Origin of the sequence: Amnibacterium setariae, assembly GCF_003581425.1 — a bacterium.
GTDB classification, from domain to species: Bacteria; Actinomycetota; Actinomycetes; order Actinomycetales; family Microbacteriaceae; genus Amnibacterium; species Amnibacterium setariae.
In genome coordinates this window covers 832,264-942,511 of sequence record NZ_QXTG01000001.1, presented here as the reverse complement: position 1 = coordinate 942,511, position 110,248 = coordinate 832,264, and the positions used below count along the sequence as shown (strand labels likewise).

The following is a 110,248-nucleotide window of genomic DNA, read 5'->3' as shown; positions in this document are numbered from 1 at the left end:
CAGCCGCGAGGGCGGTCAGCGTGCCGGCCTCCTCGCGCGGGATGCCCGCGACCTGGGCCAGCAGTGCCGCCGGGCTCGCCGCGCCCATGGTGCGGGCGAGGTTCGTCTCGTCGCGGATCTCGCTGCGTCGGGCGATCTCGCCGGCGAGCTTCGCGCGCTCGGACTCGGCGAGACGGATGAGTCGGCTCACCGAATCGGTCGCTTCGAGCAGCTCCTGATCGGACAGCAGCCGGACCGGGCCGTCCGACGACGCGCCGTCGAAGCGGCCGCTCGCGGAGACGCGGTCGAAGCCGCGCGCGTAGGCGGACGCCTGCGCGAGCACCGCCTCCGCGTTCCGGTTCATGCGTGTATTCGAGCACGGGGCACTGACACTGCATCCCGTTTCTGCCAGGGTTTTTCCGCTCAACGGAACGGCGTGTCCTGCTGATTCCGGATTGGACGACAGCGGTCTTCAGGGTGGTCTCGAGGCTCGCTTCGCTCGCACCTCGACCAGCGGAGAAGGCGGATGCGAGGCTCGCTGCGCTCGCACCTCGACCAGCGGGGACGGCGATGAGTGGCGGCCTGGAGGACCAGCGAGGCTCGCTGCGCTCGCACCTCGACCGGCGAACGGGCACTCGATCCGTGACCCTCGTTCGGGGGACGCGCGGGGTCATTCCCCGGGGCGAGCGCGGGCCCGGGTGAGCATCGGAGGGTGACCACCGCCTCGACGATCCGACCGGCCGTCGCGGTCCGACCCGCTCCCGGCGGTCGCATCGCGCTCTGGGACAACGCGCGAGCGCTCCTGATCGGGCTGGTCGTGTTCGGCCACGGGCTCGAGAGCATGCGCGGCTCGACGTCGGTCGACGTCGTCTACGCGGTCGTCTACGCCTTCCACGTGCCCGCCTTCTTGTTCGTCTCCGGCTGGTTCGCGCGCGCCGACCGACTCGACGCGAAGGCGCTGCTCGGCACGTCCCGGCTGCTCGTCACCTGGCTGCTCGCGGAGGCGGGCTGGGTCGTGCTGCGCCTCGCGACCGGGGAGCCGCCGTTCCCCGGCTCGTTCCTCGTCGTGCCGAGCTGGACCCTGTGGTTCCTCGTCACCCTCTTCCTGATGCGGCTGCTGCTCCCCTACCTCGCCCGCCTCCGGGCGCCGCTCGTGCTCGCGGTCGTCGCGACGCTCGGCGTCGGGCTGCTCGACGTCGGCACCGCGTTCTCCGCGAGCCGCACGATCTGCCTGCTGCCGTTCTTCCTGCTCGGCTGGTGGCTGCGCGGCCGAGGGCTCGACCGCGCGGCGTGGTTCCTCGCCCCGTCGGTCCGCGTACGCGCCGCGGCGGGAGCCGCGATGGCCGTCGCGGCCGGCGCGATCGTGCTCCTGATGCGGCAGGACGCGTGGACGACCCAGCTGCTGTTCTGGCGCCGCGGCTACGCGGGCATGGATCTCGACGCCGTGGAGGGCGTCGCGCTGCGCGGCACGGTCCTCGTGATCGCCGCCGTGATGACGCTCGCGCTGCTCGTGCTGGCGCCGCGTACCCGGTTCCGCTGGTCGAGCGTCGGGCAGCACACGCTGACCGTCTACCTGCTGCACGGGCCGGTCATCGAGCTGCTGCGCCGCACCCCGCTCGACGACGCCGTGCCGAGCGGCCCGCTCGCGCTGCTGCTCGCGGCCCTGCTCGCCGTGGTGCTCGTCGTCGGCCTCGGCAACGACCTCGTCGGCCGCCTGCTGAAGCCGCTGACCGAGCCCGACTGGGCGCTCCGCCGCCTGAGCCCCTCCTGACCGGACCCCGGTCGCGCGCCTCCTCGGGCGCACGACCGGGTCCGCGTCAGAACGGCCGGAAGGCGAGCACGCCGCGGACGGGACGCGCGTCGAGCCGGTGCTGCGGCAGGACGCCGGGGCCGCAGGACGCCGTGCCGATGCCGTGCTGCGCGAGGTCGAGCACCAGGCGGGCGCGATCGGCCGCCTCCGGCAGGTCGGTCGGGTGCGCCGCGGCGTCGAGCTCCGCGGAGGTCCACGGGCTCGCGGTGAACGCGAACCCGTCGCCCTCGACCGCGAACCCGCGGCCCTCCCGGCCGAGCGCGACGCGCACGACCCCGGAGCGCGAGCCGTTCTCCTGCGGCTTCACGTAGTCGGTGTGGAGGGCGCGCACGCCGTCGACGCGGAACGCGCCGAGGCGCTGCGACTGGCCCGTGTCGGGGTAGCGCTGCCCCGGCCCGTACCCGTCCCAGGCGACGTCGTCCGGCGCCCACGGCAGCGCGAGCTCGAGCCCGGCGCGGGCCCAGCCCGACGACCACGGGCCCTCCGGCGTGAGCGACACCTCCAGGCCGAGGGCCTCGCCGTCCGTCGTCCAGCGCGCGACCACGCGGAGCCGGTGGTCGGCGGCGGCCGGCGCGACCACGGTCTCGACCTCGAGCGCCGCGTCCTCGACGCGGACGGCGACGACCCGGGCGTGGAGGCGGTCGAGCCCGGCGAGCGCCCAGCGCTCCGCGTCGCTCAGCCCCTCCTGCTTGTTGTCGGCGATGCCGCGGTCGTTGTCGGTCGGCGCGCGCCACAGCGCGACCGTCGGCCCGTCGACGGGCAGGCCGCCGAGCTCGGTCAGTCGGCCGGTCGCCGCGTCGAAGGCGCCCGGCCCGAGGCGGATCGTCCCGCCCTCCTCGTGGACGGCGCCGGACGGCTTGACCGGCGCCGGCACGGCGAGCGCGCCGTGCTGCACCCACGCGACCTCCTGCCCGTCGGTCGCCCAGTCGGACTCCTCGCGGGTCACGGCCGACACGGTCAGCACGCCGTCGCCCTCCGCCTCCGCCGGCAGCGGCACCACCGCGGTCGTCCCGGGCGCGACGTGCGGCATGCCGATGAAGCCATGGGCGTCGCCGCGCGACCAGACGAGCTCGAAGGCCCCGAGGTCGACGAAGTCGTACCGGTTCGTCACCTGCACCCGTCCGTCGACGACCGCCAGCTCGATCGGCTCGATCACCTTCGCGTAGTCGAGGAGGCCGGGCCGCGGGTTCCGGTCCGCGTCGACGAGCCCGTCGGCCACGAAGTTGCCGTCGTGGATCTCCTCGTCGAAGTCGCCGCCGTAGGCGAAGAACTCGCGCCCGTCGGCGGTCCGCCGCCGGATGCCGTGCTCGAGCCACTCCCAGACGAAGCCGCCCTGCGTGCGCGGGTAGGTGCGGAAGCTCGTCTCGTACTCGCTCATCCCGCCCGGGCCGTTGCCCATCGCGTGCACGTACTCGCACTGGATGAAGGGCAGGGACCGGCGGTGCGCGTCGGCGGCCGGGTCCGGCAGCGGCGCCTCCTCCTGCCGGCCGATCGCGGCGACCTCGTCCTGGTGCGCGTACATGCGGGAGTAGACGTCGACGTAGGTGCTCGACCAGTCGCCCTCGTAGTGGACCGGCCGGCTCGGGTCGAGCTCCTTCGCGAGCCGCGCGGAGGCCTCGAGGTTCCGCCCCGTGCCGGCCTCGTTGCCGAGCGACCAGAGGATCACGCTCGCGTGGTTCCGGTCGCGGGCGACGGTGCGCCGCATCCGGTCGAGGTAGGCGGGCTCCCACTGCGGGTCGTCGCTCGGGTTGCGCCGCCAGCCGACGTGCACGAAGCCGTGCGTCTCGAGGTCGCACTCGTCGACGAGGTAGAAGCCGAGCTCGTCCGCGAGCGCGGGCAGGTCGGGGTGCGGCGGGTAGTGGGAGGTGCGGATCGCGTTGACGTGGTGCCGCTTCATCAGCAGCAGCTCCTGCCGGACCACCTCCGGCGGCACGACGCGGCCGAGGTCGGGGTGGTGCTCGTGGCGGTTGACGCCGCGGATCCGGATACGGCGCCCGTTCACCTTGAGCTGCGCGTCCTCGATCGTGATCGTGCGGAACCCGACCCGCAGGCTCGCCCGCTCGGTCGCCGTGCGGACGACCACGTCGACGAGGTCCGGCGTCTCCGCCGTCCACGCCGGCACGTCCAGCCCCTCGTGCGCGACGCCCACCGGCAGGCCCTCGAGCCCGAGCGCCGGGACGTCGACCACGGCCTCGGCACCGTCCCGCACGTCGGCCTCGACGAGGAGGCATCCGCGCCCGTCGACCAGGTCGGCGTGGACGCGCACGTCCTGCAGACCGCCCGCCGGCGCGGCCTGCACCGCGACGTCGCGGAAGACGCCCGGCAGCCACCACATGTCCTGGTCTTCGAGGTAGCTCGTCGCCGCCCACTGCGTCACCCGCAGCACGAGGCGGTTCTCGCCGCGCACGAGCACGCCGCTCATGTCGAACTCGTGGACGAGCCGGCTGCCCGCCGTCGAGCCGAGCCACCGCCCGTTCAGCCAGACCTCGCCGACCGCGTCGACCCCGTCGAGGCGCAGCAGCGCCCGGGTGTCCTCGTGCTCCCACGTGAAGGACCGCGCGTGGTCGCCGACCGGGTTCGCGTCCGGCACGTGCGGCGGATCGACCGGGAACGGGAACCGGGTGTTCGTGTAGGCGGGCGCGCCGTGCCCCTGCATCGGCCAGCTCGACGGGACCGGGATGCGGTCCCAGCCCGCCGTGTCCGGCCCGTCCCCGGCGAGGTCGTCGGGCGCCGCCGCCGGCGAGGCGGAGATCCGGAGCGCCCACTCGCCGTTCAGCGGCAGCAGCGGCGCATCCGTGTCGAACCGCGCGCGGGGCGCGATCCAGCCGTCGCCGACGAGGTGCCGCTCGTCGATCCGCTCGGTCTCGAGGGCGTCCGTCATGCCTCCGCCTCCACGGTGATCAGGAGCGCGTGCTCCGGGTTCAGGACGGGCATCGGCAGCCCGAGGACCGCGAGCGCGCGGCCCGACAGCACCGCGCCCTCCGCGAGCCACCCGGGCGCGAGCCGCTGGGTCGTGTCGTGCTCGGTCACCTGCAGGGCGAGCGCCACCCGGTACCGCCGGTCCGGGTCGAGCCCCGGCAGCCGGACCGGCAGGGGGGACTCGAACTCGGAGGTCGTGAGCTGCGCCCACGAGTAGAGCGCGCTCCCGCCGTCGCCCGCGACCACGCCGGTGAGCTGCACGGCCGGGTCGGGCGAGTCGCCCCGCACGAGCCGCCCGGTGTGGAGCACGCCGCGCCAGCGCTTGTAGAGGTCGATCGCGGCGGCGAGACCGCGGCGCTCCTCGTCCGTCGCGCTCCGCACGTCCCACTCGATGCCGAAGTGGCCGAACAGGGCGGTCGCGGTGCGGAAGCCGATGTCGTGCGTGCGACCCGTGCTGTGCGAGGTGGTCGGGCCGACGTGCGCGCCGACGAGCTCCGGCGGCAGCAGCAGCTCCGTCCAGCGCTGGATCGCCTGCCGCTCGAGCGCGTCGTTCGTGTCGGAGGTCCAGACCCGGTCGGTGCGCTGCAGGATCCCGAGGTCGACTCGCGCGCCGCCGGACGAGCACGACTCGATCTCCACCGAGGGGTGGCGCCGCTTCAGCTCGTCGAACAGCCGGTAGGCGGCGAGCGTCTGCGCGTGCGTCGAGGCGCGGCCGTCGTGCCCGAGCTCGAGCTGGTCGCGGTTCTGATCCCACTTCAGATACGCGATGTCGTTCTCGGTCAGCAGCGCGTCGAGCCGCTCGAGCACGTGCGCGAACGCCTCCGGGTGCACGAGGTCGATCACCTGCTGGTGCCGCCACTCGAGCGACGTGCGCCCGCCCGGCCGCGCGATCCAGTCGGGGTGCTCGCGGGCGAGGTCGGAGTCCTCGTTGATCATCTCGGGCTCGACCCAGAGCCCGAACTGCATGCCGCGGCCGCGCACGTGCTCGATGAGCGGGGTGAGCCCGTCCGGCCACACGGCGGGGTCGACCCACCAGTCGCCGAGCCCCGCCCGGTCGTCGCGGCGGTTGCCGAACCAGCCGTCGTCGAGCACGAACCGCTCGACGCCGAGCTCCGCCGCGGTGTCGGCGAGCCCGCGCAGCACGTCGAGGTCGTGGTCGAAGTAGACCGCCTCCCACGTGTTCAGGACGACCGGGCGCGGCGTCGCGGGGTGCTGCGGCCGGGCGCGGATCCAGTCGTGCAGCCGCGCGCTGACCCCGTCGAGCCCCTCCGCGGACCAGGCGGCGTAGGCGGTCGGCGCGACGTACCGCTCCCCCGGCGCGAGCACGACCTCGCCGGGGTCGAGCAGCTCGCCGGCGCCGAGCACGGTCTGCCCGCTCGGCAGCCGGTCGACGAACGACTCGTGGTCCCCGCTCCAGCCGAGGTGCATCGCCCACACGGCGCCGCTGCGCCAGCCGAACCGCGGCTCGCCCGCCGCGATCACGACCGGGGCGTCGTGCCCGGTGCGCCCGTGCCGGCCGCTGCGCACCCACGTGCCCTGGTCGATGCGGCGCCGCTGCGGCTGCTTCTCCCGCGCCCAGCGGCCGGTCGTGTCGAACGACTCCGCGGCCTCCGGCGGCACGGGGAGCACGAGGTCGAAGCGCTCGAGCGCGTAGTCGCCGGCGCCCGTGTTCTCGAGCGACCCGTCGAGGAGCAGCAGCCCCGAGGGCGCGATCGCGAGGCGGACCTCGACCGCGAGGCCGGCCTCATCGTCCGCGAGGCGGAGGGTCAGCGCGGCGCCGTCCTGCTCGGCGCCGGTCAGCGCGAGCCTCGGCGAGAAGGCGCTGCCGTCCGGGCGGCTCCCGCGGATCGCGGGCCGGCCGCGCCAGCCCCGCGCGCGCTGCGGCAGCAGCGACGGGCGGACCGGCGCGTCGAAGGTCGACGGCGGCACGGCGGTCGCCGCGAGCACGCCCGGGTCGGGCAGGTCGGCCCCGAGGGGCGCGCCCCAGTGGACGACGACCGGGTCGTCGCCGGCGAGGTCGACGAGCAGCCCGACGCCGCCCGCCTCGAGGTAGTGCTGTCCGGCCATGCGGTGCGTCCTTCCGTGCGCAGGGCGGCGGGCACCGGATCGCGTCCGGTGCCCGCCGCCCCTGGTGAATCAGCCCTTGTTGGCCCCGAGCGTGAGACCCGCCACGAACTGCCGCTGCAGCGCGAGGTAGATCACGAGCGTCGGGATCACGATGATCACGGCCCCCGCCGCGAGGAGGTTGTAGTTCGACAGGAACTGGCCCTGCAGGTTGTTGATCGCGGTCGTGATCGGCAGCCGGTCGCCGGACTGGATCAGCACGAGCGGCCAGAAGTAGTCGTTGTAGATGAAGATCACCTCCAGCGTGCCGAGCGCCGCGAGCGCCGGCCGCGTGAGGGGCATCACCACGCCGATGTACTGCCGCCAGACCCCCGCGCCGTCGACCCGGGCCGCCTCCGACAGCTCGAGCGGGAGCGCCTTCATGTAGTTCGACAGCACGAAGGTGCAGAACCCGATCTGGAACGCCGTGTTGATCGCGACGACGCCGAACAGCTGGTTCAGCAGCGTGCCGGAGTCCGAGATCGAGTACGGCAGCTGCGTCAGCTTGAACAGCTCGAACACCGGCGCCGCGAGCACCTGCGGCGGCAGGAGGTTGCCCGCCGTGAACATGATCAACAGGGTCGTGTTGAACCGCCAGCTGAACCGGCTCACCGCGAACGCCATCATCGACGCGAAGAACAGCGTGAGCAGCACGGTCGGGATCGTGACGAGCGTCGAGTTCAGGAAGTAGCCGGCGAAGCCGCCCTGGTTCCACGCCGCGAAGTAGTTCCCGAGGTCGAAGCGCCCCGCGATCGAGAAGTAGCCGTACCGGTCGGTGTCCGCCTTCGGCCGCAGCGACGTGTAGACGGCCCACAGCAGCGGGATCAGCCACATCACCGCCATCACGGTGAGGAACAGGTACGTGCCGAGGTGCCGCGGCCCGCGCCGCGTCCGGGTCGCCGCGGCGGTCGTCGCGGCCGCCCGGGCCGGCGCGGTCGCGCCGGTGGTGGTGGTCGTCGTCGTCGTCACGGTCACCGCTCCTTCGTCGAGAACGTGCGGGAGAGGTAGAACACGATCGGCACCAGCGAGATCACGAGCAGCACGACCGCGAACGCGGACCCGATGCCGATGACCTGCCCCTCGCCCACGAGGTACTGGATGACGAGCGCGGACACGAGCTCCAGGCCGTTCGTCGCACCGTTGATCACGTAGACGATGTCGAAGGCGCGCAGCGACTCGATGATCGTGATCACCACGATGATCACGTTCGTCGGCGCCATGGCCGGGAACACGACGCGGAAGAAGATCTGCCGGGCGTTCGCCCCGTCGAGCGCCGCCGCCTCCCGCAGCGACGGGTCGACCCCCTTCAGCCCCGCCAAGTACAGGATCATGATGTAGCCGGCGTGCCGCCAGGTCGCCGCCACGAGCGCCGCCCAGAGGTTCACGTTCGAGTTGCCGAACCAGTCGACCGCCCGCGGCGTGCCGGCGGTGCCGAGCAGGCTGTTCAGCAGGCCGTTGTCCTGCGAGTAGAAGAGCTGCCAGATGATGCCGATCAGCGCGACGGACAGCATGACCGGCACGAAGAAGATGCTCTGGTAGATGCGGCTGCCGCGGATCGGCTGGTCGAGCAGCACCGCGAGCAGCAGCCCGAGGGGCGTGCCGATCACGGCGAGGAACAGCAGCCAGACGACGTTGTGCAGCACCGCCGGCCAGAACGCCGGCGACTCCGCGAAGACGAACCGGTAGTTCGCGGCGCCGACGAACTGGAACCCGCCGAGGGTGAGCCCGTCCCAGCGGAAGAACGACAGCACGATCGACGCGACCGTGGGCAGCCACACGAGCACGAGCTGGATGAGGGTGGGGATGGCCACCATGACGGCCAGGACGACGGCGTCCCGACGGGTGAGTGCGCGCAGGCGGCCGCGCGCCCGGGCCGGAGGGCGGGTGCCCTCCGGCCCGGGCGTGGTCGCCGGGCTCAAGCCGATCGGCTGGATTCCGGACACGGGGTATCCCTACTGGTTGGCGTAGAGCGACTTCGCCTGCGTCTCGAGGTTCGCGAGGTCGATGGAGCCGGACTTCGTGAAGTTCTGCAGCGCGGGGATCATGACGTTCGACGCCATCGCCGGCAGCGCGTCGCGGTCGAAGAACTGGCTGATGTGCTTCGCGTTCGCGATCACGTCGCCCAGCTTCTTGTTGAAGGCGCTGTAGCCGGAGGTGTCGGCGTCCTTCGCCGTCATGATGTTGGAGGAGTCGACCTTCCAGTACGCGAGCTGGCCCTCGCCGGTGCCGAGGTAGGCGAGCATGTCCTTCGCCGCCTGGTTCTGGGCGCCCTTCTTCGACAGCATCAGGCCGTCGATCGGGGCCTCGACCGAATCGGTGCCCTCGACCTTGACCTCGGGGAACGGGAAGAAGTCGATGTCGTCGAGCACGGCCTTGTCCGTGAACTGCTGGGTCACGAACGAGCCGAGCAGGTACATGCCCGCCTGCTTGTTGCCGAGCTTCTGGGCCGCCTCCTGCCACGTCAGGCCGAGGGCGCTCGGGTCCTGGTAGGTGCGGAGCTCCTTCCAGGTGTCGAACACCTCCTGCACCTTCGAGGAATTCCAGGCCTCCTTGTGCGCGCACAGGTCGACGTGGAACTGGTAGCCGTTGATGCGCATGTTCAGGTAGTCGAACGTGCCCATCGCGGGCCAGCCGTCCTTGTCGGCGAACGCGATCGGGATGATCCCGGCGGTCTTCATCTTCTTGGCGAGCGCGACGAGCTCGTCGAAGGTGCCCGGCACCTCCCAGCCCTTCGACTGCCAGAACGACTTCCGGTAGAAGAAGCCCCACGGGTAGTTGTAGTTCGGGACGAAGTACTGCTTGCCGTCGTCGCCGGTCGACGCCTGCTTCAGGGCGTCGGAGTAGTTCGAGCCGATCTTCGACCAGACGTCGGACACGTCGCCGACGAGGCCCTTCTTCGCGTAGTAGCGCATGCGGTACCCGGCGAACCAGGTGAACGCGTCGTCGGGGCTGCCCTGGAGGTAGTTGCTGATCTTCTCCTGGAACCCGTTGTGGTCGCTCGTCTTCGTCTGGATCGTGTCCTTGGACTTCTTCTCGAAGGCCGACACGAACGCGGCGTACGCCTTCTTGGGCACCTCGTCCGAGGCGTTCGATCCGAAGGTCGCGCTGCCGCCGCCTCCCGCACCGCCGCCGCCGGACGAGCCGCCCGAGCACGCGGCGAGCAGCTGCGTGCCCGCGAGACCGACCGCGCCGATGCCGGCGCCGCGGATGAGACTGCGGCGGTTCAGCTCGAACCCGCCGGGATGTGCTGCCATGAACCCACTCCTTCGTGCGTCTCTTGCGGCCTCGCCGGCGCCCGTCTCCGGGCGCGCCTCGTCAGGGAGGCCCCACGCGATGCGAAACGTTCACATCGCTCGGCGGCATCATCGTCGCGCAGTGCGCGGCGCGTCAAGCGGGGCGCGCCGGAAGCCGCCCGATCGTGATCGCGGCGGTGCTGTCGCGCACGACGAGACGGGGCAGGACGCGGGGCGGCCGCCACGGCGCGACCGTGCCCTCGACCTCGTCGAGGAGCACGCCGATGGCCCTGCGGCCCAGCTCGTGGAAGTCCTGCCGGACCGTCGTCAGGGCCGGTCGCAGGTGGCGCGCGTACGGCACGTCGTCGAAGCCGACGACGCTGAGGTCGTCGGGCACGCGCAGCCCGAGGTCGTGCGCCGCGGCGAGCAGGCCGATCGCCATGTCGTCGTTCGCCGTGAACACCGCGGTCGGCTGCTCGACGGGCAGGAACCGCGTCGCGATCTCCCGCGCGCTGTCGGACGTCCAGTCGCCGTCGGGCCCGACGACGGGGACGAGGCCGTGCTCACGCATCGCCGCCTCGTAGCCGCGCTGCCGCTCCTCCGCCTCGGCCCAGCCGGAGGGGCCCGGCAGGTGGAGGATCCGGCGGTGGCCGAGCGCGTGCAGGTGCCGCACGGCGAGCCGGGCGCCCTCCTGCTGGTCGAAGCCGAAGTCGTGCACCTCGTCCGGGCCGCCCTGCAGGGTCAGCACCGGCACGTCGGCGCCGCTGGCGCGCACGGCCTCCCGGGCGCGGTCCTGCGGCGCGATCGCGACGATGCCCTCGACCCCGTGCGCGATCAGCTCGTCGAGCCCGGCGAGGATGTCGGGCGGCTCGTCGCTCGAGTTCGGCACCGTCGTGACGCTGTACCCGCGGTCCTTCGCCGCCTCGACGATCGTGAGGAACGAGCTGAAGGGCCCGTAGAGCGCCCGTGCCGACAGCAGCACGCCGATCGTGCGGCTGCGGGAGGTGACGAGCGCGCGGGCCGCCCGGTTCGGGCGGTAGCCGAGGGCGTCGATCGCGCTGCGCACGCGCTCGACCGTCTCCGCGCGCAGGCTCGGGTGCGCGTTGAGCACGCGCGAGACCGTCTGGTACGACACCCCCGCCCGCTCGGCGACGTCGCGGATCGACGGAGGCCTGGATCGGCCGTCGGGATCGCGCATGGGGCTCCTCGTGCGTCGCGACGCGGAAGGTGCCGCGATGCTAGCGCCCGCCCGGAGCCCGCGGTCAGCCCTTGCGCGCGGCGCGCGCGGCCCGCGCCCGGAATTGCGCGCTCCGGTCGCAGTTGCGTGCGAGCGCTCGCGCGCAACTGCGACTGCAGCGCGCATCTTCACGTCCGGCCCGTCTCAGAGCGCCGTGATCGCCGTCCGCTCGAGCGCGAGGCCCGCCTCGTACCGCTCGAGGTACGCGGCGAAGGCCTGCACGTCGGCCTCCTCCGGCTCGACCGTGCGGAACGCCGCGTCCGCGAAGACGCGCTCGCCGAGCCACGTGCTCAGGTCCGTCTCCGCGCCCGAGGCCGTGTAGGCCGCGAGCACCGCGACGCCCCAGGCGCCGCCCTCCGCGGCGGTCTCGCCGACCGCGACGGGGGCCGCGAGCGCGCCCGCTAGGAAGCGCTCGGCGACGCCCTCCGTGCGGAACAGCCCGCCGTGGGCGAGCATCCGGTCGAGCCGGACGCCCTCCGACGCGAGCACGCGCATCCCGACGGCCAGCGCGCCGAAGACGCCATAGATCTGCGCCCGCATGAAGTTCGCGAGCGTGAAGCGGCTGTCGGGGGTGCGGACGACGAGCGGCCGTCCCTCCTCGAGGCCGATCACCGGCTCGCCGGACAGGAGGTTGTACGCGAGCAGGCCGCCCGCGTCGCCGTCGCCGTCCAGCGCCTCGCGGAAGAGCACGCCGAAGACGTCGTCGGCGGCGAGGCCGGAGCCGGAGGCCGCGGCGAACCGGGTGAACAGGCCCGCCCACGCGCCGAGCTCGCTCGCGCCGTTGTTGCAGTGGACCATCGCGACCGGGTCGCCGGCCGGCGTGGTGACGAGGTCGAGCTCGTGGTGCTGCTGCGCGAGCGGCCCCTCGAGCACGACCATCGCGAAGACGCTGGTGCCGACGCTGACGTTGCCCTCGCGGGGCGCGACGGAGTTCGTCGCGACCATGCCGGTGCCGGCGTCGCCCTCGGGCGGCGCCGCGACGGCGCCGGGCGCGAGCGCGCCGCTCGGGTCGAGGAACGCCGCGCCCTCCGCGGTGAGCTCGCCCGCCGGCCGGCCCGCGTCCAGGACGTCGGGCAGCAGCGCGCGCAGCGACAGCCCCGGCGCCCGGTCCGCGACGAGCGCGTCGAACCGCTCCACGAGAGCCGCGTCGTACTCGTGCGTCGCGGCGTCGATCGGGAACATGCCGGACGCGTCGCCGACGCCGAGCACGTCACGACCGGTCAGGCGGCGGTGCACCCATCCCGCGAGCGTGGTGAACGACGCGACGCGGGCGACGTGCTCCTCGCCGTCGAGCACCGCCTGGTACAGGTGCGCGATCGACCAGCGCATCGGGATGTTGACCCCGAACAGCTCGGACAGCTCCGCGGCGGCGGAGCCGGTCGTCGTGTTGCGCCAGGTGCGGAAGGGCACGAGGAGGCCGCCGTCCGCGTCGAACGCGAGGTAGCCGTGCATCATCGCCGAGACGCCGACCGCGCCGAGCGCGGTGAGCTCGACGCCGTGGCGGCGCCGCACGTCCGCGACGAGGTCGGCGTAGGCGGCCTGCAGCCCGGCCTCCGCGTCCTCGAGGGAGTACGTCCACATCCGGTCGACGAAGGCGTTCTCCCACTCGTGCGCGCCGACGGCGAGCACCTCGTGGTCCTCGCCGATCAGGCACGCCTTGATTCGCGTCGACCCGAGCTCGATGCCGAGCACCGCACGGCCCCCGGTGATGACGTCCGCTGCGCTCATCGCGCGATCCTCCTCCTCCCCGCCGCGGCGGGGACGGTCAGCAGGGCTCCGCGCCGGCCCGCAGGCGCCAGAGCGCCGCGGGCCCGACGAAGGGCGCCAGGGTCGACTGGGCGCTCGCGCCGAGCCGCAGCCACTCGGCCTCGACGGCGTCGAGGACCGCGAGGCGCGGCAGGTGCGGCACGAGCGCCGCGAGCCGCTCGACCAGGGCGAGCAGCTCGTCGAACGCGGTCACAGACCGCGCGCGAGCCGGTGGTAGGCCGCGTTCCACTGGACCTCGCGCGTGAACCCGCGCACGGTGGTGGCGTCGTCGATCACGAGCAGCTCGGTCTCGGTCATCGTGGCGAAGGCCTCCCAGACGTCGACGCCCGCGGCGGTCGTCATGACCGTGTGGTGCGCGGCGCCGGCGGTCAGCCAGCAGGTCGCGGAGGTGGTGAAGTCCGGCTGCGGCTTCCACACCGCGCGGCCGACGGGCAGCTTCGGCAGCGCCTCCGGCGGCGTCACGACGTCGACGACGTTCGCGACGAGGCGGAAGCGGTCGCGCACGTCGCTCATCGCGACGACGACCGCGGGGCCGGCGTCGGCGTTGAAGACCAGGCGCACCGGGTCGTCCTTGCCGCCGATGCCGAGCGGGTGCACCTCGAGGCTCGGCCTCGCCGTCGTGAGCGACGGGCTGACCTCGAGCATGTGCGCGCCGAGGATCAGCTCGCTGCCCGGCGTGAGGTCGTACGTGTAGTCCTCCATGAGGCTCGCGCCGCCCGGGAGCCCCGCGCCCATCACGTTCGCGATGCGCACCAGCGCCGCGGTCTTCCAGTCCCCCTCGGCGCCGAAGCCGTAGCCCTCGGCCATGAGGCGCTGGACCGCGAGGCCCGGCAGCTGCTTGAGCGCGCCGAGGTCCTCGAAGTTCGTGGTGAACGCGGCGAACCCGCCCTCCTCGAGGAAGGAGCGGAGGCCGATCTCGATCGCGGCGCCGTCGCGCAGGGACTGCCGGCGCGCGCCGCCCTCCTGCAGCTCCGGGACGACGTCGTAGAGGCGGTCGTACTCGGCGACGAGCGCGTCGACGTCCGCGTCGGCGACCTGCGCGACCCGGTCCGCGAGCTCGTTGACGCCCCACGTGTTGACCTGCATGCCGAAGCGGATCTCCGCCTCGGTCTTGTCGCCCTCGGTGACGGCGACGAAGCGCATGTTGTCGCCGAAGCGCGCGAGCTTCAGCGTGCGGGCGGCGCTGCGGCCCGCGGCGGCGCGCTGCCAGACCTCGACCTTCGCGCGGACGGCGGGGTCGGAGACGTGGCCGACGACGGTGCTGCGCGGCACGCCCATCCGGGACTCGATGTAGCCGAACTCGCGGTCGCCGTGCGCGGCCTGGTTCAGGTTCATGAAGTCGAAGTCGATCTCGCTCCACGGCAGGGCGACGTTCGCCTGCGTGTGGAGGTGCAGCAGCGGCTTCTGCAGCGCGGTGAGCCCGCCGATCCACATCTTCGCCGGGCTGAACGTGTGCATCCAGGCGATGACGCCGATGACGGAGTCGTCGCTGTTCGCGTCGAGCATCGCGCGGCGGATCGCGTCGGCGTCGGTGAGCACCGGCTGCCACTCGACGCGCACGGGCACGCCGGCCGCGAGCTCGTCGGCGATCGCGCGCGACTGGTCGGCGACCTGCGCGAGCGTCTCCGGCCCGTAGAGGTGCTGGCTGCCGGTGAGGAAGAGGACCCGGTACGAGTCGAAGGTGGTGTCGAGCGCGGTCATGTCATCACTCCGTGGGGCTGGCGAGGCGGGTGTCCGTGGACTGCCCGTAGACGTTCTGGTAACGGTCGAAGAGACGGTCGACCGCCTCCTGCGGGATGGGGACGAGGGGGCCGAGCTCGCGCGCGACGTGCACGCTGCGGGCGACGTCCTCGACCATGACGGCGGCCTTGACGGCGTCGCGGGCGTCCTTGCCGATCGTGAACGGGCCGTGGTTCGCCATCAGCACCGCCCGGCTGCGGTGGCCGGACAGCGTCTCGACGATCCCGCGGCCGATCGAATCGTCGCCGATGATCGCGAACGGGCCGACCGGGATCGGCCCGCCGAACTCGTCGGCCATCGCCGTGAGCACGCACGGGATCTCCTCGTTCCGCGCCGCCCACGCGCAGGCGTAGGTCGAGTGCGTGTGCACGACGCCGCCGATGTGCGGCATGTGCCGGTACACGTACGCGTGCGCCGCCGTGTCGGAGGAGGGGCTGCGGTGGCTACCGGGGCTGCCCGCGACGACGTTCCCGTCGAGGTCGCACAGGATCATGTCCTCGGCGGCGAGCGCGTCGTACGGCACGCCCGACGGCTTGATCACGAACAGGTCGGCGCCGGGCACGCGGCCGGACACGTTGCCGCCGGTCCACACGACGAGGCCGTAGCGGACGAGCTCCGCGTGGAGCGCGGCGACGTCCCGCCGGACCTCCGCGATCGCCTGCTCGACCTCGGGGCTGAAGGCCATTCCATCTCCATCGACGCGACTCGGGCGCGCCGCATCCCGGCGCACGGAAGTGAGCGCTCACGCTACCAGGACGACGCGACCGCGGGAAGCGTCGGCCCGCCGCGCGATCCGCGCCGCGGTCAGTGCGCGACGGGGGCGGGACGCGGCGCGCCGGTCGAGGCGCGGACGACCAGCTCCGGCGTCAACGGGGCGGCGTCCACCGGCTCCCGGTCGGCGAGCAGGTCGTCGAGGCGGGCCATCAGGCCGCGGCCGAGCGCGGCGAAGTCCTGGCGCAGGGTCGTGAGCGGCGGCGGGAAGAACGCGGCCTCGGGGATGTCGTCGAAGCCGACGACGCTGACGTCCTCCGGCACCCGCACGCGCGCGTCGCGGAAGGCGGCGAGGAGGCCGAGGGCCATCTGGTCGTTCGCGGAGAAGATCGCCGACGGGGCGCCCTCGGCCGCGATCGCCCTGCCGATGCGGTAGCCGCTCGCGGAGCTCCAGTCGCCGCGGAGCACCTCCGGCGCGCGCAGGCCGAGGCGCTCCGAGGCCGCCCGCCAGCCCGCGATGCGCTGGTCCGCCTCCGTCCAGCCCTCCGGCCCGGCGACGTGCAGGACGGCGTCGTGCCCGAGGGCGGCGAGGTGCTCGGTCGCGATCGCGCCGCCCGCCACGTCGTCGACCGTGACGGCGGCCGCGCCGGGGACGACGTCGACGCTCGTGACGACGGGGAGGCGGCTCGTCAGCGCGGCGAGACCGGCGCCGACCGAGGGCCCCGGCGCGATCACGACGACCGCGCGCGGGTCCTGCGCGAGCAGGGTCTCCGCGACCTCGCGGACGTGCGCGTCGCCGTCGGCGTCGTCCGCCGCGGCGATGGCCACGTCCCAGCCGCTGGCGCGGGCGGCCGCGTTGAACGCGTTTGCGATGCTCGCGGGGCCGTAGTACGGCATGCCGACGACGACGAGCCCGATCGTGCGGGTGCGCCGGCGTGCGAGGGCCCGGGCGGCGGCGCTCGGCCGGTAGTCGAGCCGCGCGATCGCCTCGTCGACCCGTTCGCGCACGGCGGGCCGGACCGTCGGGTCGCCGTTCAGCACGCGGGAGACGGTCTGGTGCGACACCCCGGCCGCCTTCGCGACGTCGAAGATGTTCGGCACGGGCGCGAGTGTAGGGCTCGGGCGCGTCAGGCGGTCCGCTCGAGCAGGCGCTCGGCGAGCGCCCGCACCTCCCGCCGGAGCGGCTCGGGCTGCTCGACGCGGAACGGCGCGTCGAGCGCGGCGAGGACGCCGGCGACCCAGTCGAGGCTGCGCGCCTCGAGGCGCACGCGGACCCAGCCCTCCTTCCCCGCCTCGCCGGCGGGGACCGGCCGGAGCCGCGCCACCGCGGCCGGGAGGTGCCGCCGGATCCGGTCCTCGCTCGCGCGCACGAGGACCCGGACGGCGTGGTCGCGGGGCGCGCTCGCGATCGAGGCCAGCACCTCGCGCACCGGGTCGAAGCCGTCCGGCACCGTGAACCCGCCGTCGAGCGGCTCGAGGTGCTCCACGCGGTCGAGCCGGAACGTGCGCACCTCCCCCGACGCCGAGTCCGGGCCGACCAGGTACCAGCGGCCGCCGTGCTCCACGACGCCCCACGGCTGCACGTGCCGCTCGGAGACCTCCTCGCCCCGCCGGTGCCGGACGAGGAGGGGTCGGCGCTCGGCGGCGGCAGCGCTGGCGACCGTGATCCGGTCGGCGGGCGTCGCGGACGGGCGCGGCTCCGGTGCGCTCGTGCGCACGTCGAGGAGGCCCGCGACCTGCTCCGCGACCGGCGCGGGCAGCACGCGGCGCACCTTGGCGGAGGCGGTCTCCGCAGCCGTGCGCACCGCCGCGGAGGGGCCGCTGCGGGCGGACGCCGCCAGGCCGAGCACGACGGCGACGGCCTCCTCGTCGGTGAGCATCAGCGGCGGCACGCGGTAGCCCGATCCGATGCGGTACCCGCCGAACCGCCCGCGGAGGGTCTCCACCGGCACCTCGAGCTCCAGGAGGTGCTCGACGTAGCGCCGCACCGTGCGCTCGTCGACGCCCAGCCGGTCCGCGAGCTGCCGCGCGGTGCGGACCCCGCCCGACTGGAGCAGCTCGAGCAGGGCGAGGACGCGGGCGGTGGGCCGGGGCACGCGAGCAGGTTCTCACCGATACCGGGCGGAGGTCGACCGGTATCGCTCCTACCGTGCCGCTCGGCGGTCACGAGGGCCGCCGTCATCCGAAGGAGTCCCCGTGCAGCTCGCATCCGCCCGGATCATCACCGCCGACGTCGACCGGTCGGTCGCCTTCTACGAGCGCCTGCTCGGCCGCGCCGCGGACCGGCCCGCGCCGGTCTTCGCCGTGTTCCGCTCGCCGACCGGCTCGCTCGCGATCGGGCACCCGAGCACGGTGCCCGTCGCCGGGTTCGCGGCCGCGCACGACGGCGTGCTCGTGGAGTTCCAGGAGGAGGGCCCGGCCGCGGTCGACGCGGTCCACGAGCGGATGCGGTCGTCCGCCGAGGTCGCGATGGCGCCCGCGGACATGCCGTGGGGCAACCGCTCGCTGCTCCTCCGCGACCCGGACGGCGTGCTCGTCAACGTCTACGCGCCGCTGTCCTGACCCGCCCTTCCGTTTTGAAGGAGTTCTCCGCACGGTCGGCAACGAACTCCTTCAAAACGGACGAAGCGGGGTCAGGCCTCGCGCTGCTGCGGCGAGCGCGTCGCCGTGATGGAGGTGTCGCGCTCGATCGCGTCGCCGAGCACCTCGTCGATGCGGGCCATGAGCTCGGCCGGGATCACGACGCCGGCGGCCTTCGCGTTCTCCGTCACCTGCTCCGGACGGGAGGCGCCGATGATCGCCGTGGCGACGTTGTCGTTCTGCAGCACCCACGCGACCGCGAGCTGGGCGAGCGACAGGTCGAGCTCGTCCGCGACCGGCTTCAGGTCCTGCACGCGCTGGAGCACGTCGTCCTGCAGCCAGCGCTTGATGAAGTTCGCGCCGCCCTTCTCGTCGGTCGCGCGGCTGCCCTCGGGGTGCGGCTGGCCCGGCTTGTACTTGCCGGTCAGCACGCCCTGCGCGATCGGCGACCAGACCACCTGGCTGATGCCGAGCTCCTCCGAGGCCGGCACGACCTCGCCCTCGATGACGCGCCACAGCGCCGAGTACTCGGGCTGGTTCGAGATGAGCTGGAAGCCGAGCTGCTTCGCGAGCGCCGCCCCCTGGCGCAGCTGGTCCGCGGTCCACTCGGAGACGCCGACGTAGAGCACCTTGCCCTGCCGGACGAGGTCGGCGAACGCCTGCATCGTCTCCTCGAGCGGCGTGAAGTGGTCGAACCGGTGCGCCTGGTAGAGGTCGACGTAGTCCGTGCCGAGCCGCTGGAGCGATCCGTCGATCGACTCGAGGATGTGCTTGCGCGAGAGGCCGACGTCGTTGTGCCCCTTCGGGCCGGTCGGGCCGAAGACCTTCGTGAAGATCTCGATCGACTGGCGGCGCGTGCCCTTCAGCGCCTCGCCGAGGACCGTCTCCGCGCCGGTGTTGGCGTAGACGTCCGCGGTGTCGAACGTCGAGATGCCGGCGTCGAGGGCGGCGTGCACGCTCGCGATCGCCCGCTCGTTCTCGACCTGGCTCGCGGCGGTCACCCAGTTGCCGTAGGTGATCTCCGAGATCTTGAATCCGCTGTTCCCGAGGTACCGGTACTCCATGACCCACGTCCTTCCGACTTCGTTGCCGTCGTCGACAAAGTACGCGGGCGCGCCTCCGCGTCTCCTGGCCCCGGATCGCCCAGCCCCGGACGTCGAGCGGGCCGGTGCGACGATGGGGCCGCGGTGCGGACGCCGCGGACGGCGGGCGGGGTGACGGAGACGCGGGACGGGCGGCTGCGGGCCGCCCGCGAGGCCGCCTACCGGCGGGACGCGACGCCGGAGGACCTGGCGCGGCTCGCGGCCCTCGAGCCGAGCGGCCCGGGCGGCCCGCACAGTCCGGGCGGGCCGGACGGGCCCCTGCCGGTCGCGCCGCACGTGCCGTCGCAGCGGCGGCGCCGGGGCGCGACGGCCGTCGTCGGCGTCGCGGCGCTGCTGGTCGGCGCCCTCCTGGGCGGCGCCGCGGTGGCGGCCCTCCGTCCCGCAACGGCGCCCGAGCGGCCCGCTCCGGCGGCGACGGAGCCCGGCGGGGAGCTGCGCGCTCGCATCCTCGCGAGCAACGGCACCTGGTCGGCGCAGGACTACTTCCGCTTCTACCCCGGGCAGCTGCCCGCCGAGTGGTCCGACTCCCCCACCGGGCGCAGCTACGTGCAGCTGACGGGTCCGCGCCGGCTGCGGATCTCGCCGTCGGACGGAGCGACCGCGCTGCTCGTCGTGCCGACCTGCGCGGCGTCGGAGGGCCGGTACCGATGGACGGTCCGCGCCGCCGACGGGCGCGCCCTCGCCGAGGACGCCGGGCGCTGCGGCGGCTTCGACGGCCGGTCGCTGCGGATCCCGGACGGCGCCCGCCCGCTCGTGCTCGAGATCGCGACGCAGGGCGTCTCGGGCTACGCGGTGACGACGTTCGAGCGGTGAGGCTCGACGCCCGCGCTCAGTGGGGCGGGGCGAGGCGGGCGCGGAGGGTCGCGACGTCGAGGTCCGGCTGCGGGTAGCGGGGGTCGAGCTCGGCGAGCGTCTCCCGGAGCAGCTCGGCGACCGCCCAGTTCCGATACGTCTTGTGGTCGGCCGGCACGACGTACCAGGGCGCCGCGTCCGTGTTCGTCCGCTCGAGCACCGCGTCGTACGCGGCGCGGTAGTCGTCCCAGCGGGCCCGCTCGTCGATGTCCGCCGGGTTGAACTTCCAGTGCTTGTCGGGGCGCGCGAGCCGGCGCAGCAGGCGCTCCCGCTGCACGTCGTACGACACGTGGAGGAAGACCTTCAGCACGGTGGTGCCGCCGTCGACGAGCTCCTGCTCGAACGCGTTGATCGCGTCGTAGCGGGTCTCCCACTCCGACTTCGGGACGAGGTCGTGCACGCGGACGACGAGCACGTCCTCGTAGTGGCTGCGGTCGAAGACGCCGATCATGCCGGGGCCGGGCAGGCGCTTGCGGATGCGCCAGAGGAAGTCGTGCGCGCGCTCCTCCTCCGTCGGCTTCTTGAACGCCGTGTACTCGACCCCGATCGGGCCGAAGACGCCGACGGCGTGCGTGACGACGCCGCCCTTGCCCGCGGTGTCCATGCCCTGCAGCACGAGCAGCACGCGCCGCTGCCCGCCGCCGGTCGACTCCGCCCAGAGCCGCTCCTGCAGGTCCGCCATCTGGGCGAGGTCGTGCTCGAGCCGCTTGGTCGTGGGCATCAGCGGCTTCGCACCGGTGTCGAACCCGGACACGCTGAGGGGGCCGGGCGGCACGCGCAGCGCGTCGCGGAGGGAGGCGGGGGCGTCCTTGCTCACGCTCGGGACGCTACTCCCGCCTCCCCGGGGCCGATCCGGACCGCTCAGATCCCGGAGGCGGCGAAGGCGATGACCTGGGTGACCTGGCTCGTCGAGAAGTTGTCGTCGGAGACGAGCACGACCAGGCGGCGGCCGTCGGGCAGGCGCGGGCCGACCGCGATCCCCTCGACGTTGTCGACCCGCGGCAGCCCGCGGACCGCGTCGAGGTCGACGGCGAGCCGCTTCCGCATCGGCGTGAGGGGCGCGCTGCCGAGCGCGTCGCGGGCGAGCACGTCGGTCGCGCGGGTCGCGTCGGCCTCGTAGACGCGGATCTTGTTCTTCGTCGTGAAGGCGCGCTCGATCACGAGGAAGCGGCCGCCGCCGAGCGCGGCGATGTCGCTGACGCCGTTCGTCGCGGTCGCCCCGCCCGGCTCGAACAGCGGCTCGAGCGGGTAGGCGTACTGCGCGATCGGAAGGCCCTGCCCCGAGTGCTCGGTGAAGCGGACGCGCGCCCCGTGCGTCGCGGTCGGGTCCTCGCCGTCCTGGACCAGCGGGTCCTCCATCGCGGCCCAGAGGGCGTCGCCCTTCGGCGTGTACGACAGGCCCTCGAGCGTCTGGTTCTGCCGCGGCCCGACCTCCTGCGCGTTCATGTGCAGCTGCGGCGCGAGCGGCAGCACGCGCCGGGTGCGGCCGTCCGGGTCGGCGAGGCGCACGGCGGGGTCGCCGAGCGTGAGCGGCGCGGGCTTCCGCTCCCCCTCGCTCGACCAGGCGAAGCGGCGCGAGCGCGGGTCGACCGCGATGCCCTCCGGGTCCGGGGCGACGACCGAGCCGTCGGCCGAGGTCGGCGGGAAGACGGAGCCGTCCGGCTGCCGCAGCGGCTCGGTGCTCCGCAGCCGCACCGACACCGCGCCGGGCCTCGCGGCGATCGAGGCGGTGTAGAAGCGGGCCGGATCCGTCTGCGACCGGTCGTCGCTGATGATCAGGTACCGGCCGGTCCGCGCGTCCCAGCTGATGCCGGAGAGGCCGCCGACGGTCGTGCCGTCGACCTGCAGCGCGTGCGGCAGCTCCGTCTCCCCGAGGTAGGAGAAGGCGACGTGCCGGGCGGGGGCGCGGTGCGCGGGTGCGGCGACGGCCGGCGCCGCGATCGCGGCGGCGGCGGCGGCGGCGGCGAGGACGATGAGCGGGGCGAGGAGCACGCGGGATCGCATGCCTCCACGGTCCTCCTCCCGGCTCGCGGTCGCCAGCGCCGCACCCGCCCGCCGCGGGCTGTTCGCCGGTCGTTCAAGCCCCGGCGGCGCGCAGCCGCCGCCCGGCAGAATCGTCCGCATGCTCGACGACGCACTGATGCCCACCCGCACCCTCGGCCGCACTGGCCGCACCGTCTCCGCGGTCGGGCTCGGCACCTGGCAGCTGGGCGCCGACTGGGGCGACGTGTCGGAGGACGACGCCCGCGCGGTGCTCGACGCCTCCGCCGCCGAGGGCGTGACCCTGTTCGACACCGCGGACGTCTACGGCGACGGGCGCAGCGAGCGGATCATCGGCTCCTGGCTCGCCGCGAACCCGGGGGCGGGCGTGACGGTGGCGACGAAGATGGGCCGCCGCGTCGACCAGGTGTCCGAGAACTACGTGCTCGACAACTTCCGCGCGTGGACCGACCGGTCGCGCCGCAACCTGGGCCAGGACGTGCTCGACCTGGTGCAGCTGCACTGCCCGCCCACCGCCGTGTTCCACGACGACGCCGTGTACGACGCGCTCGACACCCTCGTGGCGGAGGGCGCGATCGCGGCCTACGGCGTCTCGGTCGAGGAGACCGCGCAGGCGCTCGCCGCGATCGCCCGGCCGCACGTCGCGAGCGTGCAGATCATCCTCAACGCGTTCCGGCTGAAGCCGATCGACGAGGTGCTCCCGGCGGCGCAGGAGGCGGGCGTGGGCATCCTCGCCCGGGTGCCGCTCGCCTCCGGGCTGCTCTCCGGCCGCTACGACGAGTCGACGACCTTCGCCGAGAACGACCACCGGAGCTACAACCGCCACGGCGAGGCGTTCGATCAGGGCGAGACGTTCTCCGGCGTCGACTTCGAGCAGGGCGTCGCGGCGGCCCGTCGGTTCTCGGCGCTCGTCGCGGAGCACGCGCCGGAGGGGACCACGCCCGCGCAGGCCGCGATCGCCTGGGTCGCGCAGCTGCCCGGCGTGACCACGGTCATCCCCGGCGCGCGCTCCGTCGCTCAGGCCGAGTCGAACGCGGCCGCCGGCCTCCTCCCGCCGCTCGGCGACGCGTTCGAGTCGGGCGTCCGCGCGATCTACGACGAGTTCTTCCGGGCAGCGATCCACGAGAAGTGGTGACCGCGCGCGCCGGGGCGGTGCTGCTCGCGGGCGGCGCGGGGTCCCGGCTGGGCGGGGTCGACAAGGCGGCGCTGCGGCTCGACGGCGTGGCGCTGCTCGACCGCGCGCTCGCGGCGCTCGCGGGAGCCGGGGTCGACGTCGTCGTCGTGGGCCCGCCCCGGGGGCTGCCCGGGGTCCGGGTGGCGCGGGAGGACCCGCCCGGCTCCGGCCCGGCCGCCGCGGTCGTCGCCGGGCTCGGGGCGCTGCCGCCGGTCGAGGAGGTGCTGCTGCTCGCGGTCGACCTCCCGCGGCTGCCCGAGGCGCTGCCGCTGCTGCTCGCCGCCCCGCTCGGCCCCGACGGCGCCGTGGTCGTGGACGCGGACGGGCGGCGGCAGTGGCTGCTCGGCCGGTACCGGGGAGCGGCGCTGCGGGCCGCGGCGACCGCCCTCGACTACCCCGCGGACCGCCCGCTCCGCGCACTGGTCGGAGGGCTCGACCTCGCGCCGGTGCGGCTCCCGGCGGGCCTCGAACTCGACGTGGATACCGTGGCCGACGCGCGACGGGCGGGGGTGTCCCTGCCCGGGGAGGAGACGCGATGAGCGACGACGTCGATGCCGCCCTGACGACCTGGTGGGCCACGCTCGTCCAGGCGCTCGGTCTCGAGGACGTGCCCGCGGACCGGGACGCGATCCTGGGCCTCGCCGGCGAGGCCGCGCACGCGGTCGTGCGTCCCGCGGCGCCCCTCACCACCTTCCTGGCGGGCTACGCGGCGGGCCTGGCCGGCGGCTCGGCGGCGGCCGTCACCGCCGCGATCGAGCGCGCCCGCACCGCGGTGGAGGGATGACCGGGAGCCGCTCCTGGTCCGACGCCCGCGCCGCCGCGGCCGCCTGGTCGCCCGCCGCACCGCGCACCCTCCCGCTCGCGGAGGCCGTCGGCGCCGTCCTCGCCGAGCCGGCGACGGCACCCCGCCCCATGCCGCACTACGACTCCGCCGCCATGGACGGCTGGGCCGTCGCGGGTCCCCCGCCGTGGCGGACGACGGAGGAGGAGGTGCTCGTGCCGGGGCAGGCGCGGGCCGTCGTCACCGGCGGCGCGCTGCCGCTCGGCGCGAGCGCCGTCGTCCCGGTCGAGCGCGGGACCCTCGTGGAGGGCCTGCTCGACGCTCACCCGCCGGAGCCCGGCGCGCACGTGCGCCGGGCGGGCGAGGAGGCGCCGGCCGGGACCGAGCTCGTCGCCGCGGGCGCGCGCCTCTCCCCCGCGCACGTCGCCGTGCTCGCGATCGCGGGTCTCGACGCGGTCGTCGCGCGCGCCCGGCCGACCCTCGGCCTCGTGCTGACCGGCGACGAGGTCGTCACCGCCGGCCTGCCCGCGCCGGGGCGGGTCCGGGACGCGTTCGACCCCCTCCTCCCGCTCGCGGTCGCGGGGCTCGGCGCCACGGCGCTGCCGCCGGCGCGTGTGGGCGACGACCCGATCGCGATCCGCGCGGCGGTCCAGGGGCTGGCGCAGGCGGACGTGGTCGTCACGGTCGGCGGCACCGGACGGAGCCGCGTCGACCGGCTGCGCGAAGCCCTCGAGGGCGCCGAGCCGGTGTTCGACGGCGTGGCGATGCGGCCCGGTCACCCCGCGCTGCTGACCCGCCTGCCCGACTGCCGGCCGCTGCTCGGGCTGCCCGGCAACCCGCTCGCCGCCGTGTCCGCGCTGCTGTCGTTCCTCCCGCCGCTCGTCGACGCCCTGACCGGCGCGACCCCGGCACCGCTCCCCTTGATGCCCGCCGCGGTCGCGCTGGCCGGCTGGCCGGGCGGGGAGTCGCTCGTGCCGTGCGCGATCGGCGAGGCGGGCCTCCTGCCCGCGCCCGGCGTGCGGCCGAACATGCTGCGCGGGCTCGCCGCCTCCGCGGTGCTCGCCGTCGTCCCGCCGGAGGGCGTCCCGGCAGGCGCCCCGACCCCGGTCCTCCCGCTTCCGTTTTGAAGGAGTTCTCGCGCGCGCGGCACGAGAACTCCTTCAAAACGGATCAGGCGGGGACGGGGACCGCCGCGCGCTCGAGGCGGATCACGATCGCCTTCGCGACCGGGGTGTTGCTCTCCTTCGCCGTCGAGCCGAGCGGCATGAGCACGTTCGCCTCGGGGTAGTAGGCGGCGGCGTTGCCGCGGGGCGTGTTGTAGGGCACGACCCGCCACCCCTCCGCGCGCCGCTCGACGCCGTCCGTCCACTCGCTGACGAGGTCGACGAGGTCGCCCTCCACGAGCCCGCGCTCGGCGAGGTCCTCCGGGTTCACGAGCGCGACCTTCCGCGCGCCGTGGATGCCGCGGTACCGGTCGTCCTTGCCGTAGATCGTCGTGTTGAACTGGTCGTGGCTGCGGATCGTCTGGAGCAGCAGCCGTCCCTCGGGGATCCGCGGGTACTCGAGCGCGTTCACGGTGAACTGCGCGCGGGCGTCCTTGCCGCCGTCCGTGTTCGTCGCGAAGTGCCGGTTGTCGCGCGCGGCGTGGGGCAGCACGAAGCCGCCCGGCACGTCGAGCTTCTCCTCGTACGCCTCGAACCCCGGCACGACGTGCGAGATGTGCTGCCGGATGACGCGGTAGTCGTCCCGCATCGCCCGCCAGTCCGCCGCTGCCGCGTTCGGCCGCCCGGCGAGGACGCGCTCGGCGATGCCGCAGACGATCGCGACCTCGCTGCGCAGGGCCGGGGAGGCGGGCTGCAGCTCGCCGGCGGAGCCGTGCACGGCGCTCACCGTGTCCTCCACGCTGACGCGCTGCGGGCCCGACGCCTGGATGTCGATCTCGGTGCGCCCGAGGCACGGCAGGATCAGCGCCCGCTTCCCGTGCACGACGTGCGAGCGGTTCAGCTTCGTCGACACGTGGACCGTGAGGTCGAGCGTCCGCATCACCGCCTCGGTCGCCTTCGTGTCCGGGGTCGCCTTCGCGAAGTTGCCGCCGAGGCCCATGAAGACCTTGACCCGGCCGGCGTGCATCGCCTCCAGCGCCTCGACCGTGTCCAAGCCCTTCTCGCGGGGCGACGCGAAGCCGAACTCCGCGTCGAGCCGGTCGTGGAACGGCTTCGGCATCTGCTCCCAGATGCCCATCGTCCGGTCGCCCTGCACGTTCGAGTGCCCGCGGACCGGGAGGAGACCGGCGCCCGGCCGCCCGACGTTGCCCGTCGCGAGCAGCACGCTCGTGAGGTCGCGGATCGTGGCGACCGCGTTCGTCTGCTGCGTGAGCCCCATCGCCCACGCGAAGATGACGCTCCTCGCGTCCGCGATCATCGTCGCGACGGTGCGGATCTGCTGCTCGGTGAGCCCGCTCGCGGTCTCGATCTCCGCCCACGACAGGCCGGAGACCTGGTCGCGCCAGCCCTCGAAGCCCTCCGTGTAGTGCGCGATGAAGTCCTGGTCGAGCACCCCGCCTCCGCGTTCGGCCTCGAGCTCGAGCAGCACCTTGCCGAGCGCCTGGAACAGCGCCTGGTCGCCGCCGAGGCGGATCTGGAGGAACTCGTCCGCGAGCTGCCGGCCGCGGAAGACGAGCCCGCGCACCGACTGCGGGTTGTCGAAGTGGAGCAGCCCCGCCTCCCGCAGCGGGTTGACGGCGACGATCCTCCCGCCGTTCTTCTTCGCGTTCTCGAGGCGCGTCAGCATGCGCGGCGCGTTCGTGCCGGGGTTCTGGCCGGCGATGAGGATCAGGTCGGCGTGCTCGATGTCGTCGATCGACACGGACGCCTTGCCGATGCCGATCGTCTGCGTGAGCGCCCGGGTCGTCGACTCGTGGCACATGTTCGAGCAGTCCGGCAGGTTGTTCGTGCCGAGCGAGCGGACGAACAGCTGGTAGACGAAGGCGGCCTCGTTGCTCGTGCGGCCGGAGGTGTAGAAGACGGCCTCGTCGGGCGACGCGAGCCGGTCGATCTCCTCCTTGATCACGTCGAAGGCGCGGTCCCAGCTCACCGGCCGGTAGTGGTCGTCGCCGGGCTCGAGCAGCACCGGCTCGGTGATGCGGCCCTGCTGCCCGAGCGCGAAGTCGTCCCACGTCTCCAGCTCCGCCACCGGGTGCGCGGCGAAGAACGCGGGCGTCACGCGCCGCTTCGTCGCCTCCTCGGCGACCGCCTTCGCGCCGCTCTCGCAGAACTCGGCGGGCGAGCGGCGGGAGGGCTCCGGGTCCGGCCACGCGCAGCTCATGCAGTCGTAGCCGTGCACCTGGTTGATCTCGAGGAGCGTGCGGCCGGTGCGGACCGCGCCCATCTGCTCCTCGCCGATCTGCAGCGAGTGGCCGATCGCGGGCCACCCGGTCGCGTGCGTGCGCGGCTTCGTGACCCGCAGGCCCGAGTCGTCGATGTTCTGCTCCGCTCGCGCGGTGGTGTCGTCGCCCATGACCGCCTCCCGGGTGCGATGCTACGTCGGGCCTCCCGGACGGCCGGTGCGATCATCGCCGCATGAGGCTGATCGCGCGGCGCCGTGTGCAGGCTGTTCGCATCCCCGAGGGGCGGCGGCACCGGGAGGACGTCGTCGCGCTCGAGGAGCCGCTCGAGATCCGGGTGAACGGCGGCCGGTTCAGCGTCACCATGCGGACGCCCGGGGACGACTTCGACCTGGTCGCCGGCTTCCTCGTGTCGGAGGGCGTCGTCGCTGCGGCGGACGACCTGCCGGCGATGCGGACGGTGTCGGGGATCGGCCTGGACGGCGAGCCGACGTTCAACGTCGTCGACGCGACGGTGACCGGGCGGGGCGTCGCGGCGGCGGCGGAGCGGGCGAGGACGCTCTACACGACGAGCGCCTGCGGGGTCTGCGGGCTGGCCTCCATCGACGCCGTGCGCACCGCTTCCGCGTTCCCGATCCTGCCGGTCGGCCTGACCGTGCCGGAGGGGCTGGTCGCCGCCCTGCCGGACCGGCTGCGCGCCGGCCAGGACCTGTTCGACGCGACCGGCGGCGTGCACGCGGCCGGCCTGTTCGACCCGGACGGCGCGCTCGTGACGCTGCGCGAGGACGTCGGCCGGCACAACGCGGTCGACAAGGTCGTGGGGCGCGCGCTGACGGAGGGGCGCCTGCCGCTGTCCCGGTCGATCCTGCAGGTTTCGGGCCGCGCCTCGTTCGAGCTGGTGCAGAAGGCGCGGATGGCCGGGATCCCGGTGCTCGCCGCGGTGAGCGCGCCTTCCTCCCTCGCCGTCGAGCTCGCGGAGGAGGCGGGCATCACCCTGATCGGGTTCAGCCGCGGCCGCTCCTTCACGATCTACGCCCACCCCGAGCGCATCACGCCCTGACCCGCTTCGCGGATCCGCACTTCTTGCGCGGATCCGCAGTTCCGACGCGACGCGCCGCTCAGGGCCCCGCCGACAGCGGCGTGTCGGGACGTTCCTGCGGATCCGCGAACGGCGTCAGCGGCGCGAGAAGCGGTCCGCGACGGCGAGGACGCCGAGCGCCACGACGACCGCGACGACGGCCGAGAGCAGCGCGATGAGGAACGGGTTCCCGGCGACGAGCTGCAGCACGAGGATCAGCAGCGCCAGCACGACGGCGATGACGGCGTTGCGCCGCCACTGGACGGGGCGCCGGATCACGATCGGGAGGCTAGCGGACCCGCAGCGCCGCCTTCGCGGTCGCCGCGCGGATCCGCGGGCTGCCGGAGTAGACGACCGACACGGTGTACCGCCCCTTCGGCACCCGCGCGAAGGAGGCGACGCGCTTCCCGCCCCCGCCGTGGATGATGCGCAGCGTGGTCGTGCGCGTCCAGTGCTTCCCCGTGACGCGGACGGTGAGGCTGCCCGCCGGAGAGGAGGTGCCGGGCACGATCGCGCGGGCCGTCACGACGAGCGTCCGCCCGGCCCTCGCGTGCTTCGGGAGCGCGAGCGCGGCCTTCGACGCGGTCGCCCGGCCCGCGGTGAGCGCGGCGACGGGCACGGTGCGGAAGGCGATGCCCTCGTGCCACGACCGCCGCCCGGTCTCGTAGAGGATCCCGACGGTCTCGTCGTCGAGCTGCACGAGGTCGGAGTAGGAGGCGGGGGTGTCGTCGAGCGCGACCGGGTAGCGGGTCCAGGAGGCGCCGGGCACCGCCGTCCGCGACGTGAAGATCGTCATCACGCGGCGCACGGACGGGTCCGGGGTGCCGGGGCTCGAGACGAGCAGGAGCCCGGCGTGCTTCCCCGTCAGCACCAGCGAGCTCGCCTGCACCGACACGGTCGGGAGGCCGAGACGCGTGAACGGGGTGCTGAGCGTCGCGCCGCCGTCGCTCGAGAGCGCGGCGATGCGGCCTCTCCCGACCGGGATCGAGGCGCTCTGCTCGTGGTAGCTGATCCAGAGGCGCCCGTCGGGCAGCTCGGCGACCGTGCCCTCCTGCCGGTGGTCGGCGCCCTGGGAGTCGAAGCCCGTCGACCAGGTCGCCCCGTGGTCGTCGCTGACGATCGCGTAGGCGCCGGCGCGGCCGTCCCGCTCGTACCCGATCGGCACGACGATGCGGCCGGAGTGCGGCCCGGAGGCCAGCTGCAGGGCGTGGCCCGGGCCGGTGAGCCCGCCGGCCCAGCCGGGCAGCCGGAAGAGGTCCTTCCCTGCCCGGTCGTAGGGCGTGAAGGTGCGGCCGTCGTCGCTCGAGCGCTGGAGGTGCAGGCCGTGGTAGCTCGTGCCGCCCCGCGGCCGGTCGACGGTGAGCAGCAGCACCTCACCCGTGTCCCGGTCGACGACGGGCGCCGGGTTGCCGACCGTGTCGGTGCCGTTCGCCGCGACCACGCGGGGCGCGCTCCACGTGCAGCCGCGGTCGGTGGAGCGCGCGACGACCACGTCCGTGTCGCCGGTGTCGCTCGACGGCGCCATCGAGTCGCGGCGCTCGGCGAAGGCGAGCAGGGTCCCCGCGGTCGTCCGCACGACCGCCGGGATGCGGTACCAGACGTGCTTCGCCGGATCGCTGCGGAACGGCGTCGCGGCGCACGTGCGCGGCGCCGCGGACGCGGGCGCTGCGGCGAGCGTCGAGCCGCCGACGAGCAGCACGGCCGCGAGCGCGGCGAGCGCGCCCCGCCGCAGCGGACCTCCGGACACGAGCGCTCCCCCCGAGCAGTCGTGCCCATGGTCGGCCATCGGCCGCCGACGCGCCGCCCCCGGTTCGAGGGGGCCGCGCCGCCGCACGCCTTCTGCAGGCACTACCGTTCCAGCACCTGATCAGGAGTTCCGATGCCCGCGCTGCTCCGCTTCGCCCTCACCCTGCCGCCGCTCGTCGTCGTGGCGCTCGGCGGGGTCGTCCTCGCGCTCGCCGACGCGCCGCAGGGGCTGCTCGCCGCCGGTTCGTCCGCCCTCGCGCTCCTCGTCGTCCCGCCGTTGCTCGCCGGCGTCTTCGTCAGCTACTGGGCGTGGGAGGGCGACGCGCGACGGCGGCTCCGCGTCTGCCTCTCCGTCCTCGCGGCGGTGCAGCTGGCCGCGGCGGTCGGCTTCGCACTCGTGCTCGTGGCGCTCCCGTCCGCGCTGCCCGCCGGTCTCGGCGTCCTGGCGCTCGCGCTGTCGTGCGACCCGTTCGCCGTGCTGCTCGGCCGGGCGGCGCGGCGGCGCGAGCCGCGCCTCGTGGTGCGGACGGACCTCGACGGCGTGCGAGCGGCGATCCGCACCGCGTGGCGACGCGCGGGCATCGGCGCGGCGATCGGGCTCGCCTTCGGCATCCTGCTCGTGACGGTCCTCGGTCTCGGGCTCGCGGGGGGCGACCTCGACTGGCGTCTCGGCGCCTTCGTCCTCCTCTTCACGGGCCTCGGAGCGTCGCTCGCCGCGTCGTTCGGCTCGCTCGCCGTCGGCCGACGCGTGCGCGAGGTGATCGGCGAGGAGTGGACGAGCTCGCGTCGGATCGGTCGCGCGGTGCGGGGGAAGCCGGAGGAGCTCTCGCCGGAGGACGCGGACCGCGCGGCGCGCTACGCCGCGGTGGCGCCCGATTGGCTCCGCCTCCAGACGTTGTCACAGCTGACGAACGCGGTGCTTCCGCTGGTGCTCGCTGCGAACGCCGTCGGCTCGGACAGCGGCCTGGCCGGCTTCCTGCTCGTCTGCGCGGCGCTGACGCTCGCCACGGCACTGACGGCCGTCGTCCTGATCAGGGGGCAGATGCGGCGCATCCGCGCATACGCGGCGGAGCACCCGGTCCCCGCCACCCCCTGACGGCCCACTTCGCTCACGCTTCTGGACGCGCGATCGCCGATCCGGCGTCCAGAAGCGTGAGCAATATGCGGAGTGGGGGTCAGCGGCCCCAGCGCTCGGGGGCGTCGTCGGTCCAGCTGCCGTAGACCGCCTCCGTGTTGCTCGCGATCTGGGCGGCGAGCATCGACGGGTCGGTCTCGAGCACCTGCGCCATGAAGCGGAGGGTGTGCGGCACCAGGTAGGGCGCGTTGGGCCGGCCGCGGACCGGCGCCGGCGCGAGCCAGGGCGCGTCGGTCTCGACGAGCAGGCGGTCGCGCGGGGTGACGCGCAGCGCCTCGCGCAGCCCCTCCGCGTTCTTGAACGTCACCGTGCCGGCGAAGGAGAGGTACCAGCCGTGCGCCGACGCGAGCCGGGCGAGGCCCGCGTCGCCGGAGAAGCAGTGGAAGACGGTGCGGTCGGGCGCGCCGACGCGCAGCAGGGTGTCGACGACCTCGACGTGCGCGTCGCGGTCGTGGATCTGCAGCGCGGCGCCGTGCCGCTTCGCGATGTCGATGTGCGCCTCGAAGGAGCGGAACTGGGCGGCGCGGCCGTCCTCCCCGGTCCGGTAGAAGTCGAGCCCCGTCTCCCCGACGGCGCGCACGCGCGGCTGCGCGGCGAGCTCGTCGATGACCGCGAGCGCGTCGTCGAGGCCGCCCTCCGCCTCCAGCACCGCGGCGTCGTTCGGGTGGATCGCGACCGCGGCGAGCATCCGCGGGTCGATCGCCGCGTGCTCGGCGGACCAGCGGCTCGACTCGACGTCGGTGCCGACCTGCACGACGCCCTTCACCCCGGCGACGGAGGCGCGGTCGAGCTGCTCGCGCCAGTCGAGCGGCTCGCCCCCGTCGTCGCCGAACCAGCCCGGCCCGGAGAACGGGTCGATGTGGGTGTGGTCGTCGTAGACCGGGACCTTCAGCGCCTCCGGCAGCGGCGGGTAGCTCCGCTCAGCCATTCGCGGATCCGCACGAACTCGGCGACACGCCGCTACCGGACGCCTCGGAGCGGCGTGTCGCCCGAGAACTGCGGATCCGCGGAGGAAGTGCGGATCCGCGAAGGGCGGCGTCAGGCATTCAGGACGTCCGGGTCGATGCGCGGGAAGAGCGGCTCGAGCGCCGACACGGTCGTGCCGGCGGGCAGCAGCCCCCAGTCGCCCGCGGCCCGGAGGCGCTGGTCGAGCAGCGCGCCGAGCGCCGCCTCCGCCCCGAGCGCGGACCACAGCTTCGTCGTCGCCTTCGGCAGCACCGGGGAGAGCAGCACGGCGAGCGCGCGCAGCCCCTCCGCGGCGGTCGCGAGCACGGAGTCGAGGCGGCCCGCCTGCTCCGGGTCCTTCGCGAGCGCCCACGGCTCCTCCAGCGTGATGTAGCCGTTCAGCTCCTCGACGATCGTCCAGATCGACGCGACCGCCTCGTGCGGCGCCATCCGCTCGATCGCGAGGTCCGCCTGCACCGCGGCGTCCCGCACGGTCTCGCGGATGCCGAGGTCGCGCTCCGAGGGCTCCCCCGCCTCCGGCACGGCGCCGCCGCGGTAGCGCGTGATCATCGCGATCACCCGGGAGGCGAGGTTGCCGAAGCCGTTCGCGAGCTCCGCCTGGTACCGGGCGGCGAGGTCCTCCCACGAGAACGAGCCGTCCTGCCCGAACGGGATCGCGCGAAGGAAGTAGTAGCGGAAGGCGTCGGAGCCGAAGACGTCCGTGATCTGGTTCGGCGCGATGCCGGTCAGCTTCGACTTCGACATCTTCTCGCCGCCGACGAGCAGCCAGCCGTGGGCGAAGACCTGCTTCGGCACCTCGAGCCCGGCGGCCATCAGCATCGCGGGCCAGATGACCGCGTGGAACCGGAGGATGTCCTTGCCGACCAGGTGCGTCGCCGGCCAGCGGCGGTCCAGGGTCGCCTCGTCGCCGTCGAACCCGACCGCGGTGACGTAGTTCAGCAGCGCGTCGAACCACACGTAGACGACGTGCTTCGTGTCCCAGGGCACCGGGACGCCCCAGTCGAACGTGGAGCGGGAGATCGACAGGTCGTCGAGGCCCTGCTTCACGAACTGGACGACCTCGTTGCGGGCGCTGTCCGGCTGCACGAAGTCGGGCCGCTCCTCGTAGAGCGCGAGCAGCTGCTCGGTGAAGCGGCTCATCCGGAAGAAGTAGTTGCGCTCCTTCAGCAGCTCGACCGGGATCGAGTGGATCGCGCAGACGAGCTCGCCGTCGTACCTCCCCGTGCCGGTGACGAGCTCGGAGGTCTGCTTGTACTCCTCGCAGCCGACGCAGTAGAAGCCCTCGTAGTCGCCGGCCTCGATGAAGCCGGTGTCGTAGAGCCGCTGGATGAAGGCGGCGACGCCCTGCTCGTGCCGCTCCTGCGTGGTGCGGATGAAGTCGTCGTTCGCGATGTCGAGGGTCTCGAGCAGCGGGATCCACGACTCGCGGACGAGCTTGTCCGCCCACTCGCGCGGGCCCATGTCGTTGGCCGTCGCGGTGCGGAGCATCTTCTGCCCGTGCTCGTCCGTGCCGGTCAGGAACCACGTGTCGTCGCCGGCCTGCCGGTGCCAGCGGGACAGCACGTCCGCGGCGACCTCGGTGTAGCCGTGACCGATGTGGGGCACGTCGGAGGGGTAGAAGATCGGCGTGGTGATGTAGAACGACCGGTCCGCGGGCACCACGGGATTTTACCGGGGTCGTGACCCCCCGTTACGACGCGCGGTTCCGGTCAGGGCTCGGAGACCTCGAGGACGACCTTGCCGAGGCCGGAGCGGCGCGACACCTCGCGGTACGCCTCCTGCACCTCCGCGAGCGGGAAGCGCGCCTTGATCGGCACCTCGAACCCGCCCTGCGACGCGATCGCGGCCAGCTGCCGGACGCCCTCCGCCGGGTCGGCGAGCGCGGCCATCCCGGTCACCTGCACGCCGAGCCGCTCGCCCGCCGTGAAGTCGGCGACGGTCGCGACCCGCTGCGGGTCCACGCCGAGCGCGATCGCGAGGTCCGTGTAGCCGCCGCCGAACAGGTCGAAGACCGCCGTCACGCCGTCCGGCGCGAGGGCGCGGAGGCGCTCCTCCAGGCCGTCGCCGTAGGTCACCGGCTCCGCGCCGTGCTCGCGCAGCCAGCCGTGGTTCGCCTCCCCCGCGACGCCGATCACCCGCGCGCCGGCGCCGGCGGCGAGCTGCGTCAGGAAGACGCCGACGCCGCCCGCCGCACCGGCGACGACCACGGTGTCGCCGGCGCCCACCGGGACCGTCTGCAGCAGCGCGAGCGCGGTCGTGCCCGCGACGTAGAGCGTCGCGGCGACGTCCCAGCCCAGCGCGTCCGGCTTCGGCACGACGCGGTCCGCGGGCAGCAGCACCAGCTCCGCCTGCGCGTTCCGCCCGTCGGAGAGCCCGATCACCGGCTGGCCGATCGCCACCCCCTGCACGTCGGCACCGACGGCGGCGACGTACCCCGCCAGGTCGCTGCCCTCGCCCTCCGGCAACCGCGCCGGGAACCGGTCGCGCAGCCCGCCGGACCGGATGCCGACCTCGCCCGGGTTCGTGCCGGCGGTCACCACCCGCACCACGACCTCGCCCGGGCCCGGCTGCGGGTCGGGCACCTCCCGGACCTCGAGGACCGTCTCGTCGCCGTACTCGTCGAACCGCACTGCTCGCATGGGCAGCCGGAACGCATCAGGCGGCGGAGGATTCCCGACTCACCGGGAACGCGCGGCGAGCGCCGCGTCGTACAGGCCCTTGCGCGACAGCCCGGTGCGCGCGGCGACCTCCGCCGTCGCGTCCTTGAGCTTCGCGCCGCCCTCGACGAGCGCGAGCACCTGCACCAGCCCGTCCTCCGCGTCGGGCGCGGCGGCGGGGACGCCGGCGAGCACGACGACGACCTCGCCGCGCACGCCGCCCTCCGCCCAGGCGGCGACCTCGGCGGTCGTGCCGCGCACGACCTGCTCGTGCAGCTTCGTCAGCTCGCGCGCGACGACCACCTGCCGGTCCGGGCCGAGCACGTCCACCATCGCGGCCAGCAGGGCGGCGGTGCGGTTCGGCGACTCGAACAGCACCGTCGTGCGCGGCTCCGCGGCGAGCGACTCGAGGAAGCGGCGGCGCTCCCCGTCCCGCCGCGGTGCGAACCCCTCGAACGCGAACCGGTCGGTCGGCAGGCCGGAGAGCGCGAGCGCGGTCAGCACCGCGGAGGCGCCCGGCACGGCGGTCACCGGCACGCCGGCCTCGACGGCGGCGCGCACGAGCGCGAAGCCGGGGTCGGAGACGGTCGGCATGCCGGCGTCGGAGACGAGCACGACGTCGCCCTCCCGGGCCGCGTCGAGCAGCTCCCCGATGCGGGCGCGCTCGGTGTGCTCGTTCACGGTCACGAGGCGCGCGTGCGTCTCGACGTGCAGGCCGGCGAGCAGGCGCTGGGCGACACGGGTGTCCTCCGCGGCGATCACGGACGCGGAGGCGAGCGCCTCCATCAGGCGGCGGGAGGCGTCGCCGAGGTTCCCGATCGGGGTGGCGGCGAGGACGAGCACGCCCCCAGTCTGCCGGTGCCGACGCGCCGACCCGGCGGGGTGCGACCGCGCCCGTATCCTGCCTCCGTGTCGCAGGCCGTCGCCCCCGCCCCCGTGACGGCGGCGCGGCAGACGCTGTTCGACCGGATCTCCTACTGGGCGCGCTACGGGCCGCCCGCGGTGCTGCTGATCGCGGCGGTCTCGCGCCTCGTCGGCCTCGGCTACCCGCCGAAGCTCGTCTTCGACGAGACCTACTACGTCAAGGACGCCTGGACGCTCTGGCACCTCGGCTACGAGGGCACCTGGCCCGCGAAGACCTCGGAGGGGCTCCCCGCCGGCTTCGCGAACGCGGACGCCGCCTTCGCGGCCGGACGCGTCGACTTCTACTCCGCGGCGGCGCAGTACATCGCGCACCCGCCGCTCGGGAAGTGGATCATCGGGCTCGGCGAGATGGTCGCAGGCGGCGCGCAGAACCCGTACGGCTGGCGGCTGTCCGTCGCGGTCGTGGGCATCCTCGCCGTCGCGCTGCTCATGCTCGTCGCGCACCGCATGTTCGCGACGCCCCTCGTCACGACGCTCGCGGGCGGCTTCCTCGCGATCGACAACCAGGCGATCGTGATGTCGCGGGTGGGGCTGCTCGACAACATCGTCATGCTGCTCGCGCTGGCCGGCTTCGCCTGCGTGCTCGAGGACCGGTTCTGGTCCGAGCGGCGCCTCGGCGAGTGGCTGATGCGCCGCCGGCGCGGGATCGGCGACTGGGGGCCGACCCTGCTCTGGCGCCCGTGGCTGATCGGCGCCGGGCTCGCCTTCGGGTTCTGCTGCGCCGTCAAGTGGTCCGGGATCTACTTCATCGCCGCGTTCGGCGTCTACGTCGTCGGCACGGACCTGCTGCTGCGCCGCCGCGCGGGCGTCCGCTTCTGGCACCTCGCCGGCCTGCTCAAGCAGGCGCCGGTGAACGCGATCAGCCTCCTGCCGCCGGCCCTCGCCGCCTACCTGCTCGGCTGGACCGGCTGGTTCGTCACGAGCGGCGGCTACGACCGGCGGTTCGTGGAGGACGGCGGCGCGCGGTTCACCGGCTTCTTCGCCTGGGTGCCGGTGCCGATCCAGGACCTGTGGGCCTGGACGAAGGACATCTACGCCTTCCACACCGGCCTCTCCTCGCCGCACCCCTACAAGGCGCCCGCGCTCGGCTGGCCCATCATCGCCCGGCCGACCTCGATGTGGTGGGACGCGAACGCCGGCGACTGCGGCGGCTCGAGCTGCGTCTCCGCCATCACCGACCTGCCGAACCCGCTGCTCTGGTACGCGGCGGTCGCGGCCTCCGTCTACCTCGTCGTCCGGTTCGTCCGGCGGCGGGAGTGGCAGGCGGCGCTGATCCTGATGGGCTTCGTCGCCGGCTACCTGCCGTGGCTGCTCTACCCGAACCGCACGATGTTCTTCTTCTACTCGATCGCGTTCGAGCCGTACCTGCTGCTCGCCCTCGCCGCGACGATCGGCCTGATGGTGGTGCGGCCGCCCGGCGTCGACTCGGTGGACGAGCTCGTCGCGGCGGAGGCCTCCTACGGCCTGAAGGTGCGACGGGGCGTCGCGCTCGGGTTCGTGATCGCCGCGGTCGTGGTCAGCGCCTTCTACTTCCCGATCAGCGCGGGGCTGCCGGTGCCGTACTGGTTCTGGCACATCCACATGTGGTCGCCGACCTGGATCTGACGGCCTGAGTCCGGCGCCGCCCGCGCGCTGCCAGCATGGAGTCGTGACCCTCCTGTTCGAGACGCCGACCGCCGACGAGCTCCGCGCACGCGGCAGCGTGAAGTGGACCGCCTTCCCGGAGGCGATCGGCGCGTTCGTCGCCGAGATGGACTTCGGCCTCGCGCCCGTCGTGCGCGCGGCGCTGGAGCGGGAGATGGACCTCGCCCGCACCGGCTACCTCCCCGCCTCGGAGAGCACGGCCCTCGCCGAGGCGACGGCCGCCTGGTGCGCCGACCGCTACGACTGGGCCGTCCGGCCGGAGCAGGTGCGGCCGGTCGCGGACGTGCTGAGCGGCCTCGACCTCGTGCTGCGGCGCTACTCCGACCCGGCGAGGTCGGTGATCGTGCCGACGCCCGCCTACATGCCGTTCCTGATGATCCCGCAGCGCCACGACCGGGCGATCATCGAGGTGCCGAGCCCTTCCGTCGACGGCCGCTACGAGCTCGACCTGGACGGGATCGACCGCGCCTTCGCGGCCGGCGCCGACGTGCTCGTGCTCTGCAACCCCTGGAACCCGGTGGGCCGCGTGCTGACCCGGGAGGAGCTCGTCGCCGTCAGCGAGCTCGTCGAGCGGCACGGCGGCCGGGTCTTCTCCGACGAGATCCACGCGCCGCTCGTCCTCGGCGAGCACCGGCACGTCCCCTACGCGAGCGTGAGCGAGGCCGCCGCGCGGCACACGATCACCGCGATCAGCGCCTCCAAGGCCTTCAACCTGCCCGGTCTGAAGGCCGCGCAGCTCGTGTTCTCGAACGACGCCGACGCGGACCGGTACGCGGAGGTCGCCGGGCTGATCGCCCACGGTGCGAGCGGGTTCGGCGTCGCCGCGAACACCGCCGCCTACCGCGACGGCGGCCCGTGGCTCGACGCGGTGCGCGAGTACCTGGACGAGAACCGGCGCCGGTTCGGCGAGCTGCTCGCGGAGCGGCTGCCGCAGGTCGGCTACCGCGCCCCCGAGGGCACCTACATCGGCTGGCTCGACCTGCGCGCGCTCGACCTCGGCGCGAAGCCCGCGGACGCGGTGCTGGAGCGCGCGGGGGTCGCCCTCACGGACGGCGCCGCGTGCGGGGAGGCCGGCCGGGGGTTCGTCCGCATCATCCTCGCGACGCCGTGGCCGGTGCTCGAGGAGATCGTCGACCGGCTCGCTCGCGCCCTCGGCTGACCGCGTCGCGATGCCCGACCCGGAGACGGTCTGGACCTCCCGCCGCGCGCTGCTGCTCGTGGCGGGGCGCTGGACGCCGGGCCGGCTCCGCCTGAGCGACCGCGCGCTGCGGTTCACGGCGCACGACGGCGAGGTCGTCGAGGTCGCTGCGGCCGAGGCGCGGGCGGTGCGGCTCGTCGGCCGGCCGCGCCGCGTCCTGCTGCTGGAGACGCCGGACGGCCCCCTCCGCCTCCGCTGCTTCGCCGCGCCCGCCGTCGCGGCGCTGCTGCGCCGCGTCTGAGCTCAGGCGAGCCAGGCGTCGATGTCGGCGAGCGCCCGGGTCCTCACGTCCTCGGGGGCGCCGGAGGCGGTGATGGAGGCGCGGGCGCAGCCGGCGAGCTGCTCGTCGGTGAGGCCGAGGCGCTCGCGGGCGAGCTCGTACTCCTCGAGCACGTCCGGCCCGAACTGGATCGGGTCGTCCGCGTTGATGGAGCAGCTGACCCCGGCGGCGAGCAGCGCGGGCAGCGGGTGGTGCTCGAGGTCCGGCACGACGTGCAGTACGACGTTGGAGCTCGGGCAGACGTCGAGCGTCACGCCGAGCCGGGCGACCTCCGCGGTCAGCTCCGGGTCCTCGATCACGCGGACGCCGTGGAGGATCCGGTCGGCGTGCAGCACCTCGACCGCCTCGCGGACCGACTCCGGGCCGACCAGCTCGCCGGCGTGCGGCGTGATGAGCAGCCCCGCGTCCCGGGCGATCTCGAACGCCTCGAGGAACGGCGCGGCCGGGAAGCCGCGCTCGTCGGCGTGGAGGCCGTACGCGACGACCCCGCGGCCCGCGTAGGCGGCGGCGAGGCGGGCGTCGGCGACGGCGAGCTCGACGGCCACGGTGCGGGCGGAGGCGATCATCGCGCGGATGACGACGCCGGTGCGGTCCTCCTCCCGCTTCGCCGCGGCGAGCAGGAAGTCGAGCGCCGCCTGCGCGTCGTCGCCGAACAGGTGCGCGTGGAGCACGGGCGCGAGGGTGACCTCGACGTACACGACGCCGTCCGCCTGCGCGTCGTCGGCCATCTCCGTCATGATCCGCTCGAGCTGGTCCGGGCGCCGGATGAGGCGCAGCACGTCGCCGTACGCCGCCTCGAAGTCCGTGAAGTCGGCGAAGTCCGCCCACGAGGGCACCGGCTCGTCCGCCTCCGCCGCGATGTCGCGGAGCGTGGCGGGGCGCATCGACGCCTCGAAGTGCAGGTGCAGATGGCCTTTGGGGAGCAGGGCGAGATCGCGGGTCACGGCACCACTCAACACGGTCCGTGTTTCGCGGAGGCGCCGTCCAGACGCCGCGGCGCAGGCTGGCGCCGTGCAGTACACGCATCTCGGCCGTTCGGGCCTCTCCGTCTCCCGCCTGGTGCTCGGCACCATGAACTTCGGCATGGAGGCCGAGGAGGCGGACGGCTTCCGCATCATGGACGCCGCGCACGACGCCGGCATCAACTTCTTCGACACCGCGAACCGGTACGGCGGGAAGACCGGGCCGGGCGGCACGGAGTCGATCATCGGCCGCTGGTTCGCGCAGGGCGGCGGCCGTCGCGAGCGCACGGTGCTCGCCACCAAGCTCTACGGGGACATGCCGTTCGGCGAGCGCGACTCGTGGCCGAACGGCGGAAAGCTCTCCGCGCTGAACATCCGGCGCGCGCTCGACGCCAGCCTGCAGCGCCTCCAGACCGACCACGTCGACCTGTACCAGTTCCACCACGTCGACCGGGACACGCCCTGGGACGAGATCTGGCAGGCGATGGAGGTCGCGGTCGCCCAGGGCAAGGTCCTCTACGCCGGCAGCAGCAACTTCGCCGGCTGGCACCTCGCGACGGCGCAGGAGGCCGCGAGGAAGCGCGACTACACCGGCCTGGTCTCCGAGCAGTCGCTCTACAACCTGCTCGCCCGCACGATCGAGCTCGAGGTGATCCCGGCCGCGGAGCACAACGGCATCGGGATCATCCCCTGGTCGCCGCTGCAGGGCGGGCTGCTCGGCGGCGTGCTGAAGAAGGAGCGCGACTCGAGCCGCCGCACCTCCGGCCGCGCGAAGGAGTCGCTGGAGGCGCACCGCGAGCAGATCGAGCAGTACGAGGACTTCGCGGACGAGCTCGGCCACGAGCCGGGCGACGTCGCGCTCGCCTGGCTGCTGCACCAGCCGGCGGTGACCGCGCCGATCATCGGTCCGCGCACCCGCGAGCAGCTCGACGCCGGCATCCGTGCGCTCGACGTGCGGCTCGACGCCGACGCGCTCGCCCGCCTCGATGCGATCTTCCCGGGCCACAAGCCCGCCCCGGAGGACTACGCCTGGTAGCCGCTGCGCACATCCTTCGTTCCGCAGGACGTCACGTCCTGCGGAACGAAGGGCGTGCGGTTGCGAGGCGCCCCCGGGTTCGGGCACCCTGATCGGCTGCGTTCTGCGGCCGGCCACCGCGCCGCGACACCGGAGGATCCCGTGGCGCACCTCGAGCTCGCCCACGTCGACCACGCCCTCGACGACGGCCGGCCGCTGCTGAACGACGTCTCGCTGCGCATCGGCGAGGGCGCGAAGGTCGCGCTCGTCGGCCCGAACGGCATCGGCAAGACGACGCTGCTGGGCCTCCTCGACGGCCGCATCCCGGTGCAGGAGGGCTCGCGCGGCCTCTCCGGCCGGCTCGGCGTGATGCGCCAGTTCATCGGGAGCGTGCGCGACGAATCCACGGTGCGCGACCTCCTGCTGACGACGAGCCCGCCCGCGATCCGGGCGGCTGCGGAGGCCGTCGACGCGGCCGAGGAGCGGGTCATGGTGGACGACTCCGAGAAGGCGCAGATGGCGTACGCCCGGGCGCTCGCCGACTGGGGCGACGCGGGCGGCTACGACGAGGAGGTCCGCTGGGACTCCGCCACCCTCGAGGCGCTGCACGTGCCCTTCGACCAGGTGCAGCACCGGCGCGCGGCGACGCTCTCCGGCGGCGAGCAGAAGCGGCTCGTGCTCGAGAGCCTGTTCAGCGGCCCGGACGACGTGCTGCTGCTCGACGAGCCGGACAACTACCTCGACGTGCCCGGCAAGGAGTGGCTCGAGCGGACGGTCCGGGACTCCCCCAAGACCGTGCTGCTCGTCACCCACGACCGCGAGGTCATCGCCCGCTGCGCCACGGCGATCGCCACGCTCGAACGCGGCGCGGCGGGCGCCACGCTCTGGCTGCACGGCGGCGGGCTCGACTCGTACCGGCAGGCGCGCGTCGACCGGAACGACCGCCTCGACGAGGTGCGCCGCCGCTGGCTGGAGGAGGAGCAGAAGCTCAAGGACCTCGTCGCCATGTACAAGGTGAAGGCCGCCTACAACTCGGACATGGCCTCCCGCCTCCAGGCCGCCCGGAGCCGTCTCGCGCGGTTCCAGGCGGAGGGCATGCCGGAGGCCGCGCCGATCCCGGAGCAGCTGACGATGCGCCTCGCCGGCGGCCGCACCGCCAAGCGGGCGATCGTCGCGGAGCGCCTCGAGCTGACCGGGCTGATGAAGCCGTTCTCCACCGAGATCTGGTTCGAGGACCGCGTGGCGGTGCTCGGCAGCAACGGGTCGGGCAAGAGCCACTTCCTCCGCCTGCTCCGGCAGACCGACGAGCACCGGGTCGGCACGGACGGCGTCGGCGAGCCCGTCGCCCACACCGGCGTGGTCCGGCTCGGCAACCGGGTGCGCACCGGGTACTTCAACCAGACGCACCAGCACCCGGAGTTCACGGGCCGCACCCTGCTCGAGATCCTCGACGCCGGCTCCCCGGACCGCTCGGGGCTCGACCGCGGCGGCGCCTCCTCGGTGCTGAACCGGTACGGCCTCGTGAAGAGCGCGGAGCAGCGGTTCGAGAGCCTGTCCGGCGGGCAGCAGGCGCGGTTCCAGATCCTGCTGCTCGAGCTGGAGGGCGCGACGCTGCTGCTGCTCGACGAGCCGACGGACAACCTCGACTTCGAGTCCGCGGAGGCGCTCGAGCAGGCGCTGGCCCGGTTCGAGGGCGCCGTCGTCGCGGTCACGCACGACCGCTGGTTCGCGCGCGGCTTCGACCGGTTCCTCGTGTTCGACGCCGACGGCCGGGTGCGGGAGGCGGACGAGCCGGACTGGGCGGTGGGGCATGTCCGACGCGCCCGCTGAGGCGCGCCTGCTCGCCCTCCGCGCGGAGGCCGAGGCCGAGCTCCGCGCGGCGGGCGAGCGCATCGACGCGATGACCGCCGCCCGGGCCGACGCGAACACCGACGACGAGCACGACCCGGAGGGCGCGACGATCGGCTTCGAGTGGTCGCAGGCGGACGCCCTCCGCAGCGTTCTGCGCCAGCGCCTCGCCGAGGTCGACGCCGCGCTCGCCCGCATCGCGGACGGCGCCTACGGCGTCTGCGCGGTCTGCGGCGAGCCGATCCCGGCGGCGCGCCTCGAGGCCCGCCCGACGACGGACCGCTGCATCCGCCACGCCTGACCGCCCGCGCGTTGCCGCTCCTCGTGGCCTCCGACCCCCTCCAGGTCGCGCGCAGTGGCAACACGATGAGGGTTCAGGGAGGCGCCCCCGTCCGTCGAGGCGGCGTCCAGGGCGCGCCGGGAGGATCGGAGCGATCCACGAGGAGGACCGCATGCTGCGAGCCGTGTACGTCCGCACGCTGAAGGACGGCGTCACCGACGACCAGTACATCGACGCCTGGATGCCGGAGGGCACCGCCCGCGAGGACTACCCGGCCCGCGTCTCCGTCTCCCGCTCCACGGTGGACGAGCGCCAGACTGTCACGGTGTTCGAGTTCGACGGCGACCCGGACCACGTGCTCGACGCGCTCGCCCCGCTCGTGCGCCCGGACTGGCGCGACCGCGTCGCGGAGGTCATCGAAGGCACCGACGTCGAGACGATCTACGTCGAGACGGTGACCTACGGCTCCGTGGGCGCGCCGAGCGCGTCCGCCTGAGGCCCGAGCGCCTCGCCGTCGACCGGCAGGCCGCCGGGGACCGTCCACGGCAGGCCCGTCGCGAGGAAGACGGAGGCGACGTCCTGCCGCTGGCAGTGCAGGTGCGGCTCGGTCGTGCTGCCGGTGTTCCCGCACCGGGCGAGCACCTGCCCGACGGCGACGCGGTCGCCGCGGCGGACGCCGACGCTGCCGGCCTGCAGGTGCGCGAGCACGAAGTGCGTGCCGTCCGCGAGGCGCAGCACGACGTGGTTGCCGAGCACGCCGGCGGGTCCGACGGCCTCCCGCGGGATCGCCTCGAGGAAGAACAGGGCGTACGCGAGCCAGGAGGAGCGGCTCCGGTGGTCGCGCATCCGATCGACCGCGCGGACGACGACGCCGTCCGCCGGCGCGAGGACCGGGAGCCCGAACGCCGGGAAGCGCTCCGGCGCCAGGAACGACCCTCCTGCCTCCCCGAACCGCGGCCGCTCGACGCCCGCGGGCGCGGCGAGCAGGTCGATCGCGAAGGCCTGGCCGTAGGCGTGCGTGCCGTGGCTCGGCACCTTCGACGTCGGCGAGTTCAGGGCCTCCCACCGGCCGTCGACCGGCGCGGCGAGCAGGAGCGGCTCGGCCCGGACGGCCGGTCCGAGGAACGTGCCGACCAGCGCGACCGCGAGCAGCACGACCCCGGTGAGGACGAAGGGCAGCCCGGCGGTGTCGAGGTCGGCGAGGACCAGCACGACGCCGACGACGATCGCGAGCGCCCCGACGGCCTGGGCGGGCAGGCGCACCCGCCCGCTGACCGTCGCGAGCGCGTTCCGGGACGAGGCCATGCGGCGACCGTGCCCGGCGAGGCGCACGGCCGCCTGACCGCCCGCTAAGCGGCGGCGATGAGCTCGTCGAGCATGCGGTCGATCGCACCGACCGCGATCGACAGGTGCCCCTCGCCGCGCTGCAGCCGCGCGGCGACGCCCGGCACGTGGTCGGCGAGCCAGCGGCCGTGCGCGAACGGCACCATCAGGTCCTCGTCGCCCTGCCAGAGCACGACCGGCTTCCGGACCTCGTCGAGCGAGAAGCCCCAGTCGCGCACGAACGCGAGGTCGTCGTCGAGCCACCCGTCGACGGAGACGCGGAGGGCGTCCGCGAACGACGCCGCCATGTCCTCGCCGAACTCGGCGGTGAGCACGGCCCTATCGGCGTCGGGCAGCAGCGAGCCCATCGCGGCGATGACGCCCTCGGCCGTCGTCGCCTGCAGCTCGGGGCGCTGGGCGTCGAGGTAGGGGCGGAGGTGCGCCTCCCCCTCCACGGCCAGGCCGAACTCGTCGAGGTTGTCCTGCCCCATGCCGGCGAGGAAGTCGAGGCCCTCGGCGTCGAAGGGCGCGACGCCCGCGATCAGCAGCGCGGACTTCACGTGCGGCAGCCGGGCGGCGCAGGCGAGCGCGTGCGGGCCGCCTCCCGACCAGCCGGCGACGTACGCCTCCTCCGCGCCGATGCTCGCGAGCACCGCGGCAGTGTCCTCGACGACGTCGGCGACCGATCGGCCCGCGCGCCGCGTCGACCCGCCGTAGCCGGGCCGCGTCAGGGCGACGAAGCGCAGCCCGTGCGCGTGCACGGCGCGTTCCATCGAGCGCGTCGGCCGGGCCGAGCCCGGGGTGCCGTGGTGGAACACGAGCGGGACGCCGTCGTCGGGCCCGCTGATCCAGGTCTCGAGGACGCGGCCGTCGGGCAGGGTGAGGGAACCGGAGGTCACGCGGAAATCCTTCCACCGCCCTCCGAGCGCCGGATCCGCCTCATCCGGAAGGAGGAGATCGGCGCGGTCGGCCCGCCCGGCCCGCACCGCCCCGCCTACCCTTGCCCCGTGTTCCGCCCCATCAGCCAGACGCAGAAGGTCGTCGACGGCGTCATCGCCGTCGCCTTCGTGCTCGTGCTCGGGGTCCTCACCGCTCGGGGCTACGGCGACGAGCCCGTGCGGCTGCTGCCGGTGCTGCTGCTCGGCGGCGCGCTCGCGCTGCGCCGCTGGTCGCCGCAGCTCGCGCTGGTCGGCGCCTGGGCGGCCGCGGTCGTGCAGATGCTCGTGGCCGACGCCCCGGAGCTCTACGACGCCGCGATCCCCGCGATCGTCTACGCGTGCGCCGCGTACGGCTCGCGCGGTCTCCGCTGGGCCGCGTTCACCTCCTCGTTCGTCGGCGGCGCCGTCGCGGGCGTCTTCACGGCGCGCTACTCCTTCCTCTACGCGGCCCGCGGCTCGACCTCGGACCTGCAGGACGCCGTCACCCGGTTCGCGGGATTCGGCGCCCTGACCGCCGTCACGCTGCTGCTGGCCTGGACGCTCGGCGTCCTGGTCCGCACGGCGCAGCGGTCGCGCCGGAACCGGCAGGAGGCCGACGAGGCCGGCCAGCAGGTCGCGGCGGAGCAGGAGCGCACCCGGATCGCCCGCGACATGCACGACGTCGTCGCCCACTCCCTCGCGGTCGTCATCGCCCAGTCCGACGGGGCCCGCCTGCTGCGGCGCACCGACCCGGAGGCGGTCGACGAGGCGCTCGAGACGATCGGCTCGGTGTCCCGGGCCGCGCTGGCCGACGTGCGGGTGCTGCTGCAGCAGCTGCGGTACGAGGGCACGACGAGCGTGCAGCCCGGCCTCGCGGACCTCGACGCGCTCGTCGGCCAGTTCCGCGGCTCGGGGCTCGAGGTCGAGCTGCAGCGCGACGACGACCTGACCGCCCTCGGCACGGCCACGCAGCTCGCCGCGTTCCGCATCGTGCAGGAGTCGCTGACCAACGCGCTGCGCCACGGCGACCTCGCCAGGCCCGCCTCCGTCGTCCTGACCCGCAGCCCCCACGGACTGGAGGTGGAGGTCGTGAACGCGATCGACCCCGCTCGCCCGCCCAAGCCGTCGCCCGGCGGCCACGGCCTGATCGGCATGCGCGAGCGCGCGGGCGCCGTGCAGGGCGACCTGCGCGCCGGCCCGGACGGCGACCGCTTCCGCGTGCGCGCGTTCCTCCCGGCCTCCGCCACGGCCGCGATCCCCGTCGTGGCGGCGGGCGGTCGCGCATGACCGGCATCCGCGTCGCCCTGGTCGACGACCAGGCGATGTTCCGCCGCGGCGTCTCGATGATCGTGCGCTCGCAGCCGGACCTGCAGGTGGTCGGCGAGGCCGGCGACGGGGAGCAGGCGATCGCGCTCGTGGAGCGCGAGCACCCCGACGTGGTGCTGATGGACGTGCGCATGCCGGTGCTCGACGGCGTCGCCGCGACGAAGCGCATCCTCGGTGACGCCGCCGCCCGCGGCGAGACCGGGCCGCGCATCATCGTGCTCACCACCTTCGACCTCGACGCGGACGCGGCCGCCGCCATCCGGGCGGGCGCGAGCGGCTTCGTGCTGAAGGACGCCGACCCGGACTTCCTGATCGCCGCGATCCGCACCGTGCACGCGGGCACCGCCGTCGTCGCCGCCTCCGCCACCCGGGCGCTCCTCGAGCGGTTCGAGCCGGTGCAGCAGCGTCCCGTGCCGCCCGAGTTCGAGACCCTCACCGGCCGCGAGCGCGACGTGTTCGCCCTCGCCGCGAAGGGCCTCTCGAACTCGGAGATCGCCCGCACCGAGTACGTGTCGGAGGCGACGGTGAAGACGCACATCAGCAACGTGCTGACGAAGCTCGGCCTCCGCGACCGGGTGCAGCTCGTCGTGTTCGCCTACGAGAACGGCCTCGTCGACCGCTGATGGACGCGCTCCTGCTGCTCGGCACGGTCGGCGTCGGCAAGTCGAAGCTCGCGGAGGCGGTCAGCGGGCTGCTCGAGGAGCGCGGCACGGTGCACGCGGTGCTCGACCTCGACGACGTCCGGCGCCTGCGCCCGGCCCCTGCGGGCGACCCGTTCCAGCTCGAGATCGAGCTCGTGAACCTCGCGGCGCTGGCGGCGAACTTCCGGGCGGCGGGCGCCCGCCTGCTCGTGGTCGCGGGCGTCGTCGAGACGCGCGCGGAGCTGGCGCGGGTGCTCGCGGCGATCGGTGCCGAGCGCACCGAGGTCGTGCGGCTGGTCGCCGCGCCCGCCGCCCTGCAGGAGCGCCTCCGCGGCCGCCACGTCGACGACCCCGACGGGCTCGCCTGGCACCTCGACCGCACGGTGGCCCTGACGGGGATCCTCGACGACGCGGCCCTGACGGAGCGCGTCCTCGACACGACGGGCCGCGCGCCGCGGGAGCTCGCCGAGGACCTCCTCCGCTGACCCCGTCGTCTCGGAGGCGGACCTCGCCTCCGAGACGAAGAGCAGGCGGGCATCTCCGCCCTTCGGATGAGGGCGGTTCAGCCCGCGGCCCGATCCGCGCGGAGGGGTGCCGTTCCTAGCGTCGGAGGCATGAGCACAGCCCTCCCCGTCCAGCCCCGGACCGCCGTGGACGCGGTCGCCCAGGTGCACCAGGTCGTCAAGCGCTACGGCAGCGGCGACGCGGCCGTCCACGCCCTCCGCGGCGTCGACCTCGAGGTCCGCCGCGGCGAGTTCGTCGCCATCATGGGCCCCTCCGGCAGCGGCAAGTCCACGCTGATGCACCTGCTCGCCGGCCTCGACTCCCCGAGCTCCGGCGAGGTGTGGCTCGGCGAGCGCGAGATCGGCGCCCTCGACGACACCGCGCTGACCCTGCTGCGCCGCGAGCGCATCGGCTTCGTCTTCCAGGCGTTCAACCTCGTGCCGACGCTCGACGTCATCGGCAACGTGATGCTGCCGTTCGAGCTGCGCGGGGCGAAGCCGACGCGGGAGGAGCGCGACCTCATCGGGCGCCTGCTCGACGAGCTCGGCCTCGCCGACCGGCTCGGCCACCGGCCCCGCGAGCTCTCCGGCGGCCAGCAGCAGCGCGTCGCGATCGCCCGCGCGCTCGCCTCCCGGCCCCGCCTCGTCGTCGCCGACGAGCCGACCGGCAACCTCGACTCCCGCACCGGCCGGGAGGTGCTGGCGCTGCTCGCCGGCGCCGCGGCGAACCACGGCCAGGCGATCGCGATGGTCACGCACGACCCGGTCGCGGCGAGCTACGCCGACCGCATCGTGTTCCTCGCCGACGGCCGCGTCGTCGCGGAGGAGGGCCGCATGGAGGCCGAGCGCATCGCGCGCTTCATGCTCTCCCTCGAGGCCGACCGATGATCCGGCAGCACGGCTCCGGCGTCCTCGTCGCCGCGCTCTCCTCCGCCTTCGGCGTCGCCCTGCTGCAGGGCACCGGCCTGCTCACCGCGGCGCTCCGGGCCGACGGCACGACCGGGACCAGCGACACCGTCGCGGCGCTGCTGCGGATCACCTCCGCGGTCTTCCTCGGCCTCGCGCTCTACGCGGGCGCCGTCGTCACCACGAACACGTTCGCCGTGATCGTGGCCGGTCGTGTCAAGGCGATCGCGCTCCGCCGCCTGCTCGGCTCGACCGCCCGGGCCGAGCGCGGCGCCGTGGCGCGCGAGGGCCTCGTCGTCGGCGCGGTCGGCGCGGCGATCGGCGTCCTCGTCGGCTCGGTCGGCGTCGCGCTGATCGCGGCCGGCGCCCGCGTCGCGGACGTCCTGCCCGCGACGCCGTACTCGTACGCGAACCCGGAGGTGCTGCTCCCCGCGGCGGCCGTGGTGCTCACGACCTGGCTCGCCGCGGTCGTCGGCTCCCGCCGCGTGCTCGCCGTCACGCCGATGCAGGCGCTCGGCGGGGCGGAGGAGGTCAGCGAGGAGGAGAGCCGCGCGAGCGCCCTCCGCTCCGCCGCCGCGATCGTGCTCGGCGCGATCGGCGCGCTGCTGCTCGTCGGCGGCGTCGCGCTCGGGGTCGTCTCCTTCGCGGGGCTGCTCGTCGCGTTCGTCGGCGGGATCGTCTCCTTCACCGGCATCGTGCTCGGCGCGCACCTCGTCATCCCGCGCGCGCTGCGGCTCGTCGGCCGGCTGATGGGCGGCTCCGCCACCACGCGCCTGGCGGCCGAGAACGCCGTCCGGTACCCGCAGCGGAGCACCCGCTCCACGGTCGGCCTGCTCATCGCCGTCACCCTGATCACGACGTTCGGCGTCGCGATCCGCACCTTCGGCGACATGATCGAGGCGGCCGCGGGGAACGACCCGGTGTACTACGCGAACACCGAGGCGATGCTCACGGCGGTGACCACCGTCTTCTCCGTGCTGATCGGCTTCAGCGCCGTGATCGCCGGGGTGGGGCTCGTCAACTCCCTCTCCCTCGGCGTGCTGCAGCGGACCCGCGAGCTCGGCCTGCTGCGGGCGCTCGGCTTCAGCGCGCGGCAGCTGCGGCGCATGATCCTCGCGGAGAGCGGGCAGCTCGTGCTCACGGCGGTGCTGCTCGGCCTCGTGCTCGGCACGGTCTACGGCTGGGCCGGCGCCCACTCCCTGCTCGGCGCCGCGCACGGCGCTCCGGGGCTGCTCTTCATCGGCTTCCCGTGGGCGCTCGCCGGGATCGTGGTCGGCGGCGGCGTGCTGCTCACCCTGATCGCCTCGGTCGCGCCCTCCCGCCGCGCCACCCGCGTGGCGCCGGTCGAGGCGCTGGGCGCCCTGTGATGCGCCGCATCGCACCCGCCCTCGGCCTGGTGGTGCTGCTGCCCCTCCTCCTGACGGGCTGCGGCGTCCAGGACCTGCTGCAGAAGCAGACGAGCGGCACCGCGGACTCCCGGGACGCGCTCGAGCACGCCTGGCACACGCCGGCGTCGCAGCCCGACTGGGTCCCGGCCGACGCGAAGCGGATCCGCTACGTCGCGGCGACGAACGGCCCCGCGGACGAGACGCCCGCCTCCGTCCGGGCGACCACGCGGAGCGCGCTCCCGGACGACTGCACGACGGTCCCCCGGCACTCGCTCGACTCGTTCGGCGAGGACTGGGCGCCCTCGAAGGTGCCCGACACCGTCGAGCGCTGCGGCAACTGGGCCGTGGTGCGGGTCGACGGCGGCTGGTTCGGCTGGACGCCGCTCTCCCCGCGCGAGCGCGCGGAGCGGGCGACGTCGGAGGCGGGCTGAGGCGGCGCACACCGCGCGGGGCCAGGATGACGCCATGAGCATGAGCCTCTCGAGCGATGTGCCGATCGCGATCCAGGCGTTCGTGGACGCGACCAACGCGGGCGACTCGGCCGCCTTCGTCGCCGCGTTCACCGAGGACGCGTTCCTGTCCGACTGGGGGCGGGAGTACCGCGGCCACGAGGAGATCGCGGACTGGGACCGCACCGACAACATCGGCAAGCGGGCGCGCTTCGAGCTGCTCGCCGTGAAGCCCGGCGTCGGCGACCAGCAGTTCGTCGCGACGGTCGTCGTCTCCGGCGACGGCTACAACGGCACGAGCGACCTCGAGTTCACGCTGCGCGGCGACCGGGTGTCGCGGCTCGTCATCGCGCCGTGACCGCGCGCGACGCGGACGTCCTCGTCGTCGGGGCGGGTCTCGCGGGGCTCGCCGCGGCGCTGCGCCTGACCGCCGCCGGTCGCTCGGTCCGGGTGCTGGAGGCCTCCGACGCACCCGGAGGCCGCGTGCGCTCCGACCGGATCGACGGGTTCACGGTCGACCGCGGGTTCCAGGTGCTGCTCACCGCGTACCCGGAGCTGCAGCGGATCGGGCTGCCGGCCGGGCTCGACCTCGGCGCGTTCGTCCGCGGTGCGCTCCTCCGCGACGCCGACGGCCTGCACCTCGTCGCGGACCCGCGCTCCGCGCCCGCGGGCGCGCCGGGGCTCGTCACCGCGCCGCTCGGCACCGCCGTGCAGCGGGCGGCGCTCGGCGCGTACCTCGCCGGCGTCGTGGTCACGCCGACGGGGCGGCTGCGGCGGGGCCGCGACGTGGAGCTGCGGGAGGCGCTCGCCCGGCACGGCGTGCGCGGCGCCCCGGTCGAGCACTTCCTCCGCCCGTTCCTGCAGGGCGTGCTGCTCGAGCGGGACCTCACGACCTCGAACCGCTTCGCCGGGTTCGTGCTCCGCTGCTTCGCGCTCGGCCGCGTCGGGGTGCCGGCCCACGGGATGGGCGCGCTCTCCGACGGCCTCGCGGCGCGGCTGCCCGCGGGCGCGATCGAGTACGGCCGGCGCGTGGAGGCGGTGCGCCCCGGGGAGGTCGACGTCGCCGGCGAGGGCACCCGTCGCGCGGAGGCGGTGATCGTCGCCGCCGACCCGGTGACCGCGGCCGGGCTGCTCGACCTCCGCGTCCCCGTGATGCACGCCGTGACGACGGTGTGGCACGCGGTGCCCGCGCCGCCGACGCGGCGTCCTGCCATCGCGCTCGACACCGAGCGCGGCCCCGTCGCGAACAGCGTCGTGATGTCGAACGCCGCCCCCGCCTACTCCCCCGACCGCCGCGCCCTCGTCGCGTCGTCGATGCTCGCGCCGGAGCCGATCCCGGACCGGCTGCTGCGGTCGACGCTCGCGCGGATCTGGGGCGTCGGCACGACCGGTTGGGAGGAGGTCGCGGTCACCCGCGTGCCCGCGGCGCTGCCCGCGCTGCCGGGCGGCAGCCCCCTCCGCAAGCCGGTCCGGCTCACGGAGGGGCTGTACGTCGCCGGCGACCACCGGGACACCCCGTCGCAGCAGGGCGCCCTGGTGTCGGGCCGCCGCGCCGCGGACGCGTACCTCGCGGGTCGCTAGCCCCGCGTCGGGTCAGTCGTCGGAGACGGCGACCGTCACCTCGATGTTGCCGCGCGTCGCGTTCGAGTACGGGCACACCTGGTGCGCCGCGTCGGCGAGCTCCTGGGCCTGGTCGTGCGGCAGGTCCGGGATCACGACCTCGAGGTGCACGGTCAGCGCGTAGCCGCCCGCGTCGTTCGGGCCGATGCCGACGCGCGCGCCGACGCTCGAGTCGCCGAGCGACACCTTCCGGCTGCGCGCGACGCCCTGGAGGGCGGAGTGGAAGCAGGCCGCGTAGCCGGCCGCGAACAGCAGCTCGGGGTTCGCGCCCGCGCCGGAGCCGCCCATCTCCTTCGGCGCCGCCATGTCGAGGTCGAGGATGCCCTCGGAGGAGCGGACGTGCCCGTTTCGCCCGGCGCCCGTGGAGAGCGCCTCGGCCGTATAGATCGTTGCCATGCCACCACCAAGACGCGTGCACCGGGTTCTATTCCGGTGCACGCATCGCAGTGGGGTCAGCGACCGCCTTCGGGGCGGCCGGCCGGACGGCCCGCGCGGCGGCTGCCGCGCCGCTCCGCCGGGGCGGCGTCGCTGAACTGGGCCCAGGCCGCGCGCGGCGTGGAGCCGGAGGAGGTGGAGTAGCGCACGGGAGCGGCGCCGCGGGGCTCGTCGCGGCGGCCGCCACCGGCGGCCGGACGGCCCTCGCCGCCGCGACGGCGCTCGCCGCTCTGCCCGGACCGGCCCGCCTGGCCCGACCGCTCCGACCGGTCGCGCCGCTCGCCCTGGCCCTCGCCGGAGCCGCGGCGGCGGCCGCCGCCGGCTGCCGGGGCGCCGGTGCGCTCGACGCCCTCGCCGCGGGTGCGGCGCTGCTGCTGGCCGCCGGCGCGCTGCTGCCCGGCGGGCCGGTCCGCCTTCGGGCGGGCCGGCGCCTGCTGCTGCACGACGACGGGAGCGGGCGCGACCTTCGGCGCGACCTCGCCGACGAGGTCGCGGACCGCGTCGGACTGCGCCGTCACCTGGACCGGCTTCGCGGCGATGCCGGCCGCGCGGAGCAGCTGCGCGACGTCCCGACGCTGCTCCGGCAGGACGAGCGTCACGACGGTGCCCGCGGCGCCGGCGCGCGCGGTGCGGCCGGAGCGGTGCAGGTACGCCTTGTGCTCGGTGGGCGGGTCGACGTGGATCACGAGCGCCACGTCGTCGACGTGCACGCCGCGGGCCGCGACGTCGGTCGCGACGAGCACCTTGATGGCGCCGGAGGAGAACGCGGCGAGGTTCCGCTCGCGCGCGTTCTGCGAGAGGTTGCCCTGCAGGTCCGCGGCGGGGATGCCCGCGGCGGTCAGCTGCTTCGCGATCCGCTTCGCGACGTGCTTCGTCCGCACGAACAGGATGCGGCGGTCGGTGCCTCCGGCGAGCGCCTCCATCACGAGGCGCTTGCCGTCGGCGTCGGCGACCTCGAGCACGGCGTGCTCCATCGTCTCGACCGCGGGGCGGCCGTCGTCCACGGAGTGCGTGACCGGGTTCGAGAGGAAGCGCTTGACCAGCTTGTCCACGCCGTTGTCGAGCGTCGCGGAGAACAGCAGCCGCTGGCCGCCCTGCGGCGTCGCGGCGAGCAGGCGGGTGACGCCCGGCAGGAAGCCCATGTCGGCCATGTGGTCGGCCTCGTCGAGCACGGTGATCTCGATGCCGTCGAGCGTCAGGGCGCGCTGCTTCAGCAGGTCCTCGAGCCGGCCGGGGCAGGCGACCAGGATGTCGACGCCGGCCCGGAGCGCCGCGACCTGCGGGTTCTGCGAGACGCCGCCGAAGACGGTCGTCACGGTCATGCCCGCCGCGGCCGCGATCGGCTGCACGGTCGCCGCGATCTGCGTGGCGAGCTCGCGGGTCGGTGCGAGCACGAGGCCGCGGGGCCGGCCGGAGCGGCGCTGGCCGCCCTGCAGGCGGGCGACGAGCGGCAGCGCGAAGGCGAGCGTCTTGCCGCTGCCGGTGCGGCCGCGGCCGAGCACGTCGCGGCCGGCGAGGCTGTCGGGCAGCGTGGCGGTCTGAATGGGGAAGGGCTCCGCGATCCCGAGGCCGTCGAGGGCCGGGAGCAGGGATGCGGGCACGCCGAGATCGGCGAAGGAAGCGGGCACAGGGGTTCTCTCTGATTCGATGCGGCGTTCTGGCCGCGGCGGCGGTGCGGACTGTGCACCTGAACGCGCCGCGTGCGACACCGTCTCGACCGCTGGATGCGGGAGGTCGGGTGCGCTTCGACGCCCACGCCCGTCTCGGGCGCGTTCCCAGGGTACCAGCCGGGGGCGCCCGCCCAGGTCAGGGGCCGGTTCCCGGGCTTCCGAGCGCCGCCGTCCGACGGCGGTGGCACAGTGGGCGACGTGCGCGCAGCCTGGTACGACACGCAGGGCCCCTCGTCTGTGCTGCAGGTGGGCGAGCTGCCCGACCCGGAGCCCGGAGAGGGCGAGGTGCGGGTGCGCGTGACCCGGTCCGGGATCAACCCGGGCGACGTCAAGAAGCGCACCGGCGAGTACAGCGGGATGGCGTACCCGCGGGTCGTCCCGCACAGCGATGGCGTCGGCGTGATCGACGCCGTCGGTCCCGGCGCAGACGCGGCCCGGATCGGGCGCCGGGTCTGGGTGCACGGCGCGCAGTCGTACCGGCAGCTCGGCACGGCGGCGGAGTACGTCGTGGTCCCCGAGCCGCTCGCGGTCGACCTGCCGGACGGCGTGTCCGACGACCTCGGCGCCGCCCTCGGCATCCCCGGCATCACGGCGCACCGCGCGGTCTTCGGCGACGGCCCCGTGTCGGGCTCGACGGTGCTCGTCCACGGCGTGCGCGGCGCAGTCTCCTCCCTCGCCGCCCAGCTCGCCGCGTGGGGCGGCGCCACCGTGATCGGCACGGTGCGCACGGCGACGTCCGCCGCGGTGCGGGGCGTCTCGTCCCTCGTCGCGCTCGACGACGACCCGGCCGCCGCCGTCCTCCGCCTCGCGCCCGGCGGCGTCGACCGGATCGTGGAGGTCGCGCTCGACGCCAATGCCGACCTCGACGCCGCCGTGATCCGCAACCTCGGCGTGATCGCCGCCTACGCCACGCACGACGACCGGCCGGGCCTGCCCTTCTGGCCGATGCTCTTCCAGAACACGACGATCCGGCTGCTCGGCAGCGACGACTTCCCGGAGGCGGCGAAGGCGCAGGCCGCGGCCGACCTCTCCGCCGCAGCCGCCGCCGGGGCGCTCGAGGCGCCCGTCGCCGCCGTGCTCCCCCTGGATCGGATCGCCGAGGCGCACGACGCCGTCATGGACCCGGCCGTGCACGGCCGGGTGCTGCTGTCCATCGACTGAGGGCTACCGTCGCGGCATGACCGACTCCGGGCCCCGCAGGGCGCTGATCGTGATCGACGTGCAGCGCGAGTACGTGGACGGCGCCCTGCCGATCGCGCACCCGCCGCTCGAGGAGAGCCTCCCGAACATCAAGGCCGCCGTGGAGGCCGCGCACGCCGCGGAGGTGCCGGTGGTCCTCGTGCGGCACGTCGACGCGGCGGACTCCCCCGTCTTCGCGGAGGGCTCACGCGGCGCCGAGCTGCACGACGTGGTCGCCGACGCGGCGCACGACCTGCTGCTCGTCAAGCAGCAGGTGTCGTGCTTCGGCGGCACCCGCCTCGCGGAGTGGCTCGCCGCGCGCGACGTCGACACGCTCGCGATCGCCGGCTTCATGACGCAGCACTGCGACGAATCGACGGCGCGCGACGCGGCGGACCTCGGCCTCGCCGTCGAGGTGCTGTCGGACGCGACCGGCACCCTGCCGCTCACGACCCCGGCCGGCGCGATGACCGCGCGCGAGGTGCACGAGCGGAGCCTGCTCGTGCTCGCGTCGGGCTTCGCCGCGGTCGTGCCGACGGACGCCTGGGTGGCGGCCGCGATCGACGGCGCGCCGCTGCCCGGTCCCGACCTCTGGGCCGCCACCGAGCCCGCGAGGGCGTGACGGGCCGGGAGGAGGGCGTGCCCGCCCCGCCGTTCGACCCCGCGTCGCCGTTCTCGCTGCTCGACGAGGACGAGACCGCGTTCTGGTACTCGTACATGAAGGTCCTGCTGCGGGTCCGCCACGAGATGAACCGGCAGCTGCGCACCGCCTCCGGGATCTCGATGGCGGACTACGACGTGCTCGTCGCGCTGACCAGCGAGGGCGACGGGCGGCTGCGCGTCGGCGACCTCGCGGTGCGCATCGGCTGGGAGCGGAGCCGGCTGTCGCACCACCTCGCCCGGATGCGGGCGCGCGGCCTCGTCGCGACGGACCGGTCCGAGGACGACCACCGCGGGTCCGAGGTCGCCCTGACGGCGGAGGGGCGCCGCGTGCTCGCCGAGGCGACGCCCGGCCACGTCGCGTTCGTGCGCGCCGCGGTGCTCGACGCGCTCCCGCGCGAGGACCTCGGGCGGCTGCACGACGCGCTCGACCGCGTCTACGACTCGCTCATCGAGCACGGCTCGCTGCCGCGCCCGAGCGACCACCCCTGAGCGCCGGGCCGCCGCTGACGGTCAGGCGAGCAGGGTCAGCACCTCGGCGATCCGGCCGTCGACGACCGTGAGCACGTCGATGCCGCGCGCCACGGGCTCCGCGCCGGCTGGCCCGAACCGCCACGCGAGCGCGGCCCGCTCCCCCGCCGAGTACGCGGGGCCGTCGTCGGTGAAGACGAAGCCGGGCGCGCCGTCGAGCAGCCCGGCCGCCTTCGCCACCACGGCGTCGACGCCGACCACCGTCTCCTCCGGGTCGACGAACCGCACGTCGTCCGTGTAGATCGCGTCCGCCGTCGCGCGACGCCGGTCGGCGTCCCGCTCCCCGAAGACCCCGTGCAGGTTCGCCGCCAGCAGCTCGGCCGTGGTCGCCATGCGCCCTCCTCAGTCCGTGAAGTGTCACCGATCCAACGGCACCGCCGGTGGTGCGTCAAGGGAGGACGCGCCGCGTGTGCAGCGGACGGTCGGGCGCCGGGGAGGAGGCGCCCACCCCGGCCGCGCAGACTCTGGCCGACCGCGCCGTTGGGCGCGGAGGGACGGAGCACCGCATGAGCGGCATCGGAGACAAGGCGAAGGACTTCCTGAGCTCGGACAAGGGCGAGCAGGCCAGCGACAGCGCCCTCGACAAGGCCGGCGACGCGGCGGACAAGGCCACCGGCGGGAAGCACGGCGACCAGATCGACAAGGCGGAGCAGACGGCCGACACGAAGCTCGGCAGCTGAGCCGGACCTCTCGATCCCCGTCGCGTTCCTCCCGGTGACGCGGCGGGGATCGCCCGCATCCGGGCGCCGGTAGCGTCGAACGCATGGCCGACCGCGAGTACGGGTTCCGAACCAGGGCGATCCACGCGGGGAACATCCCGGACGCGACGACCGGCGCTCGGGCGCTGCCGATCTACCAGACGAGCGCGTTCGTCTTCGACGACACCGACGACGCGGCCGCCCGTTTCGCGCTGCAGAAGTACGGGAACATCTACAGCCGCCTCGCGAACCCGACGGTCGCCGCGTTCGAGGAGCGCATCGCGAGCCTCGAGGGCGCCCTCGGCTCGGTGGCCACCGCGTCCGGGCTGGGCGCGCAGTACATCACCTTCGCGAGCCTCGTCGGCCAGGGCGACCACGTCGTCGCCTCCGCCAACCTCTACGGCGGCTCCCTCACGCAGCTCGACGTGTCGCTGCGCCGCTTCGGCGTGGAGACGACGTTCGTGCAGTCGAGCGACGCGGAGGCCTATGCGGCGGCGATCACCGACCGCACGAAGGTGGTCTTCGCGGAGAGCGTCGCGAACCCCTCCGGCACCGTGGCCGACGTCGAGGGCCTCGCCGACGTCGCGCACGCGGCGGGCGTGCCGCTGATGATCGACGCCACCGTCGCGACGCCGTACCTCTCGCGGCCGATGGAGTGGGGCGCGGACATGGTGACGCACTCCGCGACGAAGTTCCTCGGCGGCCACGGCACGACGCTCGGCGGCGTCGTCAGCGAGTCGGGCCGCTTCGACTGGTCCGGCGAGCGCTTCCCGCTCTTCGAGCAGAGCGTGCCGTCGTACGGCGGCCTGCAGTGGCACGGCAACTTCGGCGAGTACGCCTTCCTCACCCGGCTCCGCGCGGAGCAGCTGCGCGACACCGGCCCGGCGCTCGCGCCGCACTCCGCGTTCCTCCTGTCGCTCGGCGTCGAGACCCTCCCCTTCCGCATGCAGGCGCACGTCGACAACGCGCGGGCCGTGGCGGAGTGGCTGGAGGCGGACGACCGCGTCGAGTACGTCAGCTGGGCGGGCCTGGCGTCGCACCCGCACTTCGAGCGGGCGCGGAAGTACCTGCCGAAGGGGCCGGGCAGCGTGTTCGGCTTCGGCGTGAAGGGCGGCCGCGACGCGGGCCGCACGTTCATCGAGTCCGTCGACCTGGCGAGCCACCTCGCGAACATCGGCGACGCGAAGACGCTCGTCATCCACCCCGCGTCGACCACGCACGCGCAGCTGACCGACCAGCAGCTGGAGGACGCGGGCGTGCAGGCGGGGCTCGTGCGCATCAGCGTCGGCATCGAGGACCTGGACGACATCGTCGCCGACCTCGACCAGGCGCTCGACGCCGCGACGGGCCGCACGACCGTCGCCTGAGAGCCCGGCGCCGCTCAGCGGACGCCAAACCAATCCGCGGCAGCATTGCAGCCGGGTCCCAGTCGCATGGACGCGGCACGACCGGGTACCCGCTCGTCTGGCCGCGGGGCAGGACACCGGCACATGAGCAGCACCCAGCACCGCGACAGCAGGACGGCTCCGCCCGATCTCGCGCGGCTCAAGCGCAAGGTCACGGCGCTCGCCGTCGCCGGCGCGCTCGGCGGGTTCCTCTTCGGGTTCGACTCGTCCGTCGTGAACGGCGCGGTCGACGCCATCGGCAAGCAGTTCAAGCTGAACCCGACGCTGCAGGGCTTCGCCGTGGCGGTCGCGCTGCTCGGCTGCGCCGTCGGCGCCTACCTGGCGGGCCGCATCGCGGACCGGATCGGCCGCACCCGCACGATGCTCGTCGGCGCGGTCCTCTTCCTCGTCAGCTCCCTCGGCGCCGGCCTCGCGTTCGGCGTCGGCGACTTCATGTTCTGGCGCGTCGTCGGCGGCCTCGGCATCGGCGTCGCCTCCGTCGTCTCCCCGACCTACATCGCGGAGGTCGTGCCCGCGAACGTGCGCGGCCGGCTCGGCTCCCTCCAGCAGCTCGCGATCACGCTCGGCATCTTCGCCGCGCTGCTCTCCGACGCGCTGCTCGCCGACTTCAACGGCGCCGACGGCGCCTCCCGCCAGCTGCTGTTCGGCGCCGAGGCGTGGCGCTGGATGTTCCTCGTCGGCGTCGTGCCGTCCGTGCTCTACGGCGTGATCGCGCTGCGGCTGCCCGAGTCGCCCCGCCACCTGCTCGCGAAGCGGGACGAGCAGGGCGCCCGCGCCGTGCTGCAGCAGACGACGTCGCCGGAGGACATCGACGACGAGGTCCGGAGCATCGAGGACACGATCAAGGAGGACCGCGAGAACGCCCGCAAGGCGAACCTCCGCGGGCCCGTCCTCGGGCTCCAGCCCGTCGTGTGGGCGGGCATCGTGCTCTCGGTGCTGCAGCAGTTCGTCGGGATCAACGTGATCTTCTACTACTCGACGACGCTCTGGAACGCGGTCGGCTTCAAGGACTCCTTCGCGATCTCGGTGATCTCCGCGATCATCAACGTCGTCGTCACGTTCGTCGCGATCGCGTTCGTCGACAAGGTCGGGCGGCGCCCGCTGCTGCTCGGCGGCTCCGCGGGCATGGTGATCGCGCTCGCGGCCGTCGCGGTCTCGTTCAGCCAGGCCCAGACCGGCTCCGGCGGCGCGGTGACCCTGCCGAACCCGTGGGGCGTCATCGCGCTGATCGGCGCGAACCTGTTCGTCGTCTGCTTCGGCGCGACCTGGGGCCCGCTCGTGTGGGTCCTGCTCGGCGAGATGTTCCCGAACCGCATCCGCGCCAAGGCGCTCGGCGTCGCCGCGGCCGCGCAGTGGATCGCGAACTTCGTCGTCACGCTCACCTTCCCGCCGCTGGCGGACCTGTCGCTGCCGCTCACCTACGGCCTCTACGCCGCGTTCGCGCTGATCTCGCTGCTGTTCGTGTTCTTCCTCGTGCCGGAGACGAAGGGTGTGAGCCTCGAGGACATGGGCGGCCTCGCGTTCGGGCCGAAGGCCCGGAAGGCGGCGAAGGAGGCGGCCCGCTAGACCCCCTCCCGACGCGCGTCGCCCGAGAGCGCCGCGCGTCGGGGGAATACCTGGGCGCCCGCTCTGCTTCTCTTGAGCGGGCGCTTCGGCGTCCCCCTCCGTTCTGTGCAGCGCCGCGCGAACCCCTCCGACCGATCGAAGGAGCTCCGCGTGGCGGACACGACTGTCGAATCCCCTGCCCCCGCCTCCGCGGCGCCCGCCCGGCGCCACGGCGCCAAGCACGAGCACCGCTGGTGGGTGCTCGCCGTGCTCGCGCTCTCGCAGCTGATGGTCGTGCTCGACGCCACCATCGTGAACATCGCGCTGCCGACCGCGCAGAAGGCGCTCGACTTCGACTCCGACCAGCGGCAGTGGGTCGTCACGGCCTACTCGCTCGCCTTCGGCGGCCTGCTGCTGCTCGGCGGGCGCCTGTCGGACCTCTTCGGGCGCAAGGTCACCTACATCGCGGGGCTCGTCGGCTTCGCCGCCGCCTCCGCGTTCGGCGGCGCCGCGCAGAGCTTCGGCGAGCTCGTCGCGGCTCGCGCGATCCAGGGCGCGTTCGGCGCGCTGCTCGCCCCCGCCGCGCTGTCGCTGCTCAGCACCACCTTCACCGACGGCCGCGAGCGCGGACGCGCCTTCGGCGTGTTCGGCGCCGTCGCCGGCTCCGGGGGCGCGGTCGGCCTGCTGCTCGGCGGCGTGCTCACGGAGTACGCGTCCTGGCGCTGGTGCCTCTACGTGAACCTGTTCTTCGCGATCGTCGCGATCGTCGGCGCGTTCACCTTCTTCGGCCGTCAGGGCCCGACCGGCACGCGGCCGAAGCTCGACCTGCCGGGCACGATCATCGTGTCGCTCGGCCTCGTCGCGGTCGTCTACGGCTTCTCCTCCGCGGAGACGAACGGCTGGGGCGAGGCGCAGACGATCGTCTCGCTCGTGCTCGGCGTCGTGCTGCTCGTCGCGTTCGTCGTCCTCGAGTCGCGGGTCGCGCACCCGCTGCTGCCGCTCCGCGTCGTGCTCGACCGGCAGCGCGGCGGCGCGTACCTGACGGTCGCGCTGACGGGCGCCGCGCTGTTCGGCGTCTTCCTGTTCCTCGCCTACTACCTGCAGGTGCTCCGCGGGTACACGCCGCTGCAGACGGGGATCGGCTTCCTCCCGATGCCCGTCACGATCGCGCTGACCTCGACGCTGATCGCCCCGCGCGTGCTGCCGCGGTTCGGCCCGAAGCCGATGATCGTGATCGGCGCGCTGCTCGGCGCGACCGGCTTGTTCATCCTCAGCCGGATCGGGCTCGACAGCGACTACTGGCTGACCGTCGCCCCCGGCCTCGTGGTCCTCGGCCTCGGCATGGGCAACATCTTCGGCGCCGCCTTCAACACCGCGACGGCGGGCATCGACCCGCGCGACGCCGGCGTCGGCTCGGCGATGGTGAACACGTCGCAGCAGATCGGCGGCTCGATCGGCACGGCCGTGCTGTCGACGATCGCGGCGGGCGCCGTCACGCGGTACCTGACGGACAACGGCACCTCACGGCAGGCGCAGGCCCTGGCGCAGCTCGACAGCTACCACACCGCCTTCCTCACGTCCTCGGGCGTGTTCGTCGGCGTCGCGGTGCTGGCGTTCTTCATCCTCCGCTGGGGCCGCCCGCAGGCGCCGTCGCACGCGAAGCCCGGCCAGCAGGCCGCGGAGCCGGTCGTCGCCCACTGACCGTTCGACCGGAAGGGCCCGCGCCTCGTCGAGGCACGGGCCCTCCCGGTGTCAACGGCGGACGTCGAGGTCGGCGCCGTCCGGCTCGAAGATCGCCTCGATCGGCGCCTCGAAGAGCGCGGCGATGCGGAAGGCGAGCGGCAGGCTGGGGTCGTAGCGCCCGGTCTCGAGCGCGTTCACGGTCTGCCGCGAGACGTCGAGCCGATCGGCGAGCTGCGCCTGCGTCCATGCCCGTTCCTCCCGGCGCTGCCGGAGGTCGTTCCTCATCGACGGCTCGTGACCGCGGCGCTGATGCCCCACGTCGCCATGCCGAGCGCGTAGATCCAGAAGCCCGAGCCCTCGAGCTCGAGCCCCGCGCTCTGCAGGATGCCGAGCGCGATCGACGCCAGCATCGCGACCGCGAATCCCGCCCCGAGCCCGCTGAGCGTGCGGGCCCGCTGGTACTCGTCGAGGCGACGCAGGTGCCGGAGCACGGCCACGGCGATCCAGATCATCGGCAGCACCGGGAGGAGCGCCCAGACGAAGCGCCCCGGGCTCGTGCCGTCGAAGCCGCCCCAGAGCAGGGCCGCGGACAGCAGGAGGACGTAGGCCGCGATGCCCGGGACGAACTCGGCCAGGTACGCCCTGCTCCGACGACGGTCGCCGGTGCTGGCGGCCCGAGTGTCAAGGTTGCTTGTCATGACTCGAGCCTGGCCGACGCCGGTCGCCATGTCAAGGCTCCTTGACTAGAGGTCGCGCTGCTCCCGCCACTCCTGCTCGAGGATCGCGAAGTCGACCTCGGTGCTCCACTCCCCCTTGAACCACTCGTTCTCGACGAGCACCGCCTCCTGCCGCATGCCGGCCTTGGTCAGCACGCGGCCGGACGCGGGGTTGCGGGCGTCGATGCGGCCCGTGATCCGGTGCAGCCCGAGCCCGTCGAAGCCGAGCGCGAGGAGGGCGCGGGTCGCCTCCGTGGCGTAGCCGTGCCCCTGGTGCTCGGGCGCGACGATGTAGCCGACCTCGCCGCTGCGGTGCTCCGCGCTGTGCCAGAACAGCACGAGGTCGCCGATCAGCTCGCCGGTCGCGCGCAGCTCGACCGCGAGCGCGAGGGTCTGGCCCGCCTCGGTGAGCACGGAGCGGGTGCGCTCCGGGTCGCGGTAGATCTCGGCGAGCCGCTCGCGCGTGGCCGGCACGGGCGGGATGTACGCGCACACGTCCTCACGCGACCGGTACGCGTGCATCGCGTCGAGGTCGCGCTCCGGATCGATCGGTCGCAGCAGCAGCCGCTCCGTCTCGACCGGGTAGTCCGGCGCCAGTGCGGGTGCTGGGGCGGTGTCGTCGTCGGCCACGGCAGGACCGTAGACCGGACCTCCGACCGGGCGGTGGCAGCGAACCGCTGTCGGACCCCTCCTCTACATTCGGACACGTGTTCGAGGACGGTGCAAGCGATGAGGCCGAGCGGGCGATCCCGCCCGAGCTCGCCGACGCTTGGCGCGCGCTGCCCGCGGCGCTGACCGAGGACGCCGCCGTCTACAGCCAGGAGATGGCTGCGGAGGCCGCACGGGCGAGCACGATCGCCGATGCGCACCGGATCGACGCGCTCCTCTTCGCGTACGAGCGCGCCATGATCGATCTCGCGGTCCGCTTCGGCTCGTCCTACGGCACCCGTGCGGGACTCGGTGCGCAGGCGTTCTTCCGCTCCTTCGGCCTCCAGAACGGCGCCCACCCGGCCGCGGTCGCTGGCGAGGTCGACGCAGGGCTGATCCTCCGCGACCGCCTCCCGCTCACCTGGAGGGCGTTCCAGGCCGGGAAGGCGTCCTGGAACCGGATGCGGACCGTCGTCCGCGAAGCAGAGGGGCTCGACGCCGAGCACTGGGCCGCGTACGACGAGGTCGCCGCGGTCAAGGTCGTCTCCTCGATGCGGCTGAAGGACGACCTCCGCAAGGCCCGGGCGCGGCTCGATGACGAGGCAGCCGCGAAGCGCGCCCGGACCACGCACGAGCGCCGCCGCACGAGCCTGGAGCTCGGCCACGACGGCGGCGTCGCGTTCGTCGCGGAAGGCCTCGCAGCCGACTGGGTGCCGATCAACGACGCCCTGCACAGGGCGGCCGTCGCCGCGCACGGCATCGACGGCGAGACCCGCGGGATCGCGCAGCTCCGCCACGACATCGCCCTCGACCTCCTGCGCAACGGCCTCCAGTCGCCCGCCACGGACGGAGCGCTCGTACCCCAGCGCAAGCCCGTGCAGGTCCAGCTGATCCTCACCGTCCCAGCACTCGCCTGGCTCGGGAAGACGAAGGAGCAGGCGCAGTTGACCGGCTACGGCCCGATCGACCTCGAGACCGCCAAGGCCCTCGCCGGCACGGCGACCTCATTCATCCGCGTCCTCACCGACCCGATCACCGGGGTCCGGCTGACGATGGATCGCAGGGTCTACGCGCCACCGGCCGACCTGGCCCGGTGGGTGAAGATCCGCGACGGGCGGTCCCGGTTCCCCGGCTCGACGACCCCGCCGCACCTGGCGGACATCGACCACGCGAGGGAGTGGCAGCACGGCGGCACCACCGACTCCGCCAACCTCGTCACCCTCGGCAGGACCGACCACAACCTGAAATCAGCAGGCCTCTTCACCGAGGCGGTCGAGGACGACGGCACCGTCGGCTGGAACGAGGCCTGGGGCCACCACTTCTCGGACCCGCCGAACGACCCGCTCGACCCCGCACCACCCGAGCTGCTCCCGCCCCGCCCGTCGGACCCGGACGAGCCCTGCCCGTTCTGAGCGGTCGGCTCAGTGCGCCTTCTTGCCGCAGGCGGTGCAGACCCAGCGCTCACCGAGCAGGCCGCGGGTGGCCTCCAGCCGCCCGCCGCACCTCCCGCACTCGCGGACGCTGTAGAAGACCTCGTCGGTCTCCGCGATCTCCGCCACCGGCCCCGCTCCCCGTACCGTCCACGTCGTCCGCGCGGTCCCCATGGCTCGACCGTACGACGCGGGCTGCGTACTCGGCAGGACTCCTGCGCAGGATGGACAGCCCGCGTCGCGGAACGGATCAGTTCCGGAGGGTCTCGCTCGGGTTCCTGCCGTACCGCTCCCGGTACTGCGCGGAGAAGCGACCGAGGTGCGCGAACCCCCAGCGGCGGGCGACAGCGGCGACGGTCGTGCGCGCCGGATCTCCGGCGGCGAGCTCGGCGTGCGCCGCCTCCATCCGCACGGACCGGATGTAGGCCGCGGGCGAGGTGCCGAGGAAGCGCTGGAACCCGGCCTGCAGCGCCCGCGGCGAGATCCCGACGACCGCGGCGATCTCGGAGGGGGTCAGCGGGAGGTCGATCGAGCGCCGGATGTGCTCGACCGCCTGCCGGACCGCGCCGGCGCCGGGCTGCAGCAGCGGGTCGTCCGGCTCCGCGAGCGGCGGGTACAGCTCGAGGAACGCCGCGGTCGTCATCCGCGTCAGCTCGTGCCAGAGCAGGTCGTTGACGGGTCCCCGCCGTACGGTCCGCGCCGCCATCGCCACCGTGTCGAACCACAGCGCGGTCGCGGACTCCGCCGGGACCGCGGCGTGGTCGAACCGGAGCGCCGCGGTGAGCCCTCGCTCCGCGGCGAGCCCCGCGATGGCGGCCCGGCTGAGGTGGACGAGCCGCTGGTCGTAGTCCCGGTAGTCGAAGACGAAGGCGCGATCCGCGGGGAAGAGCAGCGGCACGTTCGGTGCGAGCCGGATGTCCTCCCCGGTCGGGTCCACCCGGCCGCTGCCGGAGACGAGCCACTGCACGACGACGTCGTCGCCGACCGGGATGTCCCCGGTGATCGACCCGCGCATCCGCGACGTGCGCAGCGTCAGGGCGTCGTCGCCGACGGCGGTGTAGCGGAACTCGTACTCGTCGCCGGCGGCCGACCACCGGGTGCCGCCGTACAGGCCCGGCAGGGCCGCGATCGCGTCCTCGGGGCGTCGCCCCGACGCCTCGATCCGGATCTCCGATCGGTCCTGCAACCGCGCTCCCCCTGCCGTCGCCCCATCCTCCCGGACACGCCGCCCGCGGAGGCCCGGGCTTGACATCCGACGGAACACCACCCGGGCACCACCCCTGGTCGGTGTCGCGCCGCCTGCCCGCCGAGGACGCTGGGAGCAGGTCGCCGGACGGCGGCCCGAGGAGGAGGAACCCGATGTCCCTGCAGCCCTACGCGATCGCCGCCCTCGCCCTCGTGGTGGTCGCCCTGCTCGTGTGGCGCCAGCTGCGCTGGACCCGGTTCGACGCGCACCGCGTGCTGCGCCTCCCGATCGTGCTCGGCGCGCTCGGGCTCGTGCAGATCGCGACGGCGACGACCGCGGTGCGCATCGGCGCCGTCGACCTGGTGGTGCTCGCGGGCGAGGTCGCGGTCGCGCTCGGCGTGGGCGCGACGATGGGCGTCCGGACGGTCTTCCGCGCCTCGCCCGCTGCGCCCGGAGCGTGGGAGGCCCGGACGGGCGCCGTCGGCGCGGCCCTCTGGCTCGTGCTCATCGCGATGCGCGTCGGCGTCTCCGTCGCGGGTCCGGCGCTCGGCGTCCACGCGGCGACCTCGACCGGGGTGTCGCTGCTGATCCTCGCCGCCGCGCGCGGCGCGACCGCGCTCGTCGCCCGCTCCCGCGCCCCGCAGGCGGCGCTCCTGTCGGCATGATCGACCTGTGACCGACCGTCCGAGAACGGCACGGCCCTCGCGGGCCGTGCCGTTCGGCGCGCCCGACCCGACCGGCACGCGCAGCTGGGTCGTGCTCGTCATCATCGCGGCGCTCGGGCTGAGCGCCCTGCAGACCCGGGCGGCCGTCGAGCACCCGCCGGTGCTCGTGCTGGCGGTCGCGTCCCTGCTGCTGTGGCTCGCCTGGACGGTGCTGCAGCCCGGGCGGCTCCGCTCCGCGCTGATCGTCGTCTGCGCGGCCGCGTCCGCGATCTGCGCGGGCCTCGGGGTGCCGCAGCTCGTCGCGGGGCTGGTCGCGGGGTCCGTGCTGCTGATCGGCGACCCGCGGCAGCGGCTCGTCCCCGTCGTCGCGCTCACCGGCGGCGGGACCGCCCTGCTGCTCGTCGCCGGCGCGCTCGCCCGGCTGACCGCGACGGCGCTGCTGATCGACCTCGGCGTGCTCGCGTTCGGCGTGCTCATCGGCGTCAGCCGCCGCTACCGGGTGAAGGCCGTCGAGCAGCAGGAGGCGCTGCGGGAGGCGGCGCGGACCGCGGAGCAGGACGCCGCGCGGAACCGCCTGCTGGAGGACCGGGCCGCCGTCGCGCGCGACATCCACGACGTGCTCGCGCACGGCCTCGGCGGTCTCGTGCTGCAGCTCGACGCGATCGAGGCGCTGCTCGAGCGCGGCCGCGTCGACGAGGCCGCCGTGCGAGCCGGCGCCGCTCGGAGCCTCGCCGCGGAGGGGCTCGCCGACGCCCGCCGCGCCGTGGCCGCGCTCCGCGACCCGGCCCGCGAGACCGAGCCCGCGCCAGCCGTGCCCGACGAGGCGCTCGACGACCTGCTCGCCGCGCACCGGTCGCTCGGGGGCGAGCTCGAGGTCGTCGGCGACGCGGCGCTGACGGGCGTCGATCAGCCGCACCGCCAGGCCCTCCTCCGGGCGCTGCAGGAGGCGCTCACGAACGCGCGGCGGCACGCCCCCGCCGCGCCCGTCCGCGTCGTGGTCGAGCGCGATCCGCGGGTTCTCCTCCTCCGGGTCGAGAACCCGGCGCCGGAGACGCCCGTCCCCTCGCCCGGCGGCGGCCACGGGCTCGTCGGCATGGCGGAGCGCTTCACGGCGCTCGACGACGGCTCCGCCGCGACCGCGGGCCGTCGCGCGGACCGGTTCGTCGTCGAGGCGCGGGCGGTGCTCGCGTGATCCGGGTGCTCGTCGCCGACGACCAGGCGATCGTGCGCGACGGCCTCGTGACGGTGCTGGGTCTCAGCGACGAGGTGGAGGTGGTCGGGCAGGCCGCGGACGGCGCCGAGGCGGTGCGCCTCGCGGCCGAGCTCGCGCCGGACCTCGTGCTCATGGACCTGCGGATGCCCGTCCTCGACGGCGCGGGCGCGACCGCGCGGATCCTCGCCGAGCGGCCGGGCACCCGCGTGCTCGTGCTGACCACCTACGCCGACGACGCCTCCATCGCCGGTGCGCTGCGCGCCGGCGCGATCGGGTACCTGACGAAGGACGCGGGCCGGCGCGAGCTGCTCGCGGCCGTGCGGTCTGCGGCCGAGGGCCAGGCGGTCTTCGACCCCGCGGTCGGCGCCCGGCTCGCCGCCGGCTTCGCGCCGGAGCCGGCCCCCGCCCCGACGGACGCCGCCGGCCTCCGCGCCCGCTTCCCGGCGCTCACCGCGCGGGAGGCGGACGTGCTCGCGCGGGTCGCCGAGGGCCGGGCCAACCCCGAGATCGCGGCCGAGCTCTTCCTCACCCCCGCGACCGTGAAGTCGTACGTGACCGCGATCCTCGCGAAGCTCGGCGCGACCAGCCGCGCCCAGGCGATCGCCCTCGTCCTCGCCGGCTAGGGCGCCGGACGGCGGAACCCTGCAGGAGGCGCGGAGCGGCCGTGCCTACGCTCGCGGCATGCAGTACCGACAGCTCGGCTCGTCCGGCCTCCGCGTCTCCACCATCACCCTCGGCACCATGGGCTTCGGCGGCACCGGGTGGGCCACCCCCATCGGGAACCTCGACGTCGACGGCGCCCGCCGGCAGATCGACCTGGCCCGCGACGCCGGCGTCAACCTGATCGACACCGCGGACGTGTACTCGAACGGCCTGTCCGAGGAGATCCTCGGCGAGGCGCTCGGCGCGAACCGCGACGACGTCCTCATCGCGACGAAGGTGCGCGGCGCGATGGGCGAGGGCCCGAACGACGCGGGCCTCTCCCGGCACCACATCGTCCGGGCGGCCGAGGCGAGCCTCCGTCGCCTGAGGACCGACCACATCGACCTGTACCAGGTGCACGAGTGGGACGGGCAGACCCCGCTCGACGAGACGCTCCGCGCGCTCGACGACCTCGTGCGCTCCGGCAAGGTCCGCTACCTCGGCGCCTCCAACTACACGGGCTGGCAGCTGATGAAGGCGCTGTGGACGTCGGACCGGCACCACCTCGAGAAGTTCGTCAGCCAGCAGATCTACTACTCGCTGCAGGCCCGCGACGCCGAGACCGAGCTCGTGCCGGTGTCCATCGACCAGGGCCTCGGCATCCTCGTGTGGAGCCCGATCGCCGGCGGCCTGCTCTCCGGCAAGTACCGCCGCGGCCAGGACGCCCCCGAGGGCACCCGTCGCTTCGCCGGCTGGACCGAGCCGCCCATCCACGACGAGGACCGGCTCTACGACACGATCGACGCGCTCGTCGAGATCGGCGACGGCCACGGCGTCTCCGCGGCGCGCGTCGCGCTCGCCTACACGCTGGCGAAGCCGGCGGTCACGTCGCTGATCGTCGGCGCGCGCACGGAGGAGCAGCTGGCGGACAACCTCGCCGCCGCCGACCTCGAGCTGTCCGCGGACGAGCTCGCGCGCCTCGACGCCGTCTCGCTCGAGCCGCTGCGCTACCCGCACTGGCACCAGCTGGGCGCCTCGGACCGCACCGGCCCCGCGACGAAGGCCCTCCTCGCGCCCCACCTGCAGTAGCCCCGCCTGCAGCAGGCGGGACGGGGGCCGGGCGGTCAGCGGACCGTCCAGCCCCCGTCGATCGCGAGCGTCTGCCCGGTGATGAGGGAGGCGGCGGGCGACGCGAGGAACGCGACCGCGGCCGACACCTCCGTCGGCGTGCCGATGCGGTGCAGCGCGGCGATCCGCTCGACGACGTCCGCGCGGAACGCGGGGTCGGAGAGCGCCGGCTCCGTCCCGTCCGTCTCGATGAACGTCGGCGCGACGGCGTTGACGCGGATCCCGAGCCCGCCCCACTCGACGGCGAGGCAGCGGGTCAGGTGAATCACGGCCGCCTTCGCGGTGCAGTAGGAGGACTCCCCCGGCAGCGCGACGAGCCCGGCCTGCGACGCGACGTTGATGATCGCGCCGCCGCCGGAGCCGCGCATGTGCCGCGCGGCCTGCTGGGACAGGAAGAACGTGCTGCGCGTGTTGAGCGCCCAGACCGCGTCGAAGTCGTCCTCGGTCACGTCGATCGCGTCGCCGAGGATGCTGCCGCCCGCGTTGTTGACGAGCACGTCGATCCGGCCGAGCTCCGCGACCGCGCGGTCGATCGCCGCCCGCGCCCGCGCCAGGTCGGTCACGTCCATCGCGAGCGGCAGCGCCCGGCGCCCGAGCGCCTCGATCTCGGCGACGAGGCCCGCGTCGCGCTCCGCGTCCTTCAGCCCCAGCCCGACGTCCGCGCCCGCCTCCGCGAGCTCGAGCGCGATCGCCCGGCCGATGCCGCGCGCGGCCCCCGTCACGACCGCGACGGTCCCCTCCAGCGATGCCGGCATGCGTCCTCCTCGACTCGCTCAGCAGTTTGTTGTGGAAGTCGCGGAAACTCCTGGACGACACGGGAGGAGCTCATCGATGAGCGGGACGGCGTTCGACGAGGCGGTCGCACGGGTTCGGGACGGCGGCGACGCCGCGCGGGAGGCGCGAGCGCTGCTCGAGCAGCTGACGGACGAGGAGCGGCTCGGCCTCCTCGACGGCGACGAGCCGTTCTGGCGCGGCATGCGGGTCATGGTCGAGGAGGGGTACAACCACACGCCGTACGTGCACGGCGCGGTGCCGCGGCTCGGGATCCCGGGGCTCCGGTTCGGCGACGGCCCGCGCGGCGTCGTGCTCGGCGAGGCCACCGCGTTCCCCGTCGCGATGGCCCGCGGCGCGACCTGGGACCCCGCGCTCGAGGAGCGGATCGGCACCGCGATCGGGCTCGAGCTTCGCGCGCTCGGCGGCAACCTCTTCGGCGGCATCTGCATCAACCTGCCCCGCCACCCCGCGTGGGGCCGCATCCAGGAGACCTACGGCGAGGACCCGCTGCTGCTCGGCGCCTTCGGGTCCGCGCTGCACCGCGGCGTCGCCCCGAACGCGATGACGACGGTGAAGCACTACGCGCTGAACTCGATGGAGAACGCGCGGTTCTCGGTCGACGTCTCGGTCGCGGAGGACGTGCTGCACGAGGTGCACCTGCCGCACTTCCGCGCCGTCGTCGAGGCCGGCGCGGACGCCGTGATGACCGCGTACAACTCGGTGAACGGCGAGTGGGCCGGCCAGAACCGGCACCTGATCACGGAGATCCTGCGGGACGGGTGGGGCTTCGCCGGCATCGCCGTCTCCGACTTCATCTGGGGCCTCCGCGACGCCGTCGCCTCGCTCGAGGCCGGGCTCGACGTCGAGGAGCCGTTCTCGGAGCAGCGGGCGCTGCACCTCCCCGCGGCGATCGCGGAGCGGCCCGAGCTGCAGCGGCTGGTCGAGGCCGCGGGCGAGCGGGTCCTCGCGGTGCAGCTGCGCGCCGCCGCACGCCGCGTCGCCGAGAAGCCGGACGCGTCGGTCGTGTTCTCGACCGAGCACCGGGCGCTCGCGCGCGAGGCGGCGGCCCGCTCCATGGTCCTGCTCGTCGACGAGCCGGTCGAGGGCGCTCCGGTGCTCCCGCTCGACCCGGCCGGGAACGGCCGGATCGCGGTCGTCGGGTCGCTCGCGGCCCGCGCGAACACCGGCGACAACGGCTCCTCCGACGTGCGGTCGCCCGCCGTCACGACCCCGCTCGACGGGCTGCGCGCCGCGCTCGGCGAGGACCGCGTCGTCGCCGCCGGCGACGACCCCGACGAGGCGGCGCGCGTCGCGGCCGACGCCGACGCGGCGGTGGTCGTGGTCGGCTACACCGCGGCCGACGAGGGCGAGTTCATCGACGCCGGCGCCTTCCTCGCCCCCGACCTCGTCGCCACCTACCCGCCGACCGACGGCGACGCCTGGGCGGAGGACTTCCTCGCCGGCGCGAGCACGGAGGGCGGCATCAGCGGCGGCAGCGCCGGCGGCGACCGCCGCAGCCTCCGCCTGCCGGCCGCGCAGGTCGAGCTGATCCGCGCGGTCGCGGCCGCCAACCCGCGGACGGTCGTCGTGATCGTCGCCGCGGGCGCCGTCATCACGGAGGAGTGGCGCAGCACGGTGCCCGCCGTGCTGCTCGCCTGGTACGCGGGCAGCGAGGGCGGCGCCGCCCTCGCCGACGTGCTCACCGGCGCGGTCGACGTCGCCGGGCGCCTGCCGTTCTCCATCCCGACGAGCGAGGAGCACCTGCCCCCGTTCGACGCCGCGGCGACCGCGGTGACCTACGACCGCTGGTTCGGGCAGCACCTGCTCGACCGGCTCGGCGTGCCGGCCGCGTTCCCGCTCGGCTTCGGCCTCTCCTACACGACGACGGCGATCCGCGACCTCGCGGTGGACGACGCGTCCGACGGGACCGCCGCCGAGACCGCCACGGCGCGGGTGACCGTCGCCAACACGGGCCGCCGGGACGGGCGCACCGTCGTGCAGGTCTACGGCGAGCCGCAGGGCGACGACGCCCTCCCGCACCGCGCGCTGCTCGGCTGGGCCGCGGTCGCCCTCGCCGCGGGCGAGGAGCGGACCGTCGCGGTGCCGCTCTCCCTCCGGCCCCTGCACCGGTGGACGCCGGACGGGTGGCGGCCGGGCGCGCAGGAGGTGCTCGTCCGGGCCGCCGCGAACGCCGCCGACGAGACCGGACCGACGGCGCCGCTCCGCCTCGCCTGAACCATCCGCCGGACGGAGGAACCCCCTCCGTCCGGCCGAGGCGGCCGACCCCGACCCGTTCCTACCGTCGAGCCATGACCACGACCTCCCCGGCGCCCTCCCCCTTCGCCGTCTGGACCGACTACTTCACCCGCAACCGCGTGCGCCAGCAGCGCATCGAGGCGACGGTCGACTGGGACGCGCCGTGCGCGCTGCCCGGCGAGGCCCGGCGCGCGATCGCGCACTCGTTCCAGCGGTTCGAGCTCGGCGAGAGCGGCGAGGGCGAGCACCTGCTCGCCCTCGCCGCGCGCGCCGGCGACCCCGAGTACGTCGACGCCGTGCGCCTGCTGATCGCCGAGGAGCAGCGGCACTCGGTCCTCTTCGGTCGCGGCCTCCGGCACCTGACGGCGCCGTCGCTGCCCGGGCACTGGAGCGACCGGGCGTTCACCCTGCTGCGGCGCTCGCTGGGCCTCGACACGGAGGTCGCGCTGTTCCTCGTCGCCGAGACCGTCGCGCTCGACTGGTTCGAGGCGCTCGCGACCTCGCCCGACCCGGTCGTCTCCGGGATCGGCCGCCGCATCACCGCGGACGAGCGCGAGCACATCCGGTTCCAGATCGACCGGCTGCACCGCGACCTGCGGCCGAGGCCGCTGCTCGCGCGGGCCGGCATCGCGGCCGTCTGGTCGGCCGTGGCGCTCGGCGCCGCGACCGTGCTCGTCGTCGGGCACGCACCCGCGCTGCGCGCGTGCGGGCGCCGGCCCGCGGTCATCTGGGCGCGCGGCCTGCGCGCGTTCGCGGGCGCGCTCGGCACCGTGCTGACCGGCCCGGCCGACCGGGTCCTCGGACCTTCGGTCCTGCGGCCGGACCTCGTCGGGCCGCAGCCGAGGGCGGGCGCAGGCGCCCGCTAGCGTCGTGCGGTGACGATCACGCTCCACCGATCCGCCGCCGCCGACCTCGACCCCGTCGTGCTCTACCGGCTGCTCGAGCTGCGGGTCGCCGTCTTCGTGGTCGAGCAGCGCGCCGCCTACCTCGACCTCGACGGCCGGGACGTCGAGCCCGGCGCGGAGCTGCTCCACGCCGAGGAGGACGGCGTCGTGCTCGGCACGGCACGGGTGCTGCGCGAGCCGGGTGCCCTGCGCATCGGCCGGGTCGCGACGGCGCCGGCGGCCCGCAGCCGCGGGGTGGCCTCCGCGCTCATGCGCGCGGCGGTGGACCGCTGCACCGAGCTCGCGCCGGACCTGCCGGTGCTGCTCGACGCGCAGGAGCACCTCGCGGCCTGGTACGCCCGCTTCGGCTTCGCCGTGGCCGGCGAGCGCTACCTGGAGGACGACATCCCGCACGTCCCCATGCGGCTGTCCCGGTAGACGGGCGGATCAGACGGGCCCGATCGGCTCAGCCCTCGAACTGGTCGTCGTCGCCGCCGGTCGTCGTCTCGTCGGCGGGGCCGCTGCCGTTCGGCAGGTCGTCCGGGTCGGTCGCGTCGGGCTGCTGGTCCTTCGGATCGCTCATGGGTCGAGCCTGATCCCCTCGGCTGCAGGCCCTCCGGGTACCTGCTGGACGTCCGGTCCGCGCCCGCTTCACGCCGACCCGACGCTGTCAACCCCTGCGTTTCTCAGCCGCGCTCGTGTGGCCTGGAGGCATGACTTCAGCCGTCGCCGCCTCCCAGGACCGCACCGCGCGTACCCCCGTCCAGATCGTCGCCCTGATCGTCGGGATCGTCTTCCTGCTCGTGGGCGTCGCCGGGTTCATCCCGGGCCTCACGACGCGGTACGGCGACCTGTCGTTCGCGGGGACGGGGTCGATGGCGATGCTGCTCGGCGTCTTCCAGGTGTCGATCCTGCACAACGTCGTCCACCTGCTGTTCGGGATCGTCGGCATCATCGCGTCCCGGAGCGCCCGCGGGGCGAAGCTGTTCCTCGTCGTCGGCGGGATCGTCTACGCCGTGCTCTGGATCTACGGCCTCGCCGTCCCGATGACGTCGCAGGCGAACTTCGTGCCGCTCAACTCGGCCGACAACTGGCTGCACCTCGTGCTCGCCGTCGGCATGGTCCTGCTCGGCCTGGTCGTGCCGGGTTCCCGCCGGGCCGCGCAGACCTCCCGGGCCTGAGCCCGGATCAGCGGCCGCGGATCCGCGTCGGCCGGACGGACACCGTCTCGACGGTGCCGCCGGCCGGCAGGTCCACGACGGTGCGCACGACGGCAGCGACGGAGGCCGGGTCGAGGTAGTAGCGGGTGTCGTACTCGTCGCCCTCGCCGGCGACCTTCTCCTGCTGCATGTCGGAGTCGGTGCGCCCGGGGTGCACGGAGGACACCCGCACCCCGGCGCCCCGCTCCTCCTCCCGCAGCGCGTCGGTGAAGGCGCGGAGCGCGAACTTCGAGGCGGCGTAGACGGCGCCGCCGGGCGACGCCGTCAGCCCCGCGCCGCTGTTGACCGCGACGACGAGCCCCTGCGCGGCGCGCAGGGCGGGCAGCGCGGCCCGGGTGAGGTCGGCCACCGCGACGACGTTGACCCCGAGCACGCGCTCCCACTCCGCGCGGTCCGTGTCGGCGACCCGGCCGCTCGAGTCGACGCCGGCCGAGTGCACGAGCACGTCGAGCCGATCCGGCAGGGCCGGCAGCGGGTCGGTCGCGAGGTCCGCGACGAACGGCTCCGCGGAGGGCAGCGCCGCCACCACCGGGGCGACGGCCGCCGCCGTCCTGCCGCCGACGAGCACGTGGTGCGTCCGGCCGAGGTCGAGCGCGACGGCGCGGCCGATGCCGCGCGAGGCTCCGGTGACGAGGGCGATCGGCCTGTCCATGCCTCGAGGCTAGGAGGGGCAGACTGACCGCATGGCCGACTCCGCCCTCACCGCCCCGGCCGCCGAGGACGGCGCCGTGCTCGCCGACGTCGAGACGCCGTCGGCGCCGCCCGTCGTCGACACCGTGACGGCGACGCTGGCGAACGGGATGACGTGCGACATCCCGGCGTCGAGCCCGTTGGCGAAGCTGCTCAAGGCGAACCGGACCTGGCAGGGCCCCGACGCGAAGCAGCGGCTGAGGATCCTGCGGAACGCGAGGAGCGTCGCGATCGTCGGCGCGAGCCCGAACCCGGCCCGGTCCAGCTACTTCGTCGCGACCTACCTGCTCTCGTCGAGCCCGTACCGCGTCTACTTCGTGAACCCGCGGGCGACCGAGATCCTCGGTCGGCCCGTCTACCCGGACCTCGCCTCGCTGCCGGAGGTGCCCGACGTCGTCGACGTCTTCCGGAAGGGCAGCGACGTGCCCGAGGTGATGGACGACGCGCTCGCCGTCGGCGCGAGGACCGTCTGGGTGCAGCTCGGCATCTGGAACGAGGAGGCGGCGCGGTACGGCGAGTCGAAGGGCCTCACCGTGGTCATGGACCGCTGCATCAAGATCGAGCACGCGCGGTTCCACGGCGGCCTCCACCTGCTCGGCTTCGACACCGGGCAGATCACCTCCCGCCGCACGCTCCGCTGAGCCGGGCGGCGGGAGGGGCCGTCAGCAGGCGGCGTCGTCAGTACGCGACGCCGATGTGCCCGCTGCGCTCGTGCCGCTCGATCTCGTCGACGACCGCGAGCGCGAAGTCCGCGCCGGACACCGCCGACCCGCCCTGGTCGTCGACCAGGGCCACCGGGCCGCCGACCCGGTAGCGGCCGAGCGCCTCGCCCGGCGCGTACGAGCCGTAGGCTTGCGCGGGGCTGACGAAGGTCCAGTCCAGGCCCTCCGGGGCGTGCTGCTCGAGGCCCTCGAGCGCGCGGACCATCTCCTCCGCCTCGGCGCGGAACGCGGCCGGCACGTCGCCCTCCACGAAGCGCGGCTCGTCCTCGGCGGGACGCAGGCCGCTCCAGCCGCCGACGACCACGAGACGGGCGTGCTGCTCCGCGGCGAGGCGCGCGAGGTCCGCGATCAGGCCGTCCAGCCGCCCCGCGAGCTCCCCGCGCGGCGCGAGCGCCTCGACCACGACGTCCTGCCCGGCGACGACCGCCGCGACGGCGCCCTCCTCGGTCAGCGACGCCTGCACGTAGTGGACGCCGGGCACCGGCTGCTCCGGCGCGTGCCGGCTGTACGCCGTGACGTGGTGGCCGCGCGCGGCCGCCTCCCGCACGATGTTCCCGCCCGTGTACCCCGTGCCGCCGAGCACCGCGATCCGCGCCATGTGTCCGCCCCTCCTCAGGTGGTCGATGTCGCGAGCCGCAACCGGCCGCCGCACGAGCGCATTCCCGCTGCGCATCCCCGCGCCCGGCTCCGCCGCGAGGATGAGGCGCGATCAGCCCTGCGACCGAGGGCGTCGGATCCCCCGGCCGATCCGCGCGGGCGGGTCGGCCGGGGAGGCTCGACCCATGACCGTCCTGCTCGCCGATCCGGAGATCACCGCCGTGCCCGTGGTGGACTCCGGGGAGCCCCTCGTGCCCGTGCCCGCCGACACCGCCGACCCGTTCGGCGAGCGCCCGCTCGTCCGGTCCGGCGTCGCGGCCCGCCTCGCGGTCGCCCAGCTGCTGCTGCCGCCCGGCCGTCGGCTCCGCGTCGTCGAGGGGCACCGTCGTCCGACGGACCAGCGCGCGATCTGGGCGCGCTACGAGGCGGAGGTCGCCGCCGCGCACCCGGCCGCGGGCGACGCCGAGCGGCGACGCCTGACGAGCCGGTTCGTCTCGCCCATCGAGGTCGCGCCGCACGTCGCGGGCGCGGCCGTCGACGTGACGCTCGTGGACCGGCTCGGCCGCCCGCTCGACCTCGGCACCCCGATCGACGCGACACCGGAGGCGAGCGGCGGCGCGTGCTTCACGGACGCGCCCGTCGGCCCGGCGGCGCGCGAGGAGCGTCGGCTGCTCGGCGAGGCGATGCGCGGCGCCGGGTTCGTGAACTACCCGACGGAGTGGTGGCACTGGAGCCACGGCGACCGCTACTGGGCGTGGACCGTGCGCACCGCGGCCGCGGTCTATGGCCCGATCGAGGCGCCGCTGCTCGCGCAGGCCGCCCGATGAGCGCGCTGCCGGCCCCCTCCTCCCTCCCCGCGCAGCCGCGCGGCCTCGCCCGCCCCGTGCTGCGCGTCGACCCCGCCGCGATCGCCGCGAACGTCCGCCGCGCGGGCGCCGTCAGCGGCGCGGCCGTGATGGCGGTCGTGAAGGCCGACGGGTTCGGCGCCGGCGCGGTCCCCGCCGCCCGCGCCGCGCTCGCCGCCGGGGCGACCTGGCTCGGCACGGCGACGCTGGACGAGGCCGTCGCCCTGCGCCGCGCCGGCCTCGCCGCGCCGCTGCTCGCCTGGGTCCTGCCGGTCGACGCCGCGTGGGACGCGGCCCTGCGCCTCCGCATCGACGTGGCGATCGCCTCGGTCGCGCACCTGCGCGCCGTGGCGGAAGCGGCCGCGCGGGCGTCGCTCCGGGCCCGCGTGCACCTGCACGTCGACACGGGCATGGCGCGCGACGGCGCCGCGCCCGCCGACCGGCCCGCGCTCGTCGCGGCCGCGGCGGAGGCGGAGCGCCTCGGCCTCGTCGAGGTGGTCGGCGTGATGGGCCACCTCGCCCGCGCCGACGAGCCGGCCGACCCCGCGAACGCCGCCGGCGTCGCGGCGTTCCGCACCGCCCTCGACGAGGTCGCCGCTGCGGGCCTGCGCCCCGCGGTCCGCCACCTGGCCGCGACGGAGGCGGCGCTGCGCCTGCCCGCCGCCGCGTTCGACCTCGTGCGGATCGGCGCGGGACTCGTCGGCATCGGGCCGGGCCTCCGGCCCGCGCTGACCCTCGCCGCACCGGTCGTGCTCACCCGGCGGGTCCCCGCCGGGACCCCGGTCGGCTACGGGCACACCGCCCGGACCGCCGCCGAGACGGTCCTCGCGACCCTGCCCGTCGGCTACGCGGACGGCGTCCCCCGCCGGCTCGACGCCGGCGCCGCCGTGCAGCTCGGCGGGCGCCGGTGCCCCGTCGTCGGCCGGGTCTCGATGGACCAGCTCGTCGTCGACGCCGGCCCGCAGGGCGCGGACGTCGCCGACACCGCGCTCGTGTTCGGCCCGGGCGACGCCGGGGAGCCGACCGCCGCCGACTGGGCCCGCTGGGCGGGCACGATCGAGCACGACGTCGTCACGGGCATCGGCCGGCGCGTCGAGCGCGCGGAGGTCGGCCGATGAGCCGCGTCGCGGTGCTCGGGGGCGGCCGCAGCCCGGAGCACGACGTCTCGCTCCGCAGCGCCGCCGCCGTCGTCGACGCCCTGCGCGCCGCGGGCCACGACGCCGTCCCCGTGACCATCGACCGCGACGGCGTCTGGGCGGACGGGGGCGGCCCGCTCGGCGGCTCCCCCGCGGCGTCGCTCGCCGCGGCGCTGCCGGTGCTCGCGGCCTGCGACGTCGTCCTGCCCGTGCTGCACGGCGCACCAGGCGAGGACGGCGCGATCGCCGCGCTCGGGGAGCTCGCGGGGCTCCGGGTCGCCGGCTGCCCTGCCGCCGCAGGCGCGATCGCGATGGACAAGCACGCGACGAAGGCGGTCGCCGCGGCCGTCGGCGTCGCGGTCGCACCGGGCGTCCTGCTGCAGCGCGGCGAGTCCGTGCCCGCCGTCCGGCTCCCGGTCGTGGTCAAGCCGACGAGCGCCGGCTCGAGCGTCGGCGTGGCGGTCGTGACGGACGCGGCGGCGCTCGGGCCCGCGATCGCCGCGGCCCGCGCGGTCGGCTCAGGCGGCGACGCGGTGCTCGTCGAGCAGTACGTGCGGGGCCGGGAGGTGCAGCTCGCGGTCGTCGAGCGCCGCGACGGCACGCTGCTCGTGGCGCCGCCGATCGAGTACGCCGTCGACGAGGGCGACGTGTTCGACACGTCGCGGAAGTACGACGGCACCGCGGTCGTCCACTTCCCCGCCCGGATCGACGCCGCGCAGCGGGCGGCGCTCGAGCAGGCGGCGACCCGCCTGTTCCGCGCGCTCGGCTGCCGCGGGCTCGCACGGCTCGACTTCTTCGTCACCGACGAGGGCCTCCTCCTCAACGAGGTGAACACGATGCCCGGGATGACGGCGCAGTCGGGCTTCCCGCGGATGTGCCGGGCGGCGGGCCTCGACCTGCCGGCCCTCGTCGACGAGCTGGTCGCCGTCGCGGGTCAGGAGGCGGGCGCGTCCTCCCGGAACGCGGTGAGCGCCGCGCGGTAGGCGTCCGGGTCCTGCCGCGTCCCGGCGGTCACGAGCAGCGCCACCGGGGAGACGACCCGGGTGAAGGCGCCGCGGCACGGGATCGTGATCACCTTGACCAGGCCGGCCTCCCACGCCGGGATCAGCGCGGGGAGCGTGACGCGCTCGGGCGACTGGTCCAGCCCGAGCTGGTCGAGCGCCTCCCGCTCCGCGTCGGCCGCGGCCCACTCGCGGTAGCCGTCGTCGTCGAAGACCTCGTCGCCGAACCGGTCGCGCCAGGTCGGGCCGATGAAGTCGCGGATCATCGCGGCGCGTTCGGCCGAGCCGGGCGGCAGGTCCGCGATCGTCGACAGCCGGTCGGTCTGGCGCGGCCGCCCGGCGTGCTCGAGCACCTCGTCCCAGACGAGCGGCCAGGCTGCGCGCCACGTCCGCAGCCGTTCGGCGTCCGGGCGGTGCACCGGGGCGCGCAGCGGCGGGTGGACGAGGGGCGGGGGGAGGTCCACCCCGGTCGGCCGCAGGTCGCACGCCTCCCGCAGCCACAGCAGGTCGAGGAGCGCGTGCGGCGAGTCCTCGATCTCGAGGACCATGTCGTGCGGCCACGGGTTTCCCGGGATCGGGTGCTCGCTGCGCACGCGGTCAGCGGTCGAACAGCGCGCGGCGGCTGGCGAGCCGCAGCTCCAGCTCCCGCATCACGATCCGCGCGAAGCCCTCGAGCACGGCGGCGTCGTCCGCGCCGAACTCGCGCGGCTCGACGTCGCACGCGATCAGCCGGCCGATCGAGTGGCCGTCGTGCGAGAGCAGCGGCGCCGCGATCGCGGACCGGATGAAGGGCTCGCCGGCGATGAAGGGGTGGTCGCGCAGGCTCGGCTCGTCGCGGGCGTCCGGGATCGTCCACGTGCCGAGGCCGTTCCGGCCGGCGTATTCGTCGGTGAGCGCGCGGGGCAGCTCGGGCAGGGAGACGCCCCGCCGCGACTTGAACCAGGCCCGCTCCTCGTCGACGACCGCGAGGATCGCGATCGGCAGGCCGAGCGTGCGGCGGACGAGGTCGGTCACCTCGTCGAACGCGTCCTCCGGCGGGGTGTCGAGCACGTCGTAGCGCCGCACCGCGTCGAGCCGAGCCGACTCGGCCTCCGGCTCGAGCGCCCGCTCGCCGGCGCCCTCGCGCCGGCGGACCAGGTCGTCGACGACGTGGTCGAGGAAGCCCTGCACCGCGTCGGGCAGCGCGATCCGCTCCCGCCGGTCCCGGCAGGTCATCGCCCGCAGCACCTCGGCGAGCCCCGACGGCACCGAGTCGGGGATCACGGGGTCGCGGTCCAGCCGCGCGAGCGCGGAGGTCTCGACGTCGCCCGGGAACGCGACCGCGCCGGTGAGCGCCTCGAGCAGCACGAGGCCGAACGAGTAGACGTCGGAGTCGGGCCCCGCGTCCTCGCCCGCCGCCTGCTCCGGGCTGAGGTAGGCGGCCGTGCCGGTGACGGCGTCGCCGTGCTCGCCGGTGCCGATCAGGGAGGAGATGCCGAAGTCGGCGAGCTTGCCGCGCAGCCGGACCTCCTGCTCGCGCGCGTGCAGGAGCACGTTCGCCGGCTTGATGTCGCGGTGGACGAAGCCGGCCTCGTGCAGGTACTGCAGGCCGCTCCCGATGTCGTACCCGAGGTAGCCGACCTGGAGGGGGCAGAGCGGCCCGCGGCGCAGCCGCGTCCGGAGATCCCCGCCGCCCATGTGCTCCATCACGAGGTAGATCTGCGGGTTCGTGGGGTCGGACGTGTCGACGCCCGCGTCGTACAGCGTGGTCAGCGCGTAGTGGTTCAGGGAGGCGACGAGCTTCGCCTCCGCCTCCTGCACCCGCAGCTCCTCCGGGTCGCCGGCGCGGGCCTTGAACACCTTCACCGCGACGTCGCGGTGCAGCAGGCGGTCGTGGGCGAGGAAGACGCGGGCCTTGCCGCCGCGGCCGATCTCGTCGCCGATCCGGTAGCGGCCGGCCGCGACGGCGACGGGGCCGACGACGCGCCGCGCGGCGCGGTCGGTGCCGACGGTGTCGATCCCCACGGTGGTCCTCCCACCCGCCCGAGGGCGCTCCGATGGTGCTGCGGTTGCCGGTGCTGAGCCGGTCGCCGTCGACCGACCGCTGCCAGTATCGCCCGGAACGACGTGGATCGGGAGGGGGTTCACGGCATCCGCCCCGGGTTTCGAGGGCCCGTTCTCCGAGTGCGCGCTCACCCGCCACCGGGAGTGCACCACGGGGTGCTGAACCGGTGCAGTCAGGCGGCGCGCTTGCGCAGCCGGCGCAGCTGCCCCTCGAGCTGCGGCCGGGCCTTCCGCTGCCCGCCCCGCTCGCGGATCGCGGCCTGCAGGGCGACGAGCACGCGCTCCAGGCGACCGACGTCCGGCGTCCAGCCCCGCCGCTCGCACTCCTCGAGCCACTCGACGAGCGCCCGGTGGCCGCGCTCGCCGTTGCAGCGGCGGCACGCCTCCACCTCGTTCTCGAGCCAGGAGGGCCCGCCCTTGACGCGCGGGATCACGTGCTCGCGGGTCGGCCGGGTGCGCTCGTCGAACGCGACGCCGCACCAGACGCAGGTGCCGCCGTCGCGCCGTCGCGCGGCCGCCATGCGTGCCGTCCTGCCCGCCTGCGCCATGCCGCCTCCCTGCTCGAGGAGAACGCTCGACGGGGCCGGATGCTTCCGCGACGATGAGCGCATGGACGTCTCGCGGGGCCTGTTCGCCATCACGCTGATCGTCGAGGACCTGCCCGCGGCGAAGGCGTTCTACGGCCTCGCGCTCGGGCAGGACGTCGCGTTCGAGGACGAGCACTCGGCGGTGTTCCGCGTCGGCGCCACGATGGTCAACCTGCTCCGGGTCGAGGCGGCGCCGGAGCTGGTCGAGCCGGCCGAGGTCGGCGCGCCCGGCGGCGTGCGCGCGGTCTACACGATCCCGGTCGAGGACGTCGACGCGGCCGTCGCCGAGCTCGCCGCGAAGGGGATCGCGCTGCTCAACGGCCCGATGGACCGGCCATGGGGCCCGCGGACGGCGAGCTTCCGCGACCCGGCCGGGAACGTGTGGGAGCTGTCCTCCTGAGGCCGGTTCAGACCGGGCGGACGGGCGGCGCGACCGCGGAGCCGCCCGTGGCGAGGCGCATGAGGTCGGAGTCGAACTCGACCTCGTCCGCGCCCTCCGCGGCGCCGCCGAACACGCGGTTGTAGCGGGTGCCCGCGTCGCGCATCGCCGAGCGCACGTCCGCGGCGAGCAGGACGACGAGCTCGTGCGCGGCGCGGTCGACGCGGTCCTGCAGCCCGGAGCCGCCCCAGTCCTCCCCTGCCGCGAAGACGCTCGTCGGCACGGTGAGCGCGCGCAGGTAGGCGAAGAGCGAGCGCAGCTGCTCGTCGGCGACGAGCGCGTGCCGGGCGGTGCCCGCGGTGGCGGCGAGCACGGTCGGCACCGCGATGAGCAGGTCCTGGTCGACGACGTCGAAGAACGACTTCACGAGGCCGCTCACGCCGGCCTTGTAGACGGGCGTCGCGACGATCAGGGCGTCGGCCTCGGCGAGGGTCGCGATCGCCGCGGCGACGGCGGGCGGCGCGAAGCCGGTGACCTGGGCGGAGGCGAGCTCGGCGGCGAGGGGCCGCAGCTCGATCACGGCGGTGGTGAGCTCGAGCCCGGACGCCGCGGCCCGGTCGAGCACGCGGGCGGTGATGCGGTCGGCGAGCATCCGCGTCGAGGACGGATCGCTGGTGCCGCCGGAGACGACGACGAGGTTCACGGGGGTTCCTTCTTCGGTTCAGTCGGTGGCGGTCAGCAGGGCGCAGAGGTCGCGCAGCTGCCGCTGCTGGTCGGGGGTGAGGCGGCGCATCCGCTCCTCCACGCTGCGGGCATGGCGGGCGCCGGTGCGCTGCTGCGCGGCGGCGCCGTCGTCGGTCAGGGTGACGAGCACGCCGCGGCGGTCGTTCGGGTCGGTGGCGCGCTGCACGAGGCCGCGCTGCTCCAGCCGCTCCACGAGCCGCGACAGGGCGGGCTGGCTCAGCAGGACCTGCTTCATCAGCTCGCTCTGCCGCAGCGCGCAGCCGGCCTTCTTCAGCGCGTACAGGACGTCGTACTCGGCGAGCGAGACCTCGTCCCACATGCGCTCGGCGGCGAACCCCCGCATCACCGAGACCTGAGCGGAGAGCAGCGCCTCCCAGGACTCGTTCGCGAGGCGGACGTCGCGCGACTCGGTGACGGGCGTCACGCGACCGCCTGGTCGCGCTCGGTGTCCTGGTAGGGCGAGCCGCCGGTCACGTTGTCGCCGCGGTTCGCGTTCGGGCGCGGCTGGCGCGGCTCGGCGTCGCCGTACTTCGCCGTCACGAGGGAGGCGTGGGTCGGGGCGTCGGGCACGCCGGCGGGGCGGAGCGCGTCGAGCTCGCGGCGCAGCACCGGCACGACCTCGCCGCCGAGCAGCTCGAGCTGCTCCAGCACCATCTCGAGCGGGAGCCCGGCGTGGTCGATCAGGAACAGCTGGCGCTGGTAGTCGCCGAAGGTCTCGCGGAAGGTCAGCGTCTTGTCGATGACCTCCTGCGGGCTGCCGACGGACAGCGGGGTCTGCCGCGCGAAGTCCTCCATGCGCGGGCCGTTGCCGTACACGGGCGCCTCGTCGAAGTAGGGGCGGAACTGCTCGTACGCCTGCTGCGAGGTCTTCGCGATGAAGGCCTGGCCGCCGAGGCCGACGATCGCCTGCTCCGGGGTGCCGTGGCCGTGGTGCGCGAAGCGCTGCCGGTAGAAGTTGATGAGGCGCTGCGAGTGCTCCGACGGCCAGAAGATGTGGTTCGCGAAGAAGCCGTCGCCGTAGAAGGCGGCCTGCTCGGCGATCTCCGGCGTGCGGATGGAGCCGTGCCAGACGAACGGGGGCACGTCGTCGAGCGGACGGGGCGTCGAGGTGAAGCCCTGCAGCGGGGTGCGGTAGCGGCCCTGCCAGTCGACGACGTCCTCGCGCCACAGGCGGTGCAGCAGGTTGTAGTGCTCGAGCGCGAGCGGCAGACCCTGCCGGATGTCCTCGCCGAACCACGGGTACACGGGCGCGGTGTTGCCGCGGCCGAGCATCAGGTCCATGCGGCCGCCGGAGACGTGCTGCAGCATCGCGTACTCCTCGGCGATGCGCACCGGGTCGTTCGTGGTGATCAGCGTCGTCGAGGTCGAGACGACCAGGCGCTCCGTCTGCGCGGCGACGGCCGCGAGCAGCGTCGTCGGGGAGGACGACATGAAGGGCGGGTTGTGGTGCTCGCCGAACGCGAAGACGTCGAGGCCGACCTCCTCCGTCTTCTTGGCGATCGCCATCACGGCCCTGATCCGCTCGGCCTCGCTGGGCGTCTCGCCGGTCACCGGGTTCCGCGTCACGTCGCCGACCGAGAACACTCCGAACTGCATCTGGACCACACTCCTCGTCACCGGGCCGTTCGACCCGAACTGTATGCAATCGCATACAACTCGCGGTGTCCAGCGCTATTCCCGCGCGTCGCCGATGCGGCCGAGCGAGCGGTCGGCGAGCACCAGCACGACGAGCAGCACGCAGGCGCCGAGCATGAAGAGGCCGAGCTCGTGCAGCCCCACGGTGTCGGCGCGCCGGCCGAAGAAGCCGGCGGAGGCGGACGACGCGATGATCGCACCGAGGTACATGAAGGTGCGGAGCAGGCCCGCGGAGGCGCCGACCCGCGCGGGGTCGGCCTGGAAGTAGAGCGCGTTCTGGTTCGCGAGGTTCAGCAGCCCCTGCGGCAGGCCGAGCACGGCGGCGAGCACGTCGAGGACCCAGATCGGCGAGGCGCCCGTGACGGCGAGCAGCGCCGCGCACACGACGACCTGGACCAGCCCGCCGACGAGCAGCTTCGGGCGCACCTCGGGGCGCCGGCCCGTGGTGACGGAGACGAGGATGCCGACGAGGAACGTCGACAGCAGCACGAGCCCGGCGGCGGAGGCCGACAGCCCGCGCCCGTCCTCGAGCCACTGCGAGAAGCCGTAGAGGTAGCCGTAGGAGACGGTCGCCGCGAGCGTGGACCGGGCGAAGGTCGCGAGGAGCGCCCGGTCCCCCGCGAAGACGCGCACGTCGACGAACGGGTCGTCGGCGCGCAGCTCGCGCGCCGCGAAGCCGGCGGCCGCGACGACCGCGGCACCGAGCAGCCAGAGCGTGGCGAGGTGCGGCCCCATGAGGAAGAGGAGGAGCGCGACGAGCGTCGCGGCGAACAGGCCGACGCCGGCCCAGTCGAGCCGCCCGAGCCGGCGGCCCGCGTCCGGCACGGCCGGGTCGCGGGGCAGGACGAGCAGCCCGAGCAGCACGCCCGCGATCGACAGCGGCACGTTGATCGCGAAGGTCGCCCGCCACCCGCCCAGGTCGACGAGCACGCCGCCGAGCGTCGGCCCGACGACGGCGACGGTCTGCGTCGCGATCGCGAGCGCGGTGAGCACGCCTGCCGGGCTCTCCTGCCCGGTCCGCGCCGCCTCCCGCCGGATGAGGACCATCGACGCCGGGTAGCCGGAGCAGGTGCCGAACCCGAGCACCACGCGTGCGGCGACGAGGACCGCGACCGACGGCGCGAGGGCGCCGAGCAGCCCCGCGACGCCGGTCAGGACCGTGCCGACCAGGAAGAGGCGGCGCGGGCCGAACACGTCGACGAGGCGGCCGACGAGCGGCTGCCCGATCGCGGTCGCGACATAGAGGGCCGACACCAGCCAGGCGGTCTCCGCGGCGGGCGCACCGAAGGCGACGGCGATCGGGACGAGCGCGACGGCGACGATCGAGGAGTTGACCGGGTTCAGGATCGAGCCGAGGACCATCGGCGCGAGCAGGCGCCGGTCGAACCGGTCCGCGGGCGCGGCGTGCGCCGTCATCGGTCGGTCACCGGCCCGTCACCGGTCTGTGAGCCGCTGCAGCAGCGCGGCCGCGCGGAGCACGAGCGCGAGCTCCTCCTCGTCGAGCCGTTCGCGCAGCGTGCTCGACAGCCACTCCTGCCGGGCGGCCCGGCCGCCGAAGAACAGGGCCTCGCCCTCCGGCGTCATCGCGAGGATCGACCGGCGGCCGTCGGCCGGGTCCTCGGAGCGCGCGAGCAGGCCGTCCCGCTCGAGCGCGGCGACGGTGGCCGCGACGGACTGCGGACGCACGCCCTCGAGCGCCGCGAGGCCGGCCGCGGTGTCCGCCTCCCCCTTGGCGATCCGCGCGAGGGCCGAGGACTGCGAGGCGGAGAGTCCGCCCTCGTTGGCGACCAGCCGGAGGCGGCGGTGCAGGCGGCCGACGGCGACCCGGAGCTCCCGGGCGGCGGAGGCGGCGAGGTCGTCGTCGGCGTGGTCGGCGGAGCGGTCGGACGGATCGGTCACGGATGCACAGTCTAGACTGCCTATCCCCCGCGGGGGCGGGCGCCTGGTCGAGCGCAGGTCGGGCGCAGGTCGGCACGGGGTCGGCGGAGTGGGCCAGGATGACGGGATGACCACCCCGATCCAGGACACGGTGCCCGAGGTGTCGGACGACGTCGACCTCGACGAGCTGACGGAGATCGTCGACGAGCTGACGACGATGAACAGCGATGACTGGTCGACGATCGAGGAGAACGGCGTCGCGGGCGGCGCCGTGCTCGAGTTCGCGTTCTCCGCACCGAACGAGGAGGCCGCGACCGACCTGCTCGAGGGCGTGCGGGACGACCTGGGCTACGCGGCGAACGCGAGCGAGCCGGAGGGCGAGCTCGACGACTGGACGGTCCGCGGCACCACCTCCGAGGTCTCGGTCACGCGGGACGGGCTCGCCGAGTGGGTGCGCCGGCTCGCCGCGTACGGGCTCGACCAGCACGGCAGCGTGCTCGACGGCTGGGCCCTGCTGCTCGACTGACCCGGCCGTGCCCGACGTCCTCCCCGCGCGCTGCGCCGCGCAGCTGCTGAGCGGCCCGCCCGCTGCGACGGCGGAGGACGCCGTGCGCCGCGTGCTCGCCGTGCAGGGGCAGGACCCGCGCGGCTTCCGGCTCGCCGTCCGCGCCCGCACGGTGCCGGCCGTCACCGCGGCGGACGTCGACGCCGGGCTGACGGAGCGGCGCTCGCTCGTCGTCTCGTGGCTGAACCGCGGCACGCTGCACCTCGTCGCCGCCGACGACTTCTGGTGGCTTCACGACCTCACCACCCCGCAGCTCGCCACCGAGTCGCGGCGGCGGCTGCAGCAGGAGGGCGTGACCCCGCCGCTCGCCGAGCGCGGCGTCGCCACGGTCCTCGAGCAGGTCGCGGCCGGCCCGCGCACCCGCGACGAGCTGCGCGCCGCGCTCGACGCCGCCGGCGTGCCCACCGCCGGCCAGGCGCTCGTGCACGTGCTGCTCGCGGCGACCCTCGCCCATCGGCTCATCCGGGGTCCGGTCCAGGGCGGCGAGCACACGATGGTGCTCGCCGAGGACTGGCTCGGCCCGGCGCCCGAGCCGCTCGACCGCCCGGTCGCGCTCGCCCGGCTCGCGCGCCGCTACCTCGCCGCCCACGGGCCCGCGACGGAGCGCGACCTCGCGATGTGGGCGAAGCTGCCCCTCCGCGACGTCCGGGCCGGCCTCGCGGCGATCGCGGACGAGACGGTCGTCGACGGCGACGGCCTCGTGGACCTCGCCGATCGCGCGCCCGCCGAAGCGCCGCCGCCCCGCCTGCTCGGCAACTTCGACCCGGTCCTGCACGGCTGGGTGTCGCGGGAGCCCGTCCTCGGCGCGCACGACGCCGACGTCGTGGCCGGCGGGGTGTTCCGCTCCTGCGCACTGGTCGAGGGGCGCGCGGCCGGCGTCTGGCGCATCGCAGGCGGCCGGGTGCGGATCGCGCCGTTCGCGCCGCTCCCCCGCGGCCCCGAGGCGGCGCTGCTGGCGGACGCCGGCGCCGTGCTCGCCTTCCTGGGCCTGCCCGGGAAGGAGCCGGTGCTCGAGCCGAGCACCGGCTGATCCCTCCAGGTCGCGCGGCTACCGTGCCCCGGTGAGCGGGGCCGAGGAGCAGGACGAGCACGGCCCCGACCGCCGGCGCACCCGCGTGCGGACCGCGGTGCTGCCCGGCGCGAACCTGCCCGCCCTCGTCGTCGCGCTCGTCATCGCCGGCGTCGCGGCCCTCTACGTCTTCAGCTACAGCACCGCGCTCGGCGCCCCGCGGCCGCGGAACGTGCCGGTGGCGGCGGTCGGTCTGTCGGCGGCCGCGGCCGAGCGCGCCCTCGGCGGTGCGGACGCGGGCGCCGTGCGGGCGACGGCGCTGCCCTCGCGGGCCGAGGCGGTGACGGCGATCGGGCAGCAGCGGTACTACGCGGCGCTCGTGCGGACGGGCGAGCGGGTCGAGCTGCTGGTCAGCTCGGCGTCCGGGCCCTCCGTGGCCCGGGTGCTCGAGGCCGACGTGCCGGCGGTCGCGGCCGCGCTCGGCACGACGCCGGTCGTCCGCGACCTCCACCCGGTGAGCCCGCGGGACCCGTCGGGCACCGTGCTGTTCTACGTCGCGCTCGCCTCCGTGATCATGGGCTTCATCGGCGCGATCCAGACCCGCGCGAACGCGAACGGGCTCACGCTCGCCGGCGAGCTGCGCTGGGACGCCGTCCGCTCGCTGCTCGTCGCGCTCGCGGTCACGGCGATGGTCGGGCCGATCGCGCACCTCGAGTCGGTCCCGTTCCTGCCGACGTGGGGCGTGCTCGCGCTCACGTCCTGGACCGCCGGCACCACCTACCTGTGCTGGCGCCTCCTCGTCGGCGCACGGTGGGCGCTGCTGCCGACGTGGCTGCTGTTCATCCTCGTGTCGAGCCCGGCCTCGGGCGGCGCGGTCGCGCAGCCCCTGCTGCCGCCGTTCTTCGCCGCCGTCGGGCGGGTGATGCCCGCCGGCGCCACGGTGGAGGCGCTGCGGGACCTCACCTACTTCCCCGACCACCTGCACGGCGCGCCCTACCTCGTGCTCGGGGTCTGGGCCGTGATCACGACCGCGGCGTTCGTGGCCCTGCGCCGCCGCCGGATCGGGACGGGCGTGCCGCCGCAGTGATCGGCCCGCACCGATCGACCCGCACTGATCGGCCCCGCGGGCGGAGGCCCGCATCGGCCCGCGGGACGATGCGTGCGGCCGCGGGGAGGCGCAGGCTGGGCCCGTGCACGGATGGGATCCGCTGATCGGCTCGCACGCGGTGGCCGCGACGCTCGCCGTCGTGCTCGGTGCGCTCCAGCTGGCCCGCCGGCGCTTCGGCGACCGGCTGCACCGCTGGAACGGCCGCGCGTGGGTCGGGCTCACGCTCTACGTCGCGGTCACGTCGTTCTGGATCCGGGACCTCCGGCCGGGCTCGTTCTCCTGGATCCACATCCTCAGCGTCATCACGATCGTGAGCATCGTGGCGGCGCTGATCGCGATCCGGCGCGGCGACCGTGTCACGCACGCGGTCTCGATGACCTCGACCTACGCGGGCATGATCGGCGCGCTGATCGGCGTCGTCGCGGTGCCGACCCGGCTCGTGCCGCGATCGTTCCAGGCGGACTGGACGGGGATGACCCTGCTCACCGCGGTCCTCGCGGGCGCGGCCCTCGGCGGCGTCGGGCTGCTGTCGTTCGCGGCCCGACGCCTCCGCCGAGCCCGCGTCAGGCGCTGACGCGCCCGAGCACCCGGTCGATCGCGCCGACGAAGTCGTCGAGGTCGTCGGGGTCGCGGGAGGTGATGAGGGTCCAGCCGTCCGTGTCGTCGACGACGACGGACTCGTCCGCCCAGTCGGCGCCGGCGTTCCTGAGGTCGGTCTGCAGCGACGCGTAGGAGGTGAGCCGCTTGCCGCGCACCGCGCCCGCCTCGACGAGCGTCCACGGCGCGTGGCAGATCGCCGCGATCGGCCGGCCGGCGGCGACGAACGCCTCGGCGATGCGCACCGCGTCCTCGTCGAGCCGGAGGTTGTCCGCGTTGATCGCGCCGCCGGGGAGCAGCAGCAGGTCGTAGCCCGCCGGGTCGACGGCGCCGATCGTCGTGTCGGGCGCGACCGTGCGTCCCGGGTCCTTGTCGCCGACCAGCGTGACCACGTCGTCGTCCTGCTGCGCCGCGACGTCGACGGTCGCGCCGCCCGCCCGCAGCCGCTCGAGGGGCACGACGAGCTCGTCCTGCTCCACCCCGTAGTTCGTGACGATCGCGAGCACCTTCCGCCCGCCGAGATCCGCTTCAGCCATGCCGGTGACGGTAGGCCGCGGGTCTGGGGGAATGCGGCGGGCCCGGTGTGCGCTGGCAGGAGGGTGGCCCCCCTCGTCCTGACGCTCTACAGCTCGAGCTTCTGCGGGGCGTGCGCGCGCACCCGGGCCGTGCTCGGGGACGCCGCCGGCCTGCTCGGCGACCGCGTCGTGGTGCGCGAGGTGAACGTGGCCGCGGACCCGGAGGAGAGCGAGCGGCGCGGGATCGTCGCGACGCCGACCACGGTGCTCACGTCGGAGGCGGGCGAGGAGCTGGCTCGCGCCGCGGGCGTGCCGACGGCGCCGCAGGTGCTGACCCTGCTGGCCCGCCACCTGCCCGACTGAGCGGCGGCCTGCGGGTCGGGGCCGTGCCTCAGCGGCTGCGGAACCAGGCGAGCAGCTCGGCGGCGCGGAAGCCGTCGCGCCCCTGGAGCGCCTCGGGCGACCCGAACCAGGTCGGCGCCTCGGCGAGGTCGGTCTCGGAGAGCGGTCGGTAGCCCATCGACCAGGAGCCGAACCGGCGGGCCGTGAGGTACTCCTCGTCGAGCGTCCGGACGTCGCGGTGCCGCTCGTCCGCGGCGATGCGGCGCAGGGTGGCGCGCACGGCGCCGACGGGGCCCTCGAGCGCCTGCATGAAGTGCCCGTCGCGGTGCAGCAGGACGCCCGTGACGTCCTTCGCCTCGTTGTTCATGCGGCTCGTGGCGAGCAGGATCGCGAGCTCGACCTCGTCGAACGGCACGGACGCGATCGACGAGTAGACGACCGACAGGTACTCGACGGGGCGGGCGGCGTCGTCGGGCCGGGCCTGCAGCGTGTCGCTCACCCCATCACCGTCCCATCCGCGCCGGCGCGGGGCGATGCCCAGAACGCGGGGCGTTGCCGCTCGTCGACGACTCCGGGTCAGCGCGCGCGGAGCCGGGAGAGGAACGCGCGGGTGTCGGGGTGCTGCGGGTCGCGCAGCACCTGCTCCGGCGGCCCCGCCTCCGCGATCCGGCCGTCCTTCAGGAACACGACGCGGTCCGCGGCGTGCTCCGCGAAGTGCATCTCGTGCGTGGTCATGAGGATGGTCGAGCCCTGCTCCTTCAGCTCCGCGACGAGGTCGAGCACCTCGCCGACGAGCTGCGGGTCGAGCGCGCTCGTGATCTCGTCGAGCAGCAGCAGCTCCGGGTTCGTCGCGATGGCCCGCACGATCGCGACGCGCTGCTGCTGGCCGCCGGACAGCCGGTCGGGGTAGGAGCGCGCCCGGTCCGCGAGCCCGACCCGCTCGAGCAGCCGCAGCCCGGACGCCTCCGCCTCCGCCTTCGACGTGCGGTGCACGCGCCGCGCGGCCAGGGTGACGTTGTCGAGCACGGACAGGTGCGGGAACAGGTTGAACTGCTGGAAGACGACGCCGATGCGGGCGCGCACGCGGTCGGCGTCGACCCGCGGGTCGCTGATGTCCTCGTCGTCGAGCCAGATGCGGCCGTCGTCGATCGGCTCGAGCAGGTTGATCGCGCGCAGCAGCGTCGACTTGCCGGAGCCGGAGGCGCCGATCAGCACCACGACCTCGTGCCGGCCGACGGCGACGTCGATGCCGTCGAGGACCACGTGGTCGCCGAACGCCTTGACGAGCCCCTCGGTCCGCAGGACGGTGCCGCCCGCAGCCTCCGCTCGCGCCGCGCCGCCGCTCACAGCACGCCGCCCTGCTGCTGCCGGATGCGGGCGCGGCGCTCGAGCACGTCGGTGAGCCGGATGAACGGGAGGCTGAGCAGCACGAAGAGCAGCCCCGCGACGACGTACGCCGTGTAGTTGTAGTTCACCGCGACCTGGATCTGTGCGGCCCGGACCGCGTCGACCGCGCCGAGGATCGAGATCAGGCCGACGTCCTTCTGCATCGACACGAAGTCGTTGACGAGCGCCGGGGTCACGCGGCGGACGCCCTGCGGCAGGACCACGAGCCGCAGCGTCTGCCCGTGCGTGAGGCCGAGCGATCGGGCCGCGAGGCGCTGCGACGGGTGCACGGACTCGATGCCGGCGCGGAGCACCTCCGCGACGTAGGCCGAGTAGGTCAGCACGAGCGCGAGGCCGCCGAGCAGGCGGCTGTCGTAGAGCACGCTCGGGTTCAGCCCCGGCACCCCGAACCCGATGAGCAGGATCATCACGATCACGGGCACGCCGCGGAACACGTCCGTGTAGACCGCGGCGAGGAACCGCAGCGGCGCGAAGACCGGCCCGCGCAGCGTGCGGAGCACGGCGAGGAGGGTCGCGACGACCGCGACGCCGATCGCCGCGAAGACGAGGACGACGACGTTGACCCAGAGCCCGGCGAGCACCGCCGGGAGGACGCGCACCGCCTCCGCGGGGTCGAAGAAGGTGCGCGCGACGACCGCCGTGCCCGGCGTGAGCGCCAGCACGCCCACGACGACCGCCGCGACGACGAGCGTCGAGAGCGCCGCGAGCAGCACGGAGCGCTGCGAGCGCCGGCGGCGGTACGCCCGCCGCTCGACCTCGACCGCGCTGAGCGGACGCTCGAGCGTCACTTGAGGACGGGGGCGTCGACCTCGGAGGAGAGCCACTGGTCGGTCAGCTTCTGCAGCTCCCCGGAGGACTTCAGCGCATCGATCGCCGCGCTGACCGGCGCCGTGAGCTTCGACCCCTTCGGCAGCACGTACGCGAACCGGTCGCCGCCCTCGCTCGAGTCCGCGAGCTGGCCCGCGACGACGCCGTCGTCGAGCTGGGCGCCTGCGATGTAGAAGGCGGTGGGCAGGTCGGTGACGATCGCGTCGACCTGCTTGGTCTTCAGTGCCTGGACCGCGTCGTCGTTGCTGTTGAAGACCTTGGGCTGCCCGATGCGGTCGGTGACGACCTGGAGGCTCGTGGTGGACGCGGCGACGCCGATGGTCAGCCCCTTGAGCCCGGCGACCGACGTCACGCCGTCCGCCTTCGACCCCTTCGTCGTCACGACCGCCTGCGTCGTCGTGTAGTACGGCGAGGAGAAGTCGACGGCCTTCCTGCGCTCGTCGGTGACGCTGAACTGCTGGACGTTCAGGTCCCACGGCTTCGCGCCGGGCGCGATCGCCGAGTCGAAGGTGGACCGCACCCACACGACGTCGCCCTGCGCGTAGCCGAGCTGCTTCGCCACGGCGTAGGTCACCGCCGCCTCGAAGCCCTTCCCCGACTGCGGCTCGTCGTCCTCCACCCACGGGGAGTACGCGGGCTGCCCGGTGGCCACCGTCAGCTTGCCCGGGGTGAGCGTCTGGAGGCTCGCGGGGCCGGCCGAGGCCGACGCCGAGCCGGCGGCGGTGTCGGCGGGCGCGGCGCCCTGGGCGCACGCGGACAGCGCGAGCAGCGCGGAGGCGCCGAGCACGGCGAGGGCGGTGCGGCGGGCGAGCGGGCGTCGGAGCGCGGGCATGCCCGGAGCGTATTGGGACGGTGCACGCCGAGCGGACCGTCGTGTCGCGGGACGTCACGTTCGCGCGGTCAGCATCCGCTCGGCCGGCGCTCGGGATCTCTGGAACCGAGGTGTCGCAGAGTCGAGCGGTGACGATCCAGCAGGACGCGCCCGAGGCGCGGCGCGAGTTCCCCGGCGCGGGCGAGCGCGACGACGCCCTGCTGCGGCACGTGGTGTCGACCGGCAGCGTCTGGTTCGCGGCCGCCGCGGTCACCGCCGCGGTCGGCACGACCGGCCTGCTCGCGTCGGGCTGGCGGCCGGGCGACCTCCCCGCGCTCGCGGCGGTCGCCTGGTGGGCCGGCGCCGCGCTCGTCGTGCTGGGCTCGTTCGGCCTCGCCTGGGCGGGCTGCCCCGTCGTCACGGATGCTCCCGGCAGCGCGGCGGCGCGGAAGTCGCTCAGCATCCGTGCGGGGCTGGTGGCCTTCCTGGCCGGGATGGTCGTCTCGGCGCTGGCGGTCCTGCTCGGCTGATCAGCGCTCGGTGATCGCGACGAGCGGCCGCCGGGACGACACCGCGAGCCGCAGCGAGCCGCGCCGGGCGAGCAGCAGCGACAGCACGATCCCGGCGACGAGCGGGACGCCGCCGGCGACGAGCATGCCGCCGCGGGCTCCGATCGCATCGACGATGCCGCCCATGATCGGGCCGCCGATCCCCTGCCCGCCGAGCACGACGAGCACCCAGACGGAGATGACGCGGCCGCGCACCTCCGGCACCGTGCTGAGCTGCACCAGCGGGTTGCCGGACTGGAAGAAGTACTGGCTGCCGATCCCGGAGGCGACGAGCGCGACGCCGAACGTCGGCACGGTCGGCATGAATGCGGCGAGCGCGAGCGTGCCCGCCCAGGCGGTGCCGCACAGGACCACGATCCGCAGGCGCAGCCGCGTCAGTCTCGTCGACGCGAGCGCGCCCGCGACGGCGCCGATCGCGACGAGCGAGTTGAAGAGGCCGTAGCCGGAGGCGCCGAGGTCGAAGACCTGCGTGGCGAACGCGGCGAGCAGCACGGGCATCGTCAGCGTGAAGACGCTGAGGAACGCGAGCATCAGGATCGAGTAGCGGATCGCGGGGGTGCGCAGCACGAACGCGATCCCCTCCCGCAGGGCGTGCGGGCGGCGCGGGGACACGGGCACCGGCTGCAGCTGCGCGGGGTCGAGCCGGGTGAGCATGAACACGGTCACGCAGCAGGCGGCGGCGTTGATGAGGAACGCCCACCCCCCGCCGACCGCGCCGATCAGCCCGCCCGCGACGGCCGGGCCGACGAACGCCCCGAGCTGGAACACCGCGGCGTTGAGGTTGAGCGCGTTCTTCAGGTGCTGCCGCCCGACGAGCTCGTTGACGAACACCTGGCGGCCCGGGTTGTCGACGACCGTGACGCAGCCGATCGCGAAGGCGGCGGCCCAGACGAACCAGACGGTCGCGGTGTGGGTCAGCGCGGTGATCGCGAGCAGCAGGCTCACCGCGCCGACGAGCGACTGCGTGACCATCAGCAGCTTCCGGCGCGGGAACCGGTCGACGACGACGCCGCCGTGCAGGCCGAACAGGATCGACGGCGCGAACTGCATCGCGGTCGTGACGCCGACCGCGGCGACGCTGTGCGTCAACTGCAGGACCAGCCAGTCCTGGGCGATGCGCTGCATCCAGGTCGCGCTCATCGCGAGCACGTTCGAGCCGGCGAAGCGGCGGTAGTTCGGGATCGAGAGCGGGGCGAAGCCGCTGAAGGCGGGGCGGATGCGGGCGGAGAGCGGGAGGGCGTGGGACATGACCGGTTCCACGGTAGGTCTGCCGACCCATTGCCCCCGGTGATGTGCTTCGATATCCGTCATCGGATTTCCCAATGGCAGTCGCCTCGGGCAGGAGTGTCGCATGTACGACCCGGTGCTGCTCCGCACCTTCCTCGCCGTCGCCGGCGGGCACAGCTTCACGGTCGCCGCGCAGCAGCTCGGCATCAGCCAGCCGACCGTGAGCCAGCAGATGCGGCGGCTCGAGGACGAGGTCGGGCGGGCCCTGTTCATCCGGGAGACCCGCGGCGTGCGGCTGACGGAGGCGGGCGAGGCGCTGTCCGGCTTCGCGCACCGCATCCTCGGCGCGCACGCCGACGCCGAGTCCTACTTCCGCACCTCCCCCACCCGCGGCCGGCTGCGCTTCGGCACGGCGGACGACCTCGCGATCACCCAGCTGCCGCGGATCCTCCGGCAGTTCCGCCGGCTCAACCCGCAGGTCGACCTCGAGCTCACGGTCGACCAGAGCTCGGTGCTCACGCGCCGGCTCGCGGCGGGCCACCTCGACCTCGTGTTCGTCAAGCAGCCCGCGGTGGAGGCGGGCGAGGGCACCCTCGTGCTGCACGACCAGTTCGTCTGGGCGGCGGAGGACGCCGAGCCCTTCCTGAAGCAGGAGCAGGTGCCGCTCGTCGTCCACCGCGCCCCGAGCTTCACCCGGCAGATGGCGATCGACGCCCTCGAGGCGGCGGGCCGGCGCTGGCGCATCGCCTGCACGGTCCGCGACATCAACGCGATGCTCGCGGCGACCCGCGCCGGGCTCGGTATCGCGGTGCTCGCGCACTCGCTGATCCCCTCCGACCTGCAGAAGGTCGAGGTGCGCCTCGGCCTCCCCGCCCTCGGCCCGGTCGACTTCCGGCTGCTGTCGAACCCGGCCGCCCCGAAGCCCGCGGTCGAGGCGCTCACGACCGCGATCCGCAGCGCGACGCTCTCGGCCCAGGCCCCGCTGGGCGCCCCGACCCGATGATTCCGTTTTGAAGGAGTTCTCGCGCGGACCGCGCAGAACTCCTTCAAAACGGATCTCAGTCGGCGCCGATGCGGCGGAGGAGCGCGAGCAGCTGCTGCCGCTCCCCCGCGTCGAGCGCGCCGAACGACGCGTCGAGGACCTCCGCGGCGAACCGGTGCCCCTGCTCGAGCACCGCCGCGCCCGCGTCGGTGACGCGATGCTCGAGCCGGCGGCCGCGGACGGGCCGCCGCTCGACGAGCCCCTTCCGCTCCATGTTCCGCATCATGACGCCGAGGGACTGGTCGCTCTGGAACGTCGCCTGCGCGAGGTCGTGCGCGGATGCGTCCGGCTGTCGCTCGAGGGCGCGCAGCACGTCCCACTGCACGATCGTCGAGCCGATGCTCCGCATCCGGGCGTCGAGGGCGCGGTGGTGCCGCCACTGCACCTGCTTGACGGCCCTGCCCAACACCTCGTCGTCCGTGCGCGTCCCGACGTCCACGGTCCGAGTGTAGCCCCGAGTAAATGTATTGATATAGCCTGGCGGCCATGACCTCCTCCCCCTCCTCCGGCTTCCCCGTGCTCGTCGTCCACGGCGGCGGCGGCCCCGCGACGGTCGCGCCCCTCGTGGCGCACCTCGCCGCACGGCACCGCGTGCTCGCGCCGACCATCCCCGGCTTCGACGGCACGACCCGGCGGGACGCGATCCGCTCGGTCGACGACGTCGCGGCGGCCTTCCTCGACCTCCTCGCCGAGGAGGGGCTCGAGCGGGTCGCGGTGGTCGGCTCCTCGGTGGGCGGCTGGGTCGCGAGCGCCATGGCGGTCCAGGACGCGGGCCGGGTCGGACAGGTCGGCCGGGTCGGTCGGGTCGTTCTGATCGACGCGGTCGGCGTCGACGTGCCCGACGAGCCGATCCGGGACGTCGCCGGGCTCGACCCGCGGTCGCTCGCGCCGTTCTCCTGGCACGACCCGGACCGCTTCCTCGCCTCGCTGCCGGCGCCGACCCCGGAGTCGCTGCAGCGCTTCCAGGGCAACCAGGCCGCGCTGCACGCCCTCGCGGGCGACCCCTACATGCACGACCCGGGCCTGCTCGAGCGGCTGTCGACCGTGCGGGTGCCGGTGCTCGGGATCTGGGGTGCGAGCGACCGGGTCACGACGCCCGCCTACGGGCGCGCGATGACCGCGGCCTTCCCCGGCTCCCGCTTCGAGGCCGTCGCCGAGGCGGGCCACCTGCCGCACCTCGAGCAGCCGGAGCGGGTGCTCGCCCTGCTCGACGCGTTCCTGGCGGAGGGGTGAGCGGCGGCGCTACGGTCGGGCCGTGACCCCGGAGCGCCGTCAGGAGCTGGTGCTGCTCCGGCGCGCCCGCGACCTGATCGACCGCCGGTACGCCCAGCCGCTCGACGTGCCCGCGATCGCCGCCGCGGTGCACCTGTCGACGGCGCACTTCAGCCGCCGCTTCCGCGCGGTCTACGGCGAGACGCCGTACCAATACCTGATGACGCGGCGGATCGAGCGGGCGTGCGCGCTGCTGCGCGGCGGCCTCTCGGTCACCGAGGCGTGCATGCGGGTCGGCTGCACGTCGCTCGGCTCGTTCAGCAGCCGGTTCACCGAGCTCGTCGGCACGACGCCCTCCGCCTACCGCGCCGCCGAGCACCCGGCGGAGGCGCTGATGCCCGACTGCACCGCGCGCGCCGTGACGCGCCCGGCGCGGCAGCCGCGCGCGGCGAGCCCGGCCGGGACGAGCAGGATCCGAGAAGCGACGGCGACCGCCGCGGCCTAGCGTCGGGACCATGCCGATCTCGCTGCACTACGCGCCCATCACCGTCTCCGACCCGGAGGAGGCGCTCGCGTTCTACCGCGACGCCCTGGGCCTGCCGGTCGCGAACGACGTCTCCTCCGGCGGGCACCGCTGGATCACGCTCGGCGACACCGGCGGCGCGCAGATCGTGCTGTCCGACCCGCAGGCGGGCCGGTCGCCCGTCGACGGGGGAGGCGCTCGAGGAGCTCGTCGTGAAGGGCGCGCTCGGCCCGTTCGTGTTCGCGACGGACGACCTCGACGCGCTGTTCGAGCGCGCCGCGGCGAGCGGCGCGGAGGTCGTGCAGGAGCCCGCGGACCAGCCGTGGGGCCCACGCGACGCCGCGTTCCGCGACCCGTCGGGCAACATCGTGCGGGTGCTGCAGGCGGGCTAGGTCTCGAGCGCGAAGTCGGCGAAGTCGAACCCGGGCGAGACGACGCAGCTGACGAGCGCCTCCCCCGCGGACGGCAGGGTGCGCTGCCAGACGCCGGCCGGCACGAGGCCCTGCGGCGACGCGGGCCCGAGCTCGATCCGCTCGCCCTCCTCGGGTCGGGGCCCGCTGCCGCCGAGCTCGAGCACCACGGGGTCCGGCCCGTGCCACAGCCAGAGCTCGTCGGAGGCGACGGTGTGCCAGGCGCTCGTCTCGCCGGGCGGCAGGAGGAACAGGATCATCGTCGCAGCCGGCCGGGCGCCGTTCGGGGTCTCGACCGACGCGGGCGACGCCCACGTGCGCCGGTACCAGCCGCCCTCCGGGTGCGGCTCGAGCCGGAGCTCCGCGGCCCTGGCGGGCACGTCGAGCTCCTCGATCACCGTGCCGTCGACGGCGCGACGGACCGCTCTGGCGCTCATGCCACCACCTCCCGCTCCCCGCTGCGGACCTCGCCGTCGATCACCGTGACGCGGGCCGCGGGCGCGGCCTCGACGAGCTCCGCGAGCGCGTCGGCGACCGTGCCGACCGTCATCGGGAAGCCGGTCAGGTCGGCGATCGCCCCGACCGCGAGGTGGCCGAGGCGGTCCGGGCCGATGTCGACGCCCATCGCCCGCGCACCGCCGAAGGTGGCCGCGGACAGCAGGCGCTCGTGCAGGTCCGCGCCGGCGTAGCCCTGCTCCCGGGCGATCCGCGCGAGGGCGGCGACGTCGGCCATCGGGTCGAGCGAGGGGCTCGAGGACAGCGAGTCGGTGCCGACCGCGATCGGGCTGCCCTCGGCGAGGTAGGCGGCGACGGGCGGCGCCTCGAGGCCGATCACCTCGTTCGAGCGGGGGCACAGCGCGACCGACGTGCCGCGGGCGCGGAGCAGCGCCCGGTCCTCGGCCGTCATGTACACGCCGTGCGCGACGTGGCAGTCGGGGCCGAGGACGCCGAGGCGGTCGACGAACTCGGTGGCGGAGGCCCCGTAGCCGCTCTCGCGGAGCGCTCGGAAGCTCTCGACGCCCGCGAAGGTCCAGTCCTCCGCCCCGGCGCGGGCGCCCTCGAAGTGCGACTCCCCGAGGTGGATGTGCAGGCGGCCGCCGTGCGCGCGGACGATGTCCGGGATGTCGAGCAGCGGCTCGGCGTCGAGCGAGTACGGCGCGTGGGGACTGAGGCCCGACCCGGGCGTCGTCGGCACGCGCTCGAGGTCGGCGATGACCTGCTCGCGGCCGCCGCGGCGCCAGGCCGCGTTCGACCAGTTCATGACCTCCCAGTACGCGATCCCGTGGAGGCCCGCGTCGGCGAGCGCCGAGACGGCGGCGACGTCCGTGACGATGTCGGAGGCGGCGGTCACCCCGGCGGCGAGCAGCGCGGCGGCCCCTTCCGCCGCGGCCGCGCCCCAGTCCTGGCCGCCGACGTCGTAGACGGCGGAGAACTCGGTCGCCCAGTCGTCGAACCCCTGGTAGCGCCCGCGGCCGACCCGCCCCATCCGCGAGTACTGCAGGTGGGTGTGGGCGTTGATCAGCCCGGGCGTGAGGACGCCGTCGACGTGGCGCTCCGCGACCTCCCGGCCCTCCGCACGGAGGTGCTGCAGCACCCAGTCGCGCGTGCCGACGTGGAGGATCCGGCCGGCCTCCACCGCGACGGCGCCGTCCGTCGTGGGCGGCGCGGTCATGGGCACGACGAGGTCAGCGGAGTAGACGGTGACCACGGCGGAAGCCTAGGGACACTCCTACGGTTGGCGGGTGGACCTCGAGGACTTCCGCGCGAGGCGGCAGCGCGTCATCGATGCGCAGTCGTCTCCCGACTGGCCGCAGGCGGCGCTGCCGGGCGACGTCGAGCGCCAGCCGGACGACTCCCACGCTGTGCCGGAGGACGCCGAGTACACCGTGGGGCCCGGCGATCGAGGGTGGATCGCGCGACGGTGGGACTACGAGCACGGCTGGTTCGCGACCGAGTCCGTGACCGCCGAGAGCGAGTCGCTCGCGCTCGCCTGGGTCTGGTCCAGAGCCGCGTCGGGCTTCCTCGACGCGTGGGTCCGACCGGCCGCGCAGCAGGCGGACTTCTTCAAACGGCACGTCATCCGCGACGTCATGCGGCCTGCGAGCCCGCGCGGCCTGGACCCCGTCACGGCTGCCGCAGCCGTCGAGCCGCGGGTCGACGCCACCAGACGGCGCGGCGTGCTCCGACGGGCCGCACGGGACGCGACCGGCTTCGCCGCCGTCCGGGTCGCGCGCAACCCGCGCACGCCCGGCGACGCCCTTCGCCTCCTGGTCGACCGGACCGACCACGCCGTCCGCTGGCAGGTCGCGGGCAACCCGGGGACTCCCCGAGACGTGCTCGATCGTCTGCGCGAGGAGGGCGACTTCGGCGTCCGCTGGTACCTGGCGCTGCGCCCGGAGACGACCACCGAGGAGCTCGTCCTGTGGGCGCGCGAGGACTCCGCGCTCTGGGCGGCCGCCCTCGATCGTGCCGACCTCACGCCGCAGCAGCTCGTGGAGATCGACCTCGATTCGAGCGGGAGCCTGCGGGAGCGAGTGATCGCGCATCCGGCAGCCGACGGCGACCTGCTCGCGCGGGTCGCCGCCGAGGCCGACGCCGATCTCGGCGTCCGGCTGCTCCGCTCCGGTCGGCTCGAGCCCGAAGCCGCGGACGCGCTCGTCGAACGTGCGGTCGAATGGGACGCCTGGACGCTGCGCTCGACGCTGCGCAGCGGCCCTGACGGGCGCACGGCGCCGCAGCCGCTGCCCCTCGACCGGATCGATCGCGATCGTCTGGCTGCGGCCCCGTCGGAGCAGCACCGGATGCTCGCGCTCGCAGCGACCACCGAGCCGGAGGCGTTGCACGGTTTCGTCGCCGATCCGTCGGTCTCCGTCCGCGTGCTGCTCGCCGAGCGCCTCCTCTCCGAACGGACCCAGGTCGCGCTGGTGACCGACCCGTCGATCGAGGTCAGGAGCGTGCTCGCGCGCAACTCGGACGCGAGCGGCGCGGCTCTGGGCGTCCTCGGCCGTGATCCCTTCCCCGGCGTGCAGGAGGCCGCGATCGCGAACCCGGCGATGCCGGAGAGCGCCCTCAGCGCGATCGCCGCCGACGGCGGACCAGGCGCAGAGGGGGCGCGCCGCGCACTGGAGACCCGCATCCGCCCCCGGCACTGATCGGCCCGCTCAGGGCGCGGGCTCAGAAGGGGCAGTCGTCCTCGTCGAGGAGGCCGGGCGGGATCGGTGTCGGTTCCGGCGGGTCCTGCGGCCGGGTCAGGTGCACCGCGCCGGTCGACGCGTTCCGCCAGACGAGGGTGCGGTCCGGCAGCAGGCCGACGTCGACCTCGCCCGCGGTCGTGATGCCGTGGTGGCGGCGGGACAGGAGCACGAGGTTGTCGATCTCGGTCGCGCCGTCCTCGCCGTGCAGCCGGAACGACCGGACGTGGTCGATGTCCGGCTGGTCCGGCCCCTGCGGGCAGCCCGGGCCGCGGCCCCCGCCGTCGAGGAGGCGGATCAGCCGCCGCATGTCCTTCGTCGGCCGGTACTTCTCGCGGCCGAGGCTGACCGGCGCCCCGGTGAAGGGGTCGGTGAGCACCCGCACCCAGGACTTCGCGGTCCCGGCGAGGCGGAGCGCGGTCCGGATCCTGATCGGGCCGTAGCCCGCGAGCACGGGCGGCACGGCGGCGTGCCCGAGCGCCGTCATGGCGGGGATGAGGATCGAGATCCGCGGCTCGACCCCGCGGCGGGCGGGCACGCGCAGCGCCGGGTCCGCGGGGTCCGCGTCGCGACGAAGGCCCTGCAGGAGCACGTCCTCGAGCACGTCCGCCTTGAGCACGCCGACGCCGCGGGTCTCGCCCTCGGCGCCCGCTGCGGCGATCGCGGCCTTGGCGAGCTGGTGCTCGACGGCCAGGAGGGTCGTGGCGGGCAGGTGCGCGTGGAGCCAGCCCATGCCGTCCGGGCCCGGCTCGACGATCACGCGGCGCTGCTGCCGGGCCCGCTCGTGGCGGTCGTCGGCGGTCGAGGCCTGCAGCCGCTCACGGACCCGGCGGAGCACCTCCCCGAGCCGCGGGACCGGGGTCGTGCCGATCCTCTCGGCGGCGGCCTCGTCGAACCGGGGCAGCACCGCCGGGTCGAGCCCCTCGGCGGCGGCCGACACGATCTGCATCGTGCGCCAGCCGGCGTCACCGCGGGCGAACCGCGCCCAGACCGCGGGCATCCCGCGTTCGAGCAGGTCGGCCGTGCTCACGAGGATCTTCGCGGTGCGCTCGGAGACCTGGAGCGCGAGCCCGAGGTCGACCAAGAAGCCGCACTGGTACGGGGTGTCGACCGCGCCCGGTGCGCCCTCGTCCGCGAGCGCCGTGCGCCACGCGGCGACGGCCGAGATCGTGCGCCGGAACTCGGCCTCGTGCAGCCGGCGCTGCTCCTCCGCGAGGGCGTCGAGCGCCCGCAGCACCGGGTCGGGGTCCGGCTGCGCGTTCGGCGCGAGCGGCATGCCCATGAGCTCCTCGTCGGGCACGAGCCAGCGCTCGACGATCTCGATCCGGAGACGGTCCCGGGCGAGGTCGACGCCCGCTCCGCGGCGGAGGACAGCGCCCACGCGAGGACCTCCTCGTCCACGCCGCGCAGGTCGTCGTGCACCGTCCGCGCGTCGCCGGGCTCGCGCGACTCGGCGAAGAGCCGCTGCACCATCAGCTCGGGCAGCGAGCCGCCGGTCTCCCAGAGCCGCTCCGCGAGCGGGCGCGGCGGGGCCTCGACCGCTGCAGCCTCCGCTCCCGACATGCGAACTCGCTATCGAGCACCACCGACACCCCGTCGGAGAGGAATCGAACAGGAGGACGAGCGCGTCGGGCCCGCGCTAGAGGTCGAACCGCGTGCGCCGCCAGTCGACGGCGGCCACTCCGTGCGCCGCTCCGGCGCCGCGGCCGAGGGCGAGGGCGGCAGCACGACGGTCCGCCGCGTCGGGCAGCACGTGCACGCCCGGCGCGAGCCCGCCCTCGAGCAGCGCGCCGAGCGCGGCCGCCTGCACCGCGAAGGACAGGTCCATCACGTCGATCGGGTTGCCCTCGCCCGCGACGATGTTCACGCAGTCGCCGCCCGCGAGCAGCCGCACCGAGCGCCCGCCGGGCAGCCGCAGGCGCTCGACGTGGGGCGCGATCCGCTCCCGCACGGCCCGGGCCGGCGGCAGCACCTCCTCCGGGGCCCCGCCCGCCACCGCGACGACGGCGTCCTCGGCGCAGGCGGCGAGGACCCGCTCGTCGACGGTCCGGGCCGCTCCCGTGGCCGAGACGACCAGGTCGGCGTCGGTGACGGCATCGAGGAGGGGTGCGGTCGCGTACCCGGCGAACCGGGCCGCGAGCTCGCGGCGGGGGTCGACCTCGACCACGACGACGCGCGCGCCGAGGACCCGGAGGCGCTCCGCGACGCCCTCCCCGACCGGCCCGAAGCCGACCACGACGGCGCGGGAGGCGGACAGGTCGTCGTCGAGCGTCCGGGCGATCGCGAGCACGCAGGTCTCGCCCGTGCCGTGCCGGTTGTCGAAGAACGTCTTCGTGACCGCGTCGTTCGCGGCGATCACCGGGACGCGGAGGGCGCCGTCGGCCGCCATGGCGCGCAGGGGACCGACGCCGCTCGTCGTCTCCTCGGCGGCGCCGAGCAGCCCTGCCACGACGTCCGGGCGCTCGGCGTGGGCGAGCCGGACGACGTGGGCGCCGTCGTCGACGAGCAGCTGCGGACGGCCGTCGAGGAGGGCGAGCGCATGCCGGCGCTCCTCGGCCGGGGTCGCGCCGGCCGAGGCGTGCACGGCGACGCCGCGGGCCCGCAGCTCGGCCGCGACCGCGTCGTCCGTCTCGGCGGCGAAGGCGAACAGGGCGACCTCGGCGCCGGCCTCCGCGAGCAGCAGGGCGAGGACCGCGGTCTTCGGCTCGAGCACGAGCGAGACGCCGATGCGTACGCCCGCCAGGCGGTCCCCGAGCGCGGCGACCGCGGCCGCCGTCGCCGGCATGCGGGCCCGCGCCCGGTCGAGCCGCGCGGCCGCCGAGTCGAGGGGATGCTCCGGCAGGCCCGCGACGACCCTCCCGTCCGCGATCCGGAGGGCGGCGCCGGCCTCCTCCCTCGCGCCGAAGCCGACGAGGAGGCGGCGGACCGCGTCCACCTCGTCGCCCGCGCCGTCGAGCGCGAACGCGCGGCCCGCGAGCCCGAGGTTCGTCGCGGCGGAGAAGGCCACGAGCGGTGCGAGCGGGGACTCCTCGATCCGACGCCCGGCCACCGCCGCAGCCTATTGGCGTGCCGCAGCCGCGGGACCTCCGTCGTTGCGCCGCCGCCCGCCGTGAGCGCAGGGTGGACCATGCGGATCCAGACCGTCAGCGTGTTCGTCGACGACCAGCAGCGCGCCCTCGACTTCTACACCGGGGTGCTCGGCCTCGTGCTCGTCGCCGATGTGCCCCTCGGCGACTTCCGGTGGCTGACCGTCGCGAGCGCGGAGGCGCCGGACGGCACCGCGCTGTCGCTCGAGCCGAAGAACCACCCGGCGGTGCCGCCGTTCACGACGGCGCTCGCCGCGGACGGGATCCCCTTCCTGCAGCTCGGGGTGGCCGACGTGCAGGCGGAGCACGACCGGCTGGTCGCCGCGGGCGTCCGCTTCACGACGCCGCCGACGGCGATGGGGCCGGTGATCGTCGCGGTGCTCGACGACACGTGCGGCAACCTCCTCCAGCTCGCACAGCTCGTCGAGCCGCAGCCCGAGCCCTAACGGGGCGCTCCGCTGCTGATCCGGACGAGCGCTCGCCCGGATCTGCAGCGGAGGGCTCCGCCAGCGACCGCGGGCGTCATCCGCCGCGGCGTCCCGCCCGGATCGAGCAAGATCGAGGCATGGACGCCGACTCCCGCCCGCTGCACTTCACGACGCGCGCGGTGACCGCCGGCCGGCCGGCCGCCGTGCCGGACGCCCCGCTGAACACCCCGGTCGTGCTCGCCTCGACGTACGGCTCGTTCGGCGAGCTCGAGTACGGCCGCTACGCGAACCCGACGTGGACGGCGTTCGAGGACGTGCTCGGCGACCTCGAGGGCGGCACCTGCATCTCGTTCGCCTCCGGCATGGCCGCGATCGGCGCGGTGCTCGACCTCGTGCCGACCGGCGGCACGGTCGTCGCGCCGCGGCACTCCTACACGGGCACGGTCGCGCGGCTGCAGGAGCTCGAGGCGCGCGGCGCGCTCCGCACGGCGTGGGTCGACATCACCGACACCGCCGCGGTGGTGGAGGCCGCCCGCGGCGCGGCGCTCGTGTGGCTCGAGTCCCCGACGAACCCGGCGCTCGAGCTCGCGGACATCGCCGCGATCGTCCGCGGCGCCCACGCCGTCGACGCGCTCGTCGCCGTCGACAACACCTTCGCGACCCCGCTGCTGCAGCGGCCGATCGAGCACGGCGCGGACCTCGTCGTCCACTCCGTGACGAAGTACCTCGCGGGCCACAGCGACCTGCTGATGGGCGCGGTCGTCACGGCGGACGCGGACCTCGCGGCGCGGGTCACCGGCTCGCGGACGCTCGGTGGCGCGACGCCGTCGGCGTTCGAGGCGTTCCTCGCCCTGCGCGGCGTCCGCACCCTCGCGGTGCGGCTCGAGCGTGCGCAGGCGACCGCGCAGCGGCTGGTCCGCCGGCTCGAGGCCCACGGCGGCGTCGCGGAGGTGCGCTACCCCGGCTTCGGCGCGATCGTCTCCGTCGTGCTGCGGGACGCGGCCGCGGCGGACGCGCTCGTCCACGGCGTGCAGCTGTGGCGCGCGGCGACGAGCCTCGGCGGCGTCGAGTCGACGCTGGAGCGCCGCCGCCGGTGGTCGAGCGAGGCGCCGACGATCCCCGAGGGCCTCGTGCGCCTCTCCGTGGGCCTCGAGGACACGAACGACCTCTGGGACGACCTGGCGCAGGCGCTGGACGCCGTCGGCGCCTGAGGGGCGGCTCAGCCCTGCCGGAGCAGGCCCGCGGCGCGCGCTCGCAGGCCCGGGTGGGCGCCGCGCGGCCGGGTCGCGAGGTCCTGCCAGGCGGCGGTCCAGACCAGCTCGTGCTCGACCGGCGTCATGTCGCCGCGCTCGAGGGCGCGGTCGGCGGCGTCGAGCACCGGCCACCACCGGTCGATCGCGGCCATGTCGCCGACCGGCCGCGGGACGCCCGCGCAGTCGTCCACGCCGCCGGCGCGGGAGCGCACGAGCGGGCGGAGGCGCCGGGTGCGCACCGCGACGAGCGCGGGGACGACGACGGCGAGCGCTCCCCCGGCGGCGGCCGCGACGACGCCGTCGGCCCCCGCGGCGAGCACGACGAGGTCGAGCCCGAAGCCGAGCACGGCGACGAGCACCGGGCACGAGCGCCACACCGCGAGCCACGCCCGCTCGGCGGTCGACGCGCCGGGCGGCAGCACGGTCAGGCGGTACCGGGTGAAGCCGTACCGCGACGGCTGCACGTCGAGCCGCCCCCAGGCGGTCGGGCCCGCGACCAGGCGGACCAGGAGGGGGTCGGACCGGTCGACCGGGTCCTGCAGCGGTGCACGGGGGCTCACGGTCCGAGCGTGCACCCGCGGTCCGCGCCGCGCGGCCGTCTTCACGGGATCCATACGCCGCGGGGCGCGATCCGGTCAGGTCCTGTACGGGGACGCGGTCAGGAGACGTGCACCATCGGCCGGCGGCGCACGTCCGGCTCGGTGTGCCGCAGCACCTCGCGGGTGACGGGCGCGACCTCGCCCTCCCCCGAGATCAGGAACCGCAGCATGTTCGACAGCGGGCTCCCCTCCGTCCACTCGAAGTAGACCTGGGGCACGACGCCGGTCTCCTCCCGGATCCGCAGCAGCACCGCGGCGATCGTGTTCGGGACGTTGCCGGAGGCGACCTCGAGCACCCGGAACCCGTGCCGGACGACGCCGCGCACGACGAGGTCCTCCTCGAAGTCGGAGGAGTCGGTCTTCTCGACCTCGAGGAAGATGATCGACGCGCGGCCGGGGATGTGGCTGTCGTGCCGCTCGTCCTTCGCCTTCTGCTCGTACTCCCGGCGGTCGCGGCGGTCCGGCTCGTTCGCGACGAGGTGGATCTCGCCGAAGTCCTCCGCCTCCTCGAGGAACGCGAGCGCGGTGTCGTCGAAGCGCACGCTGGAGGCCCGCAGCTGGAACGAGCGGCGGACGCGGGACAGCAGGGAGACGACGAGGATGCCTGCGATGAACACCGCGGCGATCTTCACGCCGTCGGGGCGTTCGATGACGTTCGCGACGGTCGTGTAGGCGAAGACGAGGGCGACGACCGCGAAGAAGACGGTCAGGCCGCGCTGCCGCTTGCGGACGGCGGAGAGCGTGACGGCGACCGTGGCCGACGTGATCAGCACGAGCACGCCCGTCGCGTAGGCGCCGCCCTGCGCGTCGACGTCCGCGTCGAAGATCACGGTGACGAGGAGGGCGATCAGGGTGAAGGTGACGACGAGCGGCCGGACGGACCGGGCCCAGGTCGGTGCCATCCCGTACCGCGGCAGGTAGCGGGGCACGATGTTCAGCAGCCCGGCCATCGCGGAGGCGCCCGCGAACCAGAGGATCGCGATCGTCGAGACGTCGTAGACGGTGCCGAAGGCGGGGCCGAGGTCGCGGTGCGCGAGGTAGGCGAGGGCGCGGCCGTTCGCCCCGCCGCCCGGCTCGAAGGCCTTCGCGGGGATGAGCAGCGTGGTGATGAAGCTCGTCGTGACGAGGAAGACGCTCATCGTGATCGCCGCGGTCGTGAGCAGCCGCTTCGCGCCGCGGATGCGCGCGGCCGGGTAGCGGCCCTCGGTGGTGCCGGCGCCGTCGTCGCCGCGGATCTGCGGGATCACGGTCACGCCCGTCTCGAAGCCGGAGAGGCCGAGCGCGAGCTTCGGGAACACGAGCAGCGCCAGCCCGATCGCGCCCCAGATCGACCCCTGCTGGTGCAGGAGGGCGCCGGACCAGCTCCCGAACACCTCCGGGTGCGCGACCACGCGCGTGATCCCGTCGACGACGACGACCGCGTTCAGCACGAGGTAGACCGCGACGAGCACGACCGCGACGCCGATCGCCTCCCGGAACCCCTTGAGGAACACCGCGCCGAGCGCGAGGACGAGCAGCAGCGTCACCCAGAGGTTCGTGCCGTGCAGCGCCTCCGGCACGAGCGGGTTCTCGACGGCGTGCGCCGCCGCGTCGGCGGCCGAGAGCGTGATCGTGATCATGAAGTCCGTCGCGGCGAAGCCGAGCAGGACGAGCACGAACAGCTTCCCGCCCCACCACGGCAGCAGGCGCTCGAGCATCGCGATCGAGCCCTCGCCCCGGAAGCTCTCCGACGCGACGCGACGGTAGACGGGGAGGGCGCCGGCGAGGGTCAGCGCGACGAGCACGAGCGTCGCGAGCGGCGACACGAAGCCGGCGGCGAGGAACGCGATCGCCGGCTGGTAGCCGAGCGTCGAGAAGTAGTCGACGCCGGTGAGGCACATGACGCGCAGCCAGTGGTGCGTGTCCCGGGCGCGGCCGTGCGGGCCCTGGTGCTCCCCCGCGCGCTCCGCCTGCCCCTCGAGCAGCCAGGCCGCGAACCGGCCGCGCCCGGGCGGCGGAGGGAGGACCGGGCTCCGCCGGGCGGTCACCGGCCGCACTCGGAGGGGATCGCGCGCACGGAGGGGATCCTGACAGCCGCGCCGGCCCCGGATCGGCCGTCTTTACGCGATCCATACGCCGGACCCGTGCGACCGGGCGCGGCGGCGTAAACGGCGCGTAGGGGTTCCGGCGCGGGCCGTATGGATCCCGTCAAGACGCGCCTCCCCGGGGTGCGGGCGGCGGTTGCATCGCACGGTCCGCCGAGCGGCGGGCCGGTCCGCGCTGCGGATCGAACGACTCCTGGGAGCCCTTTCCGTGCTCGACGTCCTGTACCTCGCCGGCGTGCTCGTGCTCGCCGGCACCGTCGCGCTGACCGCGAGAGCGGCGGCGAAGCGATGATCGTCTTCGACCTCCTCGCCGCGCTGCTCGCCGTGGCCGCGATCGCCTACCTGGTCTTCGCGCTCGTGAAGCCGGAGCGGTTCTGACGTGGACGCGCTCCGCTTCGCCCTGACCCTGCTCACCCTGGTGATCGCGCTGGTCGCCATCGGCTGGCCGCTGTCCACCTGGATGGCCCGCACGTACAC

General features: G+C 74.8%; 118 protein-coding genes and 1 pseudogene (2 of these 119 running past the window's edge). 61 read left to right on the top strand and 58 right to left on the bottom strand.

Features of this window, described 5'->3' with window-relative positions; translation table 11 throughout:
- Positions 1-343, bottom strand: the beginning of a protein-coding gene (locus tag D1781_RS04820) for an HNH endonuclease signature motif containing protein (RefSeq protein WP_119481092.1). It extends 1,034 nt beyond the left edge of the window; the window shows 343 of its 1,377 coding nt (coding positions 1-343); its start codon is at positions 341-343; the stop codon falls past the left edge of the window.
- Positions 344-691: 348 nt separating this feature from the next.
- On the opposite strand from D1781_RS04820, the gene D1781_RS04815 reads away from it, so the two are divergent.
- On the top strand, positions 692-1,750 hold the full coding sequence (locus D1781_RS04815) for an acyltransferase family protein (protein WP_119481091.1): 1,059 nt from the start codon (positions 692-694) through the stop codon (positions 1,748-1,750).
- Positions 1,751-1,796: 46 nt separating this feature from the next.
- Here D1781_RS04815 and D1781_RS04810 read toward each other — a convergent pair whose 3' ends face one another.
- From D1781_RS04810 to D1781_RS04755, 12 genes are all read right to left on the bottom strand, one after another.
- Positions 1,797-4,670, bottom strand: coding sequence for a glycoside hydrolase family 2 TIM barrel-domain containing protein (locus D1781_RS04810; RefSeq protein ID WP_119481090.1), 2,874 nt, complete (start codon positions 4,668-4,670; stop codon positions 1,797-1,799).
- A complete protein-coding gene (locus tag D1781_RS04805; RefSeq protein WP_119481089.1) occupies positions 4,667-6,775 on the bottom strand; it encodes an alpha-galactosidase in 2,109 nt (702 codons plus the stop codon). Before D1781_RS04805 ends, D1781_RS04810 begins: the two co-directional genes overlap by 4 nt.
- 69 nt (positions 6,776-6,844) lie before the next feature.
- Complete coding sequence (locus tag D1781_RS04800) at positions 6,845-7,780, bottom strand: carbohydrate ABC transporter permease (RefSeq protein WP_233550995.1); 936 nt, start codon at positions 7,778-7,780, stop codon at positions 6,845-6,847.
- 2 nt (positions 7,781-7,782) lie between these two features.
- Entirely contained in the window at positions 7,783-8,754 is a 972-nt protein-coding gene (locus D1781_RS04795; protein WP_325048783.1) for a carbohydrate ABC transporter permease, read from the bottom strand.
- A 9-nt stretch (positions 8,755-8,763) separates the two neighbouring features.
- Positions 8,764-10,065: an ABC transporter substrate-binding protein gene (locus D1781_RS04790; RefSeq protein ID WP_119481088.1), complete on the bottom strand. Its 1,302-nt coding sequence runs from the start codon at positions 10,063-10,065 to the stop codon at positions 8,764-8,766.
- A 133-nt stretch (positions 10,066-10,198) separates the two neighbouring features.
- Entirely contained in the window at positions 10,199-11,242 is a 1,044-nt protein-coding gene (locus D1781_RS04785) for a LacI family DNA-binding transcriptional regulator (protein WP_119481087.1), read from the bottom strand.
- Between the two features lie 183 nt (positions 11,243-11,425).
- Positions 11,426-13,009 (bottom strand): xylulokinase, encoded by a 1,584-nt coding sequence (locus tag D1781_RS04780; RefSeq protein WP_119481086.1) that lies wholly within the window; start codon positions 13,007-13,009, stop codon positions 11,426-11,428.
- 37 nt (positions 13,010-13,046) lie between these two features.
- On the bottom strand, positions 13,047-13,241 hold the full coding sequence (locus tag D1781_RS04775; RefSeq protein WP_119481085.1) for a hypothetical protein: 195 nt from the start codon (positions 13,239-13,241) through the stop codon (positions 13,047-13,049).
- On the bottom strand, positions 13,238-14,749 hold the full coding sequence (gene araA / locus D1781_RS04770) for an L-arabinose isomerase (protein WP_119481084.1): 1,512 nt from the start codon (positions 14,747-14,749) through the stop codon (positions 13,238-13,240). The genes D1781_RS04775 and araA overlap by 4 nt, the downstream gene beginning before the upstream one ends.
- 4 nt (positions 14,750-14,753) lie before the next feature.
- A complete protein-coding gene (locus D1781_RS04765) occupies positions 14,754-15,473 on the bottom strand; it encodes an L-ribulose-5-phosphate 4-epimerase (RefSeq protein WP_119481083.1) in 720 nt (239 codons plus the stop codon).
- Positions 15,474-15,592: 119 nt separating this feature from the next.
- Positions 15,593-16,600 carry a LacI family DNA-binding transcriptional regulator gene (locus tag D1781_RS04760; RefSeq protein WP_199706388.1) on the bottom strand — a complete coding sequence of 336 codons (1,008 nt, stop codon included), beginning with the start codon at positions 16,598-16,600 and terminating at the stop codon, positions 15,593-15,595.
- 26 nt (positions 16,601-16,626) lie between these two features.
- On the bottom strand, positions 16,627-17,595 hold the full coding sequence (locus D1781_RS04755; protein ID WP_119481082.1) for a helix-turn-helix transcriptional regulator: 969 nt from the start codon (positions 17,593-17,595) through the stop codon (positions 16,627-16,629).
- Between the two features lie 100 nt (positions 17,596-17,695).
- On the opposite strand from D1781_RS04755, the gene D1781_RS04750 reads away from it, so the two are divergent.
- Entirely contained in the window at positions 17,696-18,061 is a 366-nt protein-coding gene (locus D1781_RS04750; protein ID WP_119481081.1) for a VOC family protein, read from the top strand.
- Positions 18,062-18,132: 71 nt separating this feature from the next.
- Here D1781_RS04750 and D1781_RS04745 read toward each other — a convergent pair whose 3' ends face one another.
- Positions 18,133-19,143, bottom strand: coding sequence for an aldo/keto reductase family protein (locus tag D1781_RS04745; RefSeq protein WP_119481080.1), 1,011 nt, complete (start codon positions 19,141-19,143; stop codon positions 18,133-18,135).
- Positions 19,144-19,293: 150 nt separating this feature from the next.
- Here D1781_RS04745 and D1781_RS04740 point away from each other — a divergent pair, with 150 nt between their 5' ends.
- Positions 19,294-19,995 carry a hypothetical protein gene (locus tag D1781_RS04740; RefSeq protein ID WP_147392039.1) on the top strand — a complete coding sequence of 234 codons (702 nt, stop codon included), beginning with the start codon at positions 19,294-19,296 and terminating at the stop codon, positions 19,993-19,995.
- A 16-nt stretch (positions 19,996-20,011) separates the two neighbouring features.
- On the opposite strand, the gene D1781_RS04735 is transcribed toward D1781_RS04740, so the two are convergent.
- Together D1781_RS04735 and D1781_RS04730 are read right to left on the bottom strand one after the other, a co-directional pair.
- A complete protein-coding gene (locus D1781_RS04735) occupies positions 20,012-20,851 on the bottom strand; it encodes a PPK2 family polyphosphate kinase (protein ID WP_233550994.1) in 840 nt (279 codons plus the stop codon).
- Positions 20,852-20,895: 44 nt separating this feature from the next.
- Positions 20,896-22,038: an esterase-like activity of phytase family protein gene (locus D1781_RS04730; protein ID WP_119481078.1), complete on the bottom strand. Its 1,143-nt coding sequence runs from the start codon at positions 22,036-22,038 to the stop codon at positions 20,896-20,898.
- Positions 22,039-22,174: 136 nt separating this feature from the next.
- Here D1781_RS04730 and D1781_RS04725 point away from each other — a divergent pair, with 136 nt between their 5' ends.
- From D1781_RS04725 to D1781_RS04710, 4 genes are read left to right on the top strand one after another with little or no spacing between them, the layout of a single operon-like run.
- Positions 22,175-23,170, top strand: a complete 996-nt coding sequence (locus D1781_RS04725; protein WP_119481739.1) for an aldo/keto reductase — start codon at positions 22,175-22,177, stop codon at positions 23,168-23,170.
- A complete protein-coding gene (locus tag D1781_RS04720; protein WP_199706387.1) occupies positions 23,167-23,748 on the top strand; it encodes an NTP transferase domain-containing protein in 582 nt (193 codons plus the stop codon). The genes D1781_RS04725 and D1781_RS04720 overlap by 4 nt, the downstream gene beginning before the upstream one ends.
- Positions 23,745-23,993, top strand: a complete 249-nt coding sequence (locus D1781_RS04715) for a DUF6457 domain-containing protein (protein ID WP_119481076.1) — start codon at positions 23,745-23,747, stop codon at positions 23,991-23,993. Before D1781_RS04720 ends, D1781_RS04715 begins: the two co-directional genes overlap by 4 nt.
- Positions 23,990-25,117, top strand: a complete 1,128-nt coding sequence (locus D1781_RS04710) for a molybdopterin molybdotransferase MoeA (protein WP_119481075.1) — start codon at positions 23,990-23,992, stop codon at positions 25,115-25,117. Before D1781_RS04715 ends, D1781_RS04710 begins: the two co-directional genes overlap by 4 nt.
- 43 nt (positions 25,118-25,160) lie before the next feature.
- On the opposite strand, the gene D1781_RS04705 is transcribed toward D1781_RS04710, so the two are convergent.
- Positions 25,161-27,506: an FdhF/YdeP family oxidoreductase gene (locus D1781_RS04705; RefSeq protein WP_119481074.1), complete on the bottom strand. Its 2,346-nt coding sequence runs from the start codon at positions 27,504-27,506 to the stop codon at positions 25,161-25,163.
- 62 nt (positions 27,507-27,568) lie between these two features.
- Between D1781_RS04705 and fdhD the strand changes: the two genes are divergently transcribed.
- Positions 27,569-28,393: a formate dehydrogenase accessory sulfurtransferase FdhD gene (gene fdhD, locus D1781_RS04700; RefSeq protein WP_119481073.1), complete on the top strand. Its 825-nt coding sequence runs from the start codon at positions 27,569-27,571 to the stop codon at positions 28,391-28,393.
- A gap of 114 nt (positions 28,394-28,507) precedes the next feature.
- Here fdhD and D1781_RS04695 read toward each other — a convergent pair whose 3' ends face one another.
- Positions 28,508-28,690: a hypothetical protein gene (locus tag D1781_RS04695; protein WP_119481072.1), complete on the bottom strand. Its 183-nt coding sequence runs from the start codon at positions 28,688-28,690 to the stop codon at positions 28,508-28,510.
- Positions 28,691-28,700: 10 nt separating this feature from the next.
- A complete protein-coding gene (locus D1781_RS04690; RefSeq protein WP_158589999.1) occupies positions 28,701-30,158 on the bottom strand; it encodes a sialidase family protein in 1,458 nt (485 codons plus the stop codon).
- A 132-nt stretch (positions 30,159-30,290) separates the two neighbouring features.
- Here D1781_RS04690 and D1781_RS04685 point away from each other — a divergent pair, with 132 nt between their 5' ends.
- Entirely contained in the window at positions 30,291-31,253 is a 963-nt protein-coding gene (locus D1781_RS04685; RefSeq protein ID WP_119481070.1) for a hypothetical protein, read from the top strand.
- 79 nt (positions 31,254-31,332) lie between these two features.
- Here the strand turns inward: D1781_RS04685 and D1781_RS04680 are convergent, their stop codons facing one another.
- The 4 genes from D1781_RS04680 to rsmI all read right to left on the bottom strand — a co-directional run bounded on the left by D1781_RS04680 (position 31,333) and on the right by rsmI (position 35,758).
- Positions 31,333-32,220 carry a TatD family hydrolase gene (locus D1781_RS04680; protein ID WP_119481069.1) on the bottom strand — a complete coding sequence of 296 codons (888 nt, stop codon included), beginning with the start codon at positions 32,218-32,220 and terminating at the stop codon, positions 31,333-31,335.
- A 110-nt stretch (positions 32,221-32,330) separates the two neighbouring features.
- Entirely contained in the window at positions 32,331-33,917 is a 1,587-nt protein-coding gene (metG, locus tag D1781_RS04675) for a methionine--tRNA ligase (RefSeq protein WP_119481738.1), read from the bottom strand.
- Between the two features lie 50 nt (positions 33,918-33,967).
- On the bottom strand, positions 33,968-34,897 hold the full coding sequence (locus D1781_RS04670) for an NADP-dependent oxidoreductase (protein ID WP_119481068.1): 930 nt from the start codon (positions 34,895-34,897) through the stop codon (positions 33,968-33,970).
- 39 nt (positions 34,898-34,936) lie between these two features.
- Entirely contained in the window at positions 34,937-35,758 is an 822-nt protein-coding gene (rsmI, locus tag D1781_RS04665) for a 16S rRNA (cytidine(1402)-2'-O)-methyltransferase (protein ID WP_119481067.1), read from the bottom strand.
- A gap of 66 nt (positions 35,759-35,824) precedes the next feature.
- Between rsmI and D1781_RS04660 the strand changes: the two genes are divergently transcribed.
- From D1781_RS04660 to D1781_RS17445, 3 genes are read left to right on the top strand one after another with little or no spacing between them, the layout of a single operon-like run.
- Positions 35,825-37,444, top strand: a complete 1,620-nt coding sequence (locus D1781_RS04660; RefSeq protein WP_119481066.1) for a dolichyl-phosphate-mannose--protein mannosyltransferase — start codon at positions 35,825-35,827, stop codon at positions 37,442-37,444.
- Positions 37,445-37,487: 43 nt separating this feature from the next.
- Positions 37,488-38,642 carry a MalY/PatB family protein gene (locus D1781_RS04655; protein WP_233550993.1) on the top strand — a complete coding sequence of 385 codons (1,155 nt, stop codon included), beginning with the start codon at positions 37,488-37,490 and terminating at the stop codon, positions 38,640-38,642.
- A 10-nt stretch (positions 38,643-38,652) separates the two neighbouring features.
- Complete coding sequence (locus tag D1781_RS17445) at positions 38,653-38,922, top strand: hypothetical protein (protein WP_158589998.1); 270 nt, start codon at positions 38,653-38,655, stop codon at positions 38,920-38,922.
- Positions 38,923-38,924: 2 nt separating this feature from the next.
- Here the strand turns inward: D1781_RS17445 and add are convergent, their stop codons facing one another.
- Positions 38,925-39,905 (bottom strand): adenosine deaminase, encoded by a 981-nt coding sequence (add, locus tag D1781_RS04645; RefSeq protein WP_199706385.1) that lies wholly within the window; start codon positions 39,903-39,905, stop codon positions 38,925-38,927.
- Between the two features lie 67 nt (positions 39,906-39,972).
- Here add and D1781_RS04640 point away from each other — a divergent pair, with 67 nt between their 5' ends.
- The 4 genes from D1781_RS04640 (at position 39,973) to D1781_RS04625 (ending at position 43,562) form a co-directional block, all read left to right on the top strand.
- The gene (locus D1781_RS04640; RefSeq protein WP_119481064.1) at positions 39,973-40,959 is read left to right on the top strand and encodes an aldo/keto reductase; all 987 of its coding nucleotides are present in this window, start codon (positions 39,973-39,975) and stop codon (positions 40,957-40,959) included.
- A gap of 141 nt (positions 40,960-41,100) precedes the next feature.
- On the top strand, positions 41,101-42,768 hold the full coding sequence (locus D1781_RS04635; RefSeq protein ID WP_119481063.1) for an ATP-binding cassette domain-containing protein: 1,668 nt from the start codon (positions 41,101-41,103) through the stop codon (positions 42,766-42,768).
- A complete protein-coding gene (locus tag D1781_RS04630; protein WP_119481062.1) occupies positions 42,749-43,087 on the top strand; it encodes a TraR/DksA family transcriptional regulator in 339 nt (112 codons plus the stop codon). Before D1781_RS04635 ends, D1781_RS04630 begins: the two co-directional genes overlap by 20 nt.
- 151 nt (positions 43,088-43,238) lie before the next feature.
- A complete protein-coding gene (locus D1781_RS04625; RefSeq protein ID WP_119481061.1) occupies positions 43,239-43,562 on the top strand; it encodes a hypothetical protein in 324 nt (107 codons plus the stop codon).
- On the opposite strand, the gene D1781_RS04620 is transcribed toward D1781_RS04625, so the two are convergent.
- Both D1781_RS04620 and D1781_RS04615 read right to left on the bottom strand, forming a co-directional pair.
- Positions 43,526-44,371 carry a M23 family metallopeptidase gene (locus tag D1781_RS04620; RefSeq protein WP_119481060.1) on the bottom strand — a complete coding sequence of 282 codons (846 nt, stop codon included), beginning with the start codon at positions 44,369-44,371 and terminating at the stop codon, positions 43,526-43,528. The two genes, D1781_RS04625 and D1781_RS04620, sit on opposite strands and share 37 nt — an antisense overlap.
- A gap of 44 nt (positions 44,372-44,415) precedes the next feature.
- Positions 44,416-45,288 (bottom strand): alpha/beta fold hydrolase, encoded by an 873-nt coding sequence (locus tag D1781_RS04615; protein ID WP_119481059.1) that lies wholly within the window; start codon positions 45,286-45,288, stop codon positions 44,416-44,418.
- 108 nt (positions 45,289-45,396) lie between these two features.
- On the opposite strand from D1781_RS04615, the gene D1781_RS04610 reads away from it, so the two are divergent.
- The 8 genes from D1781_RS04610 (at position 45,397) to D1781_RS04575 (ending at position 52,100) form a co-directional block, all read left to right on the top strand.
- Complete coding sequence (locus tag D1781_RS04610; RefSeq protein WP_119481058.1) at positions 45,397-46,593, top strand: sensor histidine kinase; 1,197 nt, start codon at positions 45,397-45,399, stop codon at positions 46,591-46,593.
- The gene (locus D1781_RS04605) at positions 46,590-47,255 is read left to right on the top strand and encodes a response regulator transcription factor (protein ID WP_119481057.1); all 666 of its coding nucleotides are present in this window, start codon (positions 46,590-46,592) and stop codon (positions 47,253-47,255) included. Before D1781_RS04610 ends, D1781_RS04605 begins: the two co-directional genes overlap by 4 nt.
- The gene (locus D1781_RS04600; protein WP_119481056.1) at positions 47,255-47,758 is read left to right on the top strand and encodes an AAA family ATPase; all 504 of its coding nucleotides are present in this window, start codon (positions 47,255-47,257) and stop codon (positions 47,756-47,758) included. The genes D1781_RS04605 and D1781_RS04600 overlap by 1 nt, the downstream gene beginning before the upstream one ends.
- Positions 47,759-47,887: 129 nt before the next feature.
- On the top strand, positions 47,888-48,664 hold the full coding sequence (locus D1781_RS04595) for an ABC transporter ATP-binding protein (protein WP_119481055.1): 777 nt from the start codon (positions 47,888-47,890) through the stop codon (positions 48,662-48,664).
- Positions 48,661-50,049, top strand: coding sequence for an ABC transporter permease (locus D1781_RS04590; protein WP_119481054.1), 1,389 nt, complete (start codon positions 48,661-48,663; stop codon positions 50,047-50,049). Before D1781_RS04595 ends, D1781_RS04590 begins: the two co-directional genes overlap by 4 nt.
- Positions 50,049-50,501 carry a hypothetical protein gene (locus tag D1781_RS04585; RefSeq protein WP_119481053.1) on the top strand — a complete coding sequence of 151 codons (453 nt, stop codon included), beginning with the start codon at positions 50,049-50,051 and terminating at the stop codon, positions 50,499-50,501. Before D1781_RS04590 ends, D1781_RS04585 begins: the two co-directional genes overlap by 1 nt.
- Positions 50,502-50,535: 34 nt before the next feature.
- Positions 50,536-50,877 (top strand): nuclear transport factor 2 family protein, encoded by a 342-nt coding sequence (locus D1781_RS04580; RefSeq protein WP_233550988.1) that lies wholly within the window; start codon positions 50,536-50,538, stop codon positions 50,875-50,877.
- Positions 50,874-52,100 (top strand): FAD-dependent oxidoreductase, encoded by a 1,227-nt coding sequence (locus tag D1781_RS04575; protein ID WP_119481052.1) that lies wholly within the window; start codon positions 50,874-50,876, stop codon positions 52,098-52,100. Before D1781_RS04580 ends, D1781_RS04575 begins: the two co-directional genes overlap by 4 nt.
- A gap of 12 nt (positions 52,101-52,112) precedes the next feature.
- On the opposite strand, the gene D1781_RS04570 is transcribed toward D1781_RS04575, so the two are convergent.
- Positions 52,113-52,535 (bottom strand): organic hydroperoxide resistance protein, encoded by a 423-nt coding sequence (locus tag D1781_RS04570; protein ID WP_119481051.1) that lies wholly within the window; start codon positions 52,533-52,535, stop codon positions 52,113-52,115.
- Positions 52,536-52,591: 56 nt separating this feature from the next.
- Positions 52,592-54,175, bottom strand: coding sequence for a DEAD/DEAH box helicase (locus D1781_RS04565; protein ID WP_233550986.1), 1,584 nt, complete (start codon positions 54,173-54,175; stop codon positions 52,592-52,594).
- A gap of 267 nt (positions 54,176-54,442) precedes the next feature.
- Between D1781_RS04565 and D1781_RS04560 the strand changes: the two genes are divergently transcribed.
- Genes D1781_RS04560 through D1781_RS04550 form a run of 3 tightly spaced genes read left to right on the top strand, consistent with a single transcriptional unit; the run spans position 54,443 to position 56,575 of the window.
- Positions 54,443-55,405 (top strand): NADPH:quinone reductase, encoded by a 963-nt coding sequence (locus D1781_RS04560; RefSeq protein ID WP_119481735.1) that lies wholly within the window; start codon positions 54,443-54,445, stop codon positions 55,403-55,405.
- A gap of 16 nt (positions 55,406-55,421) precedes the next feature.
- Entirely contained in the window at positions 55,422-56,045 is a 624-nt protein-coding gene (locus D1781_RS04555; protein ID WP_119481049.1) for a cysteine hydrolase family protein, read from the top strand.
- A gap of 17 nt (positions 56,046-56,062) precedes the next feature.
- A complete protein-coding gene (locus tag D1781_RS04550; RefSeq protein ID WP_233550984.1) occupies positions 56,063-56,575 on the top strand; it encodes a MarR family winged helix-turn-helix transcriptional regulator in 513 nt (170 codons plus the stop codon).
- A 21-nt stretch (positions 56,576-56,596) separates the two neighbouring features.
- Here D1781_RS04550 and D1781_RS04545 read toward each other — a convergent pair whose 3' ends face one another.
- Positions 56,597-56,947, bottom strand: coding sequence for a nuclear transport factor 2 family protein (locus tag D1781_RS04545; protein WP_119481048.1), 351 nt, complete (start codon positions 56,945-56,947; stop codon positions 56,597-56,599).
- A 173-nt stretch (positions 56,948-57,120) separates the two neighbouring features.
- Between D1781_RS04545 and D1781_RS04540 the strand changes: the two genes are divergently transcribed.
- The 4 genes from D1781_RS04540 (at position 57,121) to D1781_RS04525 (ending at position 61,964) form a co-directional block, all read left to right on the top strand.
- Positions 57,121-57,294 carry an antitoxin gene (locus tag D1781_RS04540; RefSeq protein ID WP_119481047.1) on the top strand — a complete coding sequence of 58 codons (174 nt, stop codon included), beginning with the start codon at positions 57,121-57,123 and terminating at the stop codon, positions 57,292-57,294.
- Between the two features lie 83 nt (positions 57,295-57,377).
- Positions 57,378-58,679: an O-acetylhomoserine aminocarboxypropyltransferase/cysteine synthase family protein gene (locus tag D1781_RS04535; RefSeq protein WP_119481046.1), complete on the top strand. Its 1,302-nt coding sequence runs from the start codon at positions 57,378-57,380 to the stop codon at positions 58,677-58,679.
- A gap of 123 nt (positions 58,680-58,802) precedes the next feature.
- Entirely contained in the window at positions 58,803-60,284 is a 1,482-nt protein-coding gene (locus D1781_RS04530) for a sugar porter family MFS transporter (RefSeq protein ID WP_119481045.1), read from the top strand.
- A 150-nt stretch (positions 60,285-60,434) separates the two neighbouring features.
- Positions 60,435-61,964 carry an MFS transporter gene (locus D1781_RS04525; RefSeq protein ID WP_233550982.1) on the top strand — a complete coding sequence of 510 codons (1,530 nt, stop codon included), beginning with the start codon at positions 60,435-60,437 and terminating at the stop codon, positions 61,962-61,964.
- Between the two features lie 51 nt (positions 61,965-62,015).
- Here D1781_RS04525 and D1781_RS04520 read toward each other — a convergent pair whose 3' ends face one another.
- From D1781_RS04520 to D1781_RS04510, 3 genes are read right to left on the bottom strand one after another with little or no spacing between them, the layout of a single operon-like run.
- Complete coding sequence (locus tag D1781_RS04520; protein ID WP_119481044.1) at positions 62,016-62,231, bottom strand: helix-turn-helix transcriptional regulator; 216 nt, start codon at positions 62,229-62,231, stop codon at positions 62,016-62,018.
- The gene (locus tag D1781_RS04515) at positions 62,228-62,644 is read right to left on the bottom strand and encodes a hypothetical protein (protein WP_147392037.1); all 417 of its coding nucleotides are present in this window, start codon (positions 62,642-62,644) and stop codon (positions 62,228-62,230) included. Before D1781_RS04515 ends, D1781_RS04520 begins: the two co-directional genes overlap by 4 nt.
- 45 nt (positions 62,645-62,689) lie before the next feature.
- Positions 62,690-63,292 (bottom strand): GNAT family N-acetyltransferase, encoded by a 603-nt coding sequence (locus tag D1781_RS04510; RefSeq protein WP_233550981.1) that lies wholly within the window; start codon positions 63,290-63,292, stop codon positions 62,690-62,692.
- Positions 63,293-63,369: 77 nt separating this feature from the next.
- Here D1781_RS04510 and D1781_RS04505 point away from each other — a divergent pair, with 77 nt between their 5' ends.
- Entirely contained in the window at positions 63,370-64,722 is a 1,353-nt protein-coding gene (locus D1781_RS04505) for an HNH endonuclease signature motif containing protein (protein ID WP_119481042.1), read from the top strand.
- A 9-nt stretch (positions 64,723-64,731) separates the two neighbouring features.
- Here D1781_RS04505 and D1781_RS17330 read toward each other — a convergent pair whose 3' ends face one another.
- Positions 64,732-64,914, bottom strand: a complete 183-nt coding sequence (locus D1781_RS17330) for a hypothetical protein (protein ID WP_147392036.1) — start codon at positions 64,912-64,914, stop codon at positions 64,732-64,734.
- Positions 64,915-64,990: 76 nt separating this feature from the next.
- Positions 64,991-65,926, bottom strand: coding sequence for a helix-turn-helix transcriptional regulator (locus D1781_RS04500; protein WP_119481041.1), 936 nt, complete (start codon positions 65,924-65,926; stop codon positions 64,991-64,993).
- Positions 65,927-66,099: 173 nt separating this feature from the next.
- On the opposite strand from D1781_RS04500, the gene D1781_RS04495 reads away from it, so the two are divergent.
- From D1781_RS04495 to D1781_RS04480, 4 genes are read left to right on the top strand one after another with little or no spacing between them, the layout of a single operon-like run.
- Positions 66,100-66,591: a hypothetical protein gene (locus D1781_RS04495; protein WP_119481040.1), complete on the top strand. Its 492-nt coding sequence runs from the start codon at positions 66,100-66,102 to the stop codon at positions 66,589-66,591.
- Positions 66,592-66,598: 7 nt separating this feature from the next.
- The gene (locus tag D1781_RS04490; RefSeq protein WP_147392035.1) at positions 66,599-67,783 is read left to right on the top strand and encodes a sensor histidine kinase; all 1,185 of its coding nucleotides are present in this window, start codon (positions 66,599-66,601) and stop codon (positions 67,781-67,783) included.
- Positions 67,780-68,427, top strand: a complete 648-nt coding sequence (locus tag D1781_RS04485) for a response regulator (protein WP_119481038.1) — start codon at positions 67,780-67,782, stop codon at positions 68,425-68,427. Before D1781_RS04490 ends, D1781_RS04485 begins: the two co-directional genes overlap by 4 nt.
- Positions 68,428-68,485: 58 nt before the next feature.
- Positions 68,486-69,535, top strand: coding sequence for an aldo/keto reductase (locus D1781_RS04480; protein ID WP_119481037.1), 1,050 nt, complete (start codon positions 68,486-68,488; stop codon positions 69,533-69,535).
- Between the two features lie 35 nt (positions 69,536-69,570).
- Here the strand turns inward: D1781_RS04480 and D1781_RS04475 are convergent, their stop codons facing one another.
- Positions 69,571-70,329 (bottom strand): SDR family NAD(P)-dependent oxidoreductase, encoded by a 759-nt coding sequence (locus D1781_RS04475; RefSeq protein WP_119481036.1) that lies wholly within the window; start codon positions 70,327-70,329, stop codon positions 69,571-69,573.
- A 76-nt stretch (positions 70,330-70,405) separates the two neighbouring features.
- Between D1781_RS04475 and D1781_RS04470 the strand changes: the two genes are divergently transcribed.
- The 4 genes from D1781_RS04470 (at position 70,406) to D1781_RS04455 (ending at position 74,669) form a co-directional block, all read left to right on the top strand.
- On the top strand, positions 70,406-72,583 hold the full coding sequence (locus D1781_RS04470) for a beta-glucosidase family protein (protein WP_119481035.1): 2,178 nt from the start codon (positions 70,406-70,408) through the stop codon (positions 72,581-72,583).
- Between the two features lie 74 nt (positions 72,584-72,657).
- Positions 72,658-73,470: a ferritin-like domain-containing protein gene (locus D1781_RS04465; RefSeq protein ID WP_119481034.1), complete on the top strand. Its 813-nt coding sequence runs from the start codon at positions 72,658-72,660 to the stop codon at positions 73,468-73,470.
- A 9-nt stretch (positions 73,471-73,479) separates the two neighbouring features.
- The gene (locus D1781_RS04460) at positions 73,480-73,926 is read left to right on the top strand and encodes a GNAT family N-acetyltransferase (protein ID WP_119481033.1); all 447 of its coding nucleotides are present in this window, start codon (positions 73,480-73,482) and stop codon (positions 73,924-73,926) included.
- Positions 73,927-74,201: 275 nt separating this feature from the next.
- Positions 74,202-74,669: a DUF4383 domain-containing protein gene (locus D1781_RS04455; protein WP_119481032.1), complete on the top strand. Its 468-nt coding sequence runs from the start codon at positions 74,202-74,204 to the stop codon at positions 74,667-74,669.
- Between the two features lie 7 nt (positions 74,670-74,676).
- On the opposite strand, the gene D1781_RS04450 is transcribed toward D1781_RS04455, so the two are convergent.
- Positions 74,677-75,360, bottom strand: a complete 684-nt coding sequence (locus D1781_RS04450) for an SDR family oxidoreductase (protein WP_119481031.1) — start codon at positions 75,358-75,360, stop codon at positions 74,677-74,679.
- A 148-nt stretch (positions 75,361-75,508) separates the two neighbouring features.
- Here D1781_RS04450 and D1781_RS04445 point away from each other — a divergent pair, with 148 nt between their 5' ends.
- Positions 75,509-76,039, top strand: coding sequence for a CoA-binding protein (locus D1781_RS04445; protein WP_199706471.1), 531 nt, complete (start codon positions 75,509-75,511; stop codon positions 76,037-76,039).
- Positions 76,040-76,076: 37 nt separating this feature from the next.
- Here the strand turns inward: D1781_RS04445 and D1781_RS04440 are convergent, their stop codons facing one another.
- Entirely contained in the window at positions 76,077-76,718 is a 642-nt protein-coding gene (locus D1781_RS04440; protein WP_119481029.1) for an NAD(P)-dependent oxidoreductase, read from the bottom strand.
- A gap of 184 nt (positions 76,719-76,902) precedes the next feature.
- Here D1781_RS04440 and D1781_RS04435 point away from each other — a divergent pair, with 184 nt between their 5' ends.
- Genes D1781_RS04435 through D1781_RS04425 form a run of 3 tightly spaced genes read left to right on the top strand, consistent with a single transcriptional unit; the run spans position 76,903 to position 79,681 of the window.
- Entirely contained in the window at positions 76,903-77,544 is a 642-nt protein-coding gene (locus D1781_RS04435) for a M15 family metallopeptidase (protein ID WP_119481028.1), read from the top strand.
- Positions 77,541-78,680 (top strand): alanine racemase, encoded by a 1,140-nt coding sequence (gene alr / locus D1781_RS04430; RefSeq protein ID WP_119481027.1) that lies wholly within the window; start codon positions 77,541-77,543, stop codon positions 78,678-78,680. Before D1781_RS04435 ends, alr begins: the two co-directional genes overlap by 4 nt.
- On the top strand, positions 78,677-79,681 hold the full coding sequence (locus tag D1781_RS04425; protein ID WP_119481026.1) for a D-alanine--D-alanine ligase family protein: 1,005 nt from the start codon (positions 78,677-78,679) through the stop codon (positions 79,679-79,681). The genes alr and D1781_RS04425 overlap by 4 nt, the downstream gene beginning before the upstream one ends.
- Here D1781_RS04425 and D1781_RS04420 read toward each other — a convergent pair.
- The 3 genes from D1781_RS04420 to D1781_RS04410 all read right to left on the bottom strand — a co-directional run bounded on the left by D1781_RS04420 (position 79,633) and on the right by D1781_RS04410 (position 82,263).
- The gene (locus D1781_RS04420; protein WP_119481025.1) at positions 79,633-80,247 is read right to left on the bottom strand and encodes a hypothetical protein; all 615 of its coding nucleotides are present in this window, start codon (positions 80,245-80,247) and stop codon (positions 79,633-79,635) included. The two genes, D1781_RS04425 and D1781_RS04420, sit on opposite strands and share 49 nt — an antisense overlap.
- Positions 80,248-80,296: 49 nt before the next feature.
- On the bottom strand, positions 80,297-81,703 hold the full coding sequence (locus D1781_RS04415) for a GAF domain-containing serine/threonine-protein kinase (protein WP_158589997.1): 1,407 nt from the start codon (positions 81,701-81,703) through the stop codon (positions 80,297-80,299).
- Between the two features lie 212 nt (positions 81,704-81,915).
- Positions 81,916-82,263: an HNH endonuclease gene (locus D1781_RS04410; RefSeq protein ID WP_199706383.1), complete on the bottom strand. Its 348-nt coding sequence runs from the start codon at positions 82,261-82,263 to the stop codon at positions 81,916-81,918.
- A gap of 88 nt (positions 82,264-82,351) precedes the next feature.
- On the opposite strand from D1781_RS04410, the gene D1781_RS04405 reads away from it, so the two are divergent.
- Entirely contained in the window at positions 82,352-82,729 is a 378-nt protein-coding gene (locus D1781_RS04405; RefSeq protein ID WP_119481022.1) for a VOC family protein, read from the top strand.
- 7 nt (positions 82,730-82,736) lie between these two features.
- Here D1781_RS04405 and D1781_RS04400 read toward each other — a convergent pair whose 3' ends face one another.
- The 5 genes from D1781_RS04400 to D1781_RS04380 form a co-directional block, all read right to left on the bottom strand.
- Positions 82,737-83,411, bottom strand: a complete 675-nt coding sequence (locus tag D1781_RS04400; RefSeq protein ID WP_119481021.1) for a CE1759 family FMN reductase — start codon at positions 83,409-83,411, stop codon at positions 82,737-82,739.
- A gap of 18 nt (positions 83,412-83,429) precedes the next feature.
- On the bottom strand, positions 83,430-83,876 hold the full coding sequence (locus tag D1781_RS04395) for a MarR family winged helix-turn-helix transcriptional regulator (RefSeq protein ID WP_119481020.1): 447 nt from the start codon (positions 83,874-83,876) through the stop codon (positions 83,430-83,432).
- On the bottom strand, positions 83,873-85,048 hold the full coding sequence (locus D1781_RS04390) for an LLM class flavin-dependent oxidoreductase (protein WP_119481019.1): 1,176 nt from the start codon (positions 85,046-85,048) through the stop codon (positions 83,873-83,875). Before D1781_RS04390 ends, D1781_RS04395 begins: the two co-directional genes overlap by 4 nt.
- 75 nt (positions 85,049-85,123) lie before the next feature.
- Complete coding sequence (locus D1781_RS04385) at positions 85,124-86,503, bottom strand: MFS transporter (protein WP_199706381.1); 1,380 nt, start codon at positions 86,501-86,503, stop codon at positions 85,124-85,126.
- Between the two features lie 18 nt (positions 86,504-86,521).
- Positions 86,522-86,986 carry a MarR family winged helix-turn-helix transcriptional regulator gene (locus D1781_RS04380; RefSeq protein WP_119481018.1) on the bottom strand — a complete coding sequence of 155 codons (465 nt, stop codon included), beginning with the start codon at positions 86,984-86,986 and terminating at the stop codon, positions 86,522-86,524.
- A 106-nt stretch (positions 86,987-87,092) separates the two neighbouring features.
- Between D1781_RS04380 and D1781_RS17440 the strand changes: the two genes are divergently transcribed.
- From D1781_RS17440 to D1781_RS04365, 4 genes are all read left to right on the top strand, one after another.
- Positions 87,093-87,491 carry a hypothetical protein gene (locus tag D1781_RS17440; protein ID WP_158589996.1) on the top strand — a complete coding sequence of 133 codons (399 nt, stop codon included), beginning with the start codon at positions 87,093-87,095 and terminating at the stop codon, positions 87,489-87,491.
- Positions 87,492-87,498: 7 nt separating this feature from the next.
- A complete protein-coding gene (locus D1781_RS04375) occupies positions 87,499-88,560 on the top strand; it encodes a winged helix DNA-binding domain-containing protein (RefSeq protein ID WP_158589995.1) in 1,062 nt (353 codons plus the stop codon).
- A gap of 31 nt (positions 88,561-88,591) precedes the next feature.
- Positions 88,592-89,626, top strand: coding sequence for an ABC transporter permease (locus D1781_RS04370; RefSeq protein ID WP_119481016.1), 1,035 nt, complete (start codon positions 88,592-88,594; stop codon positions 89,624-89,626).
- 103 nt (positions 89,627-89,729) lie between these two features.
- Positions 89,730-90,221 (top strand): DUF2306 domain-containing protein, encoded by a 492-nt coding sequence (locus tag D1781_RS04365; RefSeq protein WP_158589994.1) that lies wholly within the window; start codon positions 89,730-89,732, stop codon positions 90,219-90,221.
- On the opposite strand, the gene D1781_RS04360 is transcribed toward D1781_RS04365, so the two are convergent.
- Entirely contained in the window at positions 90,211-90,780 is a 570-nt protein-coding gene (locus D1781_RS04360; protein WP_119481014.1) for a type 1 glutamine amidotransferase domain-containing protein, read from the bottom strand. The two genes, D1781_RS04365 and D1781_RS04360, sit on opposite strands and share 11 nt — an antisense overlap.
- A 63-nt stretch (positions 90,781-90,843) precedes the next feature.
- Here D1781_RS04360 and D1781_RS04355 point away from each other — a divergent pair, with 63 nt between their 5' ends.
- Positions 90,844-91,122, top strand: coding sequence for a thioredoxin family protein (locus D1781_RS04355; RefSeq protein WP_199706379.1), 279 nt, complete (start codon positions 90,844-90,846; stop codon positions 91,120-91,122).
- Between the two features lie 28 nt (positions 91,123-91,150).
- Here D1781_RS04355 and D1781_RS04350 read toward each other — a convergent pair whose 3' ends face one another.
- The 4 genes from D1781_RS04350 to D1781_RS04335 form a co-directional block, all read right to left on the bottom strand.
- Entirely contained in the window at positions 91,151-91,600 is a 450-nt protein-coding gene (locus tag D1781_RS04350; protein ID WP_158589993.1) for a BLUF domain-containing protein, read from the bottom strand.
- A 77-nt stretch (positions 91,601-91,677) separates the two neighbouring features.
- The gene (locus D1781_RS04345) at positions 91,678-92,448 is read right to left on the bottom strand and encodes an amino acid ABC transporter ATP-binding protein (RefSeq protein ID WP_119481011.1); all 771 of its coding nucleotides are present in this window, start codon (positions 92,446-92,448) and stop codon (positions 91,678-91,680) included.
- Positions 92,445-93,296: an amino acid ABC transporter permease gene (locus D1781_RS04340; protein WP_119481010.1), complete on the bottom strand. Its 852-nt coding sequence runs from the start codon at positions 93,294-93,296 to the stop codon at positions 92,445-92,447. The genes D1781_RS04345 and D1781_RS04340 overlap by 4 nt, the downstream gene beginning before the upstream one ends.
- Positions 93,293-94,168, bottom strand: a complete 876-nt coding sequence (locus D1781_RS04335) for an ABC transporter substrate-binding protein (protein ID WP_119481009.1) — start codon at positions 94,166-94,168, stop codon at positions 93,293-93,295. Before D1781_RS04335 ends, D1781_RS04340 begins: the two co-directional genes overlap by 4 nt.
- Before the next feature lie 128 nt (positions 94,169-94,296).
- Between D1781_RS04335 and D1781_RS04330 the strand changes: the two genes are divergently transcribed.
- The gene (locus D1781_RS04330) at positions 94,297-94,677 is read left to right on the top strand and encodes a hypothetical protein (protein ID WP_119481008.1); all 381 of its coding nucleotides are present in this window, start codon (positions 94,297-94,299) and stop codon (positions 94,675-94,677) included.
- Here the strand turns inward: D1781_RS04330 and D1781_RS04325 are convergent, their stop codons facing one another.
- On the bottom strand, positions 94,678-95,964 hold the full coding sequence (locus D1781_RS04325; RefSeq protein ID WP_119481007.1) for an MFS transporter: 1,287 nt from the start codon (positions 95,962-95,964) through the stop codon (positions 94,678-94,680). It abuts the gene before it with no gap.
- A 103-nt stretch (positions 95,965-96,067) separates the two neighbouring features.
- On the opposite strand from D1781_RS04325, the gene D1781_RS04320 reads away from it, so the two are divergent.
- Positions 96,068-96,946, top strand: coding sequence for a LysR substrate-binding domain-containing protein (locus D1781_RS04320; RefSeq protein ID WP_119481006.1), 879 nt, complete (start codon positions 96,068-96,070; stop codon positions 96,944-96,946).
- A 55-nt stretch (positions 96,947-97,001) separates the two neighbouring features.
- Here D1781_RS04320 and D1781_RS04315 read toward each other — a convergent pair whose 3' ends face one another.
- The gene (locus tag D1781_RS04315; RefSeq protein WP_233550980.1) at positions 97,002-97,424 is read right to left on the bottom strand and encodes a MarR family winged helix-turn-helix transcriptional regulator; all 423 of its coding nucleotides are present in this window, start codon (positions 97,422-97,424) and stop codon (positions 97,002-97,004) included.
- 47 nt (positions 97,425-97,471) lie between these two features.
- Here D1781_RS04315 and D1781_RS04310 point away from each other — a divergent pair, with 47 nt between their 5' ends.
- From D1781_RS04310 to D1781_RS04300, 3 genes and pseudogenes are all read left to right on the top strand, one after another.
- Positions 97,472-98,218 (top strand): alpha/beta fold hydrolase, encoded by a 747-nt coding sequence (locus D1781_RS04310; RefSeq protein WP_119481005.1) that lies wholly within the window; start codon positions 97,472-97,474, stop codon positions 98,216-98,218.
- Between the two features lie 22 nt (positions 98,219-98,240).
- A complete protein-coding gene (locus D1781_RS04305; protein ID WP_119481004.1) occupies positions 98,241-98,702 on the top strand; it encodes a helix-turn-helix transcriptional regulator in 462 nt (153 codons plus the stop codon).
- A 10-nt stretch (positions 98,703-98,712) separates the two neighbouring features.
- Positions 98,713-99,112: pseudogene (locus D1781_RS04300) on the top strand (VOC family protein).
- Here D1781_RS04300 and D1781_RS04295 read toward each other — a convergent pair.
- Positions 99,109-99,567, bottom strand: coding sequence for a cupin domain-containing protein (locus D1781_RS04295; protein ID WP_119481003.1), 459 nt, complete (start codon positions 99,565-99,567; stop codon positions 99,109-99,111). The pseudogene D1781_RS04300 and the gene D1781_RS04295 sit on opposite strands and share 4 nt — an antisense overlap.
- Complete coding sequence (locus D1781_RS04290) at positions 99,564-100,838, bottom strand: amidohydrolase family protein (RefSeq protein WP_325048782.1); 1,275 nt, start codon at positions 100,836-100,838, stop codon at positions 99,564-99,566. Before D1781_RS04290 ends, D1781_RS04295 begins: the two co-directional genes overlap by 4 nt.
- A gap of 34 nt (positions 100,839-100,872) precedes the next feature.
- Between D1781_RS04290 and D1781_RS04285 the strand changes: the two genes are divergently transcribed.
- Positions 100,873-102,282: a hypothetical protein gene (locus D1781_RS04285; protein WP_119481002.1), complete on the top strand. Its 1,410-nt coding sequence runs from the start codon at positions 100,873-100,875 to the stop codon at positions 102,280-102,282.
- Between the two features lie 22 nt (positions 102,283-102,304).
- Here the strand turns inward: D1781_RS04285 and D1781_RS04280 are convergent, their stop codons facing one another.
- Positions 102,305-103,702 (bottom strand): HNH endonuclease signature motif containing protein, encoded by a 1,398-nt coding sequence (locus D1781_RS04280; RefSeq protein WP_119481001.1) that lies wholly within the window; start codon positions 103,700-103,702, stop codon positions 102,305-102,307.
- A 258-nt stretch (positions 103,703-103,960) separates the two neighbouring features.
- Positions 103,961-105,370, bottom strand: coding sequence for an adenosylhomocysteinase (locus tag D1781_RS04275; protein ID WP_119481000.1), 1,410 nt, complete (start codon positions 105,368-105,370; stop codon positions 103,961-103,963).
- A gap of 78 nt (positions 105,371-105,448) precedes the next feature.
- On the opposite strand from D1781_RS04275, the gene D1781_RS04270 reads away from it, so the two are divergent.
- On the top strand, positions 105,449-105,853 hold the full coding sequence (locus tag D1781_RS04270) for a VOC family protein (RefSeq protein ID WP_119480999.1): 405 nt from the start codon (positions 105,449-105,451) through the stop codon (positions 105,851-105,853).
- Positions 105,854-105,972: 119 nt separating this feature from the next.
- Positions 105,973-107,046 carry a trans-sulfuration enzyme family protein gene (locus D1781_RS04265; protein WP_119480998.1) on the top strand — a complete coding sequence of 358 codons (1,074 nt, stop codon included), beginning with the start codon at positions 105,973-105,975 and terminating at the stop codon, positions 107,044-107,046.
- 8 nt (positions 107,047-107,054) lie between these two features.
- Here the strand turns inward: D1781_RS04265 and D1781_RS04260 are convergent, their stop codons facing one another.
- Together D1781_RS04260 and D1781_RS04255 are read right to left on the bottom strand one after the other, a co-directional pair.
- A complete protein-coding gene (locus D1781_RS04260; protein WP_147392034.1) occupies positions 107,055-107,648 on the bottom strand; it encodes a DUF6611 family protein in 594 nt (197 codons plus the stop codon).
- Between the two features lie 98 nt (positions 107,649-107,746).
- Positions 107,747-109,714, bottom strand: coding sequence for an APC family permease (locus D1781_RS04255; RefSeq protein ID WP_119481728.1), 1,968 nt, complete (start codon positions 109,712-109,714; stop codon positions 107,747-107,749).
- Between the two features lie 193 nt (positions 109,715-109,907).
- On the opposite strand from D1781_RS04255, the gene D1781_RS17435 reads away from it, so the two are divergent.
- The 3 genes in view from D1781_RS17435 to kdpA are tightly spaced (at most 1 nt apart) and all read left to right on the top strand, a layout consistent with a single transcriptional unit that may run on beyond the window.
- Complete coding sequence (locus D1781_RS17435; protein ID WP_158589992.1) at positions 109,908-110,063, top strand: hypothetical protein; 156 nt, start codon at positions 109,908-109,910, stop codon at positions 110,061-110,063.
- Positions 110,060-110,149 (top strand): potassium-transporting ATPase subunit F, encoded by a 90-nt coding sequence (locus tag D1781_RS04250; protein ID WP_119480996.1) that lies wholly within the window; start codon positions 110,060-110,062, stop codon positions 110,147-110,149. Before D1781_RS17435 ends, D1781_RS04250 begins: the two co-directional genes overlap by 4 nt.
- 1 nt (position 110,150) lies before the next feature.
- Positions 110,151-110,248, top strand: partial view of a potassium-transporting ATPase subunit KdpA gene (gene kdpA / locus D1781_RS04245; RefSeq protein ID WP_119480995.1) — the 5' portion only. It continues 1,588 nt past the right edge of the window; the window shows 98 of its 1,686 coding nt (coding positions 1-98); its start codon is at positions 110,151-110,153; its stop codon lies beyond the right edge, outside the window.

Coding starts and splice junctions, on each gene's coding strand:
- D1781_RS04810 (WP_119481090.1), bottom strand. CDS start 4,670: ATGACGGACGCCCTCGAGACCGAGCGGATCGACGAGCGGCACCTCGTC.
- D1781_RS04805 (WP_119481089.1), bottom strand. CDS start 6,775: ATGGCCGGACAGCACTACCTCGAGGCGGGCGGCGTCGGGCTGCTCGTC.
- D1781_RS04790 (WP_119481088.1), bottom strand. CDS start 10,065: ATGGCAGCACATCCCGGCGGGTTCGAGCTGAACCGCCGCAGTCTCATC.
- D1781_RS04785 (WP_119481087.1), bottom strand. CDS start 11,242: ATGCGCGATCCCGACGGCCGATCCAGGCCTCCGTCGATCCGCGACGTC.
- D1781_RS04780 (WP_119481086.1), bottom strand. CDS start 13,009: ATGAGCGCAGCGGACGTCATCACCGGGGGCCGTGCGGTGCTCGGCATC.
- araA (WP_119481084.1), bottom strand. CDS start 14,749: ATGACCGCGCTCGACACCACCTTCGACTCGTACCGGGTCCTCTTCCTC.
- D1781_RS04765 (WP_119481083.1), bottom strand. CDS start 15,473: ATGGCCTTCAGCCCCGAGGTCGAGCAGGCGATCGCGGAGGTCCGGCGG.
- D1781_RS04745 (WP_119481080.1), bottom strand. CDS start 19,143: ATGGAGTACCGGTACCTCGGGAACAGCGGATTCAAGATCTCGGAGATC.
- D1781_RS04730 (WP_119481078.1), bottom strand. CDS start 22,038: ATGCGATCCCGCGTGCTCCTCGCCCCGCTCATCGTCCTCGCCGCCGCC.
- D1781_RS04725 (WP_119481739.1), top strand. CDS start 22,175: ATGCCCACCCGCACCCTCGGCCGCACTGGCCGCACCGTCTCCGCGGTC.
- D1781_RS04715 (WP_119481076.1), top strand. CDS start 23,745: ATGAGCGACGACGTCGATGCCGCCCTGACGACCTGGTGGGCCACGCTC.
- D1781_RS04710 (WP_119481075.1), top strand. CDS start 23,990: ATGACCGGGAGCCGCTCCTGGTCCGACGCCCGCGCCGCCGCGGCCGCC.
- D1781_RS04705 (WP_119481074.1), bottom strand. CDS start 27,506: ATGGGCGACGACACCACCGCGCGAGCGGAGCAGAACATCGACGACTCG.
- fdhD (WP_119481073.1), top strand. CDS start 27,569: ATGAGGCTGATCGCGCGGCGCCGTGTGCAGGCTGTTCGCATCCCCGAG.
- D1781_RS04685 (WP_119481070.1), top strand. CDS start 30,291: ATGCCCGCGCTGCTCCGCTTCGCCCTCACCCTGCCGCCGCTCGTCGTC.
- D1781_RS04680 (WP_119481069.1), bottom strand. CDS start 32,220: ATGGCTGAGCGGAGCTACCCGCCGCTGCCGGAGGCGCTGAAGGTCCCG.
- D1781_RS04670 (WP_119481068.1), bottom strand. CDS start 34,897: ATGCGAGCAGTGCGGTTCGACGAGTACGGCGACGAGACGGTCCTCGAG.
- D1781_RS17445 (WP_158589998.1), top strand. CDS start 38,653: ATGCCCGACCCGGAGACGGTCTGGACCTCCCGCCGCGCGCTGCTGCTC.
- D1781_RS04630 (WP_119481062.1), top strand. CDS start 42,749: ATGTCCGACGCGCCCGCTGAGGCGCGCCTGCTCGCCCTCCGCGCGGAG.
- D1781_RS04625 (WP_119481061.1), top strand. CDS start 43,239: ATGCTGCGAGCCGTGTACGTCCGCACGCTGAAGGACGGCGTCACCGAC.
- D1781_RS04620 (WP_119481060.1), bottom strand. CDS start 44,371: ATGGCCTCGTCCCGGAACGCGCTCGCGACGGTCAGCGGGCGGGTGCGC.
- D1781_RS04605 (WP_119481057.1), top strand. CDS start 46,590: ATGACCGGCATCCGCGTCGCCCTGGTCGACGACCAGGCGATGTTCCGC.
- D1781_RS04600 (WP_119481056.1), top strand. CDS start 47,255: ATGGACGCGCTCCTGCTGCTCGGCACGGTCGGCGTCGGCAAGTCGAAG.
- D1781_RS04595 (WP_119481055.1), top strand. CDS start 47,888: ATGAGCACAGCCCTCCCCGTCCAGCCCCGGACCGCCGTGGACGCGGTC.
- D1781_RS04590 (WP_119481054.1), top strand. CDS start 48,661: ATGATCCGGCAGCACGGCTCCGGCGTCCTCGTCGCCGCGCTCTCCTCC.
- D1781_RS04585 (WP_119481053.1), top strand. CDS start 50,049: ATGCGCCGCATCGCACCCGCCCTCGGCCTGGTGGTGCTGCTGCCCCTC.
- D1781_RS04580 (WP_233550988.1), top strand. CDS start 50,536: ATGAGCATGAGCCTCTCGAGCGATGTGCCGATCGCGATCCAGGCGTTC.
- D1781_RS04570 (WP_119481051.1), bottom strand. CDS start 52,535: ATGGCAACGATCTATACGGCCGAGGCGCTCTCCACGGGCGCCGGGCGA.
- D1781_RS04555 (WP_119481049.1), top strand. CDS start 55,422: ATGACCGACTCCGGGCCCCGCAGGGCGCTGATCGTGATCGACGTGCAG.
- D1781_RS04545 (WP_119481048.1), bottom strand. CDS start 56,947: ATGGCGACCACGGCCGAGCTGCTGGCGGCGAACCTGCACGGGGTCTTC.
- D1781_RS04540 (WP_119481047.1), top strand. CDS start 57,121: ATGAGCGGCATCGGAGACAAGGCGAAGGACTTCCTGAGCTCGGACAAG.
- D1781_RS04535 (WP_119481046.1), top strand. CDS start 57,378: ATGGCCGACCGCGAGTACGGGTTCCGAACCAGGGCGATCCACGCGGGG.
- D1781_RS04530 (WP_119481045.1), top strand. CDS start 58,803: ATGAGCAGCACCCAGCACCGCGACAGCAGGACGGCTCCGCCCGATCTC.
- D1781_RS04520 (WP_119481044.1), bottom strand. CDS start 62,231: ATGAGGAACGACCTCCGGCAGCGCCGGGAGGAACGGGCATGGACGCAG.
- D1781_RS04515 (WP_147392037.1), bottom strand. CDS start 62,644: ATGACAAGCAACCTTGACACTCGGGCCGCCAGCACCGGCGACCGTCGT.
- D1781_RS17330 (WP_147392036.1), bottom strand. CDS start 64,914: ATGGGGACCGCGCGGACGACGTGGACGGTACGGGGAGCGGGGCCGGTG.
- D1781_RS04495 (WP_119481040.1), top strand. CDS start 66,100: ATGTCCCTGCAGCCCTACGCGATCGCCGCCCTCGCCCTCGTGGTGGTC.
- D1781_RS04480 (WP_119481037.1), top strand. CDS start 68,486: ATGCAGTACCGACAGCTCGGCTCGTCCGGCCTCCGCGTCTCCACCATC.
- D1781_RS04475 (WP_119481036.1), bottom strand. CDS start 70,329: ATGCCGGCATCGCTGGAGGGGACCGTCGCGGTCGTGACGGGGGCCGCG.
- D1781_RS04470 (WP_119481035.1), top strand. CDS start 70,406: ATGAGCGGGACGGCGTTCGACGAGGCGGTCGCACGGGTTCGGGACGGC.
- D1781_RS04465 (WP_119481034.1), top strand. CDS start 72,658: ATGACCACGACCTCCCCGGCGCCCTCCCCCTTCGCCGTCTGGACCGAC.
- D1781_RS04455 (WP_119481032.1), top strand. CDS start 74,202: ATGACTTCAGCCGTCGCCGCCTCCCAGGACCGCACCGCGCGTACCCCC.
- D1781_RS04450 (WP_119481031.1), bottom strand. CDS start 75,360: ATGGACAGGCCGATCGCCCTCGTCACCGGAGCCTCGCGCGGCATCGGC.
- D1781_RS04445 (WP_199706471.1), top strand. CDS start 75,509: ATGACGTGCGACATCCCGGCGTCGAGCCCGTTGGCGAAGCTGCTCAAG.
- D1781_RS04440 (WP_119481029.1), bottom strand. CDS start 76,718: ATGGCGCGGATCGCGGTGCTCGGCGGCACGGGGTACACGGGCGGGAAC.
- D1781_RS04435 (WP_119481028.1), top strand. CDS start 76,903: ATGACCGTCCTGCTCGCCGATCCGGAGATCACCGCCGTGCCCGTGGTG.
- alr (WP_119481027.1), top strand. CDS start 77,541: ATGAGCGCGCTGCCGGCCCCCTCCTCCCTCCCCGCGCAGCCGCGCGGC.
- D1781_RS04425 (WP_119481026.1), top strand. CDS start 78,677: ATGAGCCGCGTCGCGGTGCTCGGGGGCGGCCGCAGCCCGGAGCACGAC.
- D1781_RS04420 (WP_119481025.1), bottom strand. CDS start 80,247: ATGGTCCTCGAGATCGAGGACTCGCCGCACGCGCTCCTCGACCTGCTG.
- D1781_RS04410 (WP_199706383.1), bottom strand. CDS start 82,263: ATGGCGGCCGCGCGACGGCGCGACGGCGGCACCTGCGTCTGGTGCGGC.
- D1781_RS04405 (WP_119481022.1), top strand. CDS start 82,352: ATGGACGTCTCGCGGGGCCTGTTCGCCATCACGCTGATCGTCGAGGAC.
- D1781_RS04390 (WP_119481019.1), bottom strand. CDS start 85,048: ATGCAGTTCGGAGTGTTCTCGGTCGGCGACGTGACGCGGAACCCGGTG.
- D1781_RS04385 (WP_199706381.1), bottom strand. CDS start 86,503: ATGACGGCGCACGCCGCGCCCGCGGACCGGTTCGACCGGCGCCTGCTC.
- D1781_RS17440 (WP_158589996.1), top strand. CDS start 87,093: ATGACCACCCCGATCCAGGACACGGTGCCCGAGGTGTCGGACGACGTC.
- D1781_RS04360 (WP_119481014.1), bottom strand. CDS start 90,780: ATGGCTGAAGCGGATCTCGGCGGGCGGAAGGTGCTCGCGATCGTCACG.
- D1781_RS04335 (WP_119481009.1), bottom strand. CDS start 94,168: ATGCCCGCGCTCCGACGCCCGCTCGCCCGCCGCACCGCCCTCGCCGTG.
- D1781_RS04325 (WP_119481007.1), bottom strand. CDS start 95,964: ATGTCCCACGCCCTCCCGCTCTCCGCCCGCATCCGCCCCGCCTTCAGC.
- D1781_RS04320 (WP_119481006.1), top strand. CDS start 96,068: ATGTACGACCCGGTGCTGCTCCGCACCTTCCTCGCCGTCGCCGGCGGG.
- D1781_RS04310 (WP_119481005.1), top strand. CDS start 97,472: ATGACCTCCTCCCCCTCCTCCGGCTTCCCCGTGCTCGTCGTCCACGGC.
- D1781_RS04295 (WP_119481003.1), bottom strand. CDS start 99,567: ATGAGCGCCAGAGCGGTCCGTCGCGCCGTCGACGGCACGGTGATCGAG.
- D1781_RS04270 (WP_119480999.1), top strand. CDS start 105,449: ATGCGGATCCAGACCGTCAGCGTGTTCGTCGACGACCAGCAGCGCGCC.
- D1781_RS04265 (WP_119480998.1), top strand. CDS start 105,973: ATGGACGCCGACTCCCGCCCGCTGCACTTCACGACGCGCGCGGTGACC.
- D1781_RS04250 (WP_119480996.1), top strand. CDS start 110,060: ATGATCGTCTTCGACCTCCTCGCCGCGCTGCTCGCCGTGGCCGCGATC.